Here is an 81,111-nt window from a genome sequence, read left to right on the forward strand (position 1 = left end):
TCCGACTTCCTTCAGATTCCACTTCGCAATGGACACCCTTGTCTTTCGCTAACAGTTCCTACTACCAAGCCTGTAACGGACTTTCACCGTCAAGATGTTACCCATGCCGGGCGCACTGAAATCAAAGAGTGAGACACATCAAACCGACTGTCTCACTCCTCATCATTCCACTCACAGCTTTAAACCCATCACCTGCTTAAACTTCTTCATATACGACCGACTCACCTGCATCTTCACCCCATCCGTCAACGTCACCATGTACGTCGAATTAAACCAATGCTCAATCGCCTCAATATGCTGTCGATTGATCACATTCGACCGATGAATCCGAATAAACTGTGCCTCATCCAATCGCTTCTCATAAGCACTCAACGGCTCATGTGTCTCATACTCACCTTGCGTCGTATAAATCGTGGTCACACCTTGATTGACCGAAATACCAATCACGTCAACAGGGTTCAGCATATGAATGCGCTCACCAATTTCAATCGGTAAAGGTTGCGTTACTTTCACAGCTGAATGTGGCACATGCATGTCTTCGTACTTTTCCTGCTGTGCACGCACTTTTGCCACAGCTTGCGCAATGCGAGATTGATCGAATGGCTTCATAATATAATCTGTCGCATTCAGTTCAAACGCCTGTACCGCAAATTGGTCATGCGCTGTCGCAAATACAATCGCAGGCGGTGCTTTCATCTTCTGTATTTTTTTACCTAATTCAATCCCATTTTCATTCATTAAATTAATATCTAAAAACACCAAATCATATTCGTTTACTAATAACGCTTCAATCGTTTCGCTCACATTTTCCGCTTCATCTAAAACATCAAATCCTCCGATACGATTCAATAAATATATCAATTCATTACGCGCGAGTGGTTCATCATCAACAATTAATGCACGCATGACTTAATCCTCCTTCTGTTGATAAGGTAACGTACACCATACGCACGTTCCTGTGTCATCACTATCAAAATGTAGCGCGGCTTGCTCACTGAACAAACCTTTTAATCTTAAATTTAAATTTTCTAAAGCACTACCCGTTCCTGACTCTGACTCGACCACTTTTTGGCCCAATTGCGTCAATTTATCTGGTGGAATCCCACGTCCATTGTCACTCACTTCAATATAGAGTTGTTGCGCATCTTTTAATCGTGCCCCGACTTTAATTGTGTTGCCCTTTTTACGGTTTGGAAACGCATGTTTGACCGCATTTTCCACTAAGATTTGAATTAAAAATGGTGGCACAGATGCTTGTTGCACCTTTTGTGGTACATCAAAAGTCACATCAAATCGCCCTGGAAAACGCGCTTGTTCGAGTGATAAATAAGCCGTCACTTGACTTAACTCTTTCTCTAAAGTGATTGTGTTTTGACGCGAACCTTGTAAATTTGAACGAAAGAAATGGCTCAACTCGAGTAATAATTCTCTCGCTTTTTCACTATCAATACGTACTAATGCTGAAATCGTATTCATCGCATTAAAAAAGAAATGCGGGTTCACTTGTGCTTGAAGGGATTTAATCTCCGCATCTTTCAACAACTTACTTTGCATCTCTGCTTCTCCCAGTTCGATTTGACTACTAAAAATCTCCGCCAAACCTTCTGCTAACTGTCGTTCGACAAACGTTAAATTGGTCGGATTCGTAAAGTACATTTTTAACGTCCCTGTCACTTTCCCATGCATTTTAAGTGGAATCACTAGCGCGGCATGCAGTGGACAATGCGGATGCGTGCAACCAATTTCCTCTTTCGTATGCACTTCTTTAAGCTCACCAGTTTGTAGTACCGCTTTAGATAAATGCGTAATAATCTCTTTTTTAAGAATGTGATGGTCACTCCCCGCCCCCACATGTGCCAAAATGTCATGTCGATTCGTAATAGCGACGGCCGATACTTTCATCAAATCTTTAATAATCATCGCCACGTGTTTTGCGGAGTCTTCATTGAGCCCCTCTTTAAAATAAGGCAACGTTTGATTGGTCAATTCTAATACATCATGTGTTTGAACGGCACGCATTTGTTCTTCTTGCTTCAAAGTTGAACTGATGATAGACATAAAAATCGCTGTACCTGCACTATTAACGACAATCATCGGCAGTCCAATCAAAGCAATCAAATCCATCGCATACTGTTTGTCTTGCGCGAACGAAAAAATACAAATCATCTGGACAATTTCCATCATACCACCGATCAATGCACTTTTCGCAATCGTTGGATATTGGTGTTGTTCGAGCGCTTGACGTCCATAATATCCAGAAATAAGTCCAATAAATAGGGAAGAAATTAAATATGTATATGCTTCTGCACCACCCATATAAAGGCGAAAAACACCAGATAAAATGCCGACAAACACACTGACAAAAGGTCCTCCTACCAGTCCTGCGACACCGATTGTCAGCACACGTGTATTCGCTAAAGAAACATTATCATCTAATTGAAAATAAATGCTCCCCGCTAAAATATCGCCATTTTTAATGACGATACCCGTAAAGTTAGACAACAGCGCAAAGAGGCTAAAGACGATACACAATTGCCACTTTGATGCCCATGCTTGTCGCTGTTGCATCGTATGCTTGAAGTATTTTGAATTCATTAAAATGTACGCCAATATAATAATGAGTCCGACACGCTCCAACAGTAATATCGTTAAATTAAACATCGATTTTGGCTCCTTTTGCAATGATGAGACTTTTTGAAACTTTATTCTAGTTTATCACAACACAACAAACATGCCCGATAGATAGAGTGACTAATTTTTTACAGTTACAATGATTTAATATAGAAAAATACGCCACGATCTAACTTTTGTCAGATAATGACGATGCTGTATGTGTAAGTGTTTTTTTATAAAAGATGATTAAGCAGGGGTTTCTACATGTTTTGTACTGTGATGCCTTCCAGTTGATGTGTTTACAATGGGGATGTCAACTTCCTTCAATCCTTACTGCCGTTAAAGATATTCCTTTTAAAACATTGATTCCTACCATATTAACAAAAATATAAACGATTGATAATATAATAAGTGACTTTGTATAAATAAAGTTCAAGCCGGTAGTTCACGTCCATTTAACACTTAACATTCAAAATAAAAAAGCAGCCGACACCTATTTACAGGTATCAGCCACTTCTCTCAATTATTTCAATTCATTTAAATAGCTACGTCCAAACTCAGGCAATGTTACGCCAAAGTTATCGGCAATTGTTGCACCGATTGAACTAAATGTTGTATCGCCTTCTAATGCTTGTCCGCCTTTAAACTTCGGACTATACATGATGACTGGAATGTACTCACGTGTATGATCTGTCCCCGGTGCTGTTGGGTCATTCCCGTGGTCCGCTGTAATAATCAATAAATCGTCTTCATGCAATGCATCCATCAATTCTGGTAAGCGATTATCAAATTCTTTAATCGCTTGTGCATAGCCTGGCTTATCACGACGGTGGCCATATAATGCATCAAAGTCAACTAAGTTTAAAAAGCTTAATCCTTTAAAGTCTTTGTTGACGATATTCATTAATTGATCCATGCCATCCATATTACTTTTCGTACGTACGGCTTCAGTTACACCTTCACCATCATAAATATCGTTAATTTTACCAATCGCAATGACATCATAGTCATTTTCTTTTAACGTATTCATCACTGTTTTACCAAATGGCTTCAAGGCATAATCATGACGGTTGCTTGTACGTGTGAAGTTACCGGGTTCGCCAACATATGGACGCGCAATGATACGTCCAATTAAATATTTCGGATCTTTTGTCAGTTCACGGACTTTTTCACAAATGTCATACAACTCTTCTAACGGAATGACATCTTCGTGTGCAGCAATTTGAAGCACAGGGTCAGCAGAAGTATAGACGATTAAGTCTCCTGTCTTCATTTGATGTTCGCCCCACTCGTCAATAATTTGTGTACCCGATGCTGGGCGGTTTGCGACAACTTTACGGCCTGAAAGTTGTTCGATTTCTTGAACTAACTCTTCTGGAAAACCTTCTGGATACACTTTGAACGGTTGCATAATGTTCAAGCCCATAATTTCCCAGTGGCCTGTCATCGTGTCTTTACCGACTGACGCTTCACTTAATTTTGTATAATACGCTAAAGGATGATCAACAGCGTCAATCACTGGTAATGGCGCAATATTCCCTAAGCCTAACTTTTCAAGGTTTGGTAACTTTTGATCAAATCCTTCAAGCGTATGTTTTAAAGTGTGTGAGCCTTCATCGTTAAAGTCTTTAGCGTCTGGGCCCTCTCCAATCCCAACTGAATCCATCACAATTAAATGAACGCGTTGAAAAGGTACTGTCATCTTAATCACTCCCACATTTATTGAATTCTTTGATTAATAATCTGAATCTACTTCTAAACCTTGCATAATTTGTACGCCGGCACTTGCACCGATACGTGTTGCACCTGCATCAATCATTGCTTTGAAGTCTTCTAAGTTACGTACGCCACCAGCTGCTTTCACTTCTACTGATTCGCCGACTGTATCTTTCATTAACTTCACATCTTCAGGTGTAGCGCCACCCGTAGAGAAGCCTGTTGATGTTTTCACGAAATGGGCACCTGCTGCTTTAGTTAGTTCAGATGCTTTTACTTTTTCTTCTTCAGTTAAAAGTGCTGTTTCGATAATGACCTTAACTGTTTTACCTTCTGCAGCTTTAACGACCGCTTCAATATCTTTTTGCACGTCATCATAACGTTGGTCTTTTAATGCACCAATGTTGATCACCATGTCAATCTCATCTGCGCCTTTACGGATCGCATCTTCTGTTTCAAATACTTTTGTTTCCGTCGTGTTCGCTCCTAATGGGAAACCGATCACTGTACATACGAGCACATCTGAATCTGCTAATTTTTCTGCAGCATAAGCGATGTGTGTTGGATTAATACAAATCGATTTGAAATGATATGCTTTTGCTTCCTCAATAATTTTGTCAATTTGTGCACGTGTTGATTCTGGTTTTAACAACGTGTGATCAATATATTTTTCGAAATTCATACGGAACGCTCCTTATTGATATAATTTCTTGACCCTCTCAATTATACAATTAGATGCTTCAAAATACGATTTTTTTATTTTGAGTCGATTGCGATAAATTGGTAATGAATATGTGCAACGCATGCTCGTGTTTGAACCATTATGGCATGGCATATTGCCGTGTACAAATCGAACAATTTTGAGACAGTCTGATGATGATGACGGCAAGTAGCCGAAACTAAAAATAAAATATTCAGAAAAATGTGTTGAAATCTGAAAATCTCTGTGCTACCATTGTCATATTCTATTCGAATACTTTAACTTGGTAGAGAGCGAAAGCGAGGGTGGATAATGGGACAACCTTTCATACAAAATAAACAATATGAAATTGACTTTTTAAAGTTAGCAACAGCCAATGATTTCGAACCAATTGAGACTGCTTTTATCGAAACACTCGTGTGGGATGAACTGTCTCCAGATGATTTAAAACAAATGAAAGAGCGCAGTGTGTGGCAGGCAGATGATACTTTGTTTGCTTTACGCAATGATTTCACCGATCAACTTGTGCGCTATTATCAACATTATCAACTCAATCATTCCGCTGTGGCTTATACGGGGCCGATTGTGCGACACCATCAAGTCCAAACACAACTTGGTCTGGAATGTTATCGCCCACATATTCAAGAAATGTACCATGCTTTTGAGACGTTCCAACAATTTATCTCGCAACACTTACAAGATGAAATTCAATATGTCGTGATTGGGCATTACCAGCTCATCGATTTATTGCTTGAGTATCAAGCTGAACGTGAACAGCTACTGACATGGGTTGAACAGCGTAATATTTCGGCACTCAAATCCGCTCTTGGCATGAGTCATCCGCTCGTACGGTTATTACTCACACCGACACATCAGCAACTGGAACTTTTAAATACGTTATATCCACATGATCACGTCATTATTCGCAGTTTGAATCGTTGGCAAACATACTTCAAATCGCTTCACATCGACACGATTCATCTGGATGTTACACCGCAAGCTCCACGTTCATACTATAAGGAGGCGTTTATTCATGCACACCTTCAAAACAGTGGTCGAACGCTATCAGGAGGCTATTATAACGGGCCGCTAGAGGGTTTCGGTTTAGGGTTAACATTATAACGAGGAGGAATCACTGTGCTTACGATCGCATTAGCTAAAGGTCGCCTGCTCAAAAGTTTTATCGCCTATTTAGAATCACAAGGTCAAAACGATTTGGCAGCACAATTAAAGTCTAGAGAACGCCAGCTTCAAATTAAAGTATCGCCTTTCCATTTTTTATTCGTCAAAGGCAATGACGTCCCTATCTATGTCGAACAAGGCATTGCTGATATTGGCATTACAGGCAGTGATATTCTCAATGAAGCTCAATACGACGTCAATCAACTGCTTGCACTTCCTTTTGGCCAATGTCACTTTTCAGTCGCAGCATTTGACGAGACAACGGACTATCACAAAGTCGCAACTTCTTTTCCTAAAACAGCAAGAGATTATTTTAAAGCGACAGGACGTGATGTCGAACTGATCGAATTATCCGGCTCTATCGAACTTGCTTGTGTGATTGGCATGGTCGACGGCATCGTTGACATTGTTCAAACAGGGACGACATTGCGTTCGAACGGGTTAGTCGAAAAAGAACATATTACAGATATTCAAGCGCAACTCATTACGAATCGACAAAGCTTTTTCACCCAATCATCAGAAATTGATGCATTTATTAACATGTTAGGAGTGTCGCTCATTGATCGTTAATAGCCAAACCTTTTTACAACAATTCGAAACAACAGAAACATTCAATCCTGAAATTCACGCACAAGTCACTGCCATTTGTGAACGCGTGCGACGTGAAGGAGACCTAGCATTACATGACTATAATCAACAATTTGATGGCATCAAGGTGGAGGCGTTGGAAGTGCCACAAGCTGACATTGCAGCAGCGTACCACAATATAGATGAAGATTTACGTCACGCACTTGAGCATAGTTTCCGAAGAATTCGCGATTATCAAACACAAATCAAATACGAAAACCAATACGCGACACCTGAACTTTATGAAGTGTATCACCCGATTGAACGTGTCGGTATATATGTGCCAGGCGGTAAAGCGAGCTACCCTTCCACTGTATTAATGACGGCCACACTCGCGAAAGTAGCCGGTGTGAAAAACATCAGTGTCGTCACGCCGCCTCAGCAGAATGGTGTTGCACCGAGTGTACTCGCAGCATGTCATATTGCTGGTGTGGATCATGTGTATCAAGTCGGCGGTGCACAAAGTATTGCAGCACTCGCTTATGGTACAGAAACCATCCCGAAAGTCGATAAAATTGTCGGTCCAGGTAATCAATATGTCGCCTATGCGAAAAAAGCATTGTATGGCGAAGTCGGTATCGATCAAATTGCGGGACCCAGTGAAATTGCATTGATAATTGATGATACATGTAACTTAGAAGCAGTTGTCTATGATGTATTTGCTCAAGCAGAACATGATGAAATGGCGGGGACATTTGTCATTTCAACAGATTTGGCATTGCTCGAAAGTTTAGAAAGCCGTATCCAACAAACACTTAACGGTGCACCACGTCATGACATTTTAAAAGTCAGTTTGAAAGATAATCACTATCTCATTCACGCGACTGATTTTGAAGACAGTTGTCATGTGATGAATACTATTGCACCAGAGCATGCATCAATTCAAACCGCGCAGCCTGAAAACTATTTGCCACATATTCACTATGTTGGCAGCCTATTCTTAGGTGGCTATGCGCCGGAAGCGATTGGAGACTATATTGCGGGACCAAGCCACGTTCTACCTACACAACGGACAGCCCGCTTTCAACACGGTTTATCGGTCAATGACTTTTTAACAAAACATACGGTGATTCACTTATCAGAAGCAACCTATGAAAAAACGTATCGAGATGCAGCACGTATCGCTCAAGATGAACAACTGTATCACCACCAAAAATCATTAGAAATTAGACAAAGAGGTGACAACGCATGATTCGTATGAATAAAAATGAAAGTCCGATCAAACCACTATCGACAGAAACATTAACCAAACTCATCGAAAAGTGTGACTATCACCTCTATCCTGACGTGGCGTATGATCGTTTTCGTAAAGCTTATGCGCGATACTATGGTAATACTTTCACACGCGAACAAATCACTTGTGGCAATGGCTCTGATGAACTGATTCAAAAGTTAATGCTCATCATGCCAGATGGACCATGTTTAACGCTCAACCCCGACTTTTTCATGTATCAAGATTACGCGCGCCAAGTGAACCGCGATATTCAATTTGTGGATGCTACACCAGAGTTATCTTTTCCAGTTGAAGCCGTATTGGACAAGATTGAAGCGGTACAGCCGAGTTTCTTCATATTAAGTAATCCACACAATCCGACTGGTCACCGTTTTGATGAAAGTTATTTGCTGGCCGTTGCCAATCGCATGAAACAACTCGGAGGCTATCTCGTCATTGATGAAGCGTATATTGATTTTTCAACACCGCTCGATATTGCGTTAGAAGATCACATTTTGGTCATGCGCACATTGTCGAAAGCTTATGCGATGGCTGGGTTGCGTCTCGGTGTGTTAATTGGCACAGAAAAAACGATTCAACTTGTTCGACAAATTGAACACCCTTACCCGCTCAGTGCGCTAACAATGGCAATCGGTATTCAACTATTCGAAAACCAAGCAGACACTGAAGCATTCATTGCACACCAACGTCATTTAAGCTCACGGTTGAAAGCTATATTACAACAATATGCCAGTCCACATATGACGATTTATCCGAGTGAGACCAACTTTGTGCTAACTGCTGGACCTCAAGCAATGGCACTCGGACGCCATGTGGAACAACACGGCTTTCTCCCACGTTTTTACAATGACCCATCTGAAGCAACAATGGCAGGATTTGTCCGCTATTCCATTGCGACAGAAGCCCAGCTAGACCGTTTTGAACAAGTCGTCAAAGAATGGAGTGAACGTCATGACATATCAAATTAACCGTGAAACGAAAGAAACTAAAATTGCCATTGAACTTTCAGAAGCGCAAGAAACAAGTCATATCGATACAGGTGTCGGCTTTTTAGATCATATGTTGACACTACTCAGCTTTCACAGTGGGCTGTACTTCAATATAAATGTCGATGGTGATACGTGGGTGGATGATCACCATACAACTGAAGATATCGGTATCGTACTCGGTCAATTATTGTTACAACTGACGCGCGATAAAAAACATTTCGAGCGTTACGGCCAACAATATTTACCGATGGACGAAACGTTAGCGCGTGCTGTGGTCGATATTAGTGGACGCCCTTATTTAAACTTTAACGCGTCATTCAGTAAAGAAAAGGTCGGCCAGTTTGATACAGAGTTAGTAGAAGAATTTTTCAGAGCGTTAATCATCAATGCGCGACTTACGGTACACATCGATTTACTGCACCAAGGCAATACACACCATGAGATTGAATCAGTATTCAAAGCGTTCGCCCGCGCCTTAAAACAAGCATTGCGCCCATCACAAGAAGCACGTATCCCTTCGTCTAAAGGTGTGATTGAATCATGATTGTCATTGTAGATTACGGATTAGGCAATATTTTAAATGTCCAACGTGCCGTACAACATCTCGGCTATGATGTCGTCGTCTCACGTGATCCTGCAGTCATTGAACATGCCGAACAGCTCATTTTACCAGGGGTCGGTCATTTTAAAGACGCCATGCAAGCCATTGACCGTTATGAACTGGTGCCATTATTGAAACGACAACAAAAGCCCATTATTGGTATCTGTCTCGGGATGCAATTGCTCTATGCTTTTAGCGATGAAGGTCATGTCCCTGGGCTCGGCTTTTTCGAAGGTCATGTTCGTGCGATAGACACGCCTTACACAGTGCCTCATCTCGGTTGGAATCAGTTAAAAAGCGACGTCCCGAGTTTAGATAAAGACGTCTATTATGTGCATACGTACCAAGCGCCGATGAATGACGATGTTGTCGCCTATACAGATTACGGCACTCAAATTCCTGGTATCGTCCAACGCGGTCCATATATCGGCATTCAATTTCACCCTGAAAAAAGTGGGAATTATGGCTTGGACATCTTAGCACAAGCATTAAAAGGAGGATGGCAACATGATTAAAATTTGGCCTGCCATTGATTTAATTGAAGGTAAAAGTGTGCGCTTGACCGAGGGAGATTACAGCACTTCAGAGGCGATGACGAGAAGCGCAGAAGACAGTATTCAATTTTACAATCAATTCGAAAGTGTCGACCGCATTCACATTATCGACCTCATCGGCGCCAAAGCACAACGCGCGATTGAAATGGATTATATTCAACAACTCATTCAAGCGAGTGATAAACCAATTGAAGTCGGGGGTGGCATTCGTGATGAGGCTACGTTGCGACGCTATTTTGATTCAGGTGTCGATTACTGTATTGTCGGCACACAAGCAATTACGAATACAGCATGGCTCGCTGAAATGAGTCAGTTATTTCCTGGGAAAATTTATGTATCCGTCGATGCATATCGCACAGCAATCAAAATTAACGGTTGGACAGAAGATGCTGCGTTAGACTTATTTGACTACGTCGCTCAAATCGAGACATTCCCGTTAGGTGGCGTTATTTACACAGATATTTCGAAAGATGGTAAATTAGCAGGTCCGAACTTTGAAATCACCGCTCAACTTGCACAAGCGACATCGTTACCTGTCGTCGCATCAGGAGGCATTCGTGATCGACAAGATCTTGAAAGACTTGAAGCTTCAGGTGTTACTGCTGCAATTGTCGGTAAAGCTGCAAATCAAAGCACATTTTGGGAGGGATTAAGTTGATTAAAAAACGAATCATTCCTTGCCTCGATGTGAAAGATGGCCGCGTCGTAAAAGGCATTCAATTTAAAGGTTTAAGGGACATCGGTGATCCCGTTGATCTAGCCATGTACTATAACGAAGCCGGTGCCGATGAACTCGTCTTTTTAGATATTTCCAAAACTGAGCGGGGCCATGCTTTAACGTTAGACATTATCCAACAAACCGCCGAGCAACTGTTTATCCCATTAACGGTCGGGGGTGGTATTGCTTCACTCGATGACATTTCTGATTTGTTAAAGCATGGTGCCGACAAAGTATCCCTTAATTCAGCAGCACTCAATAACCCTGAACTCATCCGTCAAGCGAGCGAAAAGTTTGGACGACAATGCATTTGTATCGCCATCGACAGTCAATATGATCCAAAGTTAGATGATTATTTCTGTTGTACACACGGCGGTAAAAAGCGCACTGATAAACGGGTGTATGATTGGGTCCAAGAAGTCGAATCACTCGGGGCTGGTGAGCTTCTCGTCACAAGCATGGATTTTGATGGGATGAAACAAGGCTTTGACCTTAAACATTTGAATGGGATTGCTGAACGCGTCAATATTCCAATTATTGCGTCGGGGGGTGGTGGCAAGGCACGTCACTTTACCGAACTTTTCACACAAACCCCTGTCTCAGCAGGACTTGCGGCAAGTATATTACACGACAAAGAAACGACTGTTCACGAAATCAAACAAGAACTCGAAAATGGAGGTGTGCCTGTCAGATGGCCTTAAAACCAGATTTTTCAAAAGGATTACTCCCTGTCATTTTACAAGATGCCGATACAAAACAAGTGTTGATGTTAGGTTATATGAATGAAGAAGCGTTCCAAAAAACGGTAGAAGAAGAAGTCGCTTGGTTTTATTCGCGCTCCAAAGGTCGTCTATGGAAAAAAGGCGAATCTTCAGGACATATTCAAAAAGTTAAAGATATGTATTTAGATTGCGATCAAGATACATTATTGCTGTTTGTCGAACCGATGGGCCCAACATGCCACACCGGTGCACAGAGTTGTTTTGGAACAGAAGGTGGCTTTAAAGTGCAACAACTTGAAGAAACGGTTGCAACACGTGCACAGGAAGCAGATAGTGGCTCGTATACACAGTACTTACTCAATGAAGGTAAAGAGAAAATTACGAAGAAGTTTGGTGAAGAAGCATTTGAAGTCGTGATTGCGGCGATGAAAGATAATCGTGATGAATTGATTGCGGAAAGTGCGGATGTATTGTATCACTTGTTCGTATTACTTCAAGCGCAAGATGTGACATTTGCAGAAGTGGAAGCGTTGTTGGGGGAACGGCATGAGAAGCGTAATAATTTTAAAGGTGAACGTCAAGATATTGAAGAATGGTAGGTTGCGTACATTGTCGTAACATTCAGATTGCTGAACCATTCTGACCTCAGTCTCCATGATAAAACCCTCATTCCAGTGTGATGATGAACATTGGGATGAGGGTTTTTTTATTCTTAAAATAATTCGCCGAGTGTTGCAGCCATAATCGCTTTGATCGCATGCAAACGGTTTTCTGCTTGTTCAAAGACAACAGAGTTTGGACCGTTGAATACTGAATCTGTAATCTCTAACGCTTCTAATCCGAACTGGTCATAAAGTTTTTGACTCGTGGTCGTTTCTAAGTTATGAAACGCTGGTAAACAATGCATGACGATGAGGTCTGGGTTGTCTGCTTGAACAAGAAGCGTATCATTAATTTGATAAGGCAACATGTTTTCGATGCGTGTGCCCCACTCACTTTCATCTGTCCCCATCGATACCCAGACGTCTGTATAGAGTACATCCGTATGATAGACGGCTTGTTGGACATTTTCAGTAATCATGATATTCCCGCCTGATTGCTCTGCATACTGGTGGGCAATGGTTTGAACATCAAGATGGGGTTGTAAATTTTCTGGTGCGGCGATATGAATATTGACGCCTAATATTGCCCCTGTCACAAGTAAATCATGTGCCACATTGTTTGACGCATCACCGACATACGTTAATGTGCGATTTTCTAATGCGCCAAAATGTTCTTTGATAGTCATAAAGTCTGCAATCATTTGTGTCGGATGCCATTCATTCGTCAAACCATTCCATACAGGCACACCCGAATGTTGACTTAGCTCTTCTACATCTGACTGGTGGTAGCCACGAAACTCGATACCATCATACATACGTCCGAAAACTTGCGCTGTATCGGCAATCGATTCTTTGACCCCTAGATGAATATCCCCTTTTTCATAATAATCCACATGTGCACCTAAATCATGTGCCGCTACGCTGAATGCTGCTCTTGTTCGTGTAGAGGGCTTTTCAAAAATAAGCGCAATGTTTTTCCCTTTCAAAAACGGATGTGGCAAGTGATGCTGCTTCTTATGTTTTAACGCCATCGAAAAGTCAATTAACGTCATTAAAGCCTCAGCATCAAAATCCTTTGTTTTCAATAAACTTTTCCCTTTGAAAGCCTTCAGTTTCTTTAAAGTAGTCGTGTACGTCCCATCTTCATCACACCTTTTATGATTATTTATTCTTTATATTGCATTATTATACATTTAGAACAACTCTAAGTCAACCGCTTTTCTGTATCAGAAGCGTTAGTATTAGCGATTGAAATTTAAGCGCTCTGAAAAGATTATCCCAAAAAGCAGAAACTTATACCTCATATATTCAACCATAAAATACGATAGTTTTGAGATTATTGCTTTTACAATAGAAGAAACTGAAAATGTTTAATCCTCTTTTTCGTTTCCTACATAAAAAAGCGACTGATCTTGAAATCGTCGCAACAACCTCAAAATCAATCGCTATTATGATCATCTCTTAATCAATCGCACCTGCATCTGGATGACTCTTACCATGAATATAATAATCTACATATTCAGGTTCTAATGGTTGTCTACCACGGATGATGTCAGCTGCTTTTTCCGCCAACATCAATACAGGTGAATGAATATTACCATTTGTCGTAGTTGGCATTACAGATGCATCCACAACACGTAAGTTTTCCATACCATGGACTTTCATTGTTAATGGGTCTACCACTGCCATTGGATCGCTCGCTGGTCCCATTTTCGCACTACATGATGGGTGTAATGCTGTTTCCGCATCACGACGTACCCAGTCTAAAATTTCTTCATCTGTTTGTACACTTGGTCCTGGTGAAATTTCGCCACCGTTAAATTGGTCTAATGCAGGTTGTTTTAAAATGTTACGTGCGACACGAATGGCTTCAACCCATTCACGTTTATCTTCTTCTGTTGATAAGTAGTTAAACACGAATTTCGGCTTCACATAAGGGTTCGTTGACGTAATTTTCAAACTACCACGTGAGTTAGAATACATCGGACCAACGTGTACTTGATAACCATGTGCAGTTTCTGCTTTTTGACCGTCGTAACGTACAGCTAATGGTAAGAAGTGGAACATTAAGTTTGGATAATCTACTTCATCATTTGAGCGCACGAAGCCGCAACCTTCAAAGTGGTTACTTGCCGCGGCACCTGTACGGCGTGTGAGCCATTCTAAACCGATGAACGGCATTTTTAGTTTATTTAGACTTGGTTGCATCGATACAGGTTCTTTACATGTATGTTGGATGTAAACTTCTAAATGGTCTTCAAAGTTTTCACCCACACCTGGTAGGTGAATACGCGGTTCGATACCCAGTGAACGTAAATGTTCTGAATCACCAATACCTGACAGTTGTAATAATTGTGGTGTATTGAATGCACCGCCAGATAAAATCACTTCTTTCGCGAGCACTTTGTGTAAACGGCCGTTACGTTTATATGTCACACCTGTAACCGTATTACCATCGAAATGAAGCTTTTCTACAAATGCGCGTGTTTTTACCGTTAAATTCGGGCGTTTCATGGCTGGGCGTAAATACGCACGTGAAGCTGATACACGACGACCGTTATGAATTTGGCTGTCAAATGGACCAAAACCTTCTTGACGGAAACCATTCACGTCTTTTGTTTTGCGATAACCTGCTTCAACTGCCGCATCGAAAAAGGCGTGGAATAGTGGGTTATCAGCTGGACCTCGACGTAGTTTAATCGGGCCATTTAAGCCACGAATCGGATCATCAGCATCTGCGCCGAATGTCGTCTCTAAACGTTTGAAGTAAGGTAGACAGTGTGCATAATCCCATGTGTCCATGCCTTCAGGTTGCCCCCATTTTTCATAGTCTAACGGATTACCCCGTTGATAAATCATACCGTTAATTGAACTTGAACCACCTAACACTTTCCCACGTGTGTGGAATACTTTACGGCCACCCATATGCGGTTCACCGTCTGTTTCATATTTCCAGTCATAGAAACGATTGCCAGATGGATACATTAAAGCGGCAGGCATTTGAATTAATAAGTCCCATGGGTAGTCACTACGTCCTGCTTCTAGGACCAACACCTTTTTATCTTTGTCTTCGCTTAAACGTGCACCTAAAACAGACCCTGCACTACCGCCACCGATAATGATATAGTCATACATTTTATCGTACGCTTTACTCATAACAAAAACTCCTTCACAACTTTATATTTTCTCATCTTTTTATGTACAAAAAGTCATGAACTGTCGTGGTTGTCGGGACGTGATGTTAATCATGACCTTCTTCGTCAATCTGTTCAACATTCGTGTATTAAGATTGGCTAAACCATTTCACTGGTTCAGGGTTAGTATTCATTAAAATATGTTTCGTTTCCAAATATTCTTCTAAACCTTGATGCCCGAGTTCACGGCCGATACCTGATTGTTTGTAACCACCCCATGGGGCTTGTGCGAAATAAGGATGGAAGTCATTAATCCAAACGGTACCCATTCTCATTTTGCTTGCGACGCGTTGGGCTTTACCGATATCTTTCGTAAAAACACCACCCGCAAGACCGTAAATAGAGTCGTTCGCTAAACGAATCGCTTCTTCTTCTGTCTCAAAGCCTTCCACTGTCACAACAGGACCAAATACTTCCTCTTGAACGATACGCATCGATGTATCACAATCTGTAATCACAGTTGGCTCAAAGAAAAAGCCATTTTGTAGGTCTTCACGTTCTGGGCGTTGACCGCCAACCGCAATCGTAGCGCCATCTTCTTTCGCGACTTCCATATAATTTTCAACTTTCGCACGGTGTTCTGCTGAAATCAATGGTCCGAGTTCGGTCGACTTATCAAAACCGTTACCTAAGCGGATTTTTTTCACCGCATCGATTAACGCTTTTTCGAATTTGTCTTTAATAGAATTGTGAACGATAATACGTGAACCTGCTGAACATACTTGACCAGCGTGGAAAAAGCCACCATTCAACGCTTGGTCTACCGCAAGATCAAAGTCTGCATCATCAAAAATAATATTTGGATTTTTACCGCCTAATTCAAGCGCGATGTTTGTCACATGATCGGCAGCTTTTTTCATAATGTGTTTACCTGTTTTAATACCACCTGTGAATGACACTAAGTCCACTTCAGGGTGTGAAGATAAAACATCGCCAATTTCAGAACCTGCACCTAAAACTAAATTGATGACACCCTTTGGAAAACCAACTTCCTCCATTAATTCAAAAACACGAATGGTCGTTAAAGGTGTGATTTCACTTGGCTTCATTACAAGGGAACAACCTGTCGCTAATGCAGGCGCAATCTTCCATGATGCTTGTAATAGCGGATAGTTCCACGGTGTGATTTGTGTCACAACACCGATGGGCTCTTTCACAACTTTGCTTTCTGTGTTTTCAATCGGTGAGTTAATCAATTCGCCACCGTCTTTATCTGCTAAACCTGCAAAATACATAAACACGTTATGAATGTCATCCATGTCAACTAATGACTCTTCATACGTTTTACCTGTATCTAATGTTTCTAAATAAGCTAACTCTTCACGGTTTTCTTTAATTTTGTCCGCAATCGCACGCACTTTTTGGCCTTTCGTTTCACCCGTTTCGTTCGCATAACGCCCTTCATCAAATGCGCGACGAGCTGCAAGGATAGCACGTTCAACATCTGCTTCAGTTCCTTCTGCCACCTCTAAAATGACCTCTTGATTGTACGGATTAATGATTTCACGTGTTGCTTTATTACTACTCTCGACCCATTCACCGTCTATATATTGGCGACGAGATAATCGGTTTACAGCTTCCATCAGTATCCCTCCGTTAAGTTTGTTAAGTTTTTATTTAACGAATTTCACAAATTTAACTTTAACATATGAAAAATGACACTGTCAACTGCTAGCGATTGCTTTACACCTTCCTACAAAAAGCGTTAAATTGATAAAGAATGTTACAAATTTTTTTAATTAATAACTCGCTTTTCTCAAGTTAAATGTTAAAATGTTTTATGATGATAGGAGGTGTCGTCATTATGGCACGTGCAAAAACATATGAAGCCAAATTAGAAGAAGCGAAAGATATTGTCATTAATTCTATCGCTGAGACGATGGACCTTTATGGCATTAATCGTAGCGTTGGAAATTTGTATGGCATTATGCTTTTTAAAGAAAGTATGACACTCGATGAAATGCGCCAAGAGTTACAGATGAGTAAGCCGAGTATGAGCGCGGGTGTGAAAAAGTTGCAAGAGTTTGATATTGTGAAGCAACGCCTAACACGCGGCAGTCGTAAACAACATTTTGAGGCTGAGAAAGATTTCTTTGAGTTTTTCTGTAATTTTTTCACGCAAAAATGGAATCGTGAAATTTCGATTAATTTGGCTGCGTTGAAAGAGTCTGAGGCAATGATTGATGAGATTATTGCGGCAGATGCTGTGGCGGATGCGGTGAAAGAAGAGGCTGTTGAGATTAAGGCGCAGTTGGAAGATTCTCGTGTGTATTATTATTGGCTTGAGTCGATTACTGATGCGTTGAAGAGTGGGAAGATTTTTGAATATTTTCCGATTCCGGAGTCGAAGGAATGATGATAAGGGCTTTATGCGATGTGGTTTGAATGACATGCATAAAGCTTTTTTGTATAGAAAATATGCATTGGATAGCAATCTCAGACCGATTGCAGAATTTGCCCTCGCGTTCCCAGAGGCCTTGTCTCAACTAGCTAACGCTTGATTAAATGATACATAGGTGAAGCGCTAGCGGATTTTCGACTGCGGTTGATCCCTCGGGAGTCTCGGGCTTTCTTGCAATCTGGGGTGTGAGCAAGCTTTATTTTCTATCAGTACTTATAAACTTACATCACTTCGACTTTGGGAGATGGATAAAATACTCCTCTAAAACCTTTTCCTCTTCTTCTCGACCCGATTTGAGAGTGGGTATAGTGAGCATTCTGACTTGCATTTAAAAAGTGTTGTCTCTTCTTTATCGTGGTGCTATAATTTGATTATCAAAAAACACCTAGCAAGTTGGTTAAACTTGAGCTAGGTGCAAAAAATAGCAACATATTAGTGAGCTGGTAACTCAACGTATGTTAATCATTATAGCCTATGATGAGGTGCTCTCGTTATTGCCGTAACGGGAGCTTATTTTTTTGACTTTTTATACAGAACAATGGTCATGCATAAAGTACCTATCATCGTCAAAGATATTGGTATATAAATATCTAAATTGATTATGATTGTCATATGCTATCACCTCATATCATTATAAATTTCATAGGTGAGAATGATTGACATATGGCTAATAGGCTTCTATGTTTTATGCAATTGATGATACTCAGATTTCCCTCCCATTAAAAGTACTAAAATTTCACTTTGGCTGATGTATGATGCTTCTTTAAAAATCATTATAAAAATGCATATATGTTCACCTTACGAATTCATTCCTCTCTACTCATTCTCACAAAAAAGTTTTCAATTCACGACAGCCTAACAATTATTAGACCAATCCTGAATTATGAATAAGTTCCAAATAACAATGTTTATTGAAAATCATATAAAAATGGTGTAGAACATTAAGACCTCGACGTTGTGGTTTCTGTCCTACACCATTATTTTGTATCGTTATAAATTGTCGTCTTCTTCGTCTTCACCGACACGTAAAATTCTTAGTGAGCGACGTTCGATGCGCTTAAAGCGATCGGCACGGCTTTGTAAGGCAATGCGGTCTCCACCTAAAATCATCATAAAGGAAATCATGATGATGATAAAGATGACAATCAGTGGTACACCTGCAACGATAGAAGCAGTTTGTAAGATTTCTAATGCTTTTTCTCCACCGACTAACATGAGTGAAAACGGAAGTAAACAAAGCGCAAATGCCCAAAATAGACGATTTAGCTTAATAGGTTCCCCTTTAACGCGTGTTTGCGTAGCTGCCGCAACAATGTATGATGCTGAGTCAAATGTTGTGACTAAGAATAAGAACGCCGACAAGATGAACAGTCCGATAATGATTTTTGAGAATGGCAGTTGACTAATGACTTCGATGATTGTCGCTTCCGTACCGTGTGAATTTAAAAATTGGATGACATCGAATTGACCTGAGATTTGTAAATACACGGCGAAGTTACCAAAAATACCGAAGAATAGAACACATCCGAATGTCCCGTAAACAATCGTACCTAAAATGACTTCTTTCAATGTACGTCCTTTTGAAATACGCGCAATGAATAAACCGATAAATGGCGCGTAAACTATCCACCATGACCAATAGAATATCGTCCATTGTTGTGGGAAGTTCGTCTCTTCACGTCCTCCGATACCACCGAATGGTTCGAGCCATGTTGCCATTTGGAAAAAGTTTTTCAACATGTTCCCAAAGCCTGTCACTGTTGTTTCCATAATGAAAATAGTCGGACCAACGACAAAGATAAAGCCTAATAAAATAAATGATAACCAGACATTCAAGTCACTTAACACTTGAATCCCTTTTTTCAAACCTTGGTACGAACTATAGGCAAATACAATCGTGATACAAATTAACACAATACTTTTGACGACCATACTTGACCCGTCAAAGCCGAATAACTTTTCAAGACCTGCAGAAATCATCGGTACACCTAATGCGAGTGACGTCGCTGTACCGCCAATGAGTCCGAAAATGAATAAAATATCTACAATTTTACCTAATGCTTTATCTGTCTGCCCTTTTAAAATCGGACGACAAGCTTGGCTAATTTTGAAAACCGGTTGCTTTTTGACGAATACTAAATATGCGATCGGTAATGCTGGCAAAACGTAAATCGCCCATGCTATAGGTCCCCAATGAAACATCCCATACATTGTCGCATAGTTTAAAGCTTCCTCAGAAAAGGGTTTCGCACTGTGTGGTGGCGCTTGAAAATAATAAGCCCACTCAATGACACCCCAGTACAAAATATCTGAACCGATACCTGCGCAAAACAGCATCGAAGCCCACGCAAAGTCACTAAATTCTGGCTTGTCATTGGCACGACCTAAAGTGACCGAACCATATTTACCAAAAGCTATGTATAATACAAAACAAAAAATCGCAAGTCCCAATACGAGATAGATGGCACCCATTTTAGATGTAACGAACCCATTCATCGCGACGACGACTGCGCGACTTTGTTCAGGAAACACCATCATCGGTATGACGGCCATCAATAATACGATTGCCGTACCGATGAACACGACCCAATCCATCAATTTATTATTTTTATGCAATTTTAAGCACCCCTTATTCTTTTTAACTCCTTTTCTGTTGATTCTTGATGCTCAACGTCTTGATACAAGCAATAGGTTATCGAAAATTAAATTTTAATGCAAATTTCATACATTCAATTTAACTGTCCGTTTTGAATATATATAACTTTTCAACAACCAAAATATTGTGAAAACGCCTTTATAAAGTACATAAAGAATGTTAAAAATTTATTTAACGATTTGAATTTCGATTATTTATGCATAATTTACGAATATATATTTATTTATAGTGGGTGTGCGCCCTGAGAGCAAAAAGAAACATATTAAAACAATCTATTCGATTCATTTCCCATTTTTTAAAACAAAATTAAGGGCCTGAACAATGCATGTCCAAGCCCCCGACTTAACCGTATTAACCAAGTTCTCCAAAAGTCGCGTAAATAAGATAGATATTCAGAATTGTTAAGATAATCGCTAATGCCCACGCAATGAGATTGACCCAACGCGGATTGGTAAAGTCTTTGCCCATAATTTTAGGATTATTCGTCGCTATGACTAACGGAATGACGCTTAAAGGTAAGGCTAAACTTAAAAAGACTTGCGTAAAGATGAGTAGATTTTCGATTTTTTCAGTACTCGAACCGTATAACCATAAACAGAAAAAGACAGGAATCACCGCAATAATACGTGTCACAAGGCGTCGAAGCCATTGTGCCATTTTCAAATGAACGAAACCTTCCATAATAATTTGGCCTGATAACGTGCCAGTGATTGTGGCGTTTTGTCCTGAAGCTAATAACGCTACCGCAAACAATGTACTCATCACCGCACCACCAATTACAGTAGATACTTCCGAATGTGTCAGTGCATCATATAAATCATAAAAACCACCAAGTGCTTCACCGCTTCCAAAAAATAGTGTTGCCCCTAAAATTAATAATAAACAGTTAACGATAAATGCGAGTGACAATTGGACGTTCGAATCAATCGTCGCATAGCGAATGGCTTCTCGTTTTTCTTCATCTGATTGACGTTCATAATTTCGTGATTGGACGATAGATGAATGTAAGTATAAGTTATGTGGCATAATCGTCGCACCGATAATCCCTAATGCGATATATAGAGCACCCGGTTGTGTCACGACGGAAGCCTGTGGTAAAAATCCACTGAACACATCGCCCCATACAGGATCTGACAAATAAACTTCAAAGACGAAAATGATAAATACAGTTAACACTAATACCGTAACGAGTGCCTCAATTTTACGAAATCCGAGTTTAATAATGGCTAAAAGTAAAAAGACGTCTAATACTGTCACCGTCACACCGAGCCATAATGGAATATGAAAAAGTAAATTCAACGCAATCGCACTTCCGATAACCTCTGCAATATCCGTCGCCATAATCGCAAGTTCTGTGAAAAGCCATAACACGACTGCTACTTTTTTAGAAGTCATTGCACGTGTGACTTGTGCTAAATCCATCCCACTCGCGATACCTAAACGCGCACACATGCTTTGGAGTAACATCGCAGCTAAACTCGAAATTAAAATGACCGATAACAGGATATAGCCATATTGCGCACCACCTGCCATCGACGTCATCCAGTTTCCCGGATCCATATAACCCACCGCTACAAGGGCACCCGGTCCGAGAAAGAAAAACACTTTTTTCCATGACGGTGCATCACGATGATATGCGACCGTTCCATTAATCTCTTCTAAACTTTTTCTCATTTTACTCTACCTTTTCCTCTTCTATCTCTATCATTAAATGTCATATCTATCCATTAAATTAGGACCACCTAAATTAATATTGTTATTATATATGAATTGAGACAAAATTAAAAGCGACGCATATCGCAATCGCTTTTGAAAAATAGTATTTGAGTTGAGAGTTAGTGTTCGACGATATAACGGTAAATATCGTCTCGAACAGGCGTTTCTAAGTTAAAATGCATTGTGACAACAGGTTCTCCAGATTTCATCGTTGTTTCTTCCACGGTGCCTTCAATGACATGCACACGCCCTAAATAGTAGAAGTTTTTACCTTCTGCATCTTCTTTTTTCACAAATAGATATAACGGAATGTTGCGCGCTTGATGATGAACAATATCATCTACTTCTGAAGATTTAAGTGAACGATTGGAACGGGTATACCATTTAAATTCACTTTGACTTATAAATGTGTCGCCATACTGTGTAGATGTCGTAATATCTTCTTGTTTATGATAAGTGACAAAAATAGGTACCATATGATGCCTTACTTGATAACCATATATCGTACTCGACACATCTTTATCCCAATTCATTATTTTCACAAAGTCTTTACGGAAATACTTTTGATAGCGTATGAACTCATTTTAACCTTCAAATTTCATCTCATTGTTATATTGTCCAAGGCGAATGATGTCCTCAACATAACGTTGAAACCGTTCATTTTTGAGTTGGTGTTGAAAATGTGCGGCCAATTCAATGACATCACCTTGTCGATGAATGACTGGCGGACCGTACGACTTTTCAATATCGTTTTTAAAGTAGCTAAAATCCAAAATTTTCAAGGTCGTTTCAATATCTGCTACGGTCACTGCTGAATCAATCTGTTGCATGTGTTCTAATAATTCTGCTATTCTCGCATCGCCTTCGATCAAACGTTGCAAAATGAAATGTTCTGTGTTTTTTAATCCTGGTGCAACTTCTCTTGATAAAAATGTGAGATTTTTAAAAGCATCTGGCTCTAAAACTTCTGTTGTATAACCACGTTTTTCAAGAAACTCATGATAGTTTTTGTATTTCTCTAAAATAATCAATGGATCAATCGCATTCTGGTCATTAAAATCCATCAGTAAAGGTTGACGACCAATCCGACGCGCAACATTTTCATAGGCATCATCTAAAATTTTGACACTATTTAAAGTTGCTTTAGTCAATGACTCGAAAATTTGTTTTTTAGCGACTTCTTCAAAATTAATCGTAGAAACGCCATTTAACACAGCCGGATTTGTTAAAAATTGGCGATAGTTATCTTTGTGGTAACTTGGGTCTCCAGATAATGCAATCGGGATTAAGTAATTATTTTTATAGTTACCAATAAAATCTATCACTGTTACATACTCTTTATTACTACTTTTACGGAGACCTCGACCGAGTTGTTGAACAAAAATAATACTCGATGTCGTCGCTCTGAGCATGACAACTTGGTTCACTTCAGGGATGTCGATACCTTCATTAAATAAATCGACTGTAATAATATAATTCAGCTCACCTAAACGCAACTGTGCAATCACTTCAGCACGGCGTTGTTGCGCATCATCACCCGTAAGCGCCACTGATGGATAACCAAAAGCCGATAACTTTTCAGCTAACGCATGCGCTTCATTTTTACGACTTACGAAAATAAGCCCCTTCAGTTGATCACCAGAGTAACCGTAATATTCGGTACGTTCAATGATATGTTGAACACGGGCGTCTGAAGCAAGCTTTTGAAGTGAAATCGTATCGTCGCTAATGATACCGTCCACCTCATAATCCGTGACACCAAAATAATGGAATGGACATAAGATGTCATTTTCCAATGCTGCTTGCAAGCGAATTTCATAAGCTATGTTGTAATGAAACAGTTCATAAATATTTAGTGTATCATTACGTTCAGGTGTCGCTGTCATACCTAAAATGAACTCAGGTGTAAAATAATTAAACACGCGCCGATATGAAGCGGCAGCTACACGGTGCGCTTCATCAAATACGATGTAATCAAAATGTTCCCGTGAAAACTGTTCATAAATATCAGGTTTCGAAATCGTTTGAATCGTTGAAAATAAGTATTTTGCAGTTGTTTGCTTATCATTTCCAGTTAATAACCCAAATGCATCAGCAGGTTCATCTGCTAACACACGTCGATAATCTTCCATCGCTCTTCGCAAAATCCCTTCATTATGTACGACAAAAAGGAATTTTTCTGGTTGTACCTGTCTCACGTCAAGTGCAGACATGATTGTTTTTCCTGTACCTGTCGCTGAAATGATCAAGCTTCTACTTTCTCCTTGCTGTCTAATCATTTCCAGTTCTCTCAATGCTTCTTGTTGCATCATGTTCGGTATGATCGCTTGAGCAGATTGTAATTGTCGTTGTTTTTCAATTTGCGCTTGTTCTACTTCAAATATCGCTTGTCTCGTTTTCGGTTGGTACAATTTACGATAGCTTTCAATCCACGACGCTGTTAATGGCTCACTTGCTTCCCATAACTGTTCAAATTGATTTTTAACTTTATGTACGATATCACCATTGCGATGAGATGAAAACATAATATTATGTTCGTAATTTACTTTTAATGCATGAGACGTCAGATTAGAACTGCCAACAATCATCGACGTATAGTAATCATGATCAAAAATATAGCCTTTTGCATGAAAACCATTCACATTTGTGACTCGCACATCTACATTTTCTAACTTCATTAACTCTTCATACATTTTAGGTGAATTAAATGATAAATAGTTAGAAGTTAAAATGCGGCCCCTAACACCTTTCAGCTTCAATTCATAAAGATGTGTTTTCAAACTGGCTAAACCACTCTCAGTTACAAATGCGACAGAAATACTAAATGATTCACAGCGATACAACTCATCAATAATCGTCGCTAATACATTTTCTTGTGCATTATTAATGAGAAGTTTAGGCAAAAAGTGACCTTGTTTTTCAATAGAACGATCGATAAAACCTTTATGTAACGAATTTTTAAAATCATCAAGTAAATGGTCCATCTCGTTACGCCTCGTTTACTATGATATCTACTGCTGGAATATCAGCTGGCGCCCACTCCAAACGATACAAATCTTTGCTATCTAACCATTCAATCGCTCGGTGTTCAGTAAGTGTCGGCAAGGTGTCTTTCAATGTACAACGGTAAGTCGTTAACACGATGACAGCAAAATCATATTCATATTCAGTCGTTGTGACTTTGTCGCCCACTTCTAAATCACACTTCATTTCTTCACGAATTTCTCTCTTTAAAGCTTCAACGTCCGTTTCTCCTTGCTCAATTTTGCCGCCTGGAAATTCCCATAATAAAGGTAAACTCATACTTTCACTTCTTTGCGCGCATAGCACTTTATGTTGATCAAAGATAACAGCACCTACGACATGAATCGTTTTCTTCATCATGTATGCCCCTTCCTCAAGTTTCATTATATATATTATAAATGATCTCATAAAATGTTTGAATGTGCATTATTTACTGCAAAAATTAAAAAAAGACCAGGATAATGCAATGATATCCCAGTCTTTGTACCTTTATTTTTCCTTATTCACTTCTACTGCTTAACATCCCCAAAAAAGTTAAAAATGTTTTTCGCGTTGCCTGTATTATCGATATTACCCTGGAACTGATCAGCGCCAGGTCCAAATGCATAGGTGTTCACGTCTTCACCTGTATGACCGTTTGTTGTCCAACCTGTATTGGATTTTTTGTTAATCGGTGCTTGAATGGCGTCTTCCAGTTTTTGTTGTTGGGCTTCATAGTCGTCACTTTCTTCGTCTAACTTCTTCAATGCATCCGCTTCTTGTTGAATGGCGTTCAACTCTTTCTCACTCAAGTCAAATCCATATCCTGCTTGAATCGTTTCTTCTACACCTTTACCGTCAGCAATTTGCTCTGTCATCCATTTGCCAGAATGTTTCATTTGTTGAATCGGCTCTGGGTTCCATTCGTATGCACTGCCTTGTCCCATACTTAAACCACCTGTTGAATGGTCAGCAGTCGCAATAACGAGTGTATCCGGATGTGATTTGGCGTAATCAATCGCGTTCGCAAATGCTTTTTCGAACCCTTCCATTTCGGACATGACCCCTGTAATATCGTTCGCATGACCTTGTTTATCGATAGACGCTCCTTCCACCATTAAGAAGAAACCTTTATCATTTTTAGAAAGGCGCTCAAGTGCAGCGTTTTGCATGTCTAACAATTCAGGTTGGTCCTCTTCTGCATCAATCGCGAGCGGCATATTTTTATCCGCAAACAATCCTAGCAATTGCTCTTCACTCGCGTTCTCTAATTGTTGGCGATTAGTCACCACACCATAGCCATCATTTTTAAACTGGTCCGTGATGTTTCCATTTTCCTTGCCAAAATATTTCGCACCGCCACCTAAAATGACGTCGACTTTATGTTGGTTGTTAATACGTTGATCATAAAATTGATGGGCAATCTCATCTTTTTTATCACGGTCATCAACATTTGCAGTATAAGCAGCGGGTGTCGCATCTGTAATTTCAGCAGTTGAGACTAAACCGGTTGATTTGCCTAACTTTTTCGCACGTTCGAGTACAGTTTCTAAGTCATTTTGCTTTTTATCCACACCAATTGCGCCATTATACGTTTTATGGCCAGAACTAAATGCCGTTCCTGCCGCTGCAGAATCGGTAATGTTTTCTTTATCATCATCGGAATACGTTTGTTGTGTCCCTACTAAATAATCATCAAAAGCTGTGTTTTCCACTTCTTTTGTATCTGGATTATCCGCAAAGTAACGGTATGCTGTGTTGTACGCCGGTCCCATGCCGTCTCCCACTAAGAAAATCACATTTTTAGGATGGCTCGTGTCACCGTACATCGTCGCTTGTTGCTCAGGACCTTCACCTGCACTTGATGCGGATGCCACATGTCCCGCTCCTAATGTTGATGCAATCAGTGCACTCGCGATGGATAATTGTGCAAACTGCCTTTTAAATTTCATAATTGTCATAACCCCCATAGCAAATATTCAATACACTGCCATTGTAATGAAACAATTTAAATATGGTGTGAGGTTATGATTAAAAGTATGTAAAAAAAGGAAGAGCAGCACCTCTCTCCCTACCCAGCCCCCTGTATATAAAAACAAACCTAACATCACTATAAAAATCATCATAAAAGGAATGAGCCACTTAAAAAATTGAGAACGTAGGGATAGTGCGGTTAATTTTTATTTTTTTATAAATGACAATGATAAAAGTCAATGCTACATGCCAACTATTTCTTATTTTGTTATTATCATACTAACAATGATTTGAATTGCATTGGAAATAGATGAGAATGTTTATTTGGCATACAATTTTTTCGTTATATTTTGCCTTTTATAGTTGTTTCCAATTCTGCAACTACTTATAATGACAATATTAAAAGAAATAAAGGAGGTTATTTTTTGAAAAGCGACCTCACGTCTCGTAAACATAAACATGCTCATCCATCACATCAACAACGTCAGCCCAAGTATGAACCCTCTCCATCATCTAATCCGAAATGGCTCATTGCACTCATCATTTTACTGATTATCATTGTACTTGGTGGGATGATATATGGCGGTTACCGTTTGTCTCAAGTAAAGCTCCATTTGAACACTACAGACAATCAAGCGACAACCACTCAAAGCGAGCAAAATACAGCAACCGTTCACCTCGATGTACTGTCATACGACTTTAGCCAAGACTTCATGCATAGTGATCACATTGATGGTTATCAAGACTTTCATATCGGAGAGACGCGTAAAGATGTCGAGGCAACCCATGGCCCTCCAGAAAAAACTGTTGAAATTGATGGTCGTGACGCGGCATCATATGGCGACCTTGCTGTCAGTTATAATGCACAACACCAAGTCGAACATATTTATGTCACACCACATCAAGTCACAACAGCACAATTTATCGATGTTCATCAAGCGCCTAACATGACAGATGGCAATATATGGTATTACGATAGTCGCCAAGACAACCCCTATACCATCAAAGTATACACACAAAACGATCAAGTCATTGCCATCGAAAATATTCCGCAAATTTAATTGCTAATAAAGTGTCTAGGAACGCGCAACATCGTTCAGCCATCGGTGCAAATGTTAAAAACAAAGCAAAAAATCACGGTCACACTTCAAACAGCGAAGTATGGCCGTGATTTTTACATTACTTTAAATGCCGTCGTTTCACATGAAACATCCTTATGCTTCAACTTTTTCAAATGTCCCCGGATTAAACTGAAGTTTCGCACGTTCTAATGGCCAATATCTCACAAATGCTTTGCCTACAATACGCTTGTGTGGCACGAGTCCTACTGTATACGAACGACTATCGATACTGTTCATGCGATTGTCACCAAGAACGAGATAATGTCCCTGAGGTATCATTGTCCTTCCCTCTGAGCCCTCAATATCCGATACATCAAAGTTTTCGGTTAAAAATTCAGCTGCCTTTTCTTTTTTATTCACTTTTAAATAAGGTTCCTCTACCTTTTGACCATTAATATACAATTGATCATTTTCGTAAGCCACGCGATCACCAGGTAAACCTATAATGCGCTTGATAAAATCACGTTCCGCATCTTCATGGAACACAATCACATCCCCGTGAGTTAGCGTGTTGAGCTTTTTTGACAGTTGATTCACAATGACACGGTCACCTGTTTCAAATGTAGGGTGCATAGAGGCCCCATTGACCGTGTAAGGCGTGAAAATCAACCATTTAACAAAACCGACAATCACTAGGGCGATTACAATTACTATGATGATATCTTTTGTTTCCTTTCGCATTCTATGCCCCTTTCATGCACTCAACTCTATTCCTATGTTATTTAATTTTTCATAACTCTACAACACGAGGCAGTCTACCGGCACGCTTACCGCAGACTCCCTTCACTATTAATATTGAATGGTCGCCGTAATTCTAAGCTCTTCACTTGTTTGATTGCGATACGTATGCGCTGTATTAGCATTAAAACTGATGGCTTGGCCCGCTTCAATTTCATAATGTGTGTCTCCAACAGTGAGCGTTAAAGTACCCTCGTTCACAATAATGTATTCTTTCGCGCCTTCTTGATGTGCATCTGATTCAAGTATACTGTCCGCATCCATACGCATACAAAACATTTCAAACGCATGTGCCGCCTCATATGGAAAGTACGGAAAAACGACGACCGAGCGATTATCATTATAAATCGGCTGTATGTCTGAGCGGTCTATTTTTTGAATCGCTTCATTTTCTTCACTAATTAATGAGGTCAACGGAATACGTAACCCATTTGCGATTTTCCACAACGTATTGATACTTGGATTCGCTACCCCTTTTTCAATTTGACTAATCATTGTTTTACTAATACCGGTCAACTGTGCGATTTTATCTAAACTGAGACGATGTGCTTGACGGTAATATTGTAAGTTTTCTGCAACGACTGTGTTAATATTTTCCATTTTTGAGCACCTTCTATTTACAATATAGTGAACATCATGTACGATATACTGTGTTCTTTATATAGAACGTTTCGTCAATTATATCAAATATAGAGAGGAGTTGACACCTTGGAACAACAATCTAACCGTATTAACTGGTTACTTTTTATCGGTATTATGCTTATTGCCGCTAATTTAAGAGCACCTATTACTTCAGTAGGCGTGGTATTACCCGCGATTAAAGATACATTAAACTTATCCAACACAGCCGTCAGCTTTATTTCCATTATTCCTCTATTAGCTTTTGCGATTATTTCATCACTTGTCGCTAAAGTCAGTCACCGTTTCGGGATGGAGCGCTCACTCTTTGTCGCTTTATTATTGATTCTATTCGGTGTCATATTAAGAAGCATTACAGAGGTCAGTTTATTATATATTGGGACAATACTGATTGGTGTCGGGATTGCATTTGGGAATGTTCTTGCGCCCGGTATGATTAAATCCAAATTTCCGTATCGTATTGGCATTATGACAGGTTATTATACTGTTGTGATGAACATCTTTGGGGCACTCTCATCTTATGGTGCCGCACCGCTACTTAAACATTATAATTATAATGTTGCATTAGGCAGTATTGGCATTGTCGCGTTCATTGCTGTACTCTTATGGACGTTTCAATTACGTCATCATGCAGCACAAAAACAAGTCGACCTTTCAGAGGCTGTCAATGTATGGAAATCGCCACTCGCTTGGCAAATTACGCTACTCATGGGTGGACAGTCTCTTATTTTCTATTCACTGATTAACTGGCTACCAGAATTTTTATTATCGTATGATATTCCGGTCTCACGTGCAGGCCTTTATTTATCGCTATTACAAATTGCGATTATTCCATTAACTTTTGTTACACCGATTTATGCCGCACGACTTAAAAATCAAGTCTTACCTATCGCATTCACTGGCGTTCTCTTTACTGTAGCGATTTTAATATTAATGTTTGCGCCGCGTATGGCACTTGTTTCGCTCATTATCATCGGAATCGCACTCGGCATCGCTTTCGGTCTCGTGAACACATTGTTTAGTTTACGTACGGAAAGCGGTTTGACAGCAGCAAAATTAGCGGGTATGTCTCAAGCAGTGGGCTATTTATTCGCATGTATCGGACCCATGTTCTTTGGTATTTTACACGATTGGACTGGACAATGGATCGTGTCGCTATCAGTATTACTCGTGACAGGTCTTGCGATTATGACAATTGGATCAAGATCAGGACGAAACACAACTATTGAAAAGACATTAGAACCTTAACGCTTGATTTGACTTAGCATATTTTCAAGTTTCTCGAGTTGTTCTTACATTCTCATCACTTTTCATCCAATTTAAAAGACAGGCGTGGTTTGAATGATTTTTCAAACTGACGTCTGTCTTTCCGTTTGCTTAAAACGTTTTTTTATCATGAAATTAACCCCATCTTTCTTCAAAGCGGCCGACTTTCCACACGACCATCGCAATAATCCATGAAAGTATGAGCACGACGACTAATGCATAGCCGAGCCAACCGAAATCTAGTTGGGTCACCCAGCCGAGAAAACCATTTTTCCAATGCCACTTTTCACCCAGTAATTGCATGATTTCTACGCCACCGATTAGTAGTGCGGCAACGACTGAAATGGCTGTCATCGTAATGTTATAGAAGATTTTACGTGCAGGTTTGTCAAATGCCCAATGATACGCGTTTGTCATCAATACCCCATCCAATGTGTCTAACAAACTCATCCCCGCCGCAAACAATATAGGTAACGCGATAATCCCTAAAAACGGTACAGTATGTTGCGCTGCCCCCGCTGATAATGCGAGTAATGACACTTCACTCGCCGTATCAAAACCAAGTCCAAATAAGAAACCTAATGGGAAAATGTGCCAACTTTTTTGAATAAACTGGAAGAGTGGTCGAACAAAACGCATAACTAAGCCACGCGATTCGATGAGTTCATCCATTTGTGCGTCTGTAATATTTCTTTGACTTAATTGACGGAATAATTGAATCAGTTGCACTAAAATGACTAAGTTTAAAATACCAATTAACAATAAAAAGACACCTGAAACAATAGTACCGATTAATCCACCTGTCGTTTGAAAGCTTTCCATATGACGTTGTGCCCAAGTCACCGCAATACCTAGAGCAGCGGCCATTAAGAAAACAACGGAGGAATGCCCTAATGAAAAGTAAAAACCTACACCCATTGGATTTTGTTTTTGTTGGAGTAATTTGCGCACGGTATTATCAATCGCCGCAATGTGGTCCGCATCAAACGCATGACGCAATCCGAGTGTATAAGCAATCACCCCCATGCTCATTAATAACGGATATTGCGCGCCTCCAATCCACATTAATACAATACCGACAATATGTAATAAAATGACAATGCCGAGATAAGGATAGGCATGTTTGATATTTTTTGTGTTATTCATTTCATTTTCACCTATTTCTATTTTGAGATAATAAAATCATACAACTTTTTCCCATAATTTCAAATTTTTAGCTGTAATACATCTATAGAAAACATTTAGAGAATAATGATATTTTTTATATAACACAAAACTTGTATACCTACCAAACAAGCAAAAATAAAATGAATAGAGGCTGGGACATGATGTTTTCCCAGTCTCTGCTTCTATTTATGGATTGATATCCATTAATGGTGATTAAACCGTTGAAAAATAAGGGTGTATGTAAAAAATGATGCGATCGTTTTCTTGATTTCATCAACTTGCAAGCAGTTGCGCAGTATTTGAAATATGATTGCCCAGAAGGCTGAGACTCCTGAGGGGAAGCGTGCATACTGCTAGCAGTCACTTCTTTACTTTAAAAGTGGCTACAGTTTAACGCAGTAGCTGTCTGACTTCTCAATGCGCATGCTTTTGAGAAGTCGAGTCAACCTTGCGGGGGCAGTACGACGAAAGCTTTGTTACACATGAGGTTTCTGTACTGCTCCCAAAATCCAATTCGGCTTCAAACAAGTGTTGACTTCAATCAAGCCGAATTGAGTTGGAGGGCCAGCCCCTAGGAAAGGGAAGCCATGATGGCAATCAAAAACCGAAAATCGTAGGGAGGGTAAGTTTAACAAAATATTGCATCAATCGCATCAAAAATTTTTATATCCCACCCTCTTCCTTATTTCGATTAATGGTAAATCTTACTTCCTTGTGCTTTAAATTCTTCAGCCATTTCTTGCATCCCTGCTAATTTTTCTTTATGCGCATCACGGATATTGTGAGAAATACGCATTGAACAGAATTTCGGTCCACACATACTACAGAAATGCGCCACTTTAGCTGATTCTGCCGGCAATGTTTCATCATGAAAAGCACGTGCGCGTTCAGGATCAAGCGATAAGTTAAACTGATCTATCCATCTAAATTCAAAGCGGGCTTTACTAATCGCATCATCTCGATCTGTCGCACCCGGTAACCCTTTAGCGATATCAGCGGCATGTGCGGCGATTTTGTACGTCACGACGCCATCACGCACGTCCTCTTTATTCGGTAAGCCGAGATGCTCTTTAGGTGTCACATAACATAACATCGCTGTCCCATGACTCGCGATTTGAGCTGCACCAATCGCTGATGTGATGTGGTCATATGCCGGTGCAATATCGGTTGTTAGCGGTCCGAGTGTATAAAATGGCGCTTCTTTACAATAAAAGTCTGCCAACTCTTGGTTTTCTTTAATTTTATGCATCGGTACATGCCCAGGTCCTTCTATCATCACTTGGACATCGTGTTCCCAAGCAATATCGGTCAATTCACCTAACGTTTTCAGTTCAGCAATTTGACTTTCATCATTTGCATCATAAATCGAACCCGGACGTAAACCATCACCTAATGACACCGCAATATCATAACGGTTCAATATTTGACAAATTTCATCAAAATGCGTGTATAAAAAGCTTTCTTCGTGATGGGCCAAACACCATTGCGCCATAATTGAGCCACCACGAGACACGATGCCTGTTAAACGATCCACTGTTAATGGCACATAGCGTAATAAGACACCTGCATGAATCGTAAAGTAATCCACACCTTGTTCAGCTTGTTCAATTAAAGTATCTCGATATATTTCCCAGGTTAAGTCTTCCGCGATACCGTTCACTTTTTCCAACGCTTGATAAATCGGCACCGTACCAACTGGAACTGGCGAGTTACGGATTAAATACTCTCGTGTCGCATGAATGTTTTTTCCTGTCGATAAGTCCATCATCGTATCAGCCCCCCAATGAATCGCCCAGACTAACTTTTCAATTTCTGCTTCAATAGAGGACGATACAGCAGAGTTACCGATATTTGCATTAATCTTCACTTGAAAGTTTTTACCGATAATCATGGGTTCTGATTCAGGATGATTGATGTTGTTCGGAATAATCGCGCGCCCTCTCGCAATCTCATCTTTGACAAATTCTGGACTGACATTTTCACGTGCTGCAACGAACTTCATTTCTTTAGTGATGATACCTTGTTTCGCATAATACATTTGTGTCACGCGTTTCCCCTCTTGTGCACGTCTCGGTTGATATTTGAATGGATGTTCAACAATATTTTTATGCGTTGCTGAATGGTAACCATTGTCGATTGATTGCACACGACGGCCTTCATAATGTTCGACATCTTGACGGTCTTCAATCCAATTTGTGCGCAGTGCCGGAATGCCTTTCGTAACATCGACTTCATATGTGTCATCATGATAAGGCCCCGCTGTATCATAGACGATGAAAGGTTCATTTTCCGTTGTCCCTTGTTCAGTTACTGTTTCAGACAATGCGATTTGGCGAAATGGGACTTGAATATCCGCATCTTCACCTTGCTTAAAAATACGTTGACTTGCTGGAAAGTTTTTCTTTAATTCAATTTGTTCTTGTTTCATTCCATTAACCCCCTCTGACTTCACTAAGAGGCATTAACAACACTGAAAATAATAGGCAAAATAAAAACGCACTCAGAATAATTCTAAAGTGCGTACGAAAACGAACGAATCTATTAAAATGCGTCAAAAGTGAGCCCAAATCATGTATGTTGCATCACAACACGATTTCGCCTGACAAATGCGCACCAGTCAGTCATGAAGGTTTCGTTTGCTTCCCTACGCTAGTATGATCTAGATCAGGTTCAAAGGGTTGAGGCGTTCACCTCTTTCAGCGCATTAATGGCACCCCTAGCAAGTTCAATTTTTAGTTTTACAACAGTATCGTATCACTAAAAATGTAAAATGACAATTACTATCATAAAATTGATTGAATTATTTTATTTTTGTCATTTGATTATCAAATTAAGTAGAATATAGTTTTCTATATATTGCTTTTATATACTTCTTCAATATAAACAAAAAGTTGATCAATGTGTTATCTAAATAACCACCAAACGATACCTTGCATATAAGAAATATACACATCCATCAAATTTGACGTAAAATATTCTGACATCCATAAAAATTCGGCTATTTGTTTCTTGGCTGTATTTAACGCATGATTGGCATCTGGGTGAGACTCCCGAGGGATCAGATGGCCCGGAAAATCCACCAACGCTTCGTCTCATGTAACTGTATAAACAAAGCGTTGGTTAGTTGAAGGGTCAGCCCCTGGGAACGCGAACCTTTGATGACAATCGTAATATCAAGTTCAAATACAGAAAAAGTTTATAAAATCGGGGACAGTAGTTTTGCGATAGACTGCTTGAATTTCACCCAATTTGAGCGGGCCGCATAACGTTCTGGTGTCAATTTTTTCGACACTTTCAAATCTTCTTTAAACGCTGCTATTAATGTTTGCGCAATCTCTTCGTTATACATAATCGCATTGACTTCAAAGTTCAGTTTAAAGCTTCGTTCGTCCATATTCGCTGAACCGACCGATGCGACTTCACCATCAATGACCATCATTTTAGAGTGAATAAAGCCGTTTTCATACGTGTACACATTGACGCCATCCTTCATCAGTTGCGCGACTGTCGTTAACGTCGCCCAGTGCACAAACGGTTGATCTGGCTTATTAGGGACGATCAGATGAATGTCAACGCCTGCTTTGGCGGCAATACGTAAGGCATTCACATAACCAATGTCTGGCACAAAATAAGGTGAATGCATGTAAATGGTGGACTTCGCATTCATAATCATTTTCAAATATGCAAATTCAAGTTGCGGCCACTCTCTGTCTGGTCCGCTTAAACCAAGTTGCAATGCGACGTTTCCATCTTTACGTGCATTTTTAGGGAAGTATCGAGATATGTATTTCAATTGTTCGTCTTCATCTACTTGTGAGTTCCAATCATGAATAAAACTCAATTGTAATGCGTCTACCCCGTCCCCTTGAATGCGCAAATGTGTATCACGCCAGTAACCCATTTTCTTGTCTAAACCGAGGTATTCATCTCCAATATTAAAACCACCGACATACCCAATATCGCCATCAATGACAACATTTTTACGGTGGTTCCGATTGTTCACACGGAAATTGATAAATGGAATGATTTTTGCATGGAAAAAGGCTTCCACTTCAACACCCGCATCAACCAAACCTTTTAATTTTGACTTTCTCAGTTGTTTAGAACCGACCGCATCATACAACAACTTCACTTCGAGGCCTTCCCGAGCTTTGTCTTTCAATATTTGAAGTATCTCAGTACCTAACCCATCCATATTTAAAATATAAAACTCCATATGAATGTATTGTTGCGCATCTTTCAAGTCTTGTTTCATTCGATTAAATAATTCATGGCCATCTGTAAAAATGGAGACATGATTGTTTTCACTTAAAAAGCTTGCTTCTCGTGTTAACATCATTTCAACCAAATCAGATTGCTTCTCTACTACAGGATTATCTGTACTAAATTGTTTATTTTTAAAGTTTTCTTTTTGGTCTTTAACACGTGTCCTTGCATCTTCTACCTCTTTACTTTCATCATAACGTGTTTGTTTCAATTTGACCGCCCGACCAAAGAAGAGATACAACAAGAAGCCAAATGTCGGCATAATAAAAAGTAACAGTAACCATGCCCATGTCGATGTCGCATCCCGACGATCTCTTTCCATAAAAATAATGACGAACGCGAGCACAATATTCATAAGAAAAACGACGCCTAAAAAGATGCGATAAATCGTATTCACAGCAGGATCAAATATGAGTTGCATCGCGAAAACCTCCTTTACACTGATTTCAATCATATATTTTATCAATCACATTCATCAATATATCACTTTTGAATTTATCTTCATATTCTTTCACGTTATTGTTATTTTAGTATACACTGAAGTAAATCAATAAGGAGGTTTTACAATGAATTATATCAAATATATTTCTTCGCATGACGGCACGCAGCTTTATACGAAAATCAATACCGCTGACGAATTATTCTCTTTTGGAGATGAAACAATTAATGTGATTATTGTACATGGTTTAGCTGAACATCTTGATCGTTACGATGAATTAACTGATTATTTGGTCAATTATGATTACAATGTCATTCGTTACGACCAACGCGGTCATGGGCGTTCTGAAGGACCAAGAGCTTATTATGACAATCAAGACCAAATCATTGAAGATTTAACAGCCGTAGTAGACTATGTGAAAGCTCATTTTGAAGGTAAAGTGTTCTTAATCGGTCATAGTATGGGCGGTTTCGCTGTCTCTATGTTTGGTACACGTTTCCCGGGTCGTGTCGATGGCATTATTACTTCTGGTGCAGTGACACGCGACAATAACCAATTATTTGAAGAAGCATACGGTGAACGTCAAATTCCAGCCGGTACTTATTTTCCAAATGACATGAGCGACGGTCTATGTTCAGATCCACGTGTCGTTGAAAATTATCAACGTGACGACCTCGTATTAAAAGAAGTGTCGATGGGCTTAACTTATGCGATTATCGATGGTGTCATTGAATTAAAATCTAGACCCAATGACTTTGTAGACGATGTACTCATTATGCACGGCACAGCAGATGGCCTCGTCAACCCCCAAGATGCTTTACAATTTTATAGTGAAATCGCGTCAGAACATAAATCATTACGCCTATACGACGATTTAGAACATGAGCTTTTCAATGAATCACATTACAATAACGTTATTTTTGAAGATGTCGCAAGCTGGATTACAGAAATGGTCGCACGTAAAAATTAACTTTAAAGGTTATATCACTTGAAGATGGTTGACGGAGTAGCATCGAATACATCATGCCATTCTACGCAATCATCTTTTTTCTTCTTAAATTTTCGACATCTCAATTACTATATAGACTTGCGGATGTATACGAGACACTGTACATTTTAGACAGAGCGTGTGAGACGACTCAATTTTAATTTGAAGGAGAACAACATGAAACCAGTTTATTTCAATCATGATGGTGGTGTAGATGATTTAATTTCGTTATTTTTACTTTTACATATGGATGATGTGCAACTTATCGGTGTGAGCGCTATTGGGGCAGACAGTTATGTTGAGCCTGCTGAAAGTGCTTCACGAAAAATCATTAACCGCTTCTCAAAATATCCGCTAGATGTGGCAGCGTCGGAAGAGCGAGGTAAAAATCCGTTTCCGAAAGATTGGCGTATGCATGCCTTTTTCATGGATGCACTACCAATTTTAAATGAACGTGTGCCGGTACAATCTCGTTTGAGAGACATTCATGCTTATGAAGATATCATTGAGCGTATCGAAAATGCCCATCAACCTGTAACTTTATTATTTACAGGACCTTTAACGGACTTAGCGAAAGCGTTAGAAGTTGCGCCACACATTACGCAAAAAATCGAACGCCTCGTGTGGATGGGCGGTACATTTTTAGAACGTGGTAATGTCGAAGAACCTGAACATGATGGTACAGCGGAGTGGAATGCATTTTGGGATCCTGAAGCTGTGGAAACTGTGTTCAACAGTGACATCGCGATTGATATGGTCGCATTGGAAAGTACGAATCAAGTCCCATTAACATTAGATGTCCGTCAAATGTGGGCAGATGAACGTCATTATCCAGGCGTGGACTTTTTAGGTGTGAGTTACGCTGCAGTTCCACCACTGACACATTTCCAAACGAACTCCACTTACTTTTTATGGGATGTATTGACGACAGCTTATATCGGTAAACCTGAACTCGTTAAAAAGGAAAAAGTGAAGGCGTCTGTTGATACGAAAGGACCGAGTCAAGGCCGCACATACCTTGATGAAGTACATGGTCGTGAAATTCAAGTGATTAATCATGTCGAACGTGATGACTTTTTCCGATACATTACGGATTTAGCGAAAAAAGTCGGCACGGATTTATAAGTCACTTTTAATAAAAAGAGGCTATGGATTTCTGATATGCTCCCTCCAAAGTTTTCATTTTTTCAATGTCCACTTCGGAGGGAGCATATCAGAATGTCCCCGCCTCTTCTTTTTTATTCTGTTATTGAAGTTTGTTCATAAAATTTGAGTTTAAAGTCAAAGTGATAATGTTCTTGTAGTAATCGGTACTGCTCGGGTAATTCCGGTCCACAACTATTCGTGCCGATACCGCTCTGTGCTGTATCTATATGCAAATAACTCACGCCTGTTTCTTCTAATTCATCATCATGATTTGCTTCGGTCAACATCGCATCGGAATATGGTTTAGCATTCATACTGAGTGGCGTCTCTGACCAAACGGCACATGTATAGTTCCCATCATGTAGCCCTACATAAGTGGTATCGATATGCGCGCCGACCTCTTGAGGGAAAATAGGATGTTCATATTGATCACGAACAGTCGTATTGAACACAGATAAATAACTCGCTTCTTGCTTATCTTGATAGCTTTCGTATGGACCTTGTCCGTAATACGTCAGTGCTTGGAAGCGGTCCGGCAAGCCGAATGTTACACCTAATCTTGGTAAGCTCGGCATGCGCACGTCTTTCTTTAATTGATGTGCCACATGAATCGTACCGTCTTCGGATATCGTCCATGTCACTATCCCTTCAACTAAACGCGGACGTGAGTCTTCCACCATGCTCATATCAAATGTGATAATCACATGGTCCTCTTGTTGTTGCACATGCGTATGGTACACTTTCGGATAAGCTGTATCATACTTCGCTGTACGCCAACCTTGTTGAATTTGAATATCATTGTCTGTCGGCGCACGCCAAATGTTCAACTGGCTACCTTCTGATAGTAACATTGTCTGTTGATGAGACACTTGTTGTAAGTTTGCTGTATGCTTATCCAATATATAGCACCATCTCCCGCGCTTCACTTGAATAGTCGTTTCCGTCTCATTCAAATACAATGGGATTTCCGTTGTCTCCGGTACAAAATGTGTACTTTCGATACGCTGAAAGACGACTTGATCATGACCTATACGTTCTCCCGGAGTCAATAAAGGATGACCTGCCTTTAAAATATATTGGATCGTACATGTGCTCAAGTCCTTTATGTCAAGATGAACATATGGCGCAATATCCAACTCACCTTGCGCATGTGGTTCAATATAAGGGGCATCCACTGTAAATGTTGCTGTCTCACCTGTAATCGTTGTCACGATTATTTGAAGTGTTACATAGTCATGAATATTCGTAAAGTCCAATTTGTTTTTAAACGTTAAACGCGTGCCTTCACGTGCAATGAAAACGAGCGGACGATGCACTTGTTGAAATTCGTAATAACCTGCATGTGGGGTGCGTTGAGGACTCACAATACCATCTACACAAAAATGGCCGTCATGCACCTTTTCACCAAAGTCGCCACCGTAACGATACATCGGACGCCCCTCTTTCACCCCTACTTGTATCGCATGGTCACACCATTCCCACACGAAAGCACCAATAAAGCTATCATAACGTTCCATCAACTCATGGTACGCCTTTAACCCACCTGGAGAATTCCCCATCGCATGTGCATATTCACATAAAACAAACGGCTTATCCAAGTTCGGTTTCGTTAAATAACGCGTTTCAATTTCTTCAGGTGACGGATACATGCGTGAAATCATATCTAAATTTGAACGATCATGATGTGACTCGGCATAATGGGCCCCTTCATAATGGAGTAGGCGAGATGCATCCAACGCTTTCGCATGTGCGAGACCACGTTCCATATTACAACCATAGCCAGATTCATTCCCCATTGACCACGAAATAATCGAACTAAAATTTTTAAACGGGACTATCGATGCATCAATACGATCAACAACAGCTTGTTCATAGCGGGGATCATCCATGATTAGGTTGAAGTCATCTAAATTTTCATCGCCATACAAAAGCACCACGCCATGTGTTTCTAAATCCGCTTCACTCATCACATAAAAGCCATATTGATCGGTTAATTCATAAAAGCGAGGACTTTTCGGATAATGTGCCGTACGAATCGCATTGAAATTCGCTTTTTTCATGAGTGTTAAATCTTTGATGAGCTGTTCTTCCGTCACCGTATACCCCGTTTGTGGGTGGCTATCGTGATAATTGACCCCGCGCAGTTTCACAGCTTGTCCATTCATCCAAAGTTGTTGTTGCGCAATCTTCACTTCTCGAATACCGACGCGTTGTACGAAATATTCACCATTCGCTTCAATGATCAGCGTATACAAATCAGGATGTTCAGCACTCCATAATCGCGGTTCCGTCACAGAGATGCGCGTCATCCTCTCATTCAGCGTCCCTTCAGTTATGCTATGTTGGTCCGGATTCAGTAATTGATAATGAAGCGTCACACCTTCTGCAACATCTTGTACAGTGACATCGATATAACCGACACTGTCACCGATCGCCGTATGAATTTGGTAATCATTCAACCGTTCACGCTGACGCGCAACAATATACACATCACGAAAAATGCCTGAATGACGGAACATATCTTGGTCTTCAAAATACGTCGCATCAGAATATTTCAATACGAGCACTGCAATATGGTTATCACCTTCCGTCACCCGTTCAGTAATATCAAACTGAGAAAGTGCGTGCGAAATTTGTGCATAACCGACAAACTCTCCATTCACCCAAATATAATGCGCACCACTCACACCTTCAAATGTTAAATGATAATCCAAACCCTCTTGATAATTTTTAATCGTAAAAATCTTTTCATAATAACCACACGATGTATTATCTGGCACATGGGGTAAATCAAATGGAATCGGAAACTGCACATTACAATATTGTAGTTGGTCATAACCTTGTAAATTCCAAACACTAGGCACCGTGATGATACCCTTTTGCGCATATGATGAACGCTGACGAAAGTGATCGAGTGATGCAAAATATTGAAAATCCCATTCCCCATTCAGTGACGTCACACGATGCATGTGGTGACGCTCAGGATTCGTTTGATATTCCTCTATACTTGTGTAAGGGAGCTTGTATGCTGTTCGGGGTAACATGTTCACATGTTGTATGTTGACATTCGTATGAAAATTAAATTCCATAAAAAAGAACCTCCTCATAGATTACATCTTACTCGTTTGAATTTAATTGTTGTTCTCTTTGACGTTTAAAAGTTAGCGTCCGTTCGATATCTCTTAAATAATCACCTTTAAGATGGAATGCTTTATGGTATAACAACGCACTGATGAACACTAAAATAATAGGCGCTACAATCACCATGATTCGCAAACCATTTTGTGTCGCAATACTTTGTGTTTCATTCGGTACAAAACCTAAAATAGATAATCCTAATCCGACAATTAATGCAGAAATGGCTTGTGAAGTTTTCGTCAAAAATGTATTGGTTGAAGTAATAATGCTTTCATTACGATGACCGAACTTCACTTCACCATAATCAATCACATCCGCAATCGCAATCGTAGTTATCCCAATCATAAACCCCGTACCTATTCTTAAAATCATCGCACCGATGATAACCCAAATCAGCGCTTTAGGATCAAACCAACCGAAAATCAGAATCACCGTTAAGCCACCTACAATGGCGGTAATCGCACTATTAAATGCAACTTGACGACCGACTTGCCTAATCCAAAATGGTAACATCAATAATCCTGTCATTTCAGCTAAAATCATTGCATTAAAGTATGAAAAAAAGTGCGGCATCGCAACCACATATTTAAAATAGTAGATGATTGTCCCATTGAGGGTTTGTACACATAAATTAAATGTTAACAAAACGCCCATCATTGCCAGTAATTCTTTATTTTGAAATAAGATACGTTTTATATCTCGAAAACGGACTTTAATCCCTTCTTGCTCTTCCATTGCGCGATCTTCTGGTACGACAATGACTGTTATGGCAATAGTTAGAATAAAAACTACACTACAAACCACAGCAAATATAAAAATCCCAGTCGATGCATTGCCATGACCTAATAGCTCAATGAAATACAACCCGAATGTCCCCACCGTAAATGCCGCAAGACTTGCAAAAAAACGCGGAATCACGGATAAAGCTTCCCGCTCTTTTGCTTGATGCGTCAAATTTGGCAACCAAGACCAGTACGGAATGTCCATCATCGTATACGTCATCCCCCACAAAATGTACATCACTGCGATGTAAACGTACATCCATATACCAGGTAAATCAAAATGGGTAAATAATAAAACAGTTACGACGGCATTAATAACTGTGCCAATCACTAGCCATGTTTTGAATTTGCCGAACCGGTTATGTGTGTTGTCGACAATCATACCCATAAACGGGTCATTAATCGCATCCCATATTCTTGCTATAAAAAAGAGTATACCTACAAAAGCTGGCGAAAGACCGACAATATCGGTGATGTAATACATAAGATAAAGACTAACTATGTTGAAGATGGCATCTTTGCCAATTGCGCCAAAGCCAAATGAGAGTTTTTGTATTTGTGATAGTTGTTGCTTCAAATACGAACACCTTCTTTTCTTTTTTTAAAACGCTTTCATACACAAATAAAATATCATGTTTCTTGAAGGTGTAATATTGTTCTATGGTGATAAATCATGTCAAAATGTTTCCTGTTTACTAATTTATAAGAAACATTTTATCGTTTTCCATGAACAAACGTCATTCTCTTGAAATCATCCACAAGTCGCAATGCAAAATGACAACATTCAACTTTTATGATTAAATAGCACGTTTAAATGAAAACACTTAAGGTTAATCGTGCAAAGATATCATTTTTTACACTTTTAAAAATATGGACTTTAAAAGAAATACTACAACTCAATCGATATAGGAAGGTTTAATAAGAAAAGTCACACCTTTAATGTTATTAACAAACAAAATACTCCAATTTTATTTTTTAAAATGTTGCCAATCATAATTTTATTATAATTAATTCTATAGGTATATAATTCGTTATTTTCATAACCTTAAATTTCGCGTATAATAGGAACATCTTTACCATTTAGGAGGAATCCATTTGAGAGAAATACAAGATCTCAGAATACATGGTTATCGTCAATTAGCATTAGGGATGATAGCACTGTTTATCGTTATTGCGTTAGGCCGTTTTGCTTATACACCGATCTTACCTTTTATGCAGTTGGATACTGGACTGGATAACAAAAGTGTCGGCCTGTTAGCAACATTTAACTATTTAGGTTATTTAATTGGTGCTATGTTACCTATTTTTTACATAATGAAAAATAAAGTTTTCGATTTGAAGTGTTATCTTTTATTAAATGTCGCAACGATGTTATTGTTTGGGGTGACAGATCACTTTGTCATTTGGTCGCTCCTTCGTTTATTAAACGGGATTTCTAGTGGTGCTGTATTTGTACTCGCATCTAATATTGTATTGGAAGCTTTACATTTAGCGCGTCGTGAAGGAATTGCTGGTCTGTTATATAGCGCAGTCGGTCTCGGTTTATTTTCGAGCAGTTTATTTATTTTCCTATATACAGATGTGACCCATTGGCGCGAAACGTGGATTTGGTTAGGCAGTGCCGCTTTCATTTTAACGCTCATCATTATCGTGTGTTTACGTGAAAACCCAACATTACCCGAACCTGCATTTCATAAGGCACATGGTCCCGAGAAAGTGATACGTTATTCTAAAAAGTTTTATATTCCCTTTGCGATTGCTTATTTTTGCGAAGGTGCCGGTTATATCATTACAGGGACTTTTCTCGTTGCAATTGTTAAAACGATGCCCACGTTATCGGAATATGCGGCACTCAGTTGGATGTTTGTCGGACTTGGCGCCATTCCAGCTACTGTCTTATGGTCAATGATTGGTCAGCGCATTGGCATTTGTCTTTCAGTCATACTCGCCTTTTTATTACAAATTGTTGCGGTACTGATGCCTATCTTTACAGTCAATGCCTTTGCGATTGCACTCAGTTCGATGATTTTCGGTGCGACGTTTTTAGGGCTAACGACCCTTTTCATGTCGAAGTCGCACCAGATTACATTTGAAACGAAAGGCAACAACTTAGTCGCAGTAATGACATTGATTTACAGTGTCGGACAAATGATTGCTCCTTACATTTCAGGTATATTAATCGAACGTACGCATAGCTACAATGATGCACTGATCTTTGCTGCCGCGATTTTAGTCGTCGGAATATTGAGTAGTCTGTACAGTAAACGCTATGCCCATCCAATGTAACGTACATTAATATCAAAAACACCCTCAAGCTATCCGCATTTGATAGCTTTGGGGGTGTTTTTGATATATCTATTGATTCATTGTCCTCTTACGTTAAAACTTCCACACCTCAGAATGTGTAGCACGGTTTAACAATCCAAATCTTTCACTTTTCATTACATGCCTAAAATCGTCTTAATCGTTAATCCTATCACTACAGTTGTTGTAATTAAGAAAAAGCCAGGAATTAAGAAGCTCGTTACTTTTGTTGAACGCGTTTCATCTACATCTACCGCAAATAAAATCGTTGGCTGTGCTGGAATCACAAAGTTGACATTTAACGTTTGCACAATCGCAATGAAAAACATTGGCGGAATGCCTAAACTCAACACAATCGGTACCATAATCGAAGCAGTTGCAGATTGAGAAATGACAATCATTGCTACTAAACCGACTAAGATAATAATGAGCCACGGTGCTTGAGCAATGAGTCCACCAATCCCGTCTTCCATCATGGCACGGTTCGAGGGTGCACTGAATATCGTTGCCCCTAACCAACCAGGCCCTAATACCGCAAAAATTGCACCAATCGCGGCCTGTGTAATATGCGTGGTCAATATTTGGTTCGGTTGGACTTTGACGAGTAGTAGATTAATCATCGCACTCATATACATAAACAATTGCACTAAATCCGTCATTTGAAGTTCGACGACTTTACCATCTACTTGGAATTTCGGTCCAACTTCTGGGAAAATACCGAAGAGCAAAATAAAGCCAACTGCGACGATAAACGCAAATACACCTAACTTCACACGTGTATCATACTGTTTCGTCGTTTCTTCTTGGTCCACAGCCATTTTTTGAAGCATCGTTTGTGCATGTTGTTCATCAATCTTAGTACGGCCGACAAATGTGTTAAAACAACTGAGGACTAACATGCTCAATAATGCAGTCGGAAGTACGATAGAAAGGTATTGCCCCATTGAAATGCCTAAGCCTGCAAATTCTGAAATCATATAGGCTGTTGCTGAAGCTGCTGGACTACAAAGCAATGCAATGTTGGCCGTCAATACAGAAGCGGTCAATGCTTTTTTAGGTTGAATACGCGCCTTTAATGCTGTTTTCGCAATAATCGGTTCTAGTGATAATGCAATATTCGTTGTACCGATACCGAAAACAAACACAAATACAATCATTGGTGCAATAAAAATAATAGATTTCGGAAAACGTTCTATCATTTTGGAAGCGAGGTGCACTAAGTAATCAATCCCACCTGTCGCTTGTAATGTTCCACCAGCAATACCGATAGATAAAATGATCAATACTGCAGTGACTGGTGCTGAGCCCGGTGGTAAACCAAAACCGAAAATCATTACAATTTGGGCTACAAGTGCAAAAATCCCGCAACCGAGTGCCCCAGCAGTACGGAGGCCCAATACAATCGCGAGAATCATTATTAAAATTTCTATCGTAAAAAGAAGCATCTTTTTCTTCCTCTTTTCTAAATTTTCATGTGAACATTCTAACACAGTTACGTTATCACTTTAATATGTAAAACTGCAAATTCATGTCTAAAATAGAACAATTGCATCATATTATTGTCTCATATGAAAAGAACTCGATAGTCACTTTAAATAATTTTTGCATTATTACAATATGTGTTCAACTTGTTATCATTGTACTTCTTTTAAAAATGCACGAATTTCGTCAGCCATTTCTGCATCACGTAAAGCAAATTGAATCGTTGTTTTGACGAAACCGACTTTTTCACCCACATCAAATCGCTCACCTTCGAAACGGTAGGCAAATACTTGTTGCGACTGATTTAAACGCTCAATCGCATCGGTTAATTGAATTTCACCGCCAGCACCCTCTTCTTGATTTTTCAAATAATCGAAAATATCCGGTGTCAATACATAGCGACCCATAATCGCCAAATTAGATGGTGCTGTACCAAAGACTGGCTTTTCAACAAATTGCGTCACTTCATACAAACGTTCTTGTTGATTTTTCGGGTCAACAATCCCGTAACGATGCGTTTCACGTTCAGGCACTTCTTGCACACCGATGACGGATTTACCTGTGCGCTCATATTCTTCCATCAGCTGTTGAATCGCTGGCGTCTCTGATTCGACAATATCATCACCTAGCAATACCGCGAAAGGCTCGTCACCAATAAATTGTTTCGCCGTCCAAATCGCATGCCCTAACCCTTTTTGCTCTTTTTGACGGACGTAAAACATATTCGCCAATTGTGTCGCATGTTGAACCTTTTCTAACAAATCATCCTTGCCTTTTTCAGCCAAGTTCATTTCGAGCTCGATTTGATTGTCAAAATGATCTTCAATCGCACGTTTATGTTTACCAGTAACGATAATAATATCTTCAATGCCCGCACGTACCGCTTCTTCCACAATATATTGAATCGTCGGCTTATCTAAAATCGGCAACATCTCTTTCGGCATAGCTTTCGTCGCAGGTAAAAAACGTGTACCTAAACCTGCTGCGGGAATCACAGCTTTTTTTACTTTTTTCATTGTGTATTCTCCTTCTCTTATCTATTTATTCAACACAGATTCAAACTCTTGAATAGATTGACGATCATATTTTTCAAAATCAAATGCGTTTAATTCTATTGTATTTGCTATTTTTTGTTTCATACCATGTACCAGACCCTCAACGTCATTTTCCACGATAATTGCTTGTTGATTGTCTAGATACGCAATTGTTTCTTTTAAGTTAACTGTAATGGCGTCCGTTCCAACTGCAATCGCTTCATAAACGACTAAGCCTAATCCTTCGTAATTTGATGAAAGTACGAAAGCGTCACAATGTTTTAATAACGCATATGGGTTTGTTAATCCACCTAAAATAATAATATTTTCTCTAGCTTCCGAATTGCGTACCCACTCTATTGTTTGTGCACGCAATGGCCCATGTGGACAAATCATGATTAAAAAGACATCAGGATTTTCAGAATATACTTTTTCAAATGCCGTTATTAGTTTATCATGTCCTTTTTGATAATCATAACGTCCTATATTAATAAACACTTGTATATTAGGATTATATAAAGCATCTAGCATTTTAACTTTAGAGATTCTAAATTCCTCATGAAATGTAACAGTAGCAACACCTACGTCAGGGCTATATTGATAATAATCTTGAATCGTCTCATAGTGTGTTCCATATAAGTACTTAAATTTTTGTTTTAATTCTTGTTCTGAAAGTAAGTCCTCATACAATTGAATAAGATGTTGTTGCATTTCACTTAATATAAATGCTTCACGCTTTGTCACTTCTTCATCATTTTGCTGTGATTTTACTAGCGTACTATAGTGACGATATAATTGTTCTGCTTCTGGATAACTTTGACTAATGTCTGCAAGTTTCTCCTCAATCGTTACGTTTTTTCTACGCTCTGTTAAAGAAACATTAATGTTTTCATTGTAGGCATACTCTACGTTCACATTTTGCAAAGTTTCAAAAAGATTCTCTTCAGCTAAGCGATTGACACGTTTTTCACCTAAAAAGTTATTCACTACAGTCACTTTTTTTGCAATACCCTTAATATTTCGAATCAAATTCGCTCGTAAATTCTCATGTACCAAAACAATTTTATCTGCTTTTTTATAGGCTCTAAATATGATTTTTTGACTATAGTTTTTCTTTGCTTTATATTCAGCAAACATATCCGTATGCACCCAAATGGCAGTCTTTTGCTCAATAAATTGCAACATGCCGGCATACTTTCTTTCAAAACCAGTATAATGCACAAACCAATCTATTTTTAAGTTACCAAAAATTCGTGAAAATTCTTCTTTAAAAATACGTTTAAGTTGCTTATCAAATTGTTTAAGATCAAGATTTTCATTTCTCATGAATTGCTTTAACAAAATGCGATCTTTAAAGTTCCCATTTATCTCACCATCAATAGGATAAAAATGGACATTTTCAGGAAGATTTTTTAGTCTTTCAAAATATTCCGGTTTCATTTGATGTTTTTCAAAGAAACAAATGTAATTACGTTTCGTTGTATCAATATTTTCTAATGTATTAATCAGCGCTGTAGTCACACCGTTATTCCAGAAACCACCACTGACGATTGCTACAGTCTCTTTGCCATTATATAAGCGTTCAGTAGAAATTGCTTCGTTTGATTGATCATACAGCATATGAGCCACAACGATATCTGAACCCTTCTCTTGATCCACTGCATTAAAACGTTCATTGATTGCTGAATAATCTACCTCTTTGGGCAACGTTTCTATAGCTTCAAATAGTGTCGGTAAAGTGTCTACTTGTGTGAATGGATACTCACGAAGATCTTCATAAATGCCTCGCTCTTCTTCATACTGCTCTAAATCATAAGTGTATAGAATGACAGGTCGATTTAAATTCGCATAGTCATACATCACTGACGAATAATCAGTAATTAAACCATCTGTAGCAGTTAAGAATGTATAGGGCTCAAAATGACTTGGAAATGGTTTGATTCTTTCATAATTGTCCTCAATTTGAACTTTTTCAAATGGATGCAACTTCACATAAACAACGGTATTTTCATCTAATTGTGACTCAAGATAATCAAACATTTCTCTCAAATGCGTTGAATTCTTCACACGCCCTACACTTCCACGCCATGTCGGCATATAAACAAGGATTTTTTTATCTTCCATGTTATAAAAACTTCTCACTTCTTCTCTGAGATGTGGCTTGAAAAATGCATCATTTCTTGGTGAGGGTGCAACGACCATTTCACCTTGATAAACCCCTTCAAGATGCGCTGTTTTCGCTAAAATATCTTTCGTATATGTATTATTGACGTAAATTCTATCAGCCATATAATAATTTCGCTGAACATTCGCGACATCTATCATATTAGGCATATCTTTGCCCATATATTTTAAAGGCGTGCCATGCCAAACCATATAATATTTTTGTTCTGGACGTTTATTAAAAAACGGATAAAAAGTCGTATCGTTAATTAAGGTTCCTGCTACTGCCAATAATTCATAGTAACGTTTTGATAAATGTCTGACATAAGTCACGGCATGACTAAAGCGTTGCTCAAAAAATTCAGGTATTTCTACATTTTCCTTTATGACCACATAAAGATGAGGTTGTGGTCGTTGAGTCAATAAACTGTCAATCAGATAAAAAATATGTCCCCCTAAAGATTCCCCGTGTACCGCTTCTAACACAATCGTATTGGGTTCAACCGGCTTGGTACGACGAAAATTAACATAAGTAAATTTACCCTCATTATTTCGGAAATTACTAACTTTCTTCTTAATATTAATTTTTTTCATCTATCTAGCCCCTCCAAATTTTACATAACCAATTATTTACATTAGCTGATATTTCCAAAACTTTAATTATATACAATCCATTTAATTATACTAAACGATATATGAAAGTCCACCATTAATTGGGTAATTATATCATTTGTAACATCATAATAAATGATAACTCCTCATATATTTTATCGGATTTTCCGAATTAAATATTTCCTTTTCTTCTGTTTCGATATATTCTATTCGAAAGCAGACAATGTTATGTACAATATAATTGAATTACTATGTTTCGACACACTTTCCACTTTCATGTCTTCCATTTTTTCTTTCGCCTGTAGCTTTTATATTTTGACGTTAACGGGTTCTGCTTCATTATTCGGAACTTATTTGGGCGCTATTGCAATGATCGAGACGCTAGCATTACCTTTAATCGGTACGTTTATTGATAGAGTTGCGCACAAACGACTTCTTATGATTGGCCAAAGTATCAGTACCGGTATCCTATTATTATTATTTGCATTTACTGAAAATATACCGATGATTTTCATGACCATGATTGTGCTGGTCTTCGTGGATATGATTGTGTCATCGATTGTAAGTTCTAATTTACAACTCATCTCAGAGGAATATTTAGAAAAGTTGAATTCTTATCGTCAAATCGTGACTTCTGCGTCAGGAATTTTGTCACCGATTTTGGGCGGCTTACTTGTAGCGATATTGTCAATTCAAAATATCGCACTCATCAATTCAGTTACTGAGTTTTTATGTTTATTACTGTTGCCACTCCTCACATTTAAAAATGCAGGCGTTGTGCAACAGCAACAAACTTTCTTTCAAAATTTTAAGTCCGGTTTCAAATACATTGCACGTTTCAATAATTTGAAAGCCATCACTGTCACAGCGGCATTTGTCAACTTTCTCATCACTGCTATCATGATTGGTGTCCCTTTTATGATTTTGCAACAGTTGCATTTAACGTCTAAACATCTTGGTCTGTTCGAAATTATTTTCAGCGGATCAGTCTTAGCAAGCGGTCTCTTTTTCTCAATCTATACGCTTAAAAATCATTACAAGCGATATATCAGTACATCAATTACAATACTTGCTTTTGTTTTAGTCGCATTCGGACTCGCTCCAATGTTTCAAGAGCAACTATGGCTTAGTTTCGGTATTATTGCATTCGCTACGATTGTCGCTGAGTTTGCCGTCAATCTTAATAACATTCCGCTTCAAATTTTATTACAAAAAGAAGTGGAAGAGCGGTATAAAACAAGAGTTTTCGCATTACTAGGTAGTCTTTCCATGAGGTTAAGGACAGCCGCTTTAGTGTTTTTCGGATTCGTTATTCCACTACACACTACCCTCGCATTTGTTATTTCTGGTGTTGTATTATTGTGGGTTTTACTCTATTTTCGAAAGCGTTATGCCGAAAACACATCAATATTTGAATAATGCATCTCGCATCCTTATTCACCATGATGGAATAAGGAGGTTTTTTATTTATCATTCGTTTGCAATCATCCAAAATCATAAGAAAGTCATAATATTAATTTTTTTCTCTACAAATTAAATAAATATTGGTAAGATAAATACAATACTTGAGATAGGAAAGGATTATACGAATGAAAAAATGGTTATGGTGTCTACTCATTATACTTCTTTGTGGTTGTCAACAAGATACATCGAATGCGAACGATACATTAACCATTTATTCCCCCTATCCGAAACATTTGATTCAACCTATACTCAAAGACTTCGAACATCAAGAAAATGTAAAGGTAACAGTCATTGAAGATTCGACACAAGTTTTATTATCAAAAATTCATCAGACGCCGAAACATGGACGCGGAGATATTTTTGTAGGTGGGGTATTAAGTGAAACTATCGAGCATCCCGAAGATTTTGTGCCTTATAAAGCACCAGATCTATCGAAGTTTCGTATTTCATTATCGGACCAACCTATCGTCACACCGTTTATATTAATGCCGACAGTAATTGTTGTGAATACAGACTTACAAGGTGATATTCACATCAATGGCTATACGGACCTTATGCAACCGGCACTCAAACAAAAAGTCGCCTATTCGAACCCTAAAACGACAACGACAGGTTATCAACATATGCGCGGGTTATACCATATTCATAACAATACTGACGCAATTCATCAATTCCGCCAACAAGCAGTGGCGCTTTCTAAGTCTTCTGATGTCATTGCCCAAGTAGCTCAAGGACGGTATTATGCTGGACTCAGTTACGAACAAGATGCGCGCACCTGGCTTCAAAAAGGCTATCCGTTAAAAGTCATCTATCCGGATGAAGGTACAGTGCTCAATATAGACGGTATTGCGTTAGTAAACAGTCAACACCCGCACCCTAAAAGAACTGCACTCATACATTACTTAACAAGCTACACTGTACAACAACGGTTAGCCCAGGAAAATGGGGTAAAACCGATACGTCGTGATGTCTCAGAAATCAAAGAACCCGGAATTGCTCAATTACGAGATATTCCAGTCATCCCTGAAACTGCATTGCCACATGAAACTCATCAAAAATTTTTGGAGCGTGTAGAATGAAATCGTATCAACCTTATCGTTATCAATTGCGTCGTTCGCTGTTTATTTCGACGATTTTGCCTGTTTTCCTTGTGATCTTACTTGGACTCGTCAGTTTTTACACTTTATATATTTGGGTGGAACATCGACACATTCACCAACATTTGCACGAAGCTGAACATGATTTAGCGCATACTGAAAATCAAATAAAAACGACCCTTCAAACCGAAAAATCGACATTGAAACAACTCGATTTATCCAAAAAGTCTGATGTGACCACTTTCAAACGTCTATTACTTGAACTTGTGCATCAACAGCCAGGTACGGTCTATTACGTGGTCGATAATGGTAAGACATCTATTACGAACAATTATGAAAAGAAAGATGTCCATCAGTTGTACTTAATGCATCAACAACGTATTCAACTGTTGCACGAAAGTGTCGCACTGTCTTTCTACCTTGCTCAAACGCCACATATAGAAGAAATTCAAGACCGCTATGGTCATACGACTTTGATTTTGGATCGCTTTGATAATATTTTGTATTCCAACTCGGAACATTTTCACGTCGATGATGCTTTTCCACCCCCACCATTCGGCTTTATATCAGAACGTATTCGCCTGAACGATAAAGGTGAACAAATGATTCAATTTAAAGATATCCACGATGCATTAGAAGATGGTCTGCGGTTGTTAGCCATTATTTGTATTGCTTTCGTGCTGTTAATGATTTTTGGTTTTATGAATGCACATCGCATGGCCAAACGCCAAACACGTGATATCGAATTAATGATTGATCGTATCAACCAAGCACAACGTCGTGAACTCGGGGCATATCAACCTTTAGGCCAACCGAGTGAACTTGAAGATATCAACACTTATATTTATGAATTAGTCGAATCAAACGAAACACTCATTCACTCAATTGAACAGACAGAACAGCAATTACGGAAAATACAATTAAAGGAAATCGAGCGTCAATTCCAACCCCATTTCCTCTTTAATACGATGCAAACGATACAGTATTTAATTACACTGTCACCGCATCAAGCACAAAAAGTTGTACAACAGTTGTCACAAATGTTGCGTTATACACTGCGCGTCAAGACGGACAAAGTGCCATTAAAAGAGGAGCTTGCTTATATTCAAAAATATGTCACCATTCAAAACATCCGCTTCGATGACAGTATTACGTTAAATATAGATATGGGCCATCGTCTTGAAAATGAGCTGATTCGTAAAATGATGATTCACCCTTTAATTGAAAATGCAATTAAGCACGGTCGTGAATCCGAACCTTTAATCATCACGATACGTATTAAGCAAACTGCCAAATATTTACGTATTTTCGTCCATGATAATGGGATGGGTATGACAGTGGACAGACGTGCGCAAGTGAGACAAATGTTGCAAGAAAATGTATTTGATACGTCACATTTAGGTTTGAATCACCTTAACCATAAAGTACAAATTCAATATGGTGTACGTGCAAGATTGAGAATTTTTTCAGCTTATCAACAAGGGACATTAATCGCATTTCAACTACCAAGAGAGGAGCAAACTGATGTATAAAGTGGTCATTTGTGATGATGAACGTATTATTCGTGAAGGACTGAAGCAGGCAATCTCGTGGGAAGACTATCATTTTCATGAAGTTTGGCTCGCTAAAGACGGCATCGAAGGGTTGTCACTGATTCGAGAACATCAACCCGACCTTGTGATTACAGACATTCGTATGCCGCGTATGGATGGGGTCGAACTGTTAGAAGCGATTAAAGACTTGCCGTGTCAGAAGATAATTTTATCGAGTTATGATGATTTTGAATATATGCAAGCAGGGATTCATCATCACGTGTTAGATTATTTATTGAAACCGATTGATTCAGAGCAGTTAAATCAACGTTTGGCGCAATTTGTTCCACATGCACACGAGCAAAAAACAACAATGACGACAACATTACCTATATTTCAACCGTTAATGAAATTAGAGTATCCTGACTATTACGTCAATTACGTTGTTCAACATATCCATCATCATTATGATCAAAAATGGCAAAGTAATGCATTAACCACAGAGCTCGGCGTGAGTGAATCTTATTTGATGCGGATTTTTAAAAACCATGTCGGAATTACGATGTTAGATTATTTAAATCGTTATCGGATTTATCAAGCGATGTCATTGTTGCAAAGTGGGGATAAACATTATGAAATTGCCCATAAAGTCGGTTTTTCTGATTACAAAAGTTTCAGTTATCATTTTAAAAAGTATTTGAAAATGTCACCACGAGAATACGTGAATTCAAAATAAGGTATGAACACCGAGTATGGTTCACCACTTCATTCACTGATGACATCTACTTGCACAAAACTTTTTATAAGTGATTCGTCGTGACTCGAATGCAGGCTAACTTCTGTCAGATTAAACATGTAAAGTTATGTAAAAGCACATCTATTAATCAAAAAAACTAAGGGGCTTAGACGATTGAACGTCTAAGCCTCCCAATTGTACATTAAATATTTAAACTTCTAATTTTCTTTTCTTCAAAATAAGCAACAAAACCGAGTAGAATAATACCTATAAAGAGTGCGGCATAAAAGACGATAAAGACATCTGTCCAACCACTTAATGTATAACCAAATACTGTTAATCCGTTGCGCTGAGGATCTGCAATCGCTGCAAGTCCAACTTTCGCCATTGAATCACCAAATAAATACGCAAATGAGCCGGTCATCCCATTCGCTACACTAATCGCATTTTTAGGTACAAAGCCTGTTAATGCAACACCAATTAATAATTGCGGTCCGAAAATAAGTGCACCTAAAGCGAATAATGAAACGTTAACCATTGTCACACTTGTTGCATGAGTGTAGAAATGCACAACAAATGTAATTAAAAACATACATCCGATTGCTACAACGGCACGACGTCCTTTGAGTAAATCCGACACATAACCCCATAATAAACTTGCGACTAATGCGCCAATTTCAAAGTAAAATATCGTATTTACCGCATCTGCCTTATCAAAATGAAGGTATTCCGATACGTACAATGGCGCCCAGTTGTCGATACCAATTCTTACGATATAAACAAATACGTTAGATACACACAAAATCCAAATCACAGGATTCTTTAAAATATATTTCGTGAAAATTTGCCATTTCGTCATGTCTTGTGCATCAATATTTTCTTGTTCGACAGGCTCTTCCCAAATCTCTTCTGCACGATTCCAACCGAGTTCTTCAGGATCATCCTTACCGATAAAGAGTGTCGCTATCCCAATTATCAACGCGATGACTGATGGGAACACAAACATTCCAATGACACTACCATGGAAGAAAACGTTCGCTCCCCATAACGCAAGACCCCCTGCAATGGCACCACCAATATTATGTGATGTATTCCAGAAACCTAAATAACGACCGCGCTTTGTACGTGGTGCCCAGCGTGATATCGTTGAGTAACTTGCTGGCCCACCGACCGATTGGAATATCCCATTTAATCCCCATAAAACAATTAATAAGCCCATTACAGAACCGAAGTAACTTAATACAAATCCCATAATTAAAACGACTGTTGCAGATAAAACAAGTAAAAAGGAAATGATTTTTTTCGTATTACGACCATCTACAAAATAGCCGAGTAATGTCTTCCCTAATCCATATGTAATACTGAATGCTAAACCGATATACCCGAGTTGTAACGTCGTCAATCCAATCTCTTCTTTAAGTAAAGGTTGCGCCGCCTTAAAGTTATTACGAATCAAGTACATCGCCATGTAAGCGAAAAACACAACGAAGAAAGCTTGCAAGAAATAACGTAGCCAAAGTTTACGTTGCATTGAAAGCGAAATCCCTTTGTTAGGGATCTTTTGAATGTCGAAAAAGTTCATGTGGTTCACCTCTGTCTTCATTTGACTTCACTATAGCACCTGATGAAAGCGCTTAATATCCTAAAAATTATCGTTTTATCCGAAATACTGAACAAAGGCATTGAACTGAATGCGTTAATCTACACATTGGGCTTTCTTGTAGCAAATTTCAATATTTCATCACATATAATACTAATTTTCGAAAGTCTCTGTAACTTTTTATTGACGGATACAAAAAGTGAAATCTAAACTTAAGTTGTAACTAATTTTATATAAGGAGGCATTGTTTTATGAAAAAAATTGCTATTGCTGGTGCAGGGGCTATGGGTGGACGTATCGGGAGCCAAATTAAAGAAGCCGGCTATGATGTGAAATTGATTGATATGTGGGAAGAACATGTGAATACAATCAATGAAAAAGGACTTGAAATCCAAACAGAAACCGATACTTACACGCTAGAGATTCCTGCTGTTTTGCCACACCAAGTAAACGAAACATTTGATTTAGTGATTATTTTGACGAAATCAATGCAAGCTAAACAAATGTTACGTACACTATACGACAACAAAGCAATCAATGAAGATACCGCTCTATTGTCTATGATGAATGGTTTAGGTCATGGCGATCGTCTCTCTGCTATCGTTCCAAAAACACAAATTTTCTTAGCAGTAACAATGTGGACAGCTGGTTTGCGTGGACCAGGTCAATTGTTATTAGAAGGACAAGGTTCTATTGAATTCCAACGTGCTGATGGTCAAGCGGATGAACGTACAGAACGTATTAATCAAGTGTTTAATGATGCAAAATTAAACGCTAAAATTAGTGACAATGTATTTAAGTCAATTTGGAGTAAAGCGACATTAAACAGTGTTTTAAACCCGCTCTGTACGATTTTAGACAAAACCATTAATGAATTCAGTCAATATGAAAAAGCACGTGACATTGTCGAACCTCTCATTGGAGAAATTGTCGCAGTTGCAGAAGCGCGAGGTGTCTCATTAAGTGCAGCAGCATTGCTTGATAAAATTGAAGCGGCGTATCCAAATGAAGCACAAGGTTTACACTATCCTTCGATGCATCAAGATTTGTACAACGGGCGCTATACAGAAATCGACTACTTGAACGGTCAAATCGCAAAGTACGGTCGTGAGCTCGGTATTGCTACACCGAATAACGAAATGCTGACGCACTTGATTCATGAATTAGAAATGAAACACGTGAAATAATCAACGACATTTTAACCATCTTGAATGAGGTAAGTATGTTGGCCAAGGCGTTCCTCTTTTTTTACCCCAATAGGTCAACATACTTACCTTTTTATACTTTATTATTTTTTACTCTCTCTAAAATCTCACTGTTGAAATTCATATGAAGCGGTTAAAACATATTGCGTTGGATTTTGTACACTCGACGCATGAAAATGGTTCACACAACTACAGAAATGTATATAATTTTTAGTTCAAATTTTGACATTAAAAGCCTGATAATCAGCGCATTATGCCATTGCCAGAAAATTTATGTCATTTTTTTCAGAAAATTATGTTGATTTTTTTACTGCCGGCGTTTATACTCTTTACATAGCAAGCAACAAAATATATTTTAAAATCTTATTCGTCGACGAAGCGCTTTGCTATCTTTGGCCAATGAGGCACAGTATTAAAATAGGAAGTCTGCGATATTTCAGATTGTATTGAGAAATAAAAAGGAGGCTGATCCAATGAAAGAATATCGTCACTATATTCATCAAGTTGGCACGATGAAATCATTATTAGAAGGTCACCTAGAGAGTGAAGTCACGATTGCTGAACTGTTACGTTACGGTGATTATGGCTTCGGCACATTGAATCATGCAGATGGCGATTTTGTGATTATTGATGGTCAGCCCGTTCATATGAATCAGTTTGATGAGCATCACGGACTTAATGGTAGAGAGAAAGTACCGTATGGCGCCATTTACCGTGACCGTGCTCAATTGACTTTTGACATCACTGACATGCATCATACCTATGTTTTTGAAAGAATCAAACAAAAGTTCGAAAGCAATCAGTTGTTTTCCATAACAAGAATACACGGTGACTTGAGTGATTTACATCTCAGCATTTATGAAAAACACCCAGTCATCGAACCATCATCTCAACACATACAACCGATTACTTTATCCGAAGTTGAACGTACAATTCGTGAAATCAAAGGCACTATTTTAGTTCTATTTACACCCCATGAGCTGAGTGGTATTCATCCGCCTGGGTTTAGCGCCTATTTCGTTTCAGAGCACCATCATATCGTTGGAAAAGTGATGAGCTTTAACGTTGTAGCTGCGCGTGCATCATTCCAAAGTTTTGACGGTTTCTCAGTAATCTGTCCAACCGTTGAACCATTGTTTATTCCATATTTCCCTGAATAAACAAACATTAAGTGTTTGACACGATATCATATGACGCCTTAGCAAATAAATCATAAGAAAGATGAGTTTCCACCAAAATCGATGCAGTGAAAGTATTCAAAATTTATTCCATCATCAATGTCAGATGACTTGTCTTGAATTAAATGAAATGCGCAATTTTAGACGTCAGCCATGTATCCGCTGCTGTACCATGCATATTCCAACAATGCGTGGTGCAGTGGTTTTTTATTTCCTCACATTTACCTTTCTTCAAAATGTTCACTTTATAGACAAAATCCTCTGGTGCCTACTATGACAGCGTTTTATCGCTACTTTTTTCAATTTTTAGATTTCTCATTTCATTTGAATCTGTTATCATAATTCGTCATACTAGATGTAGAAAAATGTTTCAAGGAGGAAAGTCAGTATGAATCAAGAACAATTTGATAAAATTAAAAATGGAAATGGTTTTATCGCAGCCCTTGACCAAAGTGGTGGTAGTACACCTAAAGCGTTACGTGGCTACGGTGTTTCAGAAGATCAATACACTAATGATGACGAAATGTTCAACCTCGTTCATGACATGCGTACGCGTATTGTGACTTCTCCGTCATTTACTGCAGATAAAGTGCTTGGTGCGATTTTATTCGAACAAACGATGGATCGTGAAGTAGAAGGTAAGCACACTGGTGAATATTTAGCTGACAAAGGTATTGTGCCTTTCTTAAAAGTAGATAAAGGGCTTGAAGATAAAGAAAATGGCGTTCAACTCATGAAGCCTATTCCTGAATTAGACAGCTTATTAGATCGTGCGAATGAACACAAAATCTTCGGTACAAAAATGCGTTCTAACATTTTAGAATTCAATAAAGAAGGTATCGACGCTGTTGTTGAACAACAATTTGGGATTGCACGCCAAATTATTTCAAAAGGTCTCGTGCCAATCATCGAGCCTGAAGTGAATATTGATGCAGAACAAAAAGCCGAAATTGAAGCTTATTTAGCTGAATCTATTCAAAAACAATTAGACAAACTTGGTTCTGAAGATTATGTGATGTTAAAGATTACCATTCCAACTCAAAAAAATCAATATCAATCATTAATCAACCATCCAAATGTAGTTCGTGTGGTGGCATTATCAGGTGGTTACAGCCTTGAAAAAGCGAATGAGTTCTTAAAAACAAATCACGGCTTGATCGCAAGTTTCTCACGTGCATTAATTAATGACTTACGTGTGAGCCAATCTGACGAAGAATTTGATCGCTTATTAGGCCAAACGATTGATGCCATTTACGACGCATCAGTCAATAAAGTCTAAGTGGTATGGCTCAGTTTTTAACTCATCCCTAAAACTCAATTATGGATAGCGCTCATTTTGCTTAATGTTGAAATGATGACGTTATCCATATTTTTATTTTACAAATTGGCTACAATTCAAAATATACTCACACGCATTAACGCGCTCTGCCATCTCATTTTCAGTGTATGACATCCGTTTTAAAAGATTATTGCTATATTCAAATTATCTTGTATTTCATCCTATCAATTTTAAAATTTGATACAGTTACATACAGAAAAAGCAGGATGATATTTTCATAATGAAAAAATGGATAGCGGCTTGTTAATATGCAGTCAATCCAACAGAGCTATTCGAGCCAAAAAAGCATAAAATTAAACGATAGAGAAGAAGCGGCCTACGTTAAACAATCAGTCTTTCTTGTTGCTCAATGTAGAAGCAACCCAACCACCTCAAACATCAAAAGAACCAGAAGAGATACACGTCTCGTCCGGTTCTTTTATTAAATCATATTAATGCTCTAACATTTCATCTTTAACTTGTTCTTTTGTAAGATTAGCTGGATAATATGTTGGCCAATTCTCTAACTCTTTCAATACTTTCTCACGGTCATTTCCTGTAAAGATATGGAAATGTCCTGTTTTCGTAGGCGCAATGTTATGATCGCTAAATTGTACATATTTTGGTAATCCTTCTGACGCGTCACCTTCAAGTTTGAAAGTATAACGCACACCACGGTTGCCACCCTCATATTGCAAAATGTCTTTACCATCATACGTATATGTGCCTGTCATAGACTTACCATTCTTTGTAAAAGTAATTTGATTATCTGTAATCTTAATCTTTTCTACATCAGTTTTGTAACCTTTATCATAATAAGCTTTGTACTCTTTTGCAGATTTGTCACCTTTGTCTTCTGCTTTATGTTCAAAAACTTCATCGAGCGTACCATCTTTTAATAATGGATAAACTGATTGCCATTCACCAGCATAGTCAGATAAATCACGATCTTTCACTTGATCGTCTTTGAAATAGCCATCTTGAATCGCTTTGCTGTGTTTATTTGCTGCTTTATCGTCTTCTACTTTAATTTTGTCGTTGAGCGCTTTTTCAATGTTTTTCACATTTTCTTTCATCAATGATTGATAAGTAGCATCTTTCGCTTGGTCTTTAGATACAGCTTCCATATTATTAAATTTCAATGGTTTCGCATCTGTTTCTTTACGAATCGTATCTGTCACCTTGTTTGCAACGTTTTCTTCGTAAAGAATATATTTCGCACCCGTTTCATTAATTTCTTTCACAATTTCAGTCAATTCTTTTTGTGATGGGTCTTCAGCATTTAAACTTTGAACGCCTTTTTGTACAAAACCATAACGATCAGCTAAATAACCTAATGATTCATGTGAAATAAATACCGCATGACCTTGATGATCTTTTGTCACATCTTTTAACTCTTTATCAATGCTGTCTAAATCTTTTAATACTTTGTCTGCATTTTTATCATATTCTGCTTTATGTTTAGGGTCACGTTTGCTTAAATCATCACGAATTGCAGATACGAATTTTTTATCTAATTGTGGATCTAACCATACGTGTGGATCATAACCCCCATGATGATGGTGGTGCTCATGTTCATCATGCGCTTCACTGTGCTTGTGTCCCTCTTCCCCATGCTCTTCATGTTCACCGTGTTCTTCATGCTCACCATGTTCTTCATGCTCACCGTGTTCTTCATGTTCACCATGTTCTTCGTGCTCACCATGTTCTTCGTGCTCACCATGTTCATGTTGGTCTGTTAATAAAGTGGCTTTATCTAAACTACTTTCTAATGATAATTTATGATCATCTTTCTTAATCGCATTTGCTACTTTTTTCGCTACAGGGTCTAGATCATCACCAGTATAAATGAATAAATCAGACTTGCTTGCATCGATAATATCTTTTTGTGTCGGCTCAAAGCTATGCAAGTCTGCCCCTTTCGGATAAATAGAATCTACTTCAACATGCTCACCACCAATTTGTTTAACAAACGATTGTAATGGGAAAACCGTCGTTGTTACTTTTAATTGGTCGTTTGATGATGCTTTATCGTCACCTTGACCACAAGCCGCTAACATAGAACCCGACAATACCACAGTCGCTAATAATTTGAAACTTTTTTTCATGATGTGGTCTCCTCCTAAAATAGTAATGATTTCGATTTAAAATTATACGCTAAACATTTCATAAGCGCAATATGCATTTTTAAAATCATTATTTTCTAAAAATGAGAAATTGCAAGATGTATTGTGTTTAAAGTGTATCTTTTTCATTAAAATCATCACAGGTTAGGATGGTCATATTTTTACGACAAGATACTAAAAAAGTGAAATAAAAAGCCGTTTGAGTGGCTCTTTTATTTCACCTCAACTCTTTAAGTCCTATTCTAATTTTTTTGTTTTCACTTCACATCTAATCTGAGTTTAATTGCTTCACCTACATCACGTGCTGACGCTGGGTTTTGTCCTGTAATTAATTGTTCCTCTTCAACGACAAAGCTTTTTAATGGTATGATGCTTTTTTGGTAAAGTGCGCCTTTTTCTTTTAATGCGGTTTCTAACTGATATGGTACTTGTTTTTTACGTCGCGCTATACTTTCTTCTCGATTTGAGAAACCTGTCAACTTCTGACCTTCTATAAGAAAATGATCGTTTGGGCGCTTAATTTCAAGTAAAGCACTCGCACCATGACAAACTGAAGAAACGAGACCCCCACGATCGTAAATGTCGTTTACCGCACGGGCAATCGTATCATGTCCTCGGAAGTCATACATCACACCATGGCCACCGGTAAAATAAATCACATCATACTGTGTCACATCTGCTTCATCAACGGATGGTGAATCGTGTAATTTTCGCATAAAAGTTTCATCTTCATAATATTTTTTGGTCAAACGATCTAACGTCACTTTATTCATACTGACAGGATCTATTGGCGTTTCACCTCCGTTGATATTGTATATATCCAATTGATAATTCGGATTATTTTGGAATACATCATAAAAATGCACAAGTTCGCTTAACCATAAACCTGTTGGTAAATCAAAGCCATCAAATTGATCATAACTCGTATTCACAATCATTATTTTTTTCATTTTGAACACATCTTTCGTCTTTTTCACTATTATAACGAACTTTTCTCTATGCACTTAATACGATGCTTAACGACTATGATTTCAGACCTCATGACGGCAGTGATTAGAGTGAAAAGCACCTGAGATTCTATAAAAAGAACTGTAAAATCTTTTCTAATCATCAGATTTTACAGTTCATCGCTATGTGTTGTCTGAATACGTTTGTTGGCATTTAACGTTTGCTTAGTTGTAGACTACTAATTTTTCTTACTCAACCATATAATTTGCAGTGTTGATGAATTTATATGCTTACCACTGAACTCTTTTACCAATCAATACAACTCAAGAGAGCAGAGAGATTTTAGATGATATTTTTCTTGTCATATTATAAGTCTCCATTCAAGAATTGCGCCTCCCCATTGAAAAAGCTCCAATTCTCATCTGTGTTTTCTACAAGAGTAATGAGTACGTCTTCTTTTCGAATGCCTAATTTTAGATGTAACATTTCTACTAGCTTGCGATAAAAAATCGTTTTTTGTTCTTGCGTTCTTGGGCGCGTGATAAGTGTAAAAACTAACACATCCGTCGTCCGTTCTACGCCTAAACCTGTATCTAAGATTTGCATCTCATACGCTTCGTGTTGTGTCACAATTTGATAGCGATCCCCTACTGGTGCATGAAAGGCTTCTAGCATCACTTCATATGAAATATCCAAAACCTCCTTAATATAATCTTTGCTTTTTCCTTTAATCAAATCAATTTTAATTATTGGCATTAATCATTCTCCTTTTCGTCATGATTTGAGTAACCCCATTTTAATGCGAGAAGTAGTCCAACAAATATCCCTATATAACCATATAGCCAAATGGATAACATTTCATTTACAAACATTATGCTTCCCCCTTATCTACAGAAAGTTGGCTAGCACGATGGTGCATGACAGATGACATCACTGTAATTGTCAATATACCTAATATTGTTGCGATAGCACCAGCAGACATTGTACTTGGGATGACACCACCAAAATAAATAACGAGATAGGAAACTAAGCCTACAACCATCGATAGTTCTGCTGCACGGCCAGGTGCTTTTCGTTTCGCATATACCGCATGCAAAATAGGACCCATTGTACCGGCTGCAATACCCGAAATCCCAATCCACATGAAGTCACTCATATAGAGCGGTGGCTTCAAAACTAATAAAAACGATAAAAGTCCTACAACCGGCACAGAAACACGACTAATGCGAAAAGCAATTCGATTGGCTTTCTCTTCTTCAAGACTCACCCACTTCTGTTTGACAATCAGTTTTAAAAATAAATCATTCGCAAACACTGTAGAAATTGAAACAAACAAACCATCTGTAGTTGACATGGCTGCTGCCAATATAACGACACCGAATAAAGCAACAATGCCAGCAGGGAATGCCCACTCAATATATTGTAATAGGGCTAAATCTGAACTCTCAACTTGCCCACCTAATGCCACACGACTGAAAATACCGCCAAAAAGAACAAGTAAACAGATTGACATTACAAAAATATAAGTTCGAATCATGTGTCCTAAATCTTTTTCACTTTTTAAACCTAAAACTTTGTTAAATAAGTGGGGCGCTGATGCAAAAGCCCATTGAATAATAATCGCGCCGATAACCATTGTAAAAGAGTGAAAGTGAACAGAGTCAGGATTAAAAACTTGGACTAAGTAATGATTTTGGTGGTTTAAGTTTTGTACAATACCCGAAAACGTATCATGGATGCTCCCCTTCCAAAATAGCACAATGCCAGAGATAAAAATGGTGAGACCAGCTACTGCCATCATGATAACTTGTAAGGCATCTGTATAAATATCTGCAAGTGCACCACCTACGTATACATAAAGCACAACAATGACTGTGATAACAATTAAACTTGAAAAGTAACTCATACCGAGTAAATATTTAAAAATCAAAGCGCCTGCGACAAGCTGACTTGCGATATAGAAAATATTAAATAATAAGATCATAGCTGTCCCAACACGTAAAATAGAACTGTCATAAAAATCGCCCAACCAATCTGGTAGTGAGAGGGATTGTTGTGTTGTGTTTAATGATCTGACTCTTTTAGCGACCATTAAAACGCCTGTAGGTCCACCGATAAACATCGCTAAAAATAACCATAAATTATTGAGGCCCCACGTATACGACCATCCTGGATAACCTAGAAAGGTTGCAGCACTTAAATACGTCGCTGCAAAAGACAAGCCTAGCGTACGTGGTCCAATCCTTCCAAAGCCCGTCGCAAAATCTGAAATACTTTTCATCTTTCTAGAACTGACAAAACCTACCGTAATCATGAGCGCCATAAAAACAATAAAGCCTATCCATGTATACACTTTAACGTCATTCATAATCATCCCCCTATATTTGTACTAAATTGACTTTTTTATTTCGCGCGGGATGTGTCGGTTTCACTTTCGTATGGCCTTTGCCAAACATGTTTTCACGTAAAGTTTCACCTTCATATTCTGTACGATATATACCTCTTTTTTGTAATTCAGGGATGATGAAGTCCACAAATTCTTCAAACGTACCTGGAGAATAGGCTTGTGCAATATTAAAACCGTCTGCACCGCCTTCATTCGCCCACAATTCCAATTGATCAGCAATTTGTGTTGGTGTGCCAATGAACTTAACCGTTCCATTACCTAACCCGTGATTTTTCACCGCTTCTCGCAATGTCCATTTTCGATGTGGATCTTTTGTATACAAATTAAGATTGCCTTGCATCGCTTCTGTTTCTATATTTTCGATATATTCATCTGGATCATACTGAGAAAAATCAATACCCGTATGTCCGCTTAACAATGCGACTGAACCTTCATAACTGACTTCATTTTGCAGTGCTTCATATTTTTCATAAGCCTCTTCTTCAGTTTCACCGATAATAGGCAAAACCATTGGAAAAACAAGGATATCTTCACCATTACGGCCAAATTGTTGTGCCCTTGTACGAATGTCTGTGACATATGCTCGTAACGATTCAATAGAGGTATGTTTAGTAAACACAGCCTCTGCATGCTTTGCAGCAAACGTTTTACCTTTTTCGGAGGCACCAGCTTGAAATAAAACAGGTGTTCTTTGAGGGGAAGGCTCTACAAGATGCGGTCCAGGTATATCGAAAAATGTACCTTTATGGTGAATCGCATGAACTTTGGAAGGATCAGCATACGTATCTGTCTCACGCGTTTTAACAACTGCATCGTCCTCCCAACTGTCTTCCCACAGCTGATAACTCACTTGCAAGAATTCATCAGCACGGCTGTAACGTAACGCTTTAGGCAAGCGTTCTTTTAAGCCTAAGTTCACTGCCTCGCTTTCTAAATAAGACGTCACAACATTCCAACCTAATCGACCATTTGTCAGATGATCGAGTGTAGACAATTGACGGGCTAGTTTATACGGTTGTGCATAAGTAGTAGAAACAGTAGGTGCAATACCAATATGCTCTGTTACTGCTGCAATAGCAGAAACGAGTGGGATAGGGTCGTGTGCGGGGAGTTGAACTGCGTGTTTCACTGCGGCGTCATGGGACTGATTATAAACACTATAAGTACCTAATACATCAGCAATAAAAATACCATCAAATAAACCACGTTCTAAAGTTTGAGCTATATTCGTCCAATATTTTAAATTGTGGTGTGTCGCTCCTTTATCTTTTGGGTGTTTCCATAAACCTGCAGCATGGGGAGCGGGAGAGTTTTGGACGAATCCGTTAAAATGAATTTGTTTTCGTGTCATGAACATTACCTCCTAAAAATAGGAAGATAAGGCATAGTGAAAGTTGACTTATCTTCTAGCAATTGTGCTACTGGAATTGGCACAGTGAATCAATTCCTGTTGCCGAGATTTCATTGGGCCAGTCCCTCCATCTCTCTTGATAAGACGATGATGTATATTCATGGGGATACTTTTTAATTAATGAAAGGTAAAATCATGGCGGTAGAACAACTGCATCTTCCATATGAAGTTTCATTGTTTAAAAGCATTCATTTCAATCTACCGTATCATGAATTTCCCTTTATTTTATGCGACGTTTAAAATTAAAGTTTAGCAAAGCCTTTTTCCAAATCCGCAATAATATCATCGATATGCTCAAGGCCTATAGAAAGCCGAATCGTTTCAGGGGCAATACCTGCTGCTGTTTGTTCTGCCTCCGTCAATTGTTGATGTGTCGTTGATGCGGGGTGGATGACAAGCGATTTGGCGTCTCCTACATTCGCTAACAAAGAAAATAATTCTAAGCCTTCAATAAATTTTTTGCCAGCTTCGTATCCACCTTTGACACCAAAGGTAAAGATGGAACTTGCGCCTTTTGGTAAATACTTCTCTTTTAACGCATAATACTCACTCGTTGGCAAGCCAGCATATTTAACCCATGCGACTTTGTCATGCTTTTCAAGATATTGTGCAACTTTTTCAGCATTTTCTACATGACGTTCTAACCGTAATGAAAGCGTCTCTAATCCTTGCGTTAGTAAAAATGCATTAAATGGTGAGATTGCTGCTCCTGTATCTCTTAATATTGTTGTTCGAATTTTAAAAGCAAGTGCGGCTTCACCAAACTTTTCACTGAATACTAAACCATGATAAGATGGATCGGGGTCACTTAATCCTGGAAACTTGCCATTATCCCAATTAAAATTACCTGCATCAACAATGACCCCGCCCATTGATGTTCCGTGTCCACCAATAAATTTGGTTGCAGAGTGAACAACAATGTTCGCGCCATGTTCAATCGGACGTGAAAGATAAGGCGTCGCGAATGTATTATCAACAATAAGTGGAATACCTTGTGCTTTTGTAATTGTTACAAGTGCATCAAAATCCTCAACATTACCTTCTGGATTACCAATCGTTTCTACAAATAAGGCCTTCGTATTGTCTTGAAGCGCATTTTCTATATGACTAACTTCTGTCGTATCGACTAATGTGACATCAATCCCATATTTCGGTAACGTATGTGTGAACAGTGTATGTGTCCCGCCATATAATGTAGAACTTGCTACGATATGATCACCCTTTTGCGCGACAGCTTGAATCGCATAAGTAATCGCTGCCATACCTGAAGCAACCGCTACACCAGCGACACCCCCTTCAAGTTCGGTTACCCGTGTTTCAAGAACGTTCGTTGTAGGATTCATCAGACGTGTGTAAATATTTCCAAGTTCATCTAAACCGAATAAATTCGCCGCATGTGCTGTATCGTCAAAAGTAAAAGATGTCGTTTGATAAATTGGTAAAGCACGTGAATGGCTACTTTCGTCGACTTCTTGTCCTGAGTGCAATTGCAACGTTTCAAATTTAAAATCACTTCTCATTTGACATTCCTCCTAATCATAAAAAATAAAAGCCTACCTGATAAAGATAGACTTTTACTAGAAGACTTATCTCTCAGGTAAAATCACCTGCAGGAATTAGCACCTAACTGAATAGGTTGCCTGGTTTCAAAGGGCCTGTCCCTCCACCAATCTTGATAAGTATGATTCAATTGTTAAAATGCAAGATGTATCGCGAAAATAGAACGGCCAATGCAATAACCTTGCGGGTGTTTTACTGGCTTTTAATGTTACAACAAGTCTATCTAACATCCTTAACGATGTCAATAATACAAATCCGAATTTTCTTGCAAGTTGCAAAAATTCGAAAAATTATATTTATGAGAATCAGCACGCATCTGTTTATTCAATGTAAATCGACTGGCTCATCATCTCAGTTTTAATAAATTGATGAACATCAATGACACGTTGGTTTAATGACCCTTTATAGGGCAAATTAGGTTGATATAATTTTTGCATGAACATGCCGTCTACAATCACATCAGTTTGTTTTATGATCTCTGTCCGTTGGTCATTAGCACGCCATAAATATTCGAATAAATATCCCGTCCATATCCATAATGACTTTTCACGACCGTATCGTGCACGAAAAGCTTGAACAAGTGGCGCAACAACTTTCAAATTGCAAAAAGGTTCGCCTCCTAAAATACTTAATCCAGCTATATATTCTGGCGCACACGCATCAAGCACTTCTTCCATCACCGTATGCGTCATTGCTTCACCATAGCGAAAATGTTGGGCTGCTTTATTGTAGCAACCTTGACATTGAAATGGACAACCAGAGACATAAACACTACATCGGACACCTTCACCATCGACAAAACTTTGGTATTCGATTTTCGCAATATAACCGGCACCAGTGCTTACATCTAATACACTCATGATTGACGTACCTTCAGATGTTTGACTCGTGCACACATTTCTTTATGGCGGCCTTCAATCGTCGGACGTTGCACAGGATTACCAAGATAACCACATGTCCGCTTCACCACATCCACCGTTTCTGGATTTTGATTGCCACATTCCGGACAACGATAACCTGTCTCAGTCGTATCAAAATCACCTTCAAAACCGCAATCATAGCAATGGTCAATCGGAATGTTAGTCCCTAAATAACTCACTCGGTCATACGCATAATCCCATACAGTTTCGAGCGCTTTCACATTATGATCTAATTTAGGGTATTCACAGTAGTGGATATAGCCACCCGATGCTAAATAAGGGTAGTCTTTCTCAAAATCTAACTTTTCAAAGGGTGTGACATCTTTACGCACATCGTAGTGAAAAGAATTTTGGTAATAACCTTTATCTGTAATATCTGGTATGTCACCAAATGCTTCTCGATCCAAGCGACAAAAACGGTCCGTCAACGACTCGCTAGGCGTACTATAGATGCTAAACCATACATCATATTGATCTGTCCATTCAAGTTGATAATTTTTCATTTGTTTTAAAATATTTAATGTAAAATCTTTCGCTTCAGGATTCGTCTCCCAATTTGGACCAAAGAACACAGTCGCTGCTTCATATAATCCAATATAGCCCATCGAAATCGTTGCGCGTCGTTGGTTGAAAAATGTATCGACCGGATCTTCTTCATTAATTCGGTGTTTGAAAGCGCCACGTTTGTATAATATTGGTGCATTGTTCGGTACAGCTTCTTTCACACGCTCGATACGATAAACGAGCGCATCGTGTAGGACTTGCATCCGCTCATCAAACAAATCCCAAAAACGCGTCATATCACCAGCCGACTCAATCGCTATACGTGGAATGTTTAGCGTGACCACGCCTAAATTACAGCGCCCATTATTTTCAAACTCACCTTGTGCATTTTGCCATGCAGGTAAAAATGAGCGACATCCCATTGGCGCTTTAAAGTCACCTAAAAGTTCTACAGTTTTATCGTAATTCAAAATATCTGGATACATCCGCTTCATCGCACATTGTAACGCCAACTGTTTGATGTCATAATTCGGGTCTTCTGGTGCAAAATTAGTCCCTTTTTTAATGGAAAACACGAGTTTTGGAAATATCGCTGTAATGCGGTCTTTACCGAGTCCTTTAATCCGTGTCTTTAAAATTGCTGTTTGTACTTTGCGACTAAGCTCATCTATGCCTAATCCAAACCCTAATGTAACGAACGGCGTCTGACCATTTGAAGTATAGAGCGTATTAATTTCATATTCTAAACTTTCGACCGCATCTGCAATATCTTGGGTTACCCGTTTATCTACATAGTCATCAATTTGATCACTCTTAACAAACTCACGTGCAACCTCACGATGTTTCTCTTCATTAAACTTTGCATAATGACTCAATAATTCATCAACACGATCAATCGTGCAACCACCGTACTGACTGCTAGACACATTCGCAATAATTTGAACAAGTTGGGCCGCGGCAGTTTGAATTGACTTTGGAGATGTCACTTGTGCGTTCCCAATTTGAAAACCATGTGCCATCATTCCTTTCGCATCGATGAGACAACAGTTCGTTAGCGGTTGGAATGGATGGTAATCTAAATCATGGAAGTGAATTTCTCCTTTTTGATGCGCCATCGCAACATGCGGGGGTAATAAATGTTGTAACGCGTATGATTTTGAAACGACACCTGCCGTTAAATCGCGCATTGTTGAAAAAGTCTCACTATCCTTATTAGCATTTTCATTTACAATCGTTGGATCTTTTGTCATTAAACCTGTTAATTGTTTTTCAAGTTGTGTCAAAATATCACTCTTTTCTATATGTAGTGTCTATAAACAATCATAAACACCATATATAGTGATTTTCAAATGATATCTGAATCATTAACCGATTTGTCATTTCTTTTTTAACATTATGTGAACAAAGCGTTGTGAGATAGAAGGTGTCAAAAGGAACTTCATCGTACGATTGTTTTTAGTTAAATCACGTGTATCGTCGTTAGATTTGCTGGGGATGGATTTTAAATATGAGGAATATCTCTATGTATTATCGCATTGTGAGAAACGAGTCAGATGAGAAATAAGCGATAATAAAAACCCCTCACTTTGAATAAAAAGTGAAGGGGTCGTGTGTGAAATCTTAAAGCAATACACACTCACTGTTCTCAGTAGGTGTACCATTGCTTTGATTGTCCATTGGCTATGAAATAAAAATAACGGTAAAAAAATAGGCGATTGTAGCCACACCATTAAAAACCCCTCTCACTCTGGTACAGTGAGGAAGTGAGGTGTAAACCTATTGTAAAATTTTACATCTTTATTATAACCTTTCTTTATAAAAATGCAACTCTATTGATGAAAACTAAATTTACTCTCATATGTTTCTAGGCGCTTATCACAAAATTTTTAAAAGTGACGTCAATGAACGTCGAACAATTGAAGTATCACGCGATGTGAGATTGACTTTTAAAAAAACAGAGAACCATTCATCAGCAGAAAAACAATAAACGATTATTTTTATATTATAACTTTATTTTTGCATTTATAATGTTATATAATAGGGTATCGCCTATCCTTTAGGTGTCATTTTGGCATAGAAGGGAGGTGTAGACATATGTGTGAAATCTTTTTTCACTATATAGCTACTACTTTAAGTGGCTGTACTGTTGCTTTATTTGCCTATTGGCTACACAAAAAAGACAACAGAGACAAAAATAGGCGATTGTAGCCACACCATAAAAACCCCCTCACTGGTCCAGAGTGAGGGGGTTTGGTGTAGTACATGTGTGAAATCTTATGACACTATTATAGCGTCTCTTTAAGAAAGGTGCAAGTTTATTTTAAATGCAGATTCATTAAGACTTTGTCGCTTCTGAAACTGTACGACCGCGCTTTTGTAATACAATCGCGACGGCAGCTACAATGATAATACCTATGACCAGACCCACAATGCCTAAATATTTGACGATATTACCAAATACAATGCCAACAACTAAAAAGTCAGTATCTGAGAAGGTCGTTGAAGCGAGTCCTAAATCTCCTAAAAACGGTAAGAAGAGTAATGGTAAAAACGTGATCAGTAGACCATTTAATGCTGACCCTGCAACAGCCCCTTTAATGCCACCGCGTGCATTACCAAACACACCTGAAGTCGCACCTAAGAAGAAGTGTGGGACAACACCCGGTAAAATCACTACACCACCAATTAAAAACATCACAAACATACCAAGTACACCTGTTAAAAAGCTAACGAAAAACCCAATCAATACTGCATTTTGCGCATAAGGGAATACAATCGGACAATCTAATGCTGGCTTCGAATGCGGAACCAACTTTTCTGAAATACCTTTAAATGCAGGTACAATTTCGGCCAAAATCAAGCGGACGCCCGTTAAAATGATAAACACCCCTGCCGCAAATGTAACCCCTTGAATGAGTGAAAAAACGATAAAGTTTTGATCTTTACTAATTTCATCGTGTACATAACCGACACCAGCAAATAAACTCGCAATGAGATACAGCAAAATCATTGTTAACGAAATACTAATCGTACTTTCTCGTAAAAAGCTCAAACCTTTGGGAAAGTTAATCTCTTCCGTCGATTTAGAATGGCCTTTAAATAACTTTCCTACTTCACCTGCTGCCCAATAACTCACTGTCCCAAAATGGCCTAATGCGACTTGATCATTACCAGTGATTTTACGCATCGTCGGTTGTGCTAATGCTGGAAATACAGCCATAATCAATCCTAAAATTAATGCACCTAATATAACCGTTAACACACCTTTAATATGCCCTACCGTTAAAATAATGGCTAAAAATGCGGCCATATAAAACGTATGATGCCCAGTTAAGAAAATAAACTTCAAATTCGATACGCGCGCAATTAAAATGTTCACTAACATGCCAAATACCATAATGAGTGCTGCAGTTGTCCCATATTTTTCTAAAGCTATCGAAATAATCGCTTCATTGTTTGGAACGACCCCTTGGACTCCGAATGCATGTTGGAAAATCTTTCCGAATGGTTCTAATGATTGCACAACCACACCGGCGCCAGCACTTAATACTAAAAAACCTAGAATCGTTTTAATTGTTCCGGATGTCACTACTGACACTGGCTTTTTCTGTACAACTAAGCCGATGAATGCAATTAAAGCAACAAGTATCGCAGGCTGGCTCAGTACATCAACTATTAAATCAAGTATCGTTTGCATAGACAACACTCCTTATTTTTAAATGACATCTAACGTCTCGAATTTATCTATTAGTTTTCCTTCTAACTCTGCCTTATCTAAAATATTGTCTAAAATGAGCACATCCCCGAGTCGTGCCGCATTTTCTTCTAAGTCACGTCCACAAATAAACAAATCAGCCATTTCAGGACTTGCACTCATAATGTCACTATGTTCAACATCGACAGCATCTTTTAGCGTCAACTGTTTTAACACTTCTTGGACATTCATTTCTACCATAAAACTACTTCCTAATCCGTGACCACATACCACTAAAATTTTCATCTTTGCTCTACCCCTTTGATAATTGATAAGATTTCCTTTTCATTTTGACTTTGAATTAAATTTTTTACTATTGCTACATCTCCTAAAATCTGTGCCAAACTCTGTAAAATATCCAAATGTGAATGCGTATCCACTGCACTAAATACAAAAACTAAGCTGGCATAGTGGCTCTTTTCACCAAAATTGATATGCTGATTGAGCTTCAACAAACTGATCCCGACTTTGTTCACGTTACCATTCGGACGCGCATGGGCAATCGCAATCTCCGGGGCAATGACAATATAGGGACCATGTCGATATACACTATCTATCATCGCGTCGATATAACTTTGACTAATATACTCTTGTTCTACGAGGGGTTGAGACGCTTCTTTAATTGCTTCCTCCCACGATGCCACACATTCTTTCACATTGATCTTATCTTCTGTCAGCATTTCTAAGGACATATTCGGCCTCCTTTACAAACACGCTAATTTATTTTTCAATCCCGTCAAATCTCCATTTAAGAGTTGGACACGCATGGTGTCATCCATCAATATGTCACTCAGTTCTTTCAAAGCAGTTAAATGTTTTTGCGGTTCATCGGTCGCTAAACCAATCATCACCTTGACCGGATCAAATCGCTCATGTCCAAAGTAGACACCTTGTTCAAAATGAAACAATGTCATGCCTACTCCCTTCAACGCAAATTCTGTACTGCCGTGAAGTAACGCAATATGCGGACTGATGACCATATATGCCCCAAACTCATCCAACTTATTGATAATTTCTTTTTTGTACTGTGCATGAATCATGCCTGCTTGCTCTAGCGGTCGCATCACTTCAGCAATCGCTTCATTTCGAGACATCTTTTGGTGAATCGATCCCAAAAATTCAGATTTCATCACTTGTTTCAATTGCAAGCCTCGTCTTGATAGATGATGTACAAAGCGTTCCCGTTCTTTATTAATGATGTCATTAAGTTTTTCTCTATCTTTCTCGTCCAAAAAAGGTGTCACTTTAATACATTCAATGGATTCCAATTCGATTGGTACTGTCGTAATGACATAATCGACGTAACGTTTTTTCAACTGTGTTTCATCAATTTGATACAACGAATAAGCATTTAAAATATCAAACTCTGGGTAAATTTTTCGTAACTTCTCTTTTAATAATTGTGACGTTCCAATACCAGAGCCACACAATAATACAATTTTGATTTTTCGACCTCTATGCTGTGTCAATCTTTCAATTGCCGAAGCGACATGAAGTGTTAAATATGCCATTTCATCATCTGTAAATTCAACCTCGTATAATTCTTCAAAAATCCAAATATTGTCGGTAATCACTTCTGTTATTTCCATGTACTGAGTATAAATTTCTTGTTTAATAGGATTATGTTGAACGAAACGATATGTTAACCGATTGAGTGCAGGAGCCAAATGTAGATAGAGATTATTGAGCAATTTCGTGTCTCTAATCAAATCAATGCCCAAGCTCGCACTCATCCTTTCGACAAATTGGTGAATGAGAATTTTAAGTTCTTCAGTGCCAACATGATCATTTTCAATTTTTAACTTTTTAGCACTCAATAAATGAAGTGCTATGAACATCGTTTCTGATATCGGAAACGTAATGTCATCATGTTGTTCGACTTCGACTGCAATCGCTTGAGCAACTCGGAATGCATCCGTCTCTATCAATGCTGTGAGTGCTTCTGTCGGCGGTTCCATCGTAAATTGTTTTTTAACACGCTGTATCGCAATGAGCAAATGAATCACTAATCCATCAAGCGCAATTTGAAAGAGTGGATACCCCTTTTCTTCTAACGTACGAATGACCATTTGTCGCATCCACTGCATATCTTCATTTTCAAATAATGTCTTGCGTACTAATTCATTTGTCGACTTTACATAATCGTGAATAATGAGACCATAAGCCTTGCGATAACTCCCTTCATCTCCATCAATGACAAACCCTTTATTTTTCATATAACGTAAAGTTAACGCCTGCGCTTGAAGCCACTCTGTCACATCTTTCAAATCATCTACAATCGTACGTCGCGACACATTAACCAAAGTAGATAACATCCGAGAATTAACAGGTGCTTTCGCTTCAAACAGATGTAATAAAATTTGTAAATGCCGTTCACTTTTCGTAAAATGCACATCTGGAAAAGTCGCACGATTCATCTGCCGAATTGCACTGAAATTTTCACACTCAATTTTAATGCCGTTACTTTTACTCCTTTGAATTTGTAATTGTAATGCTTCCTTCATAAACTCAATGTACTCAATATCATATTGAATCGTTCTTTCGGAGCGTTCAAATTCATTTGCCAATTCAGCAATGGAAATGAAATCTTGAGCTTTGATAACTTTGTTTAAAATTTCAAATTGTCTGTTCGTTAGCAACGTTCAACCTCCTATGTCATCATTGTAATAGCTCCAGTCGTTTTATAGATGTGCAATTCACTTCAGTTCTCAAAACGAAATTTTGCATATGCAGCTCGAAGGAAACGACAGAACTCACTACACGCGCATCTTTGCACCACACTGTAGTTGTCTTTATTAAAACCTTAAACGATTCATAATCAAAGCGGTTTCAAAAACATAAAATCATGATTAATATAAAAATGGATAAGTTTGAACATATAGGAAATTGAAATAAAGAAAGAAATCATCAAGAAATAACACCTATTTATGGGCATTTTTAAAGTGGTGAAACAGTATAAGAGAGATGTGCAATTGCAACAAAAAAGAGACGGAGGTGAGATGAAAGAATGTGAAGAGAGAAAGCTATATTTCTGAACGTTTAGCTTTCCATCCATCAAAAAAGACGCTAGGACTATGCCTAACGCCTGTAATATCTATCTATATAATTTATGAAAGGTTTGAGAAGTACTGAGTTTGAGAATTATTATTTATATTTAACATACTTTTGGAGGGAAGTATAATGTGATTGCTGTCCCTTGACCATATGTGCTACTCACTTCGATATGCCCATCCATTTGATGCGCTAAAGTTTTAGCAATATATAAACCAAGACCAGAACCACCTGTATCTTTATGTCGAGAACTTTCTACGCGAAAAGTTCGTTCAAATATATTTTTGATATCTGATTCCATAATACCCATACCTTGATCAATGACGGAGATGGCAATTTCATCATTTTCTTCAAAGACCTTCACGGCTAAGGGCGAACCGTGGTCAGAAAATTTCAGCGCGTTATCGATGAAGTTCATGAGGATACGTTCTATCGCGCGTTGGTCTTGAATAAAAGGTTTGATATTAGGATCTATTTCTACATCAAGCTGTCTGTTTTCATGGTGTAATTTTTGTGAATAAATTTCAAATATTGGGATAAGCAATTGATCCATATGAATGAGTGTTTGTTCGCTTTCTTGGTGGTTGACTGTGATGACGTCTGTCAAATCGTCGAACATTCTCGACAACCGATCAGACTGACTTATAAGAATGCTGTATGCTTTCTTCGTATCACATTCACTATGGATAATGCCGTCTCGCAATCCTTCTGAATAGGACTTAATACTTGCTAAGGGTGTTTTTAAATCATGGGCAAGATTTTGAACTAAATTCATCTTTTCTTCTTGCTCTTCTTTGATAAGATTCATTTGCTCTTGAATTTTATCGACCATTTGATCAAAAGATTCACTCAATTGTTGTATTTCTTTTGGGGCATGTATTTTTGTCTTTTCTGTTTCAAATTGGCCATTCGCTATTTTTTGAGTTTTGTGGTTCAGCCTTTCTATCTTTTTAATCATGGGGACTGTAAAAAAGATACCGATAATGAGTGTCATCATACCAGAAAGAAATGAACATAGCGTTAATAGAATCGTTAACGGTCCATCAAACCACATCAATTTATATAGCGTATAGAATAAAAAGGTCGTTGTGATAATTGTGACGATAAACGAATAAATTAATTGCTTGCGTATCGTCATTTAAAGCTGCCTCTGAAATTTATAGCCCAATCCCCATACCGTTGCAATGATATAGTCATCGTAGCCATATTTCTCTAGTTTTTCGCGTATACGATGAACATGGACATTTAGGGTATTCATGTCTTCGTAATACTCGTAACCCCAAACTTGTTCTAGCAAATCTGTTTTGGACAAAGCGACTGATTCATGGTTTGCAAAGTACCATAGCAATTCGAACTCTTTGATGCGAAAAGGGATCACTTCCCCTTCTAATTCTACGGTTTTGTTTAAGTTATTTAATACGAGTCTGCCACAATGAATCGTTTCTTGTGTTGAAGGACTTGTGACGTTGACACGATTCATTAAATTTTTCACTCGTATAACTAACTCACGGGGACTGAAGGGTTTCTTGACGTAATCATCTGCCCCTAACATTAAACCGAATATGGTGTCTTGTTCGCTTGTCTTCGCAGTTAAGTAAACATATGGGATATCGAGTCCTTGATTTTTCATCTCGCGTACCACTTCATATCCATTCATCTCAGGCATCATAATATCAATTACCATAACATCAACATTCGTATTTAATAAATCGAGTGTCTCTTTGCCATTTGATGCTGTGGAAACGTGGTAGCCTTCGTATTCAAAATAGGTTTTACAGATTTCTCGGATGTCTTGCTCGTCGTCAACTATGAGTATGTGCGTCATGTTCATCATTCCTTATATTTTTACGTTTGATGAAATGATTTAAACTCAATGATGCTAATGTTTCTCTATTCATTAATAGAATAATGAAAAACAACAATTGAAGTGGGTACGTAAAAATCATATCAGCTAAAATATAATTTAACATAACAAACACACCAAAGAAACTCGCAGTATATGAGAAAACACCTAAAATGAGACCTAAACCAATTGCAATCTCACCTATTTGAACCATCCATTTGAAAAGCTCCAGGTGGTTTGCAACTGCAAACTCAAAGAATGTCTTATACCATTGTGGGGAATCTTGGTTGTCACGGATTACTGAAACAAGTCCATCAATCGCAAAACCACCCGTTAGTTTTTCAAAGCCTTGCATCAGGATATAAAAACCTGATCCTAAGCGAATAATCAAAATTAAGACTTTATAAGCTATCGCCATATGTTACTCTCCTTTCTTCATGATGTCGATTCCGTCTAACTATTTAAGTTCCGCAGAACCAAAAATAACGTGTGCTTTGTCACAGTAAATTGTTACTGTATCATAGTCTGCTGCATTGACATCTTTAAGGTCGAAAGTTTGAGTTGCTTCGTTATATTTAACTGCATCTAACTTCACACCGTTTTTGATGACATTACCTTTTGTTAAGTAAACATGTAAATCTGGACCTTTTGATGATTCGTAGTCAGTTAACATCAACTTACCATCTTTAATCTCAGCTTTACCTTTTACCATTTCGTTGTTTTCACCTTTGAATGTGCCTGTTTTCATTACTTTTGAATTATCTACTTTAGACTCATTCGCTTTTTTGTCGTGCATTGAAGATTCAGCTTTGTTGTCCTCTTTTGCTTTATCTGCGTTGTCGTTACCACAAGCACCTAGCAAAAATGTTGTCGCTAAAGCACCTGAAACTAATGCCATTTTCATGTTCATAACAAATTCCTTCTTTCTTTTTGGGATTACATGTACCATGATATATGCTTGAAACAGCAATTAACATAAACTACTCATTAATAATTCTTAACTAAATATTAACATCTTATTTAGTTGTATTTTTTAACTTATTGTATTAAAAACAAACATACTAAGATTAGCTGTGAAGAAATTTATGACGATAGATTTCTTCACAGCTATTTTTTATAGTTGTAGAGAGAAGTAGATCGCGCAGTCCCGTGGATCTTTGAATCCGTAAAAAAACTGATCAGCTTTACTCTCCTTTTGAAATTCGATTGAAGTATGTTGGGTTCTAGAAACCGTGTATAGGAAAATGAAATGAAAAAGGCTAAGTAAAGTTAAAGATTTCTCAATTCAATAAAGAAAGGTATGATTTTTATCAACTGTTTAGGTATTGATATAAGTAAGTCAGAAAGTGTGGTCGCACATTATAAGGATGAAGTTTTGGTTAAAGAAATGGTCATTCAAAATAATCAAAATGGCTATCGTTATCTTAAAAATTACATCAAGCATCTTGATTCTCTATTTATCCTCTTTGAATCAACAGGTATTTATTCAAGAGGCATGAAACGCTTTTGTGAAATTCACAAAATAGATTACTTAGAAATGAATCCCCTAGAAGCCAAGTTCAAAACGAGCTCATTAAGATCATGGAAAACAGATAAGTCAGACGCACATAAACTTGCACTTCTTGCCTTTAGAATGAAAGATTCAAAGGTACAACGTCAGTCTGAAGAGATATACTTTGAACTGAGAGAACGTGCGCGCTTTCACTTAGAAATGGAGATAAACCAAAATCGTCTCAAAGTTGAGTGAGTCGAAACACTACATCAAACATTTCCAGGGTTAGAAAAGCTATTTACTAACAGATATTCAAAAATCGCATTAAATATAGCTCAAGCATTTCCTCATCCTGATTTTGTAAGTACTTTGACTCATGATGAATTGGTGGAAAAAGTACTTCATTCAACTGATAAAGGCATTTCAGTTAATAAAGCTCACAAGTATGTCCAAAAATTAATTGAAATACAGATTAATA

The 81,111-nt window shown here is 38.5% G+C and carries 62 protein-coding genes, 1 pseudogene and 3 riboswitches; of the genes and pseudogenes, 24 read left to right on the forward strand and 39 right to left on the reverse strand.

Going from position 1 to position 81,111, the window contains the following annotated elements; translation table 11 throughout:
• Positions 1 to 171: 171 nt before the first annotated feature.
• From BJK46_RS07210 to deoC, 4 genes are all read right to left on the reverse strand, one after another.
• The gene (locus tag BJK46_RS07210; protein WP_096533817.1) at positions 172 to 906 is read right to left on the reverse strand and encodes a response regulator transcription factor LytR; all 735 of its coding nucleotides are present in this window, start codon (positions 904 to 906) and stop codon (positions 172 to 174) included.
• 3 nt (positions 907 to 909) lie between these two features.
• Complete coding sequence (locus BJK46_RS07215) at positions 910 to 2,661, reverse strand: sensor histidine kinase (RefSeq protein ID WP_103263617.1); 1,752 nt, start codon at positions 2,659 to 2,661, stop codon at positions 910 to 912.
• A 475-nt stretch (positions 2,662 to 3,136) separates the two neighbouring features.
• Positions 3,137 to 4,315 carry a phosphopentomutase gene (gene deoB, locus BJK46_RS07220; protein ID WP_014612904.1) on the reverse strand — a complete coding sequence of 393 codons (1,179 nt, stop codon included), beginning with the start codon at positions 4,313 to 4,315 and terminating at the stop codon, positions 3,137 to 3,139.
• Between the two features lie 33 nt (positions 4,316 to 4,348).
• On the reverse strand, positions 4,349 to 5,011 hold the full coding sequence (deoC, locus tag BJK46_RS07225; protein ID WP_014612903.1) for a deoxyribose-phosphate aldolase: 663 nt from the start codon (positions 5,009 to 5,011) through the stop codon (positions 4,349 to 4,351).
• A 330-nt stretch (positions 5,012 to 5,341) separates the two neighbouring features.
• Between deoC and BJK46_RS07230 the strand changes: the two genes are divergently transcribed.
• From BJK46_RS07230 to hisIE, 9 genes are read left to right on the forward strand one after another with little or no spacing between them, the layout of a single operon-like run.
• Positions 5,342 to 6,151 (forward strand): ATP phosphoribosyltransferase regulatory subunit, encoded by an 810-nt coding sequence (locus tag BJK46_RS07230; RefSeq protein ID WP_103263618.1) that lies wholly within the window; start codon positions 5,342 to 5,344, stop codon positions 6,149 to 6,151.
• Positions 6,152 to 6,166: 15 nt separating this feature from the next.
• Positions 6,167 to 6,781 carry an ATP phosphoribosyltransferase gene (gene hisG / locus BJK46_RS07235; protein ID WP_014612901.1) on the forward strand — a complete coding sequence of 205 codons (615 nt, stop codon included), beginning with the start codon at positions 6,167 to 6,169 and terminating at the stop codon, positions 6,779 to 6,781.
• Positions 6,771 to 8,030: a histidinol dehydrogenase gene (gene hisD, locus BJK46_RS07240; protein ID WP_096533413.1), complete on the forward strand. Its 1,260-nt coding sequence runs from the start codon at positions 6,771 to 6,773 to the stop codon at positions 8,028 to 8,030. The genes hisG and hisD overlap by 11 nt, the downstream gene beginning before the upstream one ends.
• Complete coding sequence (locus tag BJK46_RS07245) at positions 8,027 to 9,040, forward strand: pyridoxal phosphate-dependent aminotransferase (protein ID WP_014612899.1); 1,014 nt, start codon at positions 8,027 to 8,029, stop codon at positions 9,038 to 9,040. Before hisD ends, BJK46_RS07245 begins: the two co-directional genes overlap by 4 nt.
• Entirely contained in the window at positions 9,024 to 9,605 is a 582-nt protein-coding gene (hisB, locus tag BJK46_RS07250) for an imidazoleglycerol-phosphate dehydratase HisB (RefSeq protein ID WP_103263619.1), read from the forward strand. Before BJK46_RS07245 ends, hisB begins: the two co-directional genes overlap by 17 nt.
• A complete protein-coding gene (hisH, locus tag BJK46_RS07255) occupies positions 9,602 to 10,177 on the forward strand; it encodes an imidazole glycerol phosphate synthase subunit HisH (RefSeq protein ID WP_103263620.1) in 576 nt (191 codons plus the stop codon). Before hisB ends, hisH begins: the two co-directional genes overlap by 4 nt.
• Positions 10,170 to 10,874, forward strand: coding sequence for a 1-(5-phosphoribosyl)-5-((5-phosphoribosylamino)methylideneamino)imidazole-4-carboxamide isomerase (gene hisA, locus BJK46_RS07260; RefSeq protein WP_014612896.1), 705 nt, complete (start codon positions 10,170 to 10,172; stop codon positions 10,872 to 10,874). The genes hisH and hisA overlap by 8 nt, the downstream gene beginning before the upstream one ends.
• Positions 10,871 to 11,635: an imidazole glycerol phosphate synthase subunit HisF gene (gene hisF, locus BJK46_RS12665; protein WP_014612895.1), complete on the forward strand. Its 765-nt coding sequence runs from the start codon at positions 10,871 to 10,873 to the stop codon at positions 11,633 to 11,635. Before hisA ends, hisF begins: the two co-directional genes overlap by 4 nt.
• Entirely contained in the window at positions 11,626 to 12,255 is a 630-nt protein-coding gene (gene hisIE / locus BJK46_RS12670; protein ID WP_103263621.1) for a bifunctional phosphoribosyl-AMP cyclohydrolase/phosphoribosyl-ATP diphosphatase HisIE, read from the forward strand. The genes hisF and hisIE overlap by 10 nt, the downstream gene beginning before the upstream one ends.
• A gap of 113 nt (positions 12,256 to 12,368) precedes the next feature.
• On the opposite strand, the gene argF is transcribed toward hisIE, so the two are convergent.
• From argF to betB, 3 genes are all read right to left on the reverse strand, one after another.
• Complete coding sequence (argF, locus tag BJK46_RS07275; protein WP_169926730.1) at positions 12,369 to 13,370, reverse strand: ornithine carbamoyltransferase; 1,002 nt, start codon at positions 13,368 to 13,370, stop codon at positions 12,369 to 12,371.
• Between the two features lie 349 nt (positions 13,371 to 13,719).
• Complete coding sequence (gene betA, locus BJK46_RS07280; protein ID WP_112424786.1) at positions 13,720 to 15,414, reverse strand: choline dehydrogenase; 1,695 nt, start codon at positions 15,412 to 15,414, stop codon at positions 13,720 to 13,722.
• Positions 15,415 to 15,541: 127 nt separating this feature from the next.
• Entirely contained in the window at positions 15,542 to 17,035 is a 1,494-nt protein-coding gene (gene betB / locus BJK46_RS07285; protein ID WP_101485074.1) for a betaine-aldehyde dehydrogenase, read from the reverse strand.
• A 221-nt stretch (positions 17,036 to 17,256) separates the two neighbouring features.
• Between betB and cudC the strand changes: the two genes are divergently transcribed.
• Entirely contained in the window at positions 17,257 to 17,808 is a 552-nt protein-coding gene (cudC, locus tag BJK46_RS07290; RefSeq protein ID WP_014612890.1) for a choline uptake/conversion transcriptional regulator CudC, read from the forward strand.
• Between the two features lie 1,035 nt (positions 17,809 to 18,843).
• Here the strand turns inward: cudC and BJK46_RS07295 are convergent.
• From BJK46_RS07295 to BJK46_RS07315, 5 genes and pseudogenes are all read right to left on the reverse strand, one after another.
• A complete protein-coding gene (locus BJK46_RS07295; RefSeq protein WP_037544109.1) occupies positions 18,844 to 20,448 on the reverse strand; it encodes a BCCT family transporter in 1,605 nt (534 codons plus the stop codon).
• A 412-nt stretch (positions 20,449 to 20,860) separates the two neighbouring features.
• Entirely contained in the window at positions 20,861 to 22,183 is a 1,323-nt protein-coding gene (locus tag BJK46_RS07300; RefSeq protein WP_096533416.1) for an Nramp family divalent metal transporter, read from the reverse strand.
• A gap of 161 nt (positions 22,184 to 22,344) precedes the next feature.
• A pseudogene (locus tag BJK46_RS07305) lies at positions 22,345 to 25,209 on the reverse strand (DEAD/DEAH box helicase).
• Positions 25,210 to 25,213: 4 nt separating this feature from the next.
• Entirely contained in the window at positions 25,214 to 25,606 is a 393-nt protein-coding gene (locus tag BJK46_RS07310) for a (deoxy)nucleoside triphosphate pyrophosphohydrolase (RefSeq protein WP_014612885.1), read from the reverse strand.
• A gap of 152 nt (positions 25,607 to 25,758) precedes the next feature.
• Positions 25,759 to 27,180: an alkaline phosphatase gene (locus BJK46_RS07315; RefSeq protein ID WP_103263622.1), complete on the reverse strand. Its 1,422-nt coding sequence runs from the start codon at positions 27,178 to 27,180 to the stop codon at positions 25,759 to 25,761.
• A gap of 447 nt (positions 27,181 to 27,627) precedes the next feature.
• Here BJK46_RS07315 and BJK46_RS07320 point away from each other — a divergent pair, with 447 nt between their 5' ends.
• Positions 27,628 to 28,263 carry a hypothetical protein gene (locus BJK46_RS07320; protein WP_014612883.1) on the forward strand — a complete coding sequence of 212 codons (636 nt, stop codon included), beginning with the start codon at positions 27,628 to 27,630 and terminating at the stop codon, positions 28,261 to 28,263.
• Between the two features lie 153 nt (positions 28,264 to 28,416).
• Here the strand turns inward: BJK46_RS07320 and lepB are convergent, their stop codons facing one another.
• Together lepB and BJK46_RS07330 are read right to left on the reverse strand one after the other, a co-directional pair.
• Positions 28,417 to 29,004 carry a signal peptidase I gene (gene lepB / locus BJK46_RS07325; RefSeq protein WP_037542191.1) on the reverse strand — a complete coding sequence of 196 codons (588 nt, stop codon included), beginning with the start codon at positions 29,002 to 29,004 and terminating at the stop codon, positions 28,417 to 28,419.
• Positions 29,005 to 29,112: 108 nt separating this feature from the next.
• Positions 29,113 to 29,661: a helix-turn-helix domain-containing protein gene (locus BJK46_RS07330; protein WP_014612881.1), complete on the reverse strand. Its 549-nt coding sequence runs from the start codon at positions 29,659 to 29,661 to the stop codon at positions 29,113 to 29,115.
• A gap of 108 nt (positions 29,662 to 29,769) precedes the next feature.
• On the opposite strand from BJK46_RS07330, the gene BJK46_RS07335 reads away from it, so the two are divergent.
• A complete protein-coding gene (locus BJK46_RS07335; protein WP_063278624.1) occupies positions 29,770 to 30,948 on the forward strand; it encodes a CynX/NimT family MFS transporter in 1,179 nt (392 codons plus the stop codon).
• A 153-nt stretch (positions 30,949 to 31,101) separates the two neighbouring features.
• On the opposite strand, the gene BJK46_RS07340 is transcribed toward BJK46_RS07335, so the two are convergent.
• From BJK46_RS07340 to cls, 3 genes are all read right to left on the reverse strand, one after another.
• A complete protein-coding gene (locus BJK46_RS07340) occupies positions 31,102 to 32,112 on the reverse strand; it encodes a HoxN/HupN/NixA family nickel/cobalt transporter (protein ID WP_014612879.1) in 1,011 nt (336 codons plus the stop codon).
• Positions 32,113 to 32,824: 712 nt separating this feature from the next.
• Positions 32,825 to 34,561, reverse strand: a complete 1,737-nt coding sequence (thiC, locus tag BJK46_RS07345; RefSeq protein ID WP_020219426.1) for a phosphomethylpyrimidine synthase ThiC — start codon at positions 34,559 to 34,561, stop codon at positions 32,825 to 32,827.
• Between the two features lie 196 nt (positions 34,562 to 34,757).
• Positions 34,758 to 34,861: riboswitch (TPP riboswitch) on the reverse strand.
• A gap of 468 nt (positions 34,862 to 35,329) precedes the next feature.
• Complete coding sequence (gene cls / locus BJK46_RS07350) at positions 35,330 to 36,820, reverse strand: cardiolipin synthase (RefSeq protein WP_014612876.1); 1,491 nt, start codon at positions 36,818 to 36,820, stop codon at positions 35,330 to 35,332.
• 145 nt (positions 36,821 to 36,965) lie between these two features.
• Between cls and BJK46_RS07355 the strand changes: the two genes are divergently transcribed.
• Both BJK46_RS07355 and BJK46_RS07360 read left to right on the forward strand, forming a co-directional pair.
• The gene (locus BJK46_RS07355) at positions 36,966 to 37,808 is read left to right on the forward strand and encodes an alpha/beta hydrolase (RefSeq protein WP_103263623.1); all 843 of its coding nucleotides are present in this window, start codon (positions 36,966 to 36,968) and stop codon (positions 37,806 to 37,808) included.
• Positions 37,809 to 38,003: 195 nt separating this feature from the next.
• Positions 38,004 to 38,951, forward strand: a complete 948-nt coding sequence (locus BJK46_RS07360; RefSeq protein WP_014612874.1) for a nucleoside hydrolase — start codon at positions 38,004 to 38,006, stop codon at positions 38,949 to 38,951.
• A 113-nt stretch (positions 38,952 to 39,064) separates the two neighbouring features.
• On the opposite strand, the gene BJK46_RS07365 is transcribed toward BJK46_RS07360, so the two are convergent.
• Positions 39,065 to 42,061: a glycoside hydrolase family 2 TIM barrel-domain containing protein gene (locus BJK46_RS07365; protein ID WP_103263624.1), complete on the reverse strand. Its 2,997-nt coding sequence runs from the start codon at positions 42,059 to 42,061 to the stop codon at positions 39,065 to 39,067.
• Between the two features lie 28 nt (positions 42,062 to 42,089).
• The gene (gene melB, locus BJK46_RS07370; RefSeq protein ID WP_014612872.1) at positions 42,090 to 43,469 is read right to left on the reverse strand and encodes a melibiose:sodium transporter MelB; all 1,380 of its coding nucleotides are present in this window, start codon (positions 43,467 to 43,469) and stop codon (positions 42,090 to 42,092) included.
• Positions 43,470 to 43,987: 518 nt separating this feature from the next.
• Between melB and BJK46_RS07375 the strand changes: the two genes are divergently transcribed.
• Positions 43,988 to 45,178 carry a YbfB/YjiJ family MFS transporter gene (locus BJK46_RS07375; RefSeq protein WP_096536232.1) on the forward strand — a complete coding sequence of 397 codons (1,191 nt, stop codon included), beginning with the start codon at positions 43,988 to 43,990 and terminating at the stop codon, positions 45,176 to 45,178.
• A 155-nt stretch (positions 45,179 to 45,333) separates the two neighbouring features.
• Here the strand turns inward: BJK46_RS07375 and BJK46_RS07380 are convergent, their stop codons facing one another.
• From BJK46_RS07380 to BJK46_RS07390, 3 genes are all read right to left on the reverse strand, one after another.
• Positions 45,334 to 46,641 (reverse strand): anaerobic C4-dicarboxylate transporter family protein, encoded by a 1,308-nt coding sequence (locus tag BJK46_RS07380; protein WP_014612870.1) that lies wholly within the window; start codon positions 46,639 to 46,641, stop codon positions 45,334 to 45,336.
• A 189-nt stretch (positions 46,642 to 46,830) separates the two neighbouring features.
• The gene (gene galU, locus BJK46_RS07385; protein ID WP_103263661.1) at positions 46,831 to 47,694 is read right to left on the reverse strand and encodes a UTP--glucose-1-phosphate uridylyltransferase GalU; all 864 of its coding nucleotides are present in this window, start codon (positions 47,692 to 47,694) and stop codon (positions 46,831 to 46,833) included.
• A 21-nt stretch (positions 47,695 to 47,715) separates the two neighbouring features.
• Entirely contained in the window at positions 47,716 to 50,469 is a 2,754-nt protein-coding gene (locus BJK46_RS07390; RefSeq protein WP_103263662.1) for a CDP-glycerol glycerophosphotransferase family protein, read from the reverse strand.
• Positions 50,470 to 50,763: 294 nt separating this feature from the next.
• Here BJK46_RS07390 and BJK46_RS07395 point away from each other — a divergent pair, with 294 nt between their 5' ends.
• The 4 genes from BJK46_RS07395 to BJK46_RS07410 all read left to right on the forward strand — a co-directional run bounded on the left by BJK46_RS07395 (position 50,764) and on the right by BJK46_RS07410 (position 55,316).
• Entirely contained in the window at positions 50,764 to 51,906 is a 1,143-nt protein-coding gene (locus BJK46_RS07395) for an MFS transporter (RefSeq protein ID WP_157980252.1), read from the forward strand.
• A 170-nt stretch (positions 51,907 to 52,076) separates the two neighbouring features.
• Entirely contained in the window at positions 52,077 to 53,030 is a 954-nt protein-coding gene (locus BJK46_RS07400) for an extracellular solute-binding protein (RefSeq protein ID WP_015729710.1), read from the forward strand.
• A complete protein-coding gene (locus BJK46_RS07405; RefSeq protein WP_103263664.1) occupies positions 53,027 to 54,580 on the forward strand; it encodes a sensor histidine kinase in 1,554 nt (517 codons plus the stop codon). The genes BJK46_RS07400 and BJK46_RS07405 overlap by 4 nt, the downstream gene beginning before the upstream one ends.
• Entirely contained in the window at positions 54,573 to 55,316 is a 744-nt protein-coding gene (locus tag BJK46_RS07410) for a response regulator transcription factor (protein WP_101457297.1), read from the forward strand. The genes BJK46_RS07405 and BJK46_RS07410 overlap by 8 nt, the downstream gene beginning before the upstream one ends.
• 202 nt (positions 55,317 to 55,518) lie before the next feature.
• Here BJK46_RS07410 and uhpT read toward each other — a convergent pair whose 3' ends face one another.
• Positions 55,519 to 56,898 carry a hexose-6-phosphate:phosphate antiporter gene (uhpT, locus tag BJK46_RS07415; protein ID WP_014612865.1) on the reverse strand — a complete coding sequence of 460 codons (1,380 nt, stop codon included), beginning with the start codon at positions 56,896 to 56,898 and terminating at the stop codon, positions 55,519 to 55,521.
• 269 nt (positions 56,899 to 57,167) lie between these two features.
• Between uhpT and BJK46_RS07420 the strand changes: the two genes are divergently transcribed.
• The 3 genes from BJK46_RS07420 (at position 57,168) to BJK46_RS07430 (ending at position 60,578) form a co-directional block, all read left to right on the forward strand.
• Positions 57,168 to 58,103 (forward strand): ketopantoate reductase family protein, encoded by a 936-nt coding sequence (locus BJK46_RS07420; RefSeq protein ID WP_014612864.1) that lies wholly within the window; start codon positions 57,168 to 57,170, stop codon positions 58,101 to 58,103.
• A gap of 491 nt (positions 58,104 to 58,594) precedes the next feature.
• Positions 58,595 to 59,281 (forward strand): acetolactate decarboxylase, encoded by a 687-nt coding sequence (locus tag BJK46_RS07425; protein WP_014612863.1) that lies wholly within the window; start codon positions 58,595 to 58,597, stop codon positions 59,279 to 59,281.
• Between the two features lie 406 nt (positions 59,282 to 59,687).
• Positions 59,688 to 60,578, forward strand: a complete 891-nt coding sequence (locus BJK46_RS07430) for a fructose bisphosphate aldolase (protein ID WP_015729712.1) — start codon at positions 59,688 to 59,690, stop codon at positions 60,576 to 60,578.
• A gap of 491 nt (positions 60,579 to 61,069) precedes the next feature.
• On the opposite strand, the gene adcA is transcribed toward BJK46_RS07430, so the two are convergent.
• The 8 genes from adcA to nrdD form a co-directional block, all read right to left on the reverse strand.
• Complete coding sequence (gene adcA / locus BJK46_RS07435; RefSeq protein ID WP_037542170.1) at positions 61,070 to 62,725, reverse strand: zinc ABC transporter substrate-binding lipoprotein AdcA; 1,656 nt, start codon at positions 62,723 to 62,725, stop codon at positions 61,070 to 61,072.
• Positions 62,726 to 63,000: 275 nt separating this feature from the next.
• Positions 63,001 to 63,693 carry a type 1 glutamine amidotransferase domain-containing protein gene (locus tag BJK46_RS07440; RefSeq protein ID WP_181396361.1) on the reverse strand — a complete coding sequence of 231 codons (693 nt, stop codon included), beginning with the start codon at positions 63,691 to 63,693 and terminating at the stop codon, positions 63,001 to 63,003.
• Between the two features lie 364 nt (positions 63,694 to 64,057).
• The gene (locus tag BJK46_RS07445) at positions 64,058 to 64,447 is read right to left on the reverse strand and encodes a tautomerase family protein (RefSeq protein WP_020219423.1); all 390 of its coding nucleotides are present in this window, start codon (positions 64,445 to 64,447) and stop codon (positions 64,058 to 64,060) included.
• A 115-nt stretch (positions 64,448 to 64,562) separates the two neighbouring features.
• Positions 64,563 to 66,059 carry a sodium:solute symporter family protein gene (locus BJK46_RS07450; protein ID WP_103263666.1) on the reverse strand — a complete coding sequence of 499 codons (1,497 nt, stop codon included), beginning with the start codon at positions 66,057 to 66,059 and terminating at the stop codon, positions 64,563 to 64,565.
• Positions 66,060 to 66,069: 10 nt separating this feature from the next.
• Positions 66,070 to 67,449 (reverse strand): LLM class flavin-dependent oxidoreductase, encoded by a 1,380-nt coding sequence (locus BJK46_RS07455; protein WP_014612856.1) that lies wholly within the window; start codon positions 67,447 to 67,449, stop codon positions 66,070 to 66,072.
• A gap of 45 nt (positions 67,450 to 67,494) precedes the next feature.
• Positions 67,495 to 67,595: riboswitch (SAM riboswitch) on the reverse strand.
• A 156-nt stretch (positions 67,596 to 67,751) separates the two neighbouring features.
• Positions 67,752 to 69,029 carry an O-acetylhomoserine aminocarboxypropyltransferase/cysteine synthase family protein gene (locus BJK46_RS07460; RefSeq protein ID WP_103263667.1) on the reverse strand — a complete coding sequence of 426 codons (1,278 nt, stop codon included), beginning with the start codon at positions 69,027 to 69,029 and terminating at the stop codon, positions 67,752 to 67,754.
• A 63-nt stretch (positions 69,030 to 69,092) separates the two neighbouring features.
• Positions 69,093 to 69,191: riboswitch (SAM riboswitch) on the reverse strand.
• 198 nt (positions 69,192 to 69,389) lie between these two features.
• Entirely contained in the window at positions 69,390 to 69,929 is a 540-nt protein-coding gene (nrdG, locus tag BJK46_RS07465; RefSeq protein ID WP_101485281.1) for an anaerobic ribonucleoside-triphosphate reductase activating protein, read from the reverse strand.
• A complete protein-coding gene (gene nrdD / locus BJK46_RS07470) occupies positions 69,926 to 71,776 on the reverse strand; it encodes an anaerobic ribonucleoside-triphosphate reductase (RefSeq protein WP_014612852.1) in 1,851 nt (616 codons plus the stop codon). The genes nrdG and nrdD overlap by 4 nt, the downstream gene beginning before the upstream one ends.
• A gap of 811 nt (positions 71,777 to 72,587) precedes the next feature.
• On the opposite strand from nrdD, the gene BJK46_RS07475 reads away from it, so the two are divergent.
• A complete protein-coding gene (locus tag BJK46_RS07475; protein ID WP_110144662.1) occupies positions 72,588 to 72,701 on the forward strand; it encodes a type I toxin-antitoxin system Fst family toxin in 114 nt (37 codons plus the stop codon).
• Between the two features lie 127 nt (positions 72,702 to 72,828).
• Here BJK46_RS07475 and BJK46_RS07480 read toward each other — a convergent pair whose 3' ends face one another.
• The 8 genes from BJK46_RS07480 to BJK46_RS07515 form a co-directional block, all read right to left on the reverse strand.
• The gene (locus BJK46_RS07480; RefSeq protein WP_014612850.1) at positions 72,829 to 74,190 is read right to left on the reverse strand and encodes a PTS ascorbate transporter subunit IIC; all 1,362 of its coding nucleotides are present in this window, start codon (positions 74,188 to 74,190) and stop codon (positions 72,829 to 72,831) included.
• A gap of 18 nt (positions 74,191 to 74,208) precedes the next feature.
• Positions 74,209 to 74,493, reverse strand: a complete 285-nt coding sequence (locus BJK46_RS07485; protein WP_014612849.1) for a PTS sugar transporter subunit IIB — start codon at positions 74,491 to 74,493, stop codon at positions 74,209 to 74,211.
• The gene (locus tag BJK46_RS07490) at positions 74,490 to 74,939 is read right to left on the reverse strand and encodes a PTS sugar transporter subunit IIA (protein WP_014612848.1); all 450 of its coding nucleotides are present in this window, start codon (positions 74,937 to 74,939) and stop codon (positions 74,490 to 74,492) included. Before BJK46_RS07490 ends, BJK46_RS07485 begins: the two co-directional genes overlap by 4 nt.
• Before the next feature lie 12 nt (positions 74,940 to 74,951).
• Entirely contained in the window at positions 74,952 to 76,886 is a 1,935-nt protein-coding gene (locus BJK46_RS07495) for a BglG family transcription antiterminator (protein WP_014612847.1), read from the reverse strand.
• A 515-nt stretch (positions 76,887 to 77,401) separates the two neighbouring features.
• Positions 77,402 to 78,436 carry a sensor histidine kinase gene (locus tag BJK46_RS07500; RefSeq protein WP_014612846.1) on the reverse strand — a complete coding sequence of 345 codons (1,035 nt, stop codon included), beginning with the start codon at positions 78,434 to 78,436 and terminating at the stop codon, positions 77,402 to 77,404.
• Positions 78,437 to 79,123, reverse strand: a complete 687-nt coding sequence (locus BJK46_RS07505; protein WP_063278633.1) for a response regulator transcription factor — start codon at positions 79,121 to 79,123, stop codon at positions 78,437 to 78,439.
• Positions 79,101 to 79,559, reverse strand: a complete 459-nt coding sequence (locus tag BJK46_RS07510) for a DoxX family protein (protein WP_014612844.1) — start codon at positions 79,557 to 79,559, stop codon at positions 79,101 to 79,103. The genes BJK46_RS07505 and BJK46_RS07510 overlap by 23 nt, the downstream gene beginning before the upstream one ends.
• Positions 79,560 to 79,598: 39 nt before the next feature.
• Positions 79,599 to 80,051 (reverse strand): DM13 domain-containing protein, encoded by a 453-nt coding sequence (locus tag BJK46_RS07515; protein ID WP_014612843.1) that lies wholly within the window; start codon positions 80,049 to 80,051, stop codon positions 79,599 to 79,601.
• A gap of 390 nt (positions 80,052 to 80,441) precedes the next feature.
• Between BJK46_RS07515 and BJK46_RS07520 the strand changes: the two genes are divergently transcribed.
• A complete protein-coding gene (locus BJK46_RS07520) occupies positions 80,442 to 80,888 on the forward strand; it encodes an IS110 family transposase (protein WP_262407871.1) in 447 nt (148 codons plus the stop codon).
• The last annotated feature ends 223 nt before the right edge of the window (positions 80,889 to 81,111 follow it).

The sequence above is a fragment of the Staphylococcus pseudintermedius genome (assembly GCF_001792775.2).
GTDB classification, from domain to species: Bacteria; Bacillota; Bacilli; order Staphylococcales; family Staphylococcaceae; genus Staphylococcus; species Staphylococcus pseudintermedius.

What these genes read in the sequence shown, in the direction of transcription:
- BJK46_RS07420 (WP_014612864.1), top strand. Translation starts at nt 57,168, where the DNA reads ATGAAAAAAATTGCTATTGCTGGTGCAGGGGCTATGGGTGGACGTATC.
- BJK46_RS07215 (WP_103263617.1), bottom strand. Translation starts at nt 2,661, where the DNA reads ATGTTTAATTTAACGATATTACTGTTGGAGCGTGTCGGACTCATTATT.
- BJK46_RS07400 (WP_015729710.1), top strand. Translation starts at nt 52,077, where the DNA reads ATGAAAAAATGGTTATGGTGTCTACTCATTATACTTCTTTGTGGTTGT.
- BJK46_RS07405 (WP_103263664.1), top strand. Translation starts at nt 53,027, where the DNA reads ATGAAATCGTATCAACCTTATCGTTATCAATTGCGTCGTTCGCTGTTT.
- BJK46_RS07340 (WP_014612879.1), bottom strand. Translation starts at nt 32,112, where the DNA reads ATGAATAACACAAAAAATATCAAACATGCCTATCCTTATCTCGGCATT.
- BJK46_RS07230 (WP_103263618.1), top strand. Translation starts at nt 5,342, where the DNA reads ATGGGACAACCTTTCATACAAAATAAACAATATGAAATTGACTTTTTA.
- BJK46_RS07515 (WP_014612843.1), bottom strand. Translation starts at nt 80,051, where the DNA reads ATGAACATGAAAATGGCATTAGTTTCAGGTGCTTTAGCGACAACATTT.
- deoC (WP_014612903.1), bottom strand. Translation starts at nt 5,011, where the DNA reads ATGAATTTCGAAAAATATATTGATCACACGTTGTTAAAACCAGAATCA.
- BJK46_RS07480 (WP_014612850.1), bottom strand. Translation starts at nt 74,190, where the DNA reads ATGCAAACGATACTTGATTTAATAGTTGATGTACTGAGCCAGCCTGCG.
- BJK46_RS07390 (WP_103263662.1), bottom strand. Translation starts at nt 50,469, where the DNA reads ATGAAAAAAATTAATATTAAGAAGAAAGTTAGTAATTTCCGAAATAAT.
- BJK46_RS07520 (WP_262407871.1), top strand. Translation starts at nt 80,442, where the DNA reads ATGATTTTTATCAACTGTTTAGGTATTGATATAAGTAAGTCAGAAAGT.
- hisB (WP_103263619.1), top strand. Translation starts at nt 9,024, where the DNA reads ATGACATATCAAATTAACCGTGAAACGAAAGAAACTAAAATTGCCATT.
- BJK46_RS07450 (WP_103263666.1), bottom strand. Translation starts at nt 66,059, where the DNA reads ATGAATGACGTTAAAGTGTATACATGGATAGGCTTTATTGTTTTTATG.
- BJK46_RS07355 (WP_103263623.1), top strand. Translation starts at nt 36,966, where the DNA reads ATGAATTATATCAAATATATTTCTTCGCATGACGGCACGCAGCTTTAT.
- BJK46_RS07360 (WP_014612874.1), top strand. Translation starts at nt 38,004, where the DNA reads ATGAAACCAGTTTATTTCAATCATGATGGTGGTGTAGATGATTTAATT.
- BJK46_RS07460 (WP_103263667.1), bottom strand. Translation starts at nt 69,029, where the DNA reads ATGAGAAGTGATTTTAAATTTGAAACGTTGCAATTGCACTCAGGACAA.
- BJK46_RS07210 (WP_096533817.1), bottom strand. Translation starts at nt 906, where the DNA reads ATGCGTGCATTAATTGTTGATGATGAACCACTCGCGCGTAATGAATTG.
- betB (WP_101485074.1), bottom strand. Translation starts at nt 17,035, where the DNA reads ATGGAAGCTGTAAACCGATTATCTCGTCGCCAATATATAGACGGTGAA.
- BJK46_RS07295 (WP_037544109.1), bottom strand. Translation starts at nt 20,448, where the DNA reads ATGGATTGGGTCGTGTTCATCGGTACGGCAATCGTATTATTGATGGCC.
- BJK46_RS07310 (WP_014612885.1), bottom strand. Translation starts at nt 25,606, where the DNA reads ATGAAGAAAACGATTCATGTCGTAGGTGCTGTTATCTTTGATCAACAT.
- BJK46_RS07510 (WP_014612844.1), bottom strand. Translation starts at nt 79,559, where the DNA reads ATGGCGATAGCTTATAAAGTCTTAATTTTGATTATTCGCTTAGGATCA.
- hisH (WP_103263620.1), top strand. Translation starts at nt 9,602, where the DNA reads ATGATTGTCATTGTAGATTACGGATTAGGCAATATTTTAAATGTCCAA.
- BJK46_RS07365 (WP_103263624.1), bottom strand. Translation starts at nt 42,061, where the DNA reads ATGGAATTTAATTTTCATACGAATGTCAACATACAACATGTGAACATG.
- BJK46_RS07245 (WP_014612899.1), top strand. Translation starts at nt 8,027, where the DNA reads ATGATTCGTATGAATAAAAATGAAAGTCCGATCAAACCACTATCGACA.
- BJK46_RS07300 (WP_096533416.1), bottom strand. Translation starts at nt 22,183, where the DNA reads ATGAGAAAAAGTTTAGAAGAGATTAATGGAACGGTCGCATATCATCGT.
- uhpT (WP_014612865.1), bottom strand. Translation starts at nt 56,898, where the DNA reads ATGAACTTTTTCGACATTCAAAAGATCCCTAACAAAGGGATTTCGCTT.
- BJK46_RS07505 (WP_063278633.1), bottom strand. Translation starts at nt 79,123, where the DNA reads ATGACGCACATACTCATAGTTGACGACGAGCAAGACATCCGAGAAATC.
- hisA (WP_014612896.1), top strand. Translation starts at nt 10,170, where the DNA reads ATGATTAAAATTTGGCCTGCCATTGATTTAATTGAAGGTAAAAGTGTG.
- BJK46_RS07380 (WP_014612870.1), bottom strand. Translation starts at nt 46,641, where the DNA reads ATGCTTCTTTTTACGATAGAAATTTTAATAATGATTCTCGCGATTGTA.
- BJK46_RS07330 (WP_014612881.1), bottom strand. Translation starts at nt 29,661, where the DNA reads ATGGAAAATATTAACACAGTCGTTGCAGAAAACTTACAATATTACCGT.
- cls (WP_014612876.1), bottom strand. Translation starts at nt 36,820, where the DNA reads ATGCAACTCATATTTGATCCTGCTGTGAATACGATTTATCGCATCTTT.
- BJK46_RS07430 (WP_015729712.1), top strand. Translation starts at nt 59,688, where the DNA reads ATGAATCAAGAACAATTTGATAAAATTAAAAATGGAAATGGTTTTATC.
- deoB (WP_014612904.1), bottom strand. Translation starts at nt 4,315, where the DNA reads ATGACAGTACCTTTTCAACGCGTTCATTTAATTGTGATGGATTCAGTT.
- BJK46_RS07455 (WP_014612856.1), bottom strand. Translation starts at nt 67,449, where the DNA reads ATGACACGAAAACAAATTCATTTTAACGGATTCGTCCAAAACTCTCCC.
- galU (WP_103263661.1), bottom strand. Translation starts at nt 47,694, where the DNA reads ATGAAAAAAGTAAAAAAAGCTGTGATTCCCGCAGCAGGTTTAGGTACA.
- nrdG (WP_101485281.1), bottom strand. Translation starts at nt 69,929, where the DNA reads ATGAGTGTATTAGATGTAAGCACTGGTGCCGGTTATATTGCGAAAATC.
- BJK46_RS07425 (WP_014612863.1), top strand. Translation starts at nt 58,595, where the DNA reads ATGAAAGAATATCGTCACTATATTCATCAAGTTGGCACGATGAAATCA.
- cudC (WP_014612890.1), top strand. Translation starts at nt 17,257, where the DNA reads ATGGCACGTGCAAAAACATATGAAGCCAAATTAGAAGAAGCGAAAGAT.
- adcA (WP_037542170.1), bottom strand. Translation starts at nt 62,725, where the DNA reads ATGAAAAAAAGTTTCAAATTATTAGCGACTGTGGTATTGTCGGGTTCT.
- BJK46_RS07445 (WP_020219423.1), bottom strand. Translation starts at nt 64,447, where the DNA reads ATGCCAATAATTAAAATTGATTTGATTAAAGGAAAAAGCAAAGATTAT.
- betA (WP_112424786.1), bottom strand. Translation starts at nt 15,414, where the DNA reads ATGAGTAAAGCGTACGATAAAATGTATGACTATATCATTATCGGTGGC.
- BJK46_RS07500 (WP_014612846.1), bottom strand. Translation starts at nt 78,436, where the DNA reads ATGACGATACGCAAGCAATTAATTTATTCGTTTATCGTCACAATTATC.
- lepB (WP_037542191.1), bottom strand. Translation starts at nt 29,004, where the DNA reads ATGCGAAAGGAAACAAAAGATATCATCATAGTAATTGTAATCGCCCTA.
- BJK46_RS07440 (WP_181396361.1), bottom strand. Translation starts at nt 63,693, where the DNA reads ATGAAAAAAATAATGATTGTGAATACGAGTTATGATCAATTTGATGGC.
- BJK46_RS07490 (WP_014612848.1), bottom strand. Translation starts at nt 74,939, where the DNA reads ATGTCCTTAGAAATGCTGACAGAAGATAAGATCAATGTGAAAGAATGT.
- BJK46_RS07395 (WP_157980252.1), top strand. Translation starts at nt 50,764, where the DNA reads ATGTCTTCCATTTTTTCTTTCGCCTGTAGCTTTTATATTTTGACGTTA.
- BJK46_RS07410 (WP_101457297.1), top strand. Translation starts at nt 54,573, where the DNA reads ATGTATAAAGTGGTCATTTGTGATGATGAACGTATTATTCGTGAAGGA.
- hisIE (WP_103263621.1), top strand. Translation starts at nt 11,626, where the DNA reads ATGGCCTTAAAACCAGATTTTTCAAAAGGATTACTCCCTGTCATTTTA.
- BJK46_RS07485 (WP_014612849.1), bottom strand. Translation starts at nt 74,493, where the DNA reads ATGAAAATTTTAGTGGTATGTGGTCACGGATTAGGAAGTAGTTTTATG.
- BJK46_RS07315 (WP_103263622.1), bottom strand. Translation starts at nt 27,180, where the DNA reads ATGAAATTTAAAAGGCAGTTTGCACAATTATCCATCGCGAGTGCACTG.
- thiC (WP_020219426.1), bottom strand. Translation starts at nt 34,561, where the DNA reads ATGAAACAAGAACAAATTGAATTAAAGAAAAACTTTCCAGCAAGTCAA.
- BJK46_RS07475 (WP_110144662.1), top strand. Translation starts at nt 72,588, where the DNA reads ATGTGTGAAATCTTTTTTCACTATATAGCTACTACTTTAAGTGGCTGT.